The sequence below is a fragment of the Variovorax atrisoli 110B genome (assembly GCF_000382045.1).
Taxonomy (GTDB): Bacteria; Pseudomonadota; Gammaproteobacteria; order Burkholderiales; family Burkholderiaceae_C; genus Variovorax; species Variovorax atrisoli.
In genome coordinates, this window is the sequence record NZ_KB907453.1 from 1 (window position 1) to 111673 (window position 111673).

The 111673-nt window shown below is 68.3% G+C and carries 111 protein-coding genes and 4 tRNA genes (1 of these 115 cut by a window edge); 82 read left to right on the plus strand and 33 right to left on the minus strand.

Annotation, left to right across the window (positions count from 1 at the left end):
- The 5 genes from G369_RS0113825 to G369_RS35795 form a co-directional block, all read left to right on the plus strand.
- Nucleotides 1-661 (plus strand): YadA-like family protein (locus tag G369_RS0113825; protein ID WP_019654599.1); only part of this gene is annotated, 661 nt, incomplete at its 5' end.
- A gap of 91 nt (nt 662-752) precedes the next feature.
- Nucleotides 753-1904 (plus strand): DUF2827 domain-containing protein, encoded by a 1152-nt coding sequence (locus G369_RS0113830; protein ID WP_019654600.1) that lies wholly within the window; start codon nt 753-755, stop codon nt 1902-1904.
- Nucleotides 1901-3025: a DUF2827 domain-containing protein gene (locus G369_RS0113835; RefSeq protein WP_019654601.1), complete on the plus strand. Its 1125-nt coding sequence runs from the start codon at nt 1901-1903 to the stop codon at nt 3023-3025. Before G369_RS0113830 ends, G369_RS0113835 begins: the two co-directional genes overlap by 4 nt.
- A gap of 8 nt (nt 3026-3033) precedes the next feature.
- Nucleotides 3034-3633, plus strand: a complete 600-nt coding sequence (locus tag G369_RS0113840) for a hypothetical protein (protein ID WP_019654602.1) — start codon at nt 3034-3036, stop codon at nt 3631-3633.
- A 177-nt stretch (nt 3634-3810) separates the two neighbouring features.
- Nucleotides 3811-6081, plus strand: a complete 2271-nt coding sequence (locus G369_RS35795; protein ID WP_019654603.1) for an acyl-CoA dehydrogenase — start codon at nt 3811-3813, stop codon at nt 6079-6081.
- Here G369_RS35795 and G369_RS0113850 read toward each other — a convergent pair.
- Entirely contained in the window at nt 5975-6832 is an 858-nt protein-coding gene (locus G369_RS0113850; protein ID WP_019654604.1) for a helix-turn-helix domain-containing protein, read from the minus strand. The two genes, G369_RS35795 and G369_RS0113850, sit on opposite strands and share 107 nt — an antisense overlap.
- A 134-nt stretch (nt 6833-6966) precedes the next feature.
- Here G369_RS0113850 and G369_RS0113855 point away from each other — a divergent pair, with 134 nt between their 5' ends.
- The 11 genes from G369_RS0113855 to G369_RS0113905 all read left to right on the plus strand — a co-directional run bounded on the left by G369_RS0113855 (nt 6967) and on the right by G369_RS0113905 (nt 19470).
- Nucleotides 6967-7380, plus strand: coding sequence for a hypothetical protein (locus tag G369_RS0113855; protein ID WP_019654605.1), 414 nt, complete (start codon nt 6967-6969; stop codon nt 7378-7380).
- A 196-nt stretch (nt 7381-7576) separates the two neighbouring features.
- Nucleotides 7577-10444 (plus strand): aconitate hydratase, encoded by a 2868-nt coding sequence (locus G369_RS0113860; RefSeq protein ID WP_019654606.1) that lies wholly within the window; start codon nt 7577-7579, stop codon nt 10442-10444.
- 118 nt (nt 10445-10562) lie between these two features.
- On the plus strand, nt 10563-11024 hold the full coding sequence (locus tag G369_RS0113865) for a metallophosphoesterase family protein (RefSeq protein ID WP_019654607.1): 462 nt from the start codon (nt 10563-10565) through the stop codon (nt 11022-11024).
- 186 nt (nt 11025-11210) lie between these two features.
- Nucleotides 11211-12047 carry an iron uptake transporter permease EfeU gene (gene efeU, locus G369_RS0113870; RefSeq protein ID WP_019654608.1) on the plus strand — a complete coding sequence of 279 codons (837 nt, stop codon included), beginning with the start codon at nt 11211-11213 and terminating at the stop codon, nt 12045-12047.
- Nucleotides 12048-12055: 8 nt separating this feature from the next.
- Entirely contained in the window at nt 12056-13246 is a 1191-nt protein-coding gene (gene efeO, locus G369_RS0113875) for an iron uptake system protein EfeO (RefSeq protein ID WP_020723069.1), read from the plus strand.
- A 20-nt stretch (nt 13247-13266) separates the two neighbouring features.
- Complete coding sequence (gene efeB, locus G369_RS0113880) at nt 13267-14556, plus strand: iron uptake transporter deferrochelatase/peroxidase subunit (RefSeq protein WP_019654610.1); 1290 nt, start codon at nt 13267-13269, stop codon at nt 14554-14556.
- A 59-nt stretch (nt 14557-14615) separates the two neighbouring features.
- Entirely contained in the window at nt 14616-15452 is an 837-nt protein-coding gene (efeO, locus tag G369_RS0113885; protein WP_019654611.1) for an iron uptake system protein EfeO, read from the plus strand.
- Nucleotides 15453-15663: 211 nt separating this feature from the next.
- Entirely contained in the window at nt 15664-15966 is a 303-nt protein-coding gene (locus G369_RS0113890) for a FeoA family protein (RefSeq protein WP_019654612.1), read from the plus strand.
- Nucleotides 15959-17854, plus strand: a complete 1896-nt coding sequence (gene feoB / locus G369_RS0113895) for a ferrous iron transporter B (protein ID WP_019654613.1) — start codon at nt 15959-15961, stop codon at nt 17852-17854. The genes G369_RS0113890 and feoB overlap by 8 nt, the downstream gene beginning before the upstream one ends.
- A gap of 135 nt (nt 17855-17989) precedes the next feature.
- Nucleotides 17990-18280, plus strand: a complete 291-nt coding sequence (locus G369_RS0113900; RefSeq protein WP_019654614.1) for a DUF6587 family protein — start codon at nt 17990-17992, stop codon at nt 18278-18280.
- A 5-nt stretch (nt 18281-18285) separates the two neighbouring features.
- Entirely contained in the window at nt 18286-19470 is a 1185-nt protein-coding gene (locus G369_RS0113905) for an FAD-dependent monooxygenase (protein ID WP_019654615.1), read from the plus strand.
- A gap of 133 nt (nt 19471-19603) precedes the next feature.
- On the opposite strand, the gene G369_RS0113910 is transcribed toward G369_RS0113905, so the two are convergent.
- From G369_RS0113910 to G369_RS0113945, 8 genes are all read right to left on the minus strand, one after another.
- Nucleotides 19604-20854 carry an SMI1/KNR4 family protein gene (locus tag G369_RS0113910; protein ID WP_019654616.1) on the minus strand — a complete coding sequence of 417 codons (1251 nt, stop codon included), beginning with the start codon at nt 20852-20854 and terminating at the stop codon, nt 19604-19606.
- A 128-nt stretch (nt 20855-20982) separates the two neighbouring features.
- Complete coding sequence (kynA, locus tag G369_RS0113915; protein WP_019654617.1) at nt 20983-21843, minus strand: tryptophan 2,3-dioxygenase; 861 nt, start codon at nt 21841-21843, stop codon at nt 20983-20985.
- Nucleotides 21840-23117: a kynureninase gene (gene kynU / locus G369_RS0113920; protein ID WP_019654618.1), complete on the minus strand. Its 1278-nt coding sequence runs from the start codon at nt 23115-23117 to the stop codon at nt 21840-21842. The genes kynA and kynU overlap by 4 nt, the downstream gene beginning before the upstream one ends.
- 10 nt (nt 23118-23127) lie before the next feature.
- Nucleotides 23128-23781 carry an arylformamidase gene (gene kynB / locus G369_RS0113925; RefSeq protein ID WP_019654619.1) on the minus strand — a complete coding sequence of 218 codons (654 nt, stop codon included), beginning with the start codon at nt 23779-23781 and terminating at the stop codon, nt 23128-23130.
- Nucleotides 23782-23864: 83 nt separating this feature from the next.
- Nucleotides 23865-24179, minus strand: a complete 315-nt coding sequence (locus G369_RS0113930; RefSeq protein ID WP_019654620.1) for a YkgJ family cysteine cluster protein — start codon at nt 24177-24179, stop codon at nt 23865-23867.
- Nucleotides 24176-24730, minus strand: a complete 555-nt coding sequence (locus tag G369_RS0113935; RefSeq protein WP_019654621.1) for a hypothetical protein — start codon at nt 24728-24730, stop codon at nt 24176-24178. The genes G369_RS0113930 and G369_RS0113935 overlap by 4 nt, the downstream gene beginning before the upstream one ends.
- 37 nt (nt 24731-24767) lie before the next feature.
- Nucleotides 24768-25697 (minus strand): ornithine carbamoyltransferase, encoded by a 930-nt coding sequence (gene argF / locus G369_RS0113940; RefSeq protein ID WP_019654622.1) that lies wholly within the window; start codon nt 25695-25697, stop codon nt 24768-24770.
- On the minus strand, nt 25694-26902 hold the full coding sequence (locus G369_RS0113945) for an aspartate aminotransferase family protein (RefSeq protein ID WP_019654623.1): 1209 nt from the start codon (nt 26900-26902) through the stop codon (nt 25694-25696). The genes argF and G369_RS0113945 overlap by 4 nt, the downstream gene beginning before the upstream one ends.
- Before the next feature lie 161 nt (nt 26903-27063).
- Between G369_RS0113945 and G369_RS0113950 the strand changes: the two genes are divergently transcribed.
- Nucleotides 27064-27429: a DUF3579 domain-containing protein gene (locus tag G369_RS0113950; protein WP_019654624.1), complete on the plus strand. Its 366-nt coding sequence runs from the start codon at nt 27064-27066 to the stop codon at nt 27427-27429.
- A 156-nt stretch (nt 27430-27585) separates the two neighbouring features.
- Here the strand turns inward: G369_RS0113950 and rpsT are convergent, their stop codons facing one another.
- A complete protein-coding gene (rpsT, locus tag G369_RS0113955; RefSeq protein ID WP_019654625.1) occupies nt 27586-27900 on the minus strand; it encodes a 30S ribosomal protein S20 in 315 nt (104 codons plus the stop codon).
- A 118-nt stretch (nt 27901-28018) separates the two neighbouring features.
- Here rpsT and murJ point away from each other — a divergent pair, with 118 nt between their 5' ends.
- The 7 genes from murJ to G369_RS35800 all read left to right on the plus strand — a co-directional run bounded on the left by murJ (nt 28019) and on the right by G369_RS35800 (nt 35025).
- Nucleotides 28019-29572 carry a murein biosynthesis integral membrane protein MurJ gene (gene murJ / locus G369_RS0113960; protein ID WP_019654626.1) on the plus strand — a complete coding sequence of 518 codons (1554 nt, stop codon included), beginning with the start codon at nt 28019-28021 and terminating at the stop codon, nt 29570-29572.
- Nucleotides 29573-29654: 82 nt separating this feature from the next.
- Nucleotides 29655-30506, plus strand: a complete 852-nt coding sequence (locus G369_RS0113965; RefSeq protein ID WP_019654627.1) for a SirB1 family protein — start codon at nt 29655-29657, stop codon at nt 30504-30506.
- Between the two features lie 4 nt (nt 30507-30510).
- Nucleotides 30511-30939 (plus strand): bleomycin resistance protein, encoded by a 429-nt coding sequence (locus tag G369_RS0113970; RefSeq protein ID WP_019654628.1) that lies wholly within the window; start codon nt 30511-30513, stop codon nt 30937-30939.
- Nucleotides 30940-31077: 138 nt separating this feature from the next.
- Nucleotides 31078-31509 (plus strand): YciI family protein, encoded by a 432-nt coding sequence (locus tag G369_RS0113975; RefSeq protein WP_019654629.1) that lies wholly within the window; start codon nt 31078-31080, stop codon nt 31507-31509.
- Nucleotides 31510-31534: 25 nt separating this feature from the next.
- Nucleotides 31535-31960 carry a YciI family protein gene (locus tag G369_RS0113980; protein WP_019654630.1) on the plus strand — a complete coding sequence of 142 codons (426 nt, stop codon included), beginning with the start codon at nt 31535-31537 and terminating at the stop codon, nt 31958-31960.
- Entirely contained in the window at nt 31957-33249 is a 1293-nt protein-coding gene (locus G369_RS0113985; protein ID WP_019654631.1) for an RNA polymerase sigma factor, read from the plus strand. The genes G369_RS0113980 and G369_RS0113985 overlap by 4 nt, the downstream gene beginning before the upstream one ends.
- 168 nt (nt 33250-33417) lie before the next feature.
- Nucleotides 33418-35025 (plus strand): M14 family metallopeptidase, encoded by a 1608-nt coding sequence (locus G369_RS35800; protein WP_157773695.1) that lies wholly within the window; start codon nt 33418-33420, stop codon nt 35023-35025.
- Nucleotides 35026-35031: 6 nt separating this feature from the next.
- On the opposite strand, the gene G369_RS0113995 is transcribed toward G369_RS35800, so the two are convergent.
- The 5 genes from G369_RS0113995 to purM all read right to left on the minus strand — a co-directional run bounded on the left by G369_RS0113995 (nt 35032) and on the right by purM (nt 39525).
- Nucleotides 35032-36036 (minus strand): GlxA family transcriptional regulator, encoded by a 1005-nt coding sequence (locus G369_RS0113995; RefSeq protein WP_019654632.1) that lies wholly within the window; start codon nt 36034-36036, stop codon nt 35032-35034.
- Entirely contained in the window at nt 35997-36629 is a 633-nt protein-coding gene (locus tag G369_RS0114000) for a DJ-1/PfpI family protein (protein WP_038114807.1), read from the minus strand. The genes G369_RS0113995 and G369_RS0114000 overlap by 40 nt, the downstream gene beginning before the upstream one ends.
- 14 nt (nt 36630-36643) lie before the next feature.
- Nucleotides 36644-37204, minus strand: coding sequence for a cysteine hydrolase family protein (locus tag G369_RS0114005; protein WP_019654634.1), 561 nt, complete (start codon nt 37202-37204; stop codon nt 36644-36646).
- Between the two features lie 126 nt (nt 37205-37330).
- On the minus strand, nt 37331-38422 hold the full coding sequence (locus tag G369_RS0114010) for an AI-2E family transporter (protein WP_019654635.1): 1092 nt from the start codon (nt 38420-38422) through the stop codon (nt 37331-37333).
- Between the two features lie 53 nt (nt 38423-38475).
- Complete coding sequence (gene purM, locus G369_RS0114015; RefSeq protein WP_019654636.1) at nt 38476-39525, minus strand: phosphoribosylformylglycinamidine cyclo-ligase; 1050 nt, start codon at nt 39523-39525, stop codon at nt 38476-38478.
- Between the two features lie 129 nt (nt 39526-39654).
- Between purM and hda the strand changes: the two genes are divergently transcribed.
- The 5 genes from hda to G369_RS0114040 all read left to right on the plus strand — a co-directional run bounded on the left by hda (nt 39655) and on the right by G369_RS0114040 (nt 44399).
- A complete protein-coding gene (gene hda / locus G369_RS0114020; protein ID WP_026346369.1) occupies nt 39655-40341 on the plus strand; it encodes a DnaA regulatory inactivator Hda in 687 nt (228 codons plus the stop codon).
- Between the two features lie 26 nt (nt 40342-40367).
- Nucleotides 40368-41981 (plus strand): polynucleotide adenylyltransferase PcnB, encoded by a 1614-nt coding sequence (gene pcnB, locus G369_RS0114025; protein WP_019654638.1) that lies wholly within the window; start codon nt 40368-40370, stop codon nt 41979-41981.
- A gap of 164 nt (nt 41982-42145) precedes the next feature.
- Nucleotides 42146-42604, plus strand: a complete 459-nt coding sequence (gene folK / locus G369_RS0114030) for a 2-amino-4-hydroxy-6-hydroxymethyldihydropteridine diphosphokinase (protein WP_019654639.1) — start codon at nt 42146-42148, stop codon at nt 42602-42604.
- Between the two features lie 125 nt (nt 42605-42729).
- Nucleotides 42730-43374: a DUF47 domain-containing protein gene (locus tag G369_RS0114035; protein WP_019654640.1), complete on the plus strand. Its 645-nt coding sequence runs from the start codon at nt 42730-42732 to the stop codon at nt 43372-43374.
- A gap of 14 nt (nt 43375-43388) precedes the next feature.
- Nucleotides 43389-44399, plus strand: coding sequence for an inorganic phosphate transporter (locus tag G369_RS0114040; protein ID WP_019654641.1), 1011 nt, complete (start codon nt 43389-43391; stop codon nt 44397-44399).
- Nucleotides 44400-44405: 6 nt separating this feature from the next.
- Here G369_RS0114040 and G369_RS0114045 read toward each other — a convergent pair whose 3' ends face one another.
- Entirely contained in the window at nt 44406-44852 is a 447-nt protein-coding gene (locus G369_RS0114045) for an NINE protein (protein ID WP_019654642.1), read from the minus strand.
- Nucleotides 44849-45373, minus strand: coding sequence for a GNAT family N-acetyltransferase (locus tag G369_RS0114050; protein ID WP_019654643.1), 525 nt, complete (start codon nt 45371-45373; stop codon nt 44849-44851). The genes G369_RS0114045 and G369_RS0114050 overlap by 4 nt, the downstream gene beginning before the upstream one ends.
- A gap of 189 nt (nt 45374-45562) precedes the next feature.
- On the opposite strand from G369_RS0114050, the gene rpsP reads away from it, so the two are divergent.
- From rpsP to G369_RS0114090, 8 genes are all read left to right on the plus strand, one after another.
- Nucleotides 45563-45826, plus strand: coding sequence for a 30S ribosomal protein S16 (gene rpsP, locus G369_RS0114055; RefSeq protein ID WP_007831311.1), 264 nt, complete (start codon nt 45563-45565; stop codon nt 45824-45826).
- A gap of 15 nt (nt 45827-45841) precedes the next feature.
- A complete protein-coding gene (gene rimM, locus G369_RS0114060; RefSeq protein WP_019654644.1) occupies nt 45842-46396 on the plus strand; it encodes a ribosome maturation factor RimM in 555 nt (184 codons plus the stop codon).
- Nucleotides 46397-46415: 19 nt separating this feature from the next.
- Nucleotides 46416-47162, plus strand: coding sequence for a tRNA (guanosine(37)-N1)-methyltransferase TrmD (gene trmD / locus G369_RS0114065; protein WP_019654645.1), 747 nt, complete (start codon nt 46416-46418; stop codon nt 47160-47162).
- Between the two features lie 110 nt (nt 47163-47272).
- Nucleotides 47273-47653: a 50S ribosomal protein L19 gene (rplS, locus tag G369_RS0114070; protein WP_026346370.1), complete on the plus strand. Its 381-nt coding sequence runs from the start codon at nt 47273-47275 to the stop codon at nt 47651-47653.
- A gap of 138 nt (nt 47654-47791) precedes the next feature.
- The gene (locus tag G369_RS0114075; protein WP_019654647.1) at nt 47792-48535 is read left to right on the plus strand and encodes a CoA pyrophosphatase; all 744 of its coding nucleotides are present in this window, start codon (nt 47792-47794) and stop codon (nt 48533-48535) included.
- A 51-nt stretch (nt 48536-48586) separates the two neighbouring features.
- Complete coding sequence (locus G369_RS0114080; RefSeq protein ID WP_019654648.1) at nt 48587-49588, plus strand: CobD/CbiB family protein; 1002 nt, start codon at nt 48587-48589, stop codon at nt 49586-49588.
- Between the two features lie 16 nt (nt 49589-49604).
- The gene (gene hisC / locus G369_RS0114085) at nt 49605-50714 is read left to right on the plus strand and encodes a histidinol-phosphate transaminase (RefSeq protein ID WP_019654649.1); all 1110 of its coding nucleotides are present in this window, start codon (nt 49605-49607) and stop codon (nt 50712-50714) included.
- A gap of 14 nt (nt 50715-50728) precedes the next feature.
- On the plus strand, nt 50729-51754 hold the full coding sequence (locus G369_RS0114090) for a hypothetical protein (protein ID WP_020723072.1): 1026 nt from the start codon (nt 50729-50731) through the stop codon (nt 51752-51754).
- Between the two features lie 18 nt (nt 51755-51772).
- Here the strand turns inward: G369_RS0114090 and rsgA are convergent, their stop codons facing one another.
- The 3 genes from rsgA to G369_RS0114105 are packed head-to-tail and all read right to left on the minus strand — an operon-like array spanning nt 51773 to nt 54390.
- Complete coding sequence (gene rsgA / locus G369_RS0114095) at nt 51773-52726, minus strand: ribosome small subunit-dependent GTPase A (RefSeq protein WP_019654651.1); 954 nt, start codon at nt 52724-52726, stop codon at nt 51773-51775.
- 15 nt (nt 52727-52741) lie between these two features.
- Complete coding sequence (locus tag G369_RS0114100; RefSeq protein WP_019654652.1) at nt 52742-53095, minus strand: 4a-hydroxytetrahydrobiopterin dehydratase; 354 nt, start codon at nt 53093-53095, stop codon at nt 52742-52744.
- A gap of 32 nt (nt 53096-53127) precedes the next feature.
- Nucleotides 53128-54390 (minus strand): M48 family metallopeptidase, encoded by a 1263-nt coding sequence (locus G369_RS0114105; RefSeq protein ID WP_019654653.1) that lies wholly within the window; start codon nt 54388-54390, stop codon nt 53128-53130.
- A gap of 59 nt (nt 54391-54449) precedes the next feature.
- Between G369_RS0114105 and orn the strand changes: the two genes are divergently transcribed.
- The 6 genes from orn to G369_RS0114135 all read left to right on the plus strand — a co-directional run bounded on the left by orn (nt 54450) and on the right by G369_RS0114135 (nt 61152).
- On the plus strand, nt 54450-55046 hold the full coding sequence (gene orn, locus G369_RS0114110; protein ID WP_051127588.1) for an oligoribonuclease: 597 nt from the start codon (nt 54450-54452) through the stop codon (nt 55044-55046).
- Between the two features lie 259 nt (nt 55047-55305).
- A complete protein-coding gene (locus G369_RS0114115) occupies nt 55306-57174 on the plus strand; it encodes a DEAD/DEAH box helicase (protein WP_026346371.1) in 1869 nt (622 codons plus the stop codon).
- A 229-nt stretch (nt 57175-57403) separates the two neighbouring features.
- Entirely contained in the window at nt 57404-58477 is a 1074-nt protein-coding gene (locus G369_RS0114120) for an NAD/NADP-dependent octopine/nopaline dehydrogenase family protein (RefSeq protein WP_019654655.1), read from the plus strand.
- A complete protein-coding gene (locus G369_RS0114125) occupies nt 58467-59474 on the plus strand; it encodes a 3-hydroxybutyryl-CoA dehydrogenase (RefSeq protein WP_019654656.1) in 1008 nt (335 codons plus the stop codon). The genes G369_RS0114120 and G369_RS0114125 overlap by 11 nt, the downstream gene beginning before the upstream one ends.
- Entirely contained in the window at nt 59471-60271 is an 801-nt protein-coding gene (locus G369_RS0114130; protein WP_019654657.1) for an alpha/beta fold hydrolase, read from the plus strand. Before G369_RS0114125 ends, G369_RS0114130 begins: the two co-directional genes overlap by 4 nt.
- A 5-nt stretch (nt 60272-60276) precedes the next feature.
- On the plus strand, nt 60277-61152 hold the full coding sequence (locus G369_RS0114135) for a quinone oxidoreductase family protein (RefSeq protein ID WP_244164327.1): 876 nt from the start codon (nt 60277-60279) through the stop codon (nt 61150-61152).
- A gap of 18 nt (nt 61153-61170) precedes the next feature.
- On the opposite strand, the gene G369_RS0114140 is transcribed toward G369_RS0114135, so the two are convergent.
- Nucleotides 61171-61647, minus strand: coding sequence for a MarR family winged helix-turn-helix transcriptional regulator (locus tag G369_RS0114140; RefSeq protein ID WP_019654659.1), 477 nt, complete (start codon nt 61645-61647; stop codon nt 61171-61173).
- Nucleotides 61648-61791: 144 nt separating this feature from the next.
- Between G369_RS0114140 and G369_RS0114145 the strand changes: the two genes are divergently transcribed.
- The 23 genes from G369_RS0114145 to G369_RS0114255 all read left to right on the plus strand — a co-directional run bounded on the left by G369_RS0114145 (nt 61792) and on the right by G369_RS0114255 (nt 87630).
- Complete coding sequence (locus G369_RS0114145; protein WP_019654660.1) at nt 61792-63963, plus strand: thiamine pyrophosphate-dependent enzyme; 2172 nt, start codon at nt 61792-61794, stop codon at nt 63961-63963.
- A gap of 137 nt (nt 63964-64100) precedes the next feature.
- Entirely contained in the window at nt 64101-65594 is a 1494-nt protein-coding gene (locus G369_RS0114150) for an indolepyruvate oxidoreductase subunit beta family protein (protein WP_019654661.1), read from the plus strand.
- Nucleotides 65595-65610: 16 nt separating this feature from the next.
- Entirely contained in the window at nt 65611-66603 is a 993-nt protein-coding gene (locus tag G369_RS0114155) for a PDR/VanB family oxidoreductase (RefSeq protein WP_019654662.1), read from the plus strand.
- 20 nt (nt 66604-66623) lie between these two features.
- Nucleotides 66624-67937 (plus strand): aromatic ring-hydroxylating dioxygenase subunit alpha, encoded by a 1314-nt coding sequence (locus G369_RS0114160; RefSeq protein ID WP_019654663.1) that lies wholly within the window; start codon nt 66624-66626, stop codon nt 67935-67937.
- A gap of 118 nt (nt 67938-68055) precedes the next feature.
- Complete coding sequence (locus G369_RS0114165) at nt 68056-68538, plus strand: aromatic-ring-hydroxylating dioxygenase subunit beta (protein WP_019654664.1); 483 nt, start codon at nt 68056-68058, stop codon at nt 68536-68538.
- Nucleotides 68539-68548: 10 nt separating this feature from the next.
- A complete protein-coding gene (locus G369_RS0114170) occupies nt 68549-70174 on the plus strand; it encodes an AMP-binding protein (protein WP_019654665.1) in 1626 nt (541 codons plus the stop codon).
- Complete coding sequence (locus G369_RS0114175; protein WP_019654666.1) at nt 70171-71346, plus strand: thiolase family protein; 1176 nt, start codon at nt 70171-70173, stop codon at nt 71344-71346. The genes G369_RS0114170 and G369_RS0114175 overlap by 4 nt, the downstream gene beginning before the upstream one ends.
- A complete protein-coding gene (locus G369_RS0114180) occupies nt 71343-72596 on the plus strand; it encodes an SDR family NAD(P)-dependent oxidoreductase (protein WP_019654667.1) in 1254 nt (417 codons plus the stop codon). The genes G369_RS0114175 and G369_RS0114180 overlap by 4 nt, the downstream gene beginning before the upstream one ends.
- Nucleotides 72597-72716: 120 nt before the next feature.
- Nucleotides 72717-73529, plus strand: coding sequence for a cyclase family protein (locus G369_RS0114185; protein ID WP_019654668.1), 813 nt, complete (start codon nt 72717-72719; stop codon nt 73527-73529).
- Nucleotides 73526-74260: an SDR family oxidoreductase gene (locus tag G369_RS0114190; RefSeq protein ID WP_019654669.1), complete on the plus strand. Its 735-nt coding sequence runs from the start codon at nt 73526-73528 to the stop codon at nt 74258-74260. Before G369_RS0114185 ends, G369_RS0114190 begins: the two co-directional genes overlap by 4 nt.
- Before the next feature lie 61 nt (nt 74261-74321).
- Nucleotides 74322-75488 carry an ABC transporter substrate-binding protein gene (locus G369_RS0114195; RefSeq protein ID WP_019654670.1) on the plus strand — a complete coding sequence of 389 codons (1167 nt, stop codon included), beginning with the start codon at nt 74322-74324 and terminating at the stop codon, nt 75486-75488.
- 22 nt (nt 75489-75510) lie between these two features.
- Nucleotides 75511-76665: an ABC transporter substrate-binding protein gene (locus tag G369_RS0114200; protein ID WP_019654671.1), complete on the plus strand. Its 1155-nt coding sequence runs from the start codon at nt 75511-75513 to the stop codon at nt 76663-76665.
- 137 nt (nt 76666-76802) lie between these two features.
- Nucleotides 76803-78128, plus strand: a complete 1326-nt coding sequence (locus G369_RS0114205; protein ID WP_019654672.1) for an aromatic ring-hydroxylating dioxygenase subunit alpha — start codon at nt 76803-76805, stop codon at nt 78126-78128.
- Nucleotides 78125-78589 (plus strand): aromatic-ring-hydroxylating dioxygenase subunit beta, encoded by a 465-nt coding sequence (locus G369_RS0114210; RefSeq protein WP_019654673.1) that lies wholly within the window; start codon nt 78125-78127, stop codon nt 78587-78589. Before G369_RS0114205 ends, G369_RS0114210 begins: the two co-directional genes overlap by 4 nt.
- A gap of 58 nt (nt 78590-78647) precedes the next feature.
- Nucleotides 78648-79811, plus strand: a complete 1164-nt coding sequence (locus G369_RS0114215; RefSeq protein WP_019654674.1) for an ABC transporter substrate-binding protein — start codon at nt 78648-78650, stop codon at nt 79809-79811.
- 34 nt (nt 79812-79845) lie between these two features.
- Complete coding sequence (locus G369_RS0114220; RefSeq protein WP_019654675.1) at nt 79846-80901, plus strand: branched-chain amino acid ABC transporter permease; 1056 nt, start codon at nt 79846-79848, stop codon at nt 80899-80901.
- Nucleotides 80898-82685: a branched-chain amino acid ABC transporter ATP-binding protein/permease gene (locus G369_RS0114225; protein WP_019654676.1), complete on the plus strand. Its 1788-nt coding sequence runs from the start codon at nt 80898-80900 to the stop codon at nt 82683-82685. Before G369_RS0114220 ends, G369_RS0114225 begins: the two co-directional genes overlap by 4 nt.
- A gap of 82 nt (nt 82686-82767) precedes the next feature.
- On the plus strand, nt 82768-83499 hold the full coding sequence (locus G369_RS0114230; protein WP_019654677.1) for an ABC transporter ATP-binding protein: 732 nt from the start codon (nt 82768-82770) through the stop codon (nt 83497-83499).
- Nucleotides 83489-85078: an ATP-dependent acyl-CoA ligase gene (locus G369_RS0114235; protein WP_019654678.1), complete on the plus strand. Its 1590-nt coding sequence runs from the start codon at nt 83489-83491 to the stop codon at nt 85076-85078. Before G369_RS0114230 ends, G369_RS0114235 begins: the two co-directional genes overlap by 11 nt.
- A gap of 2 nt (nt 85079-85080) precedes the next feature.
- Nucleotides 85081-85833, plus strand: coding sequence for an SDR family NAD(P)-dependent oxidoreductase (locus G369_RS0114240; protein WP_019654679.1), 753 nt, complete (start codon nt 85081-85083; stop codon nt 85831-85833).
- Nucleotides 85834-85886: 53 nt separating this feature from the next.
- Nucleotides 85887-86663 (plus strand): SDR family NAD(P)-dependent oxidoreductase, encoded by a 777-nt coding sequence (locus tag G369_RS0114245; RefSeq protein ID WP_019654680.1) that lies wholly within the window; start codon nt 85887-85889, stop codon nt 86661-86663.
- Complete coding sequence (locus tag G369_RS0114250) at nt 86660-87193, plus strand: MarR family winged helix-turn-helix transcriptional regulator (protein WP_019654681.1); 534 nt, start codon at nt 86660-86662, stop codon at nt 87191-87193. The genes G369_RS0114245 and G369_RS0114250 overlap by 4 nt, the downstream gene beginning before the upstream one ends.
- 2 nt (nt 87194-87195) lie before the next feature.
- A complete protein-coding gene (locus G369_RS0114255; RefSeq protein ID WP_019654682.1) occupies nt 87196-87630 on the plus strand; it encodes an acyl-CoA thioesterase in 435 nt (144 codons plus the stop codon).
- Nucleotides 87631-87637: 7 nt separating this feature from the next.
- On the opposite strand, the gene G369_RS0114260 is transcribed toward G369_RS0114255, so the two are convergent.
- Nucleotides 87638-88033 (minus strand): hypothetical protein, encoded by a 396-nt coding sequence (locus G369_RS0114260; RefSeq protein WP_019654683.1) that lies wholly within the window; start codon nt 88031-88033, stop codon nt 87638-87640.
- 154 nt (nt 88034-88187) lie between these two features.
- Here G369_RS0114260 and G369_RS38570 point away from each other — a divergent pair, with 154 nt between their 5' ends.
- Nucleotides 88188-88391, plus strand: a complete 204-nt coding sequence (locus G369_RS38570) for a hypothetical protein (protein WP_126185418.1) — start codon at nt 88188-88190, stop codon at nt 88389-88391.
- Nucleotides 88392-88769: 378 nt separating this feature from the next.
- Nucleotides 88770-88846, plus strand: a tRNA-Arg gene (locus G369_RS0114270).
- Nucleotides 88847-88871: 25 nt separating this feature from the next.
- On the opposite strand, the gene G369_RS38575 is transcribed toward G369_RS0114270, so the two are convergent.
- Nucleotides 88872-89129 carry a hypothetical protein gene (locus tag G369_RS38575; RefSeq protein ID WP_157773696.1) on the minus strand — a complete coding sequence of 86 codons (258 nt, stop codon included), beginning with the start codon at nt 89127-89129 and terminating at the stop codon, nt 88872-88874.
- A 1-nt stretch (nt 89130) separates the two neighbouring features.
- On the opposite strand from G369_RS38575, the gene G369_RS0114280 reads away from it, so the two are divergent.
- Nucleotides 89131-89204: transfer RNA gene (locus G369_RS0114280), tRNA-His, on the plus strand.
- A gap of 57 nt (nt 89205-89261) precedes the next feature.
- On the plus strand, nt 89262-89825 hold the full coding sequence (locus tag G369_RS0114285; protein WP_019654685.1) for an HNH endonuclease: 564 nt from the start codon (nt 89262-89264) through the stop codon (nt 89823-89825).
- A gap of 97 nt (nt 89826-89922) precedes the next feature.
- On the opposite strand, the gene G369_RS38580 is transcribed toward G369_RS0114285, so the two are convergent.
- Nucleotides 89923-90099: a hypothetical protein gene (locus tag G369_RS38580; RefSeq protein ID WP_019654686.1), complete on the minus strand. Its 177-nt coding sequence runs from the start codon at nt 90097-90099 to the stop codon at nt 89923-89925.
- Nucleotides 90100-90357: 258 nt separating this feature from the next.
- On the opposite strand from G369_RS38580, the gene G369_RS0114290 reads away from it, so the two are divergent.
- Entirely contained in the window at nt 90358-90774 is a 417-nt protein-coding gene (locus G369_RS0114290; protein ID WP_244164320.1) for a hypothetical protein, read from the plus strand.
- A 126-nt stretch (nt 90775-90900) separates the two neighbouring features.
- Here G369_RS0114290 and G369_RS0114295 read toward each other — a convergent pair.
- Nucleotides 90901-90976: transfer RNA gene (locus G369_RS0114295), tRNA-Lys, on the minus strand.
- Between the two features lie 140 nt (nt 90977-91116).
- Between G369_RS0114295 and G369_RS0114300 the strand changes: the two genes are divergently transcribed.
- The gene (locus G369_RS0114300; RefSeq protein ID WP_019654688.1) at nt 91117-91824 is read left to right on the plus strand and encodes an SDR family NAD(P)-dependent oxidoreductase; all 708 of its coding nucleotides are present in this window, start codon (nt 91117-91119) and stop codon (nt 91822-91824) included.
- Between the two features lie 50 nt (nt 91825-91874).
- Here the strand turns inward: G369_RS0114300 and G369_RS0114305 are convergent.
- Nucleotides 91875-91950: transfer RNA gene (locus G369_RS0114305), tRNA-Ala, on the minus strand.
- 91 nt (nt 91951-92041) lie between these two features.
- Between G369_RS0114305 and G369_RS0114310 the strand changes: the two genes are divergently transcribed.
- The gene (locus tag G369_RS0114310; protein WP_019654689.1) at nt 92042-92908 is read left to right on the plus strand and encodes an alpha/beta hydrolase; all 867 of its coding nucleotides are present in this window, start codon (nt 92042-92044) and stop codon (nt 92906-92908) included.
- A 9-nt stretch (nt 92909-92917) separates the two neighbouring features.
- On the opposite strand, the gene G369_RS0114315 is transcribed toward G369_RS0114310, so the two are convergent.
- Entirely contained in the window at nt 92918-93895 is a 978-nt protein-coding gene (locus G369_RS0114315; protein ID WP_019654690.1) for a GMP reductase, read from the minus strand.
- 206 nt (nt 93896-94101) lie between these two features.
- Here G369_RS0114315 and G369_RS0114320 point away from each other — a divergent pair, with 206 nt between their 5' ends.
- Nucleotides 94102-96522 (plus strand): UvrD-helicase domain-containing protein, encoded by a 2421-nt coding sequence (locus G369_RS0114320; protein ID WP_019654691.1) that lies wholly within the window; start codon nt 94102-94104, stop codon nt 96520-96522.
- 68 nt (nt 96523-96590) lie between these two features.
- Here G369_RS0114320 and G369_RS0114325 read toward each other — a convergent pair whose 3' ends face one another.
- From G369_RS0114325 to G369_RS0114335, 3 genes are read right to left on the minus strand one after another with little or no spacing between them, the layout of a single operon-like run.
- Nucleotides 96591-97430 (minus strand): BPSS1780 family membrane protein, encoded by an 840-nt coding sequence (locus G369_RS0114325; RefSeq protein WP_019654692.1) that lies wholly within the window; start codon nt 97428-97430, stop codon nt 96591-96593.
- Nucleotides 97431-97439: 9 nt separating this feature from the next.
- Nucleotides 97440-98504, minus strand: a complete 1065-nt coding sequence (locus tag G369_RS0114330) for a homoserine kinase (RefSeq protein ID WP_019654693.1) — start codon at nt 98502-98504, stop codon at nt 97440-97442.
- A 58-nt stretch (nt 98505-98562) separates the two neighbouring features.
- Complete coding sequence (locus G369_RS0114335) at nt 98563-98934, minus strand: hypothetical protein (protein ID WP_019654694.1); 372 nt, start codon at nt 98932-98934, stop codon at nt 98563-98565.
- A gap of 97 nt (nt 98935-99031) precedes the next feature.
- Between G369_RS0114335 and polA the strand changes: the two genes are divergently transcribed.
- The 3 genes from polA to G369_RS0114350 all read left to right on the plus strand — a co-directional run bounded on the left by polA (nt 99032) and on the right by G369_RS0114350 (nt 104177).
- Nucleotides 99032-101851, plus strand: coding sequence for a DNA polymerase I (gene polA, locus G369_RS0114340; protein WP_019654695.1), 2820 nt, complete (start codon nt 99032-99034; stop codon nt 101849-101851).
- 113 nt (nt 101852-101964) lie between these two features.
- A complete protein-coding gene (locus tag G369_RS0114345) occupies nt 101965-103260 on the plus strand; it encodes a M20/M25/M40 family metallo-hydrolase (RefSeq protein WP_019654696.1) in 1296 nt (431 codons plus the stop codon).
- A gap of 14 nt (nt 103261-103274) precedes the next feature.
- Nucleotides 103275-104177 carry a LysR family transcriptional regulator gene (locus tag G369_RS0114350; RefSeq protein WP_019654697.1) on the plus strand — a complete coding sequence of 301 codons (903 nt, stop codon included), beginning with the start codon at nt 103275-103277 and terminating at the stop codon, nt 104175-104177.
- 3 nt (nt 104178-104180) lie between these two features.
- Here G369_RS0114350 and G369_RS0114355 read toward each other — a convergent pair whose 3' ends face one another.
- Nucleotides 104181-105392 carry a D-amino acid dehydrogenase gene (locus G369_RS0114355; protein ID WP_019654698.1) on the minus strand — a complete coding sequence of 404 codons (1212 nt, stop codon included), beginning with the start codon at nt 105390-105392 and terminating at the stop codon, nt 104181-104183.
- Nucleotides 105393-105583: 191 nt separating this feature from the next.
- Between G369_RS0114355 and G369_RS0114360 the strand changes: the two genes are divergently transcribed.
- From G369_RS0114360 to G369_RS0114380, 5 genes are all read left to right on the plus strand, one after another.
- Nucleotides 105584-106483, plus strand: a complete 900-nt coding sequence (locus tag G369_RS0114360; RefSeq protein ID WP_019654699.1) for a transporter substrate-binding domain-containing protein — start codon at nt 105584-105586, stop codon at nt 106481-106483.
- 123 nt (nt 106484-106606) lie between these two features.
- Nucleotides 106607-107356, plus strand: coding sequence for an aspartate/glutamate racemase family protein (locus G369_RS0114365; protein ID WP_019654700.1), 750 nt, complete (start codon nt 106607-106609; stop codon nt 107354-107356).
- A 104-nt stretch (nt 107357-107460) separates the two neighbouring features.
- Nucleotides 107461-108360, plus strand: a complete 900-nt coding sequence (locus G369_RS0114370; RefSeq protein ID WP_019654701.1) for a dienelactone hydrolase family protein — start codon at nt 107461-107463, stop codon at nt 108358-108360.
- Nucleotides 108361-108478: 118 nt separating this feature from the next.
- Nucleotides 108479-109399: a ZIP family metal transporter gene (locus tag G369_RS0114375; RefSeq protein WP_019654702.1), complete on the plus strand. Its 921-nt coding sequence runs from the start codon at nt 108479-108481 to the stop codon at nt 109397-109399.
- Nucleotides 109400-109514: 115 nt separating this feature from the next.
- Nucleotides 109515-109718, plus strand: a complete 204-nt coding sequence (locus G369_RS0114380) for a hypothetical protein (protein ID WP_019654703.1) — start codon at nt 109515-109517, stop codon at nt 109716-109718.
- An 80-nt stretch (nt 109719-109798) separates the two neighbouring features.
- Here G369_RS0114380 and G369_RS0114385 read toward each other — a convergent pair whose 3' ends face one another.
- Nucleotides 109799-111247, minus strand: a complete 1449-nt coding sequence (locus tag G369_RS0114385; RefSeq protein ID WP_019654704.1) for an N-acyl-D-amino-acid deacylase family protein — start codon at nt 111245-111247, stop codon at nt 109799-109801.
- Nucleotides 111248-111282: 35 nt separating this feature from the next.
- Nucleotides 111283-111673, minus strand: the final stretch of a protein-coding gene (locus G369_RS0114390) for an ABC transporter ATP-binding protein (RefSeq protein ID WP_019654705.1). It continues 602 nt past the right edge of the window; the window shows 391 of its 993 coding nt (coding positions 603-993); the start codon falls outside the window, past its right edge; it ends in the stop codon at nt 111283-111285.

Genomic DNA, 111673 nt, shown 5'->3' on the forward strand with positions numbered 1-111673 from the left:
CGTGGCGCTGGGCTCGGGCTCGGTGGCGTCCACCGCGGCGGGCATGGCCGGCTACGTGCCGGGCGGCGCGACGGCGCAGCAGGAGGCCGCGATCAGGGCCACCACCAGCACGCAGGCCGCGGTGTCGGTGGGCGATGCGGCCAACGGCCAGTACCGCCAGATCACCGGCGTGGCGGCGGGCACGGCCGACAGCGACGCGACCAACGTGGCCCAGCTGAAGGCGGCCTCGGCGGCAGCGAAGGCCAGCAGCGTGCAGTACGCGACCAACCCGGACGGCTCGGTCAACTACAACCAGATCACGCTGGGCGGCGGCCAGGCGCCGGGCGGCACGCGCATCAGCAACGTGGCGCCAGGCATCCTTCCGGGCGACGCGGTCAACGTGCAGCAGCTCAACCAGGTGCAGGGCCAGCTCGGCGACGTGGCGCGCATCGCCTACTCGGGCACGGCCATGGCGTTCGCGATGTCGGGCACCTACCTGCCGACGCTGTACCCGGGCGAGAAGACGGTGGGCGTTGGACTGGGCAGCTACAAGGGCTACAGCGCGGTGGCGCTGACCTTCAAGGCGCTGTCCGACGACGGCAAGATGTCGTGGGGCGCGGGCCTGACGACCACCGGCAAGGAGTGGGGCATCAACGCCGGCATCGGCTGGAAGTGGAAATAAGCCACTGAAAGGCCGCCGAACCGGCCCTCGGCCGGGCGGCTCCCGCGCTTCGCGGCGTGGGAGCCGTTCCTTTTGGTACACACTCCGCCTCATGCGCATCGGCATTTCAGTCCTTACCCATGCGGGGCAGAACATCTGGGAGAACGGAATGGGGCAGAACGTCCTGTTCCTGGCCCGGCTGCTGCAACGCATCGGCTTCGTCGAGTCCGTGACCCTCATCGACGCGGGTGACCAGCAGGCCATGCCGCCGCAGGTCGACATGGCCGCCATGGGCCTGGGCTTCGGCCGCGCCCGCGAGCTCACCGGCGCGCTCGACGTGGTCATCGAGATGGCCGGCGCGCTCGACGTCCAGTGGCTCTCCTACTTCCGCGCGTGCGGCGGCCGCGTGGTGTTCCATTGCGTGGGCCAGCCCTTCGCGGCGCTGGCCGAGCCCATCGTGTTCACCGACAAGGGCCACTTCAGCAGGCCCGACCGCTGCGACGAGGTGTGGCTGCTGCCCAAGGACGCGGCGTTCGCGCCCATGATGCGCACCATCCACCGCTGCCCGGTGCACGAGGTGCCGTACCTCTGGTCGCCGCAGTTCCTGGCCCAGCGCGTCGCCGAGGTCGAGGCGGCGGGCTACCCCTTCGGCTACAGGCCGCGCACCGCTGAACAGCCGGGCTTCCGCGTGGCGATCTTCGAGCCCAACATCTCGGTGGTGAAGACCTGCAGCGTGCCGATGCTGATCTGCGATGGAGCGTACCGCTCCGACCCTTCCACGGTGGCCTCGATGCAGGTGCTCAACACCCTGCACCTGAAGGATCACCCGACCATGCTCTACCTGGCGAATTCGCTCGATCTCGTGCGCCAGCACAAGGCGACCTTCCACGGCCGCAACGACTTCGCGGGCTTCATGGTGCAGTTTGCCGACGCGGTGGTCTCGCACCAGTGGCAGAACGACCAGAACTACGGCTATCTCGACGCGCTCTACGGCAACTACCCGCTGGTGCACAACTCGCCCTGGCTGCGCGACGCCGGCTACTACTACCCCGACTTCGACATTGCCGCCGGCGCGGAGCAGCTGCGCGAGGCCGTGCGATCGCACGACCGGCAGCTCGACGACTATCGCGCCCGCGCGCAGCGCGTGTTCCAGTCGGTCGATCCCTTCAGCCCCGCGAACATCGAGGGCTACGCGCAGCGGCTGCTGCACCTGGTGGGCGGCAACGCCGACTTCCGCGCCGATGCCGCGAGGGCTGCCGCATGATGCCGGCCAAGCTCAGGGTCGGCGTCTCCATCTTCATCCGCAAGGGCGAACAGAGCCTGTGGGAGAACGGCGTCTACCAGAACTGCCTGTTCCTCGTGATGCTGCTGCTGCGCTCGCCGCGCGTGGAGAGCGCGGTGCTGGTGGCCGGCGGCGGCGACGGCGGCCCGGCGGACGCCACCAGCTTCCTCGCCGATTCGCCGGTGCCCATCATCGACATGGCCACCGCGGGCCAGCAGCTCGACCTCATGATCGAGATGAGCGCCCAGCTCGCCATGCCGTGGTCGGTGGCCTTCCGGGAGCGCGGCGGCAGGATCGTCTCGATGCGCGTGGGCAACGACTACGTGATCGACATCGAGCGCATGATCTTCGACAAGCCGCACGGCCTGCTGATCTCCGGCGCGCCCTACGACGAGGTCTGGACGATTCCCGAGTACGAGGTGTCGTGCAAGCCCTATTTCGAGAGCACCTTCCGCGCGCCGGTGCGCCTCATGCCGCACCTGTGGAGCCCGATGGTGCTGGAGCGCGCCATGGCCCGCGCACCGCAGAGTCCACCTTTCGCCTACGAGCCCGGCCGCAGGCAGTGGCGCGTGGCCATCTTCGAGCCCAACATCTGCATGGTAAAGACCAGCTTCATCCCGATGCTCGGCTGCGAGGCCGCGCACCGCGCGCAGCCCAGGCTCATCGAGAAGATGTGGGTCTACAACAGCTTCCACCTGAAGGACAAGCCGCTCTTCATCGGCTTCGCGCAGAGCCTGGACATCGTGCAGCACGGCCTGGCCACCTTCGAGGGACGCTTTCCGATGTTCCAGGTGATGCCCGGCAAGATCGACGCCGTGTTCGCGCACCACTGGGAGAACGCGCAGAACTATCTCTATTACGAGGCGCTGTACGGCGGCTATCCGCTGATCCACAACTCGCACCTCATCGGAGACTGCGGCTACCGCTACCACGGCTTCGACTGCGAGGAGGGCGGACTCGCGCTGCGGCGCGCCTTCGCCGAGCACGACGCCGACCTGCCTGCCTACCGCGAGCGCGCGCGCCGCTTCATCGCGACCCTCGACCCCGAGGGCGAGGAGAACGTGCGCGTCTACACCGCCGCCATCGAGAACCTTTACGCATGAGGACCGGGATGAAGCCGACCCCACGATTCCCCCGCCTGCTCATCGCCGCCCTGGCATGGGCCGCCGCCAGCGTCGCGTTCGCCCAGGGCGTGCTGGCGCCGCAGGCGCCGCCCGCCGCGCCGCAGGACACGCTCACGCGCGCCGCCGCCAGCGTGGGCGTCAAGCGCTGCCTGCCGGCGATCACGCGGCTGTCCACGCTCACCGTGCAGGGCAGCCGCAGCCACGACGTGCTGCTCGACTGGGACCGCAAGCGTCCCGACGCCGGCCCGATGTTCTCGCTGATCGGCATGGAGTTTCCGAACGCGGGTGTGGCGGCGTCGATCACCGCGATTCCCGACGAAAGCGGTGCCTGCACCGTGTCGGCCGAGCGCATCTCGGTGGCGCCCTTCACCTGCGCAAGCGTCGGCCAGCAGGAACTGGCCAGCTACAAGATGACGCGGCTGCTGCCCAACTATGCCGTCTACACCGACGAGAAGGAGCCGACCTCGTCGGTCTCGCTGATCGATTCGCCGCCGGGCTGCCTGATCATCCGGCGCTACGTGGAATACGGCTGGCGCGATCCGGCGGCCGTGCCTGCCGCGGCGCCACAGCCTGCCCGGAAGAAGTAGGACGGCAGTACACACCTGCAAGCCAGGAGGCGCCCGTCTCCGACAAGCGGGGAGGCCCTTGGCCGTCCCCGGGCAAGGGCCGCAGGTTCGAAGAATGGTGCATGTCCGCGCCAATGCTGGATTTGCTGGATTGGATGAGTCGTGAATCCGCCGCGGACGCAAGGAAGGACACGCACCATGCCTCTGGCTTCATTCATCGGCCGCCGGGCCATGCAAGCTTTCTCGAAGGCGCTGCCGCCGCTGGGCGACACCGAGCGCGCGGCGCTGGAGGCCGGCACCGTCGGCTTCGAGGGACGGCTGTTCGCGGGACACCCTGACTTCGACGCGCTCGCAGCCATGGGCCCTAATCGCCTGAGCGAGCGCGAGCAGGCCTTTCTCGACAACGAGGTCCGCGAGTTGTGCCGCATGCTCGACGACCACGCCATCGACCAGGCCCGCGACCTGCCGCCCGAGGTATGGCACTACCTGCGCGAGAAGCGCTTCTTCGGGATGATCATTCCCGAGGAGTTCGGCGGCCTCGGCTTCGGCCACCACGCGCATGCCACGGTGGTGGCGCGCATCGCCACTGTCAACGTGGCCACCGCCGTCACGGTCATGGTTCCCAACTCGCTGGGGCCGGCCGAGCTGCTGCTGCGCTACGGCACCAATACCCAGAAGGCCCACTACCTGCCGCGCCTGGCCGACGGCCGCGAGCTGCCGTGCTTCGGCCTGACGTCGCCCTACGCGGGCTCCGATGCGGCCTCGATCCCCGACCGTGGCTTGCTGGTGGAGCGCGAAGTCGACGGGCACAGGGTGCGCGGCTTCCTGGTCGACTTCGACAAGCGCTACATCACGCTCGCGCCGGTCGCCACCGTGGTCGGGCTGGCCTTCCATGCCGTCGATGAAAGCCGGCCCGAAGGCGAGCGCGAACTGGGCATCACCTGTGCGCTGATCCCGGTGCCGCAGGCCGGCATGGAGATCGGCCGCCGCCACCGGCCGATGGACAGCGCCTTCATGAACGGACCGATCCACGGCCGCCAGGTGTTCGTGCCGATGGACTGGATCATCGGCGGCGAGCAGCAGGTCGGGCAGGGCTGGCGCATGCTGATGGAATGCCTGGCCGCGGGCCGCGCGATATCGCTGCCGGCGCTGGGCTCGGCGATGCAGCAGACCGCGCTGTACGTGGCCAATGGCTACGGCCAGATCCGCGAGCAGTTCGGCATGCCCGTGGGCAGGTTCCACGCGGTCGCGGGGCTGGTCGCGCAGATGTCGGCCGAGCTGTACGCGAGCGACGCGGCGCGGCGCTTCACGGCGGCCGCGCTCGACAAGGGCGAGCGGCCCAGCGTGGCGAGCGCCATCCTCAAGGTGCAGTTGACCGAGGCAGGGCGGCGCGCGGTGAACCACGGCATGGACATCCTCGGCGGCAAGGGCATCATCTCGGGTCCCTCCAATCTGCTGGGCGTGGCCTACAGGCAGGCGCCGATCGCGATCACCGTGGAGGGCGCCAACATCCTGACGCGCGCGCTGATCGTGTTCGGGCAGGGCGCGGTGCGATGCCATCCGCACGTGCTCGACGAGATGGCGGCCGTGCAGGCAGGGGACGAGACCGCGCTCGGCGAGGCGCTGATGGCGCACGGCAGGCACGTCGCGGTGAACCTGTGGCGCAGCCTGTTCGGCGCGCCGCTGGTCGGCTCGCCGCCCGACGATCTGGCGCACGAGGCGCGGCTCATCGCGCGCATGAGCGCCAAGTACGCGCTCACGGCCGACCTTGCGATGGGCCTGCTGGGCGGCAAGCTCAAGCGCATGGAGCTGCTCTCGGCGCGACTGGGCGACGTGCTCGCGCACCTGTACCTGGCGAGCGCCTGCGTGTGGCGCTATGGCGTGGAGCAGGCGCCGGAGATGCTGCCCTTCGCCAGGGCCGCGATCAGGCTGCAGATCGACGAGGCAGGCAGCATCCTGCGCGATCTGTATGCCAACCTTCCAACGCGAGGGCGCCGCCTGATCGGCGCGATGGTGCTGCGCCGCACCGCTCACCTGGCACCGCTGCGCGACGTGCAGCTGCTCGAGCTTGCCGAACTGCTGCGCAAGGACCCGCGCATCGTCGAGCGCCTGGCGCCCGACCTGAGCGAGCCCGCCGCGGGCGGCCTGCGCGACCTGATGCAGGCGATGGAACTGGGCGCGAAGCTCGGCGACGGCACCGCGGCGCTCAACAAGGTGCTGCGCCGCACGAACTCGCTCGAAGAGGCAGCGCGCTCTTCACCCGACCCCGAACTGGCGCTGGCCTACCTGAAGGCGGCAGACAAGGTCATCCAGGTGGACGACTTCGAAGGCCCGCCGCGCGACGGGGAGGGCAGGGCGGACTTCAGCGAGCCGGCTGCTGCTGTTGCTGTGCCGCCAGCGCCGCCAGTGCGGCCGCCGTCTGTTCGTCCGCCGGAAAGAACGATTCGACCGCGAGTTCCTGCAGCGTAACGTCCACCGGCGTGCCGAAGATCGTGGTGGTGCTGATGAAGCTCAGCACGCCGCTGGGCATCACCACCTGGAAGGGCACGGCCACCGCCGACAGCGCGGTGTCGATGACGGGCGCGTCGTGGCTCACGGAAGGCGCCGGATAGGCCTCCAGCTCGTCGTGCAGTGACTGCAGCTCGGGGTCGCCCGTGGCGGCGATCTGCTGCTGCAGCCGCTCGAGCAGGTGCACGCGCCACTGCGCCAGGTTGGCGATGCGCGGCGCTACGCCTTCGGGGTGCAGGCTCAGGCGCAGCACGTTGATCGGTGGCTTCAGCAGCTCGGGGGATGCGCCTTCCATCAGCAGCGGCACCAGCGCGTTGTGCGCCACCAGGTTCCAGTGGCGGTCGACGGCAAGTGCCGGAAAGGGCTCGTGGCCCTTCAGGACCATCTCGATGGCGCGGCGCGCGGAAGCCATCGCTGGGTCGTCGAGCGAGCGCTGCCTGTACATCGGCGCGAAGCCGGCGGCCACCAGCAGCGCGTTGCGCTCGCGCAGCGGAACTTCCAGCCGCTCGGCCAGGCGCAGCACCATCTCCCGGCTGGGGGCAGCGCGGCCGGTTTCCACATAGCTCAGGTGGCGGGTCGAGACCTCGGCTTCCTGCGCGAGGTCGAGCTGGCTCAGGCGGCGATGGGTGCGCCAATGCCGAAGGTGCGCGCCGAACGGATCGCGCGCGCCGGGCTGGCCGGCCTTGTTCGTGTGGGAGCGGGTGGTGTTCATGGGCCTGCATTCTGGCGCGGCGGTGGAGCGGCGCCATGACCTCCCAGGTCATCGACCCGATGCGCGCGGCCCGGAATCATCGACCCCAACGCGGCAGGACCGGCTTGCAGCGTAACCACCCAAGGAGAGATTCCATGTCCGTCTTCACATCCCCCCGCTTCCTGCCCAACGTGATGTGGGCCGACGCCGCCTCCTGCACCGCCACCGGCGCACTGCAGCTGGCCTTCACCGACGCGCTGGCTCGCCTGACCGGGCTGCCGGCACCGCTACTCATGGGCACGGGCGTGTTCCTCCTGGCCTACGCGGCCGCCGCGGCCTTCATGGCGAGCCGCAGCACGCCGCCGCGCACGCTGATCGGGCTCGTTGTGGTCGGCAACTTCGGCTGGGCCGTGGCCTGCGTCGCGCTGCTGGTGAGCGGCATGTTCCCGGTCACGGCGGTTGGCGTGGCCTGGGTGGTGGCGCAGGCCGTGTGCGTGATCGTGCTGGCCGAGCTGCAGTGGACCGGACTGCGCCGCAGCCGTGGCGGCGCGAACATGGCCCTGGCCTGAAAGGCTCACGGAGCCTTGTTCGAGAAACACCGAGGATCCGGCTCTGCCGGTCCTCGGCCGTTGTCCCGGATCAGGGGCGGGTGAAGCGACACGAAGTGCGCGCAGCCTGGGGGCGAGTCAAGTTTCCCGACTAAGCCTGTTGACATTGATCCCCGCTATCCTTGAGAGGCTTCCACGAACAAACAGGAGTCTCTCTATGGCCAAAGCCCCGGCGCATGCCTTTGCGTCCACCCTCAAGACCTTCAAGACCCCGTCGGGCAAGTCCGGCAAGTACTGGTCGCTGAAGGAGCTGGCCAAGCAATATCCCTCCGTCGATCGCCTCCCCGTCTCCATCCGCATCGTTCTGGAATCGGTGCTGCGCAACTGCGACGGGCAGAAGGTGACGGCCAAGCATGTCGAAGAACTGGCCCACTGGGCGCCGAATGCCGAGCGCGTCGACGAGATCCCCTTCGTCGTCACCCGCGTCGTGCTGCAGGACTTCACCGGCGTGCCCCTGCTGGCCGACCTGGCCGCCATGCGCAGCGTAGCCGGCAAGCTGGGCAAGTCGCCCAAGACCATCGAGCCGCTGGTGCCCGTCGACCTGGTGGTCGACCACTCGGTGATGGTCGACCACTACGGCACGCCCAAGGCGCTCGACCTGAACATGAAGCTGGAATTCCAGCGCAACAACGAGCGCTACCAGTTCATGAAGTGGGGCATGCAGGCCTTCGACACCTTCCGCGTGGTGCCGCCCGGCTTCGGCATCGTGCACCAGGTCAACCTCGAATACTTCGCGCGCGGCGTCTACAAGAGCCCGAACGACAAGGAAGACAAACCTACGTACTACCCCGACTCGCTGGTCGGCACCGACAGCCACACCACCATGATCAACGGCATCGGCGTGGTCGGCTGGGGTGTCGGCGGCATCGAGGCCGAGGCGGCCATGCTGGGCCAGCCGGTCTACATGCTGACGCCCGACGTGGTGGGCTTCGAGCTCACCGGCCAGCTGCGCGAAGGCGTCACCGCGACCGACCTGGTGCTCTACGTCACCTCGATCCTGCGCGCCGAGAAGGTGGTGGGCAAGTTCGTCGAGTTCTTCGGCCCCGGCGCAGCCTCCATCGCGGTGCCCGACCGCGCGACCATCGGCAACATGGCGCCCGAGTACGGCGCGACCATGGGCTTCTTCCCGGTCGACGAGATGACGGTGGCCTACTTCGAGGGCACCGGCCGCACCAAGGAAGAGGTCGAGCGCTTCGAGGCCTACTACAAGGCGCAGGGCCTGTTCGGCATGCCCAACCCGGGCGACATCGACTACACCAAGGTCGTCAGGCTCGACCTGAGCACCGTGTCGCCCAGCCTGGCCGGCCCGAAGCGCCCGCAGGACCGCATCGACCTGGGCCACCTCGCCACCAAGTTCTCGGAGCTCTACAGCAAGCCGAACGACGCCAACGGCTTCAACCAGCCGGCCGACAAGCTCAAGCTGCGCTATCAGCTCGCCGCCGCCGGCAAGAGCGGCGACGACGAAGCCGCCCCGCCGCCCGCGGGCGCGCCGCTGGACGTGGTCGAGATGGTGGCCAACCGCTCGACCAAGGCCGCTGCGCACGTGAGCGCCAACGCGCCTGCCGCGCCCAAGGGAGCGGTCACCATCGGCAATGGCGACGTGCTGATCGCGGCCATCACCTCGTGCACCAACACCTCGAACCCTAGCGTGATGCTGGCCGCCGGCCTGCTCGCGAAGAAGGCGGTGGAGGCCGGCCTCAAGGTCAAGCCGCACGTGAAGACCTCGCTGGCCCCGGGCTCGCGCATCGTCACCGAATACCTCGAGAGGGCCGGCCTGCTGCCGTACCTCGAGAAGCTGGGCTTCTACCTCGCGGGCTACGGCTGCACCACCTGCATCGGCAACGCCGGCGACCTCACGCCCGAGATCAACGAAGCCATCGTCAAGAACGACCTCGTGGGCGCGGCCGTGCTTTCGGGCAACCGCAACTTCGAGGCGCGCATCCATCCGAACCTGAAGGCCAACTTCCTGGCATCGCCGCCGCTGGTGGTGGCCTTCGCCATCGCCGGCAACGTGATGGTCGACCTGATGACCGAGCCGGTGGGCAAGGGCAAGGGCGGCAAGGACGTGTACCTGGGCGACATCTGGCCGACCGCCAGGGAGATCGACGAGAACCTGCGCTACGCCATGAATGCCAAGTCGTTCCGTGCGAACTACGACAAGGTCAAGACCGACCCGGGCAAGTTCTGGAGCAGCATCAAGGGCACCACCGGGCAGGTGTACGACTGGCCCGAGTCGACATACATCGCCGAGCCGCCGTTCTTCGAGGGCTTCAAGATGGAGCCGCATGCGTCGGACGCGGGCTTCAAGGGCGCGCGCATCATGGCGCTGTTCGGCGACTCGATCACCACCGACCACATCTCGCCGGCCGGCTCCATCAAGGAAAGCTCGCCCGCGGGCATCTGGCTGAAGGCGCACGGCGTCTCGAAGGCCGACTTCAACAGCTACGGCTCGCGCCGCGGCAACCACGACGTCATGATGCGCGGCACCTTCGCCAACGTGCGCATCAAGAACCTGATGATTCCGCCGGACGCCAACGGCACGCAGGAAGAAGGCGGCGTCACGCTGTTCCAGCCCTCGGGCGAAAAGATGTTCATCTACGACGCGGCGATGAAGTACATCGCCCAGAACACGCCCACGGTGGTGTTCGGCGGCGAGGAATACGGCACCGGCTCGTCGCGCGACTGGGCCGCCAAGGGCACGCAGCTGCTGGGCATCAAGGCCGTGGTGGCACGCAGCTTCGAGCGCATCCACCGCGCCAACCTGGTCGGCATGGGCGTGCTGCCGCTGCAGTTCCGCGGCGCCGATTCATGGCAGACGCTGGGCCTCACCGGCAAGGAGCAGATCGACGTGGTGATCGGCAGCGAGCTGAAGCCGCAGATGGACGTGAAGCTGGTGGTGCACCGCGCCGACGGCACGCACCAGGAGGTGACGGTGCGCCTGCGCATCGACACGCCGATCGAGGTCGACTACTACAAACACGGCGGCATCCTGCCCTTCGTGCTGCGGCAGCTGCTGGCTGCCTGAACCCAGCCGAGCCAGGCGGCGGAAACCGGCCCGGCTCGACTTGCTGCCGGCGGCGTCGAGCCGCCGCGCGAGGCGGTCGAGTACGGGGCTGGTCTTCTCGCCAGCGCTCCTTCCTCCCATGCTTCGCATCGGCCTGATCTCCGACACCCACGGACTGCTGCGGCCCGAGGCGCTCGCCTTCCTGGAGGGCAGCGATTTCATCGTCCACGGCGGCGACATCGGCAACGCCGCCATCCTCGAGACGCTGGCGCGCATCGCGCCGTTGACGGTCGTGCGGGGCAACAACGACCGCGAAGCCTGGGCCGATCGCATCGCGGAAACCGAACTGGTGAAGTTCGGCGGCGTGCGCGTCTACGCCATCCACGACCTCGCGCAGATCGACATCGACCCGCGCGCGGACGGCGTGCGCGTGGTGGTCTCGGGCCATTCGCACAAGCCGAAAGTGGAGGAGCGCGACGGCGTGCTCTACGTCAACCCAGGCAGCGCGGGACCGCGGCGCTTCAGGCTGCCGATCTCCGTGGCGGAGTTGCGCATCGATGGCGGCGCGGTCAGCGCCCACGTCGTCGAACTGGCTTCCTGAGCATCCGCCCCGACGCGGGGCAATCATTACCATTCGGCAAGAAAAGCCCACAGATGAGAATGTTTCTTATTTGATGCGCTATGCTCGGACGCTCCTCCGTGGAGCCAGAAGCAAAGGCAAACGCAGACTCGCGCGCTGACCCATGCCGGCTCCGGAGAGCTTCAACCGCCTCCATTTCCGAAGCCGATGCTCATTCCATTCCTCATCATGCTGCGCGAAGGCATCGAAGCCGCGCTGATCGTCGGCATCGTTGCCAGCTACCTCAAGCAGAGCGGGCGCGGCGCGCTGATGCCCGCGGTGTGGGTCGGCGTGCTGCTGGCCACCGCGCTCTCACTGTTCGCGGGCGCCGGCCTGCAGCTGCTGGCGGCTGAATTCCCGCAGAAGCAGCAGGAGCTGTTCGAAGGCGTCGTCGGCCTGATCGCGGTGGTCATGCTGACCTCGATGGTGTTCTGGATGCGCAAGGCCGCGCGGTCCATCAAGGGCGAACTGCAGGCTTCCATCGACAAGGCGCTGGGCAGGGGCGCGGACGGGCAGGGCTGGGCGCTGATCGGCATGGTGTTCCTCGCCGTGGCGCGCGAGGGGCTGGAGTCGGTGTTCTTCCTGCTGGCCGTGTTCCAGCAGAGCAGCGGCTGGGAGGCGCCGGTGGGCGCGCTCGCGGGCATCGCCGTGTCGGTGGCGATCGGCTGGGGGCTCTATTCGGGCGGCGTGCGGCTCGACCTGAGGCGCTTCTTCCGCTTCACCGGCCTCTTCATTCTCCTGGTGGCCGCGGGCCTGCTCGCCGGCGTGCTGCGCAAGCTGCACGAGGGCGGCGTGTGGAACCACCTTCAGACGGTGGTGTTCGACATGAGCTCCACGTTGCCGATGGACAGCCCCCTGGGGGCGGTGCTCTCGGGCCTGCTGGGCTACCAGGCCGCGCCCGTGGTGGGCGAGGTCGTCGTGTACCTGGCCTTCCTGGCGGTCTCCCTGTTCTTCTTCCTGCGCTCGGGCGCTGCGCCTGCGCCTCGTACGGCCGCGGCCCGCTGAAACCTGCAATGTCTTCCTCTTCTCCCGACAACAACCCCCCTTCTTCGAACCTGATGCGCGTGGCGGTGGCCGCGTCGGCCCTGCTGGCGGTCGCCGGCCTCGCGGCCTTCTGGTACGCCTCCGGCGAAGCGAAGAAGGCGCCGGCCAAGGCGGCCGACAGCGCCGTCACCGTCACCATCCAGGGCAACGCCTGCGAGCCCAACGAGATCACGGTGCCCGCGGGGCGCACCACCTTCACCATCGTCAACAAGTCCAACCGCGCGCTCGAGTGGGAAATTCTCGACGGCGTGATGGTGGTGGAGGAGCGCGAGAACATCGCGCCGGGCTTCTCGCAGACCATGACGGTCAAGCTGCAGCCGGGCGAGTTCGCGATCACCTGCGGGCTGCTGAGCAACCCGCGCGGCAAGCTGCGCGTGACGCCCTCTGCCGCCTCCGAGGCGGAGGCCGCGCGGCCCTCGCTGGTCAACTACGTGGGCGCGCTGGCCGAGTACCAGACCTTCCTGCGCCTGGAGGCCGGCTCGCTCGACGATGCGGTGCGCGCCTTGGCCGACGCCATCAAGGCCGGCGACCTGCGGCAGGCGAGGGCGCTCTACGTGCCTGCGCACCAGGCCTACAAGCGCATCGAGCCGATGGCGGAGCTCTTCGCCGACCTCGACACCCGCATCAATGCGCGCGCCGACTACTTCGAGAAGCGCGAGGCCGACCCGGGCTTCAGCGGCTTCCACCGCATCGAGTACGCGCTGTACGGCCAGAACGACACGAAGGGCCTCGCGCCCGTCGCCGACAGGCTGATCGCCGACATCGGCGTGCTCAAGGAGCGGCTGCGCGGTCTGAACGTGCCGCCCGAGCGGCTCGCCGGTTCCGCGTCGAAGCTGCTGCGCCGCGTGGCCGACAACCTGCCGGCCGGCGGCGAGGACCACTACGGCCACGCCGAGGCGGCGAACCTGCAGGGCACCTACGAAGGCACGAAGAAGATCGCCGACCTGCTGCAGCCGCTGCTCGTGAAGGCGGCGCCCGCGCTGCAGAAGAGCGTGGACGAGCGCTTCGCGGCCCTCGATGCCGCGCTGGCGCCTTACCGCGAGGGCGACGGCTTCAAGCCCGCGCCGCTCGACGAGGCGCAGCGCAAGGCAATGGCCGAGACCGTGCGCGCGCTGGCCGAGGAACTCGGCAAGGTGAATGCCGCGCTCGGCCTGGAATGAGTCAGTTGAGAGACAGCACCATGGACAAGTCGAACGAGCCCGTTTCCCCGCATCGCCGCCGCATGCTCGGCGCGGCAGGTGCCGCCTTCGCCGGCCTCGCCGCCACATCGGCCCACGCCGCCGCTGCGCCCGCTGCCGCGGACGGCGGCGCGCAGGTCACCGACGCGCCGCAGAGCACCCACACGCAGGACCGCGTGCCCTTCCGCGGCAGGCACCAGGCCGGCATCGTCACGCCGCGCCCCACCGCCGGCATGATCGCGTCGTTCTACGTGCTGGCCGAGAACCGCGCCGACCTGGAGCGCCTGTTCCGCACGCTCACCGAGCGCATCGCCTTCCTCACGCAGGGCGGGCCGCAGACGGACCCCGACCCCAGGCTGCCGCCGGCGGGCTCGGGCATCCTCGGTCCGGAGGTGCAGCCGGACGGGCTGACGGTGACGGTGTCGGTCGGCTCATCGCTCTTCGACGAGCGCTTCGGCCTCGCGAAGAAGAAGCCGCTGCGGCTGAACCAGATGCAGCGCCACCCCAACGACGCGCTCGATGCCGCGCTGTGCCACGGCGACCTGTCGATCCAGTTCTGCGCCAACACGCCCGACACCAACATCCACGCGCTGCGCGACATCATCAAGAACACGCCCGACCTGCTGGTGCTGCACTGGAAGCAGGAAGGCACGGTGCCGCCGATCCCGGCGGTGCCGGGCAAGCCGGCCGAGAGCGCGCGCAACTTCCTCGGCTTCAGGGACGGCTCGGCCAACCCCGACTCGGCCGATGGGGGGCTGATGGACCGCATCGTCTGGGTGCAGCCCGGCAGCGACGAGCCGGCCTGGGCCGCGGGCGGCAGCTACCAGGCGGTGCGCATCATCCGCAACTTCGTCGAGCGCTGGGACCGCACGCCGCTGCAGGAGCAGGAGGCCATCATGGGCCGCCTGAAGCCGACCGGCGCGCCGATGGACGGCGGCAGGACCGAGCACGACGTGCCCGACTACACGAAGGACCCCGAAGGCAAGGTCACGCCGATGGATGCGCACATCCGCCTGGCGAACCCGCGCACCAAGGTCACCGAAAAGAACCTGATGCTGCGCCGGCCCTTCAACTATTCGAACGGCGTCACCAAGTCGGGCCAGCTCGAGATGGGGCTGCTGTTCATCTGCTACCAGGCCAACCTCGAGGACGGATTCATCGCCGTGCAGAAGCGCCTCGACGGCGAGCCGCTCGAGGAATACATCAAGCCCATCGGCGGCGGCTTCTTCTTCACGCTGCCGGGCGTGCGGGACGAGCGCGACTGGCTGGGGCGCTCGCTGATGTCCGCCTGAAGGCCGGGCCTTCCGAGGCCCCGCAAGTTTTTTCATCACTGCCCAGAACAAGGAGATCCATGACCGTGCAGTTCCGCCGCCACTTCCTCGCCACTCTCGTCGCAGGCTTCGCCGGGCTCCATGCCGCCGGTGTGCAGGCCGCCGTGTCGCCGCTCGAGCTGGTCGGACCGATCTCCGACTACAAGATCTACGTCGCCGAGAACGTGCGCAAGCTGGCGGCGGACACGCGCGCCTTCACCGCCGCGGTGAAGGCCGGCGACATCGAGAAGGCGAAGAAGCTCTACGCGCCCACGCGCACGAGCTACGAGCGCATCGAGCCGGTGGCCGAGCTCTTCAACGACCTCGACAAGGCCATCGATTCGCGCGCCGACGACCACGAGAAGGCGGAGAAGGACCCCGATTTCGGCGGCTTCCACCGCATCGAGTACGGCCTGTGGGTGCAGAAGAGCACCAAGGAGCTCGCCCCCGTGGCCGACAAGCTGCTGGCCAACGTGCTCGAGTTGCAGAAGCGCCTTTCCGCGCTGACCTTCCCGCCCGAGAAGGTGGTGGGCGGCGCGGCCGTGCTGATGGAGGAGGTGGCCGCCACCAAGATCTCCGGCGAGGAGAACCGCTACAGCCACACCGACCTGTGGGACTTCCAGTCCAACTTCGAGGGTGCCTACAAGATCGTCGAGCTGCTGCGCCCGCTGGTCGTGAAGGAGAACAAGGCCTTCTCGGACAAGACCGAGGCCAACTTCAAGGTGGTTTTCGACACCCTGGCCAAGTACAGGACGGCCGATGGCGGCTTCGAGACCTACTCGAAGCTCAGCGAGCGCGACCGCAAGCTGCTGGCCGGGCGGGTCAACACGCTGGCCGAAGACCTCTCCAAGCTGCGCGGCATGCTGGGGCTCAACTAGGCTCTCCCCCAGGCCTCGCGCACTTCGTGTCGCTGCACCGCCCCCCTTCCGGGGGCAGCACCTGAGGCCCGGCAAAGCCGGTTCCTCGGTGTTTCTGGCCTTGCAGCCCCCTTTTTGAGGGGGTAGTCAGGTTTTCGCGAGTGAGAATTGCTAGCATCTGGGTTTTGCTTAAAGAGATGCGCCCGATATTCAGGGCGTCTCCGCCCCCACCGTGCGAACCAACGATTTCGGCGCAGCGCCGACCACCGCCGTCGCCCTGAGCCTCGACCAGCTTCCCGACAACCAGTGGGCCACCGTGCTCGACGTGGCCCGCCCCGACAGCGCCGACGACCGCGACCTCGTGCTGCGCCTGACCGAAATCGGCTTCGTTCCGGGCGAGGCGGTACGCATCGTCGCCAGCGGCATCCCGGGCCGCGAGCCGCTGGCCGTGCGCCTGGGCCACACCACCTTCGCGCTGCGCCGCCACGAGGCCGCGCTGATCCACGTCACGCCGGGAGCCGCCAACCATGGTTGAAGCCGTCATCCAGGGCCCGGGCCGCCTCGCACCCACCGCCCAGCCGGGTCGCATCGCGCTGCTGGGCAATCCCAACTGCGGCAAGACCGCGCTGTTCAACCTGCTCACCGGCAGCCGCCAGAAGGTCGCCAACTACGCGGGCGTGACCGTCGAGCGCAAGGAAGGCACGCTGCGCACGCCCTCGGGCCGGCGCGTCTTCGTGCTCGACCTGCCCGGCGCCTACAGCCTGAACGCGCTGAGCGCCGACGAGGCCGTCACCCGCGACATCGTCACCGGCCAGAGCAAGGAAGCGCTGCCCGACCTGCTGGTGTGCGTCACCGACGCCACCAACCTGCGCCTGAACCTGCGGCTGGTGCTCGAAGCCCGACGGCTCGGCCTGCCGATGGTGGTGGCGCTCAACATGACCGACATGGCGAAGAAGCAGGGCATCGCGGTCGACACCGCGGTGCTCTCGCGCGAACTCGGCGTGCCGGTCATCGAGACGGTCGGCGTGCACACCGGCGGCGCGCAGGGCCTGCTCGCGGCGCTCGACACGCCCGTGGCCGCCGCCGCGCCGCAGCCCTGGCAGGCGCCGGACCTCGACGACGTGCTCGCCACCCAGCGCGAGGTGCGCCGCATCCTCGGCCTCGCGGTGAAGGAGCCGGTCGGCAGCCTCGCCACCAGCGACCGCATCGACCGCGTGGTGCTGCACCCCGTGTGGGGCATGCTGGTGCTGGCCGTCACCATGTTCCTGATGTTCCAGGCCGTGTTCAGCTGGGCCAACGTGCCGATGGACGCCATCAAGGCCGGCACGGAAGGGGTGGGCACCCTGCTGAAGACCTACATGCCCGAGGGCATGCTGCAGAGCCTGCTGGTCGACGGCGTGGTCGCCGGCGTGGGCGGCGTGATCGTCTTCCTGCCGCAGATCCTGATCCTTTTCCTGTTCATCCTCGCGCTGGAAGACTCGGGCTACCTGCCGCGCGCGGCCTTCCTGCTCGACCGCGTGATGGGCACCGTGGGGCTGTCGGGCCGCTCGTTCATTCCGCTGCTGTCGAGCTTCGCCTGCGCCATTCCGGGCGTGATGGCCACGCGCACCATCAGCAACTGGCGCGACCGCATCACGACGATCATGATCGCGCCGCTGATGACCTGCTCGGCGCGGCTGCCGGTGTATGCACTGCTCATCGCGGCCTTCATCCCGGCGCGCACGGTGGGCGGCATCTTCAACCTCCAGGGCGTGGTGCTGTTCGGGCTCTACGTGTTCGGCATCGTCTCGGCCATGACCGTGGCCTGGGTCATGAAGCGCTTCCGCGACAACGCGCAGCATTCGCCGCTGCTGATGGAGCTGCCGGCCTACCGCTGGCCCAACCTGCGCAACCTGGCGCTGGGCCTGTACGAGCGCGCGTGGATCTTCATCCAGCGCGTGGGCACGATCATCCTCACGCTGACGATCCTGCTGTGGTTCCTCTCGACCTTCCCGTCGCCGCCCGAAGGCGCGACCGGCCCGGCCATCCAGTACAGCCTGGCCGGCATGATCGGCCGCGGCCTGGAGCACATCTTCGCGCCCATCGGCTTCAACTGGCAGATCTCGATCGCGCTGGTGCCGGGCATGGCGGCGCGCGAGGTGGCCGTGGGCGCGCTCGGTACGGTGTATGCGCTGTCGGCCACGGGCGACGACGTGGCGGGTGCGCTGGAGCCGCTCATCGCCGGCAGCTGGACGCTGGCCACCGCGCTGTCGCTGCTGGTCTGGTACGTGTTCGCGCCGCAGTGCATCTCGACGCTGGCTGCCGTGAAGCGCGAGACCGGCTCGTGGAAGTACGTCTGGATCATGGCGGGCTATCTCTTCGCGCTGGCCTACATGGCCTGCTTCATCACCTACCACGTTGCGGTGGCACTCGGAGCGGGGTAAAAAAGCACGCCCCCCAGGCTTGCCCACTTCGTGTGGCCGCCACCCCCCTCGCCGGGGGGCAATACCTGCGGCCCGGCAAAGCCGGTTCCGCGGTATTCACCGCAGTGTAGGCTTCGGGATTGGAGTATTTGAGATATGACGCAACAACTGATCGTCGGATTGATCGTCGCGGCCGCCGCGTTCTACGCGGTCTGGCGCTGGATGCCCGCAGGATGGCGCCGCGGCGCTGCGCAGAAGCTGGCGGCCGGCACGCAGCGCGCCGGCCTGATCGACGAAGAACGTGCCAGGGAGCTCGCCGCCTCGCTCGCCAAGACATCGGGCTGCGGCTCGTGCGACACCTGCGGGAGCTGCGCTCCCAAGACCCCCCTCAAGCAACCGCAAGCCGACCAGGCCGTCAGTCCCAGCCCGTCCACGCACGGCCGCTGAGACCGATGCCCGCGCACATCCTCGTCGCCGGGGGCGGCATCGGGGGGCTGGCCACTGCGCTGGCACTCGCCCAGCGCCGCCACCGCGCCGACGTCTTCGAACAGGCTGCAGCCTTCGGCGAGATCGGCGCCGGCGTGCAACTGGGCCCCAATGCCACACGGCGGCTCCAGAAGCTCGACCTCGGCACCGGGCTCGCCGCCATCGCGGCGCGGCCCGAGGCGCTGGCGGTCCACAGCGCCGAAAGCGGCTCCGAGCTGGCCCGCATGCCGCTGGGCGACGCCATGCAGCAGCGCTACGGCGCTCCCTACTTCTGCGTTCATCGCGCCGACCTGCACGGCCTGCTGCTCGAGGCCGTGCGCACGCGCGGTACCGGCACGCTGGTGACCGGCGCCCAGATCCGGCAGGTCGAGACCAGCGACGACCTCGTCTGCCTCTCGAGCACCGACGCGCGCGCCTGGGAGGGCGAAGCAGTGGTCGGGGCCGACGGCCTGTGGAGCATGGTGCGGCGGCAGCTCGACAGCCCCGGCGCCGCGCAGCCGCCACGCGTCACCGGCCACACGGCCTGGCGCGCGCTGGTGGAGCAGTCCGCCTTGCCGGCCGCATTGCGACGTGGCCGGGTCGATGTCTGGCTCGGTCCGCGCCTGCACGCGGTGGCGTATCCGGTGCGCCGCGGCGAATGGCTCAACGTGGTCGTGATCGCCGAGGCCGCCCCCGCCGGCGACGCGCGCGACTGGGACCAGTCCACCAGCATCACCGCCCTGAAGCAGGCCATGGGCCGAAGCTGTGCCGGCCTGCAGTCGCTGCTCGACGCCATGCCCGCCTGGCGCGCATGGTCTCTGGGCGACCGCGCGCCGATGACAGGCCCTGCCGACATGGCGCACGAACGCGTCGCGCTGGTGGGCGACGCGGCGCACCCCATGGTGCCGTACCTCGCGCAGGGCGCGGGCATGGCCATCGAGGACGCGGTGGCGCTCGCCGACGCGATGGCCGACGCGGATGCGGCCGACGTGCCCGCGGCCTTCGCCCGCTACGCCGAGGCGCGCTGGGCTCGCAACGCGCAGGTGCAGGCACGCGCACGCCGCAACGGCGAGATCTTCCACGCCACCGGCCCGGTGCGGCTGGGCCGCGACATGGCGATGCGCCTGCTCGGCGCGAAGCTGCTGGACCAGCCCTGGCTGTACGGCGGCTGATATCCGGCTCGGCCTCCAGGCAGCACCCCAATACCAGGAACACCGCGGAACCGGCTTTGCCGGGCCGCTGGTGCTGCCCCCGGTGAGGGGGGCGCGGCGACACGAAGTGCGCGATTGCCTGGGGGAGAGCCTTTTACAAGCTGAAGGTCTGCAGATGGTCGATGCGCTCGGCCAGCCCTTCCTGTCCGAGGTAGTGGCCGTACTTGCCGCCCTGCATCTTCGCGAGCGCGGTCTCCAGCTCGAGCAGCATCGCATCGCGCTCAGCGATGAACGCGGCAGGCACGTCGATGCCCGCCTTCGCGCATGCATCCGCGATCAGGTGCGCGCTCGCCGGCGCACCGCAGGCCGCGCACTTGACGATGGCCGCGACGTTGGGTTCTGCGCCGTTGTCCAGCAATGCGGCCGTGAGTTCGGGCGAGATCTGGCCGTCGATGTTGCGCAGTGCATCGGCTGCCACCGGCGCGCCGGCGCGCACCAGCGCCGAGGCGGCGGCGAAGGCCCCCTGGCCCACCGCGACGTCGGTGGCCAGCGCGCTGCCCTGTTGCGGTCCGTCGAAGGCCACGCCCGCAGCGGCGAGCTCGGCGATGAGCCGCGCGTCGTCCGTTCCGATCGCATGGCGCAGGGCCACGCGTGCCAGCTGCGGCTTGTGGCGCAGCGTGCCTTCGGCCAGCGGCGTGCGCCAGTCGACGACGGCGCGGCAGTAGAAGGTCACCAGCTTGTCCATCAGGTCGAGGTCAAGCCCATGGTCCTCGTGCCTGTCGTCGAGGTAGGCGAGCAGCGTCTGGCCCGAGAAGTAGTCGCTGGTGGGCGCGAGCGGGTCTTCGTCCAGGTGCAGCGCCGCGAAGGCGCCGTGCAGGTCTGGCGCGATGGTGTTCACGCTGTCTTCGTGCAGCGCGTGTGTCCAGGCGGGCGGCAGGCCTTTCTTCCAGGCGACGATCTGCCCGTGCGCCGCGCCGGGCTCGACCACCGCGTAGATCCTGTCGGTGTACTCGAAGCCGCCGAAGGGAAGGTGCGTGAGCTTGCCGCTCCACGGCGCGCCGCTTTCCTCGGCGGCATCCTGGGCCAGCTCCTGCTCGTGGTCGATCCAGCCCTGCAGGTCGTTGTAGCCGTCGCTGCCGTTCCAGAAGAGCTCGCTCCAGCTGATGCCCTCCAGGTTGCCGTTCATCTCCAGCGACAGGTCGTAGTCGAGACGCCCGCCGGCGGTCTCCCGCCAGAGCGCGACCAGCGCTTCGGGCAGAGGGCCAGAGCAAAGTGCCTGCACCGCGTCGATCTGCTCTTGCGGCATCGGCGGCTGCGCTTCGAAGATCACGCGATCGGCGAAGAGCACGATGCCGTGCTCGCGCAGTGTGGTCAGCTCGTCGGGTGTGAACCGGATGTCGTTCATGTCGGCGCCTCCATCGTTCTCAAAAATGTAGCGCTTTGAGCTCGCGGGGCAATCCGGTCCACCCCAGCTCCATGAGGGCGTTTGCGGCGGGTGAAGGGCGTGCCGGTGCTTCATCCGCCGCGCGCAGGCTACAGATCCGTGCGCAGCTTCCAGATCTCGGGAAACAGCACCACGTCGAGCATCTTGCGCAGATAGCTCACGCCGCCGGTGCCGCCGGTGCCGCGCTTGAAGCCGATCACGCGCTCGACCGTCGTCACGTGGCGGAAGCGCCAGAGGCGGAAGGCGTCTTCCAGGTCGGTGAGCTTCTCGCCGAGCTGGTAGAGGTCCCAGTGGTCGTGCGGGTTGCGATAGACCGTGAGCCAGGCGGCCTCCACACCGTCGCTGAGCTCGTAGGGCTGGGTCCAGTCGCGCTCCAGCCGGTCGGCGGGCACGGGCAGGCCGTGGCGCGCGAGCAGGCGCAGCGACTCGTCGTAGAGCGACGGTGCGCGGTACGCGGCATCGACCTGCGCCAGCAGATCGGCGCGGTGCGCGTGCGGCTTGAGCATGGCGGCGTTCTTGTTGCCGAGCGCGAACTCGATGCAGCGGTACTGCGCGCTCTGGAAGCCGCTGGAGCTCGCGAGGTAGGGGCGCATGGCCGTGTACTCGGGCGGCGTCATGGTCGACAGCACGGTCCAGGCATTGACCAGCTGCTCCATGATGCGGCTCACGCGCGCGAGCATCTTGAAGGCGTCGGGCAGCTTCTCCTGCGCGATGCAGGCGATGGCGGCATGCAGCTCGTGCAGCATCAGCTTCATCCAGAGCTCGCTGGTCTGGTGCTGCACGATGAAGAGCATCTCGTCGTGCGCGGGCGACAGCGGATGCTGCGCGTTGAGGATCTCGTCGAGGTGCAGGTAGTCGCCGTAGCTCATGGACTTGCTGAAGTCCAGCTGCGCCTTCTCCTCGTGGACGATGCTCTCGGGGTTCGCGGAGGTGTTGTTGTCGGCGCTCATGTCACTGCGTTCTTGCGGTTGAATTCGGGGCGTCGCCACTCGCCGGTCTCCAGCACCTGCACGAGATGCTCGACCGAGTTCCACACGTCCTCGAAGCCGATGTACAGCGGCGTGAAACCGAAGCGCAGGATGTCGGGCATCTGCGAGTCGCCGGCGCGGTAGTCGCCGATCACGCCGCGTGCGATGAGGGCCTGCACGATGGCGTAGGCGCCTTCTTCCCTGCTGAGGCAGACCTGCGAGCCGCGCTGGGCATGGTCGCGCGGCGTGACCAGCGAGAGGCCGTGGCCGGCGCAGCGCTCCTCGACCAGCCTGATGAACATGTCGGTCAGCGCGAGCGACTTGGCGCGCAGCGCGGACATCGCACCGTGGTCCCCGTTGAAGGACTCGGCCGCGAGCACCGTGTCGAGCCCGCATTCGAGCCCGGCCAGCGCGATGATCGGCTGCGTGCCGCACAGATAGCGGCCCACGCCCGGAGCGGGGCGGTAGTGCGGCGTGAACTCGAAGGGCGCCGCGTGGCCCCACCAGCCGGACAGCGGCTGCTCGAATGCGCCCGCGTGCTTCGTGTGCACCCAGGCGAAGGCTGGCGCGCCGGGGCCGCCGTTGAGGTACTTGTAGCCGCAGCCGATGGCGTAGTCGGCGTTGCTGTCGTTCAGCGCCACTGGCACGGCGCCTGCGCTGTGCGCAAGGTCCCACACGGTGAGCGCGCCCACGGCGTGTGCTGCGGCGGTGACGGCCTTCATGTCGTGCATGGCGCCGGTGCGGTAGTTGACGTGCGTGAGCATCAGCACCGCCACTTCGTCGGTCAGCACGCCAGGCAATTCGCTTGCGTCGATCAGCTTGAGCGTGAAGCCGCGTTCGCGGCACAGCGACTCGGCGATGTAGAGGTCGGTCGGGAAGTTGCTGCGCTCGCTCACCACCAGCTTGCGGCCGCTGTCCTTCTGCTGCGACAGGGCAGCGAACAGCACCTTGTAGAGGTTGACCGAGGTGCTGTCGGTGCACACCACCTCGCCGGGCGCGGCGCCGATCAGGCGGGCCACCTTGTCGCCCAGGCGCTGCGGCAGGTCGAACCAGCTCGCGGTGTTCCAGGAGCGGATGAGGCCTTCGCCCCATTCCTTGGTCACCACTTCGGCGATGCGCGCGGGTGCGGCCTTGGGCATCACGCCGAGCGAGTTGCCGTCGAGGTACAGCACGCCTTCGGGAATGGTGAATTGGTCGCGCAGGGCGCGCAGCGGATCTTGCGCGTCGAGCGCGCGGCAGTCTTCAAGGGTCGTCATGGCGGAGGTTTCAGCGAGGGAGTTCGCGCAGCACGGCGCGAACGGGGGAAGCATCGGCGCTGACCAGCTTGAGCGGCAGCGCGATGAGTTCGTAGTCGCCTTCGGGCACGTCGTCGAGCACGAGGTTCTCGAGCACGCGCAGGTCGAGGCGGCGGATGCGTTGGTGGCTTTCCAGCGTCTTGCTGTCGGCCGGGTCGATGCTGGCGGTGTCGATGCCGATGAGCTTCACGCCCATGGCGGCCAGGCGCTCGACGGTGGCGGGCGCGTAGGCAGCGAGCTCCGGGTCCCAGCGGCCGACCGGCATCGTTGCGTAGGTGCGCACCAGCACGCGGGCGGGCAGGTGGCTGTCGATGGCGTGGGAGATGTGCTCCCACTCGATCAGCGGGCCCTTGTCGATGGCGTGGATCACGCGGCAGGGGCCGAGGAAGGGCGTCAGGTCGACGTCGCCGATGGTCTGCCCTTCGGGGTCGTAGTGCAGCGGGGCGTCGGCATGGGCGCCGACATGGGGCGAGAGCTTGATCTCGCTGACGTTGACCGGGCAGTCCGGCGAAATGGTCGCGGCCCAGCGCTGCTGGTAGGGCGTATCGCCGGGAAAGACCGGCGCACCCTCATGCACGGGCGGCGAGATGTCCCAGATACGGGGGCGGGGTTGCAGTGAACGCATGGCGCGAAGTTAGCGCCGGGCGAGGGGTCGTGGTGTCGGTTATTTCCAACACCAGACGTGACGAGTTGAAGCCGGGGTCGCGATCAGTGCAGCGAAGACAGCGCGGGCAGGCCGTGCCGGGCCCGCGCACGCTCGCAGGCGTCGCTGCCGGCCTCCAGCTCGTGGCACGGATTCGGTCGCCACTCGTAGATGCCGCAGCCCACCGACTGCCCGATCTTGCCGGTGAGTGCTGCGCAGCGCGGCGATGCGTGGTCGGTGCCGCGCATGCGGCAGATGGCGTCGTTCACCTCTACGGCGAGGCCCGAAGGCACCTTGCCGCCGTTCTCGTCGAGCTCATGCACGCTGAAGTCGACGCGGTAGCTGGCGCAGCAGGCGCCGCATTGCTGGCAGGTGTTCATGGTTGCAGGGCTGCGTCGTGCACGCGCCGCAGGAGCCGGCGGCGGATGAGCCCGCTCGCGGGACGGATCAGCAGCCAGTAGAGGTTGAAGCGGCGCCGCGAGGCCTCGTCGCCGCACCAGATGCGCGTGCGGGTGGTCAGGCGCGTGCCCTGGCCCTCGGGCTGGGCGGTGAAGTTGAGCACCAGCTTGGCAAGGCCGGTGGTGTCGAGCGCGGTGAAGGCGCAGGCGTCGGCGAGCGGAACCAGCCCATAGTCGGACTGCCAGAAGCGGCCCGCGAGGCCGAAGGCCAGCTCGCTCTCGCCGTCGCGGCCCAGCGGCGTGAACTCGGCCAGGCTGAAGGCAGGGCGGTGCTGCAGGTTCGACGCGAAACCCAGCCGGCCTGCGAGCCGGTTCGGCAGCTCGCGCAGCGCGATCAGCTGGCGGGCGACCGGGTCGTCGACCACCTCGGGGCGGCTCGCGATGTCGAGCACGCGACCGGGCGCGGCCGGCACGTGGAGGCTGTGCTCCTCCGCGAACTGGTAGCGCGGCAGGTAGCGGTTCATCAGTTCCATGCGCGGCGCTTCGCGGCTCGGAAGGTCGCCTGCCCGATCAGAGCCTGCCGAGCAGCAGGAACTCCATCAGGGCCTTCTGGGCGTGCAGGCGGTTCTCCGCCTCGTCCCACACCACCGACTGCGGACCGTCGATGACCTCGGCCTGCACTTCCTCGCCGCGGTGGGCGGGCAGGCAGTGCATGAAGAGGGCGTCGGACTGGGCCGCGCGCATCATTTCCTCGTCGACGCACCAGTCGGCAAAGGCCTTGCGGCGCGCCTCGTTCTCGGCCTCGTAGCCCATGCTGGTCCAGACGTCGGTGGTGACGAGGTCGGCACCGCGGCAGGCTTCCATCGGGTCCTTGAAGACCTTGTAGCTGTCGCCCGAGCGGATGCCGGCGATCGACTGGTCGACCTCGTAGCCGCTGGGCGTGCTCACGTGCACGGTGAAGCCCAGGATCTCGGCCGCCTGCAGCCACGTGTTGGCCATGTTGTTGCCGTCGCCCACCCACGCCACCGTCTTGCCCTGGATGGATCCGCGGTGTTCGATGTAGGTGAAGATGTCCGCCAGGATCTGGCAGGGATGGAACTCGTTGGTCAGGCCGTTGATGACCGGCACGCGCGAGTGCGCGGCGAAGGCGTCGATCTTGGTCTGCTCGTAGGTGCGGATCATCACCAGGTCGACCATGCGGCTGATGACCTTGGCGCTGTCCTCGATGGGCTCGGCGCGGCCGAGCTGGCTGTCGCCTGTGGTCAGGTGCACGACGCTGCCGCCGAGCTGGTACATGCCGGCCTCGAAGCTCACGCGGGTGCGCGTGCTGGCCTTCTCGAAGATCATGGCCAGCGTGCGGTCGACCAGCGGCTGGTGCTTCTCGTAGGTCTTGAACTTCTTCTTGATGATCGCCATGCGATCGAAGAGGTAGGCGTATTCGTCGGCCGTGAAGTCCGAGAACTGCAGGTAGTGGCGGATGGCGGGCGCGGTCGTCGTCATTGGGCTGCAGGCTCCGACAGGAAGTTTTTGACGATGGGCGCGAGGATCGCGACGATCTCGTCGGCCTCGGCGATGCTCAGGATGAGCGGCGGCACGAGGCGGATCACCTTGTCGGCCGTCACGCTCAGCAGCAGGCCGGCGTCGCAGGCGCGGTTGAGGATGGCGCCGCAGGGACGGTCGAGCTCGATGCCGATCATCAGGCCCTGGCCGCGCACTTCCTTCACGCCGCTCAGGCCGCCGAGCTCGCGCTCCAGCGCCGCCTTCAGGTGGGCGCCCACGGTGGCGGCGTTTTCGAGCAGGTTCTGCTCTTCCATGATGCGGATGGTCTCGACGCCTGCGCGCATCGCCAGCGGGTTGCCGCCGAAGGTGGTGCCGTGGTTGCCGGGGCCGAAGATGTTGGCGGCCCTGGGGCCGGCCACCACCGCGCCGATCGGCACGCCCGAGCCCAGGCCCTTGGCCAGCGGCATCACGTCGGGCTTGATGCCCGCCCACTGGTGGGCGAACCACTTGCCGGTGCGGCCCATGCCGCACTGCACCTCGTCGATCATCATGAGCCAGTCGCGCTCGTCGCACAGCTGGCGCACCTGCTTGAGGTAGTCCCAGCGCATCGGGTTGATGCCGCCTTCGCCCTGAATGGTCTCGAAGAACACCGCGACCACGTTCGGATTGCCTTCGGTGGCGCGCTGAAGCGCCTCGATGTCGTTCAGCGGCACGCGGATGAAGCCCTCGACCAGCGGGCCGAAGCCGGCCTGCACCTTGGGATTGCCGGTGGCCGAGAGGGTGGCGATGCTGCGGCCATGGAAGGCGGCTTCGTAGACGACGATCTCGGGGCGCTCGATGCCCTTGTCGTGGCCGAACTTGCGCGCCAGCTTGAGGGCGGCTTCGTTGGCTTCGAGGCCGGTGCAGCAGAAGAAGGCGTTGGTGAGGCCCGAGAGTTCGGTCAGCTTGGTGGCGAGCTGCTCCTGGCCTGGCACGTGGTAGTAGTTGGAGCTGTGGATCAGCTTGGTCAGCTGGTCCTGCAGAGCGGGCACCAGCTCGGGGTGGTTGTGGCCCAGCGTGTTCACCGCGATGCCGCCGAGGCCGTCGAGATAGGCCTTGCCCGCGGTGTCCCAGACTCGGCAACCCTGACCGTGCGACAGTGCGATCGGCAGGCGACCGTAGGTGTTCATGACGTGGGGCGAGGTGGGCTGGGCGGTAGCGCTCATTCGGGTTCTCCAGATAGGGAAGGCGGATTCTAGGCGTGTGCCTTGACGGCTTCGTTGAGGATTGCGCATCACAGCAATGCCCCATGTTCAGGATGCAAAAAGGGGCGCGGATAGAATCGCTTGCTGCACCGCAGCACCTGCCTCGGTCGCTTCATTCAACGATGATTTCCCCCACAGCCAAAGAAATCTTCATCCAGGGCATCACCAAGGATGGCCGGACCTTTCGCCCGAGCGATTGGGCCGAGCGTCTGGCCGGCGTGATGAGCTCCTTCCGGCCCGGCGGCGCCTTTCCGGGCAGCTACCTGAGCTATTCGCCGTGGTGCATTCCCACGACCATCAACGGCGTGAAGTGCGTGGTCGTGAACCGCGCGCTGCGCGACGCCGAGCCGATGGCCTGGGACTTCTGCGTGAACTTCGCCAGGGACAACGACCTGCAGGTCGCCGAGGCCTGCCTGGTGCCCGACGCCCCCATCCCGCCTGTGTCAGCCTCTGCGCAGATCCCTGCGACCCCACCCAAGAAGGCCTGACAGGGCCTTTTTCTTTGCCCGCCGTCCGGGTCCGCCTGCATCTGCAAACCGTTCGGGCATGAAAAAACCGCCCGAAGGCGGTTTTTCACTTTGCTGCAGCGCACCCCGATCAAACGGCGGACCGGAGGATTCCGGTCCGGGCTTGCCTGACAGGTGTCAGGCGGCGGCCTTTGCAGGCGCGAGGGCGAGGGCCTTGACCTTGGCCGACAGGCGGCTCTTGTCGCGGGCGGCCTTGTTCTTGTGGAAGATGCCCTTGTCGGCGATCGCGTCGACGATGCTCTGGGCCTTCGCGAACAGCTCGCTTGCCTTGGTCTTGTCGCCAGCCAGAACAGCCTTTTCGACGTTCTTGACAGCGGTACGGTACTTGGAACGCAGCGAGGTGTTCGCAGCGTTCAGCTTGGTGTCCTGGCGGACGCGCTTACGGCCGGAGGCGAGGCGCGGGTTCTTTTTCTTGGGCTTGGCGGATGCCATGATTTATGTCCTTAGGTGTCTGAGGATGATGCAGCAAAGCCCTCCATTATAGGCCGGGTTGGCTTTTCCGCCGAATCCGGGCGTTTCGGGGCTCCGGCGGGGCCTAAACTCGGCCCCCGTGTCCCTGCTCAAATCCGCCTCCACCGTCTCCCTGCTGACCCTCGCCTCGCGGATCACGGGCCTCGTGCGCGACGTGCTCTTCGCCTCGGTTTTCGGCGTCAGCGCGCTCACCGACGCCTTCAACGTCGCATTCCGCATCCCGAACCTGTTCCGGCGCGTCTTCGGCGAGGGCGCCTTCAGCCAGGCCTTCGTGCCGGTGCTGGCCGCCCGCAAGACCGAGGCAGGGGAGGAGGGCGCCCGCCAGCTCATCGACCACGTCGCCACGCTGCTGACCTGGACGCTGGTGATCGTCTGCGTGGCCGGCGTGGCCGGGGCGCCGCTGCTGGTCTGGGCCATGGCCAGCGGGCTGCCCGGCTTCGACGCCGCGGTGGTCATGACGCGGTGGATGTTCCCGTACATCGGCTTCATGTCGCTGGTGGCGCTGGCGGGCGGCATCCTCAACACATGGCGCAAGTTCGCGGTGCCGGCGGCGTCGCCGGTGCTGCTCAACGTGGCGCTGATCCTGTCGATCCTGGTCGGGGCGCCGCTCTTCCGGCACTGGGGCATCGAGCCGATCTACGCCCAGTGCGTGGGCGTCATGGCCGGCGGCGTGCTGCAGCTGGCGCTGCAGATTCCTGCGTTGCGCAGGCTGGGCCTGCTGCCGCGGCTGGGCATGAGCCTGCGGGCGCTGCGCACCGCCTGGACCGACCCGAACACGCGCAAGGTGCTCAAGCTGATGCTGCCGGCGCTGCTGGGCGTCAGCGTGGCGCAGATCTCGCTGCTCATCAACACGCAGATCGCATCTCACCTCGCGGTGGGCAGCGTCACCTGGATCACCAATGCCGACCGGCTGATGGAGTTCCCGACCGCCATGCTCGGCGTGGCGCTGGGCGTGGTGCTGATGCCGCAGCTGGCCGGCGCCCGCGCCGCCAAGGACGATGCGCGCTATTCCTCGCTGCTCGACTGGGGCCTGCGCCTCGTGGTGCTGCTGTCGGCGCCATGCGCGATCGCCTTGCTGCTGTTCGCCAAGCCGCTGGTGGCGGTGCTCTTCCACAACGGGGCCTACTCCGGCGAGGACGTGGGCCGCACGACACTGGCGCTGATGGGCTACGGCGTCGGGCTCGTCGGCATCGTGGCGGTGAAGGTGCTTGCGCCGGGCTACTACGCCAAGCACGACACGCGCACGCCGATGCTCATCGCCGTGGGCGTGCTGGTGCTGACGCAGATCCTCAACCTGTTCCTGGTGCCGGTGCTGCAGCACGCGGCGCTCACGCTGACGATCGCCATCGGCGCGCTGGTGAATTCGGCCTGGCTGCTCGTCGGGCTGATCCGCCGCGGCAGCTACAAGCCCGAGCCGGGCTGGGGCAGGTTCGCGCTGCAGGTGGCCGCCGGCACCGCGGTGCTGGCGGGCCTGCTGGTGTGGGGCTCGGCGCATTTCGACTGGGTCGCGCTGCGCGAGCAGCGCCTGCTGCGCATCGGCCTGCTGGCCGCGCTGATCACCGGCTCGGCACTGCTGTATTTCGGCGTGCTGGCGGCGGTCGGCGTGCGGTTGCGCAGCTTCATCCGCCGCTGAGACCTTGCAGGGGCCTTTCAGGCGTGCGCAATACGCGTGTGCCCCTTCTTGACGCTCCGGAAATGCTCCTCTACAAAGCCACATGACGTTCAGCTTTCAGGTTCCGACCGCCCTGGAATATTTCGAGTCGCTGGTGCGCAGCGACGACCAGTTTCCGCTGCTCGAAGCCGCCGCCAGCCTGGCGCAGGACGAGTACCCCGACCTCGACGTGCAGCAGGTGCTGGGCGACGTCGACCAGCTCCTGGCCCGCCTGCGCCGCCGCCTTCCGGCCGACGCCGCACCGCTGGCCCGCCTGCGGGCGCTGAACCAGTTCTTCTTCAGCGACCTGAACTTCGGCGGCAACGTCAACGACTACTACGACCCCGACAACAGCTACCTCAACGCCGTGCTGCGCACCCGCCGCGGCATTCCGATCTCGCTGGCGGTGCTGTGGATGGAGCTGGCGCAGGGCCTGGGCCTGCAGGCGCGCGGCATCGGGTTTCCGGGGCACTTCATGCTCAAGGTCACGCTGCCCAAGGGGCAGGTGGTGATCGACCCGTTCACCGGCAAGTCGCTGTCGCGCGAGGAGCTGGGCGAACGCCTGGAGCCCTACAAGCGCAGCAACGGCCTGGTCGGCGACTTCGACGTGCCGCTGGGCCTCTACCTGCAGCCGGCCAGCTCGCGCGAGATCATCGCGCGCATGCTGCGCAACCTGAAGGAAGTGCACCACGCGCAGGAAGACTGGCAGCGCGTCATTTCCGTGCAGGACCGCCTGATCGCGCTGCTGCCCAGCGCCTGGGGCGAGTACCGCGACCGCGGCATCGCGCATGCCGAGCAGGGCAACACGACGCTGGCGGTGCGCGACCTCGAAACCTACCTGGCGAAGGCCGAGGACGCCCTGGACCTCGACGCCATCGCCGAGCGGGTCGCCGCCCTGCGCCGGCTGGCGAGCTGAGCAGATGGCAACCCAGGCCGGCGTCAGCTCCGCGCCCGACCTGGGCACACTGCATCAGTTCCACGGCGTGCAGCCCGTGCTGCCGGTGTCGGACGTCACCCGCGCCGCGCGGTGGTTCCGCGACGTGCTGGGCTTCGAGCTCGACTTCATCGCCGGCGAGCCGCCCAGCTACGCCCGGGTGAAGAAGGGCGACCGCAGCTACGGCGACCCGGTCTACCTGCGGCTGTGGCAATGCAACGCGCGCGAGGCGAAACTCTGGCGCGGCGAGATCGTGATCCACGTGGGCAAGGACATCGACGGCCTGCACGCCGCCTACGTGAAGCGCGGCGTGACTGTCGTCGAGCCGCCCGTTTCCCAGCCCTGGGGACTGCGCGAATTCGCGATACGCGAACCCGACGGCCATGTGCTGCGCTTTTGCGGCTACCTGCCCTGAAACCCCGGTTTCTGAAACACAAAATTACAAATGGATCGACGCTTCCGTGTCGATCCGGCGGCCGCCCGTCCGACGTGTGAACAGGAGCGGGCAGTTTTCCAGGCCGCTTCAACACCATCAACCTTCAGGAGAAACGACATGCGATTCATGATTCTGGTCAAGGCCAACGCCGATTCCGAAGCCGGCGTGATGCCCAGCACCGAAATCCTCACCGCCATGGGCAAGTTCAACGAGGAACTGGTCAAGGCCGGCGTGCTGCTGGCGGGCGAGGGCCTGCACCCCAGTTCCAAGGGCGTGCGCGTGCGCTGCGAGGGACCGACCAAGCGCACCGTCATCGACGGCCCCTTCGCCGAGACCAAGGAACTGCTGGCCGGCTTCTGGCTGTTCCAGTGCAAGTCGAAGGAGGAGGCCATCGAGTGGATCAAGCGCAGCCCCTTCCAGGAAGGCGAGATCGAGATCCGCCAGGTGTTCGAGGCCGCCGACTTCGGCGACTCCATGACGCCCGAGTTGCTCGCCCAGGAAGACCGCCTGCGCGCCGAGACCGAGGCCCGCACCAAGGCTGGCGGCTGAGCCGCCACGCCGAAGGAGACGCACCATGCGATTCATGCTGCTGATGATTCCCCACGGCTACGAGAACGCCGCGCCCGGCACCGTCCCCGACGACGTCGAGGCGGTGTCGGCCATGATGGCCTACAACGAGTCGCTGCAGAAGGCCGGCGTGCTGGTCAGCTGCGACGGCCTGCACCCGCCCTCGATGGGCGCGCGCGTGAGCTTCAAGAACCGCAAGCCCAAGGTCGTCGACGGCCCCTTCGCCGAGGCCAAGGAAGTGCTGGGCGGCTTCTGGATCATCGACGTGCCCTCGCGCGCCGCTGCCATCGAATGGGCCAGCCGCTGCCCGGGCGGCGACAACGAGGTCATCGAGGTGCGCCAGATCCAGGAGATGGAAGACTTCCCGGCCGACGTGCAGGCGGTGGCCGGCGAATTCACCTCGATGCAGACGGTGAAGAAGCCCGGGGCATGAACCGGGGCGAGGGCCGCGCGGACGCTGCCGCCATCCACCGCACCATCGAGGCGGTGTGGCGCATCGAGTCCGCGAAGATCATCGCCACCGTCGCGCGGATGGTGCGCGACGTGGGCCTGGCCGAGGAGCTGGCCCAGGACGCGCTGGTCTCGGCCCTGGAGCAATGGAGCGAATCGGGCGTGCCCGACAACCCCGCCGCCTGGCTCACGGCCGTGGCCAAGCGCCGCGCTCTCGACCGCCTGCGCCACCTGCAGCTGGCCGAGCACAAGGCCGGCGAGATCGGCCGCGAGCTCGACGCGCAGCACGAGATGGCGCAGGACGACTTCGCCGAGGCCGTCGATGCCGCGCTGGACGACGACATCGGCGACGACCTGCTGCGGCTGGTGTTCACCGCGTGCCACCCGGTGCTCTCGACCGAGGCGCGGGTGGCGCTCACGCTGCGGGTGATGGGCGGCCTGACCACCGACGAGATCGCCCGCGCCTTCCTCGTGCCCGAGGCCACGGTGGCGCAGCGCATCGTGCGCGCCAAGCGCACCCTGGCCGAGGCGCGCGTGCCCTTCGAGGTGCCGCGCCGGCACGAGCTGGAGACGCGGCTCGCCTCGGTGCTGGAGGTGATCTACCTGGTCTTCAACGAGGGCTACTCGGCCACCGCCGGCGACGACTGGATGCGCCCCTCGCTGTGCGAGGAAGCGCTGCGCCTGGGCCGCATCGTGGCCGAGTTGGTGCCGAAGGAATCCGAAGTGCACGGGCTGGTCGCGCTGATGGAGATCCAGGCCTCGCGCACCGCCGCGCGCATGGGGCCCTCGGGCGAGCCGGTGCTGCTGCTGGAGCAGAACCGCGCGCGCTGGGACCAGATGCTGATCCGACGCGGCCTCGCTGCGCTTGCGCGGGCCGAGTCGCTGGGCGGCGCGCTCGGCCCCTATGCGCTGCAGGCCGCCATCGCCGCCTGCCACGGCCGCGCGCGCTCCGCCGACGAGACCGACTGGGGTCGCATCGCCGCCCTCTACGACGCGCTGGCCGAACTCGCGCCGTCGCCCATCGTCGAGCTCAACCGCGCGGTGGCGCTGTCGATGGCCTTCGGCCCGGCGGCCGGGCTGGAGGTGGCCGATGCGCTGCTGGACGAGCCCGCGCTCAAGGGCTATCACCTGCTGCCGGCGGTGCGCGGCGACCTGCTCTTCAAGCTCGGCCGCCTCGACGAGGCGCGCAGGGAGTTCGACCGCGCCGCCTCGCTCACGCGCAACACGCGCGAGCGGGCCCTGCTGCTGGCGCGCGCCCGGGCTTGTACTTGACTCGCCCCCAGGCTTCGCGCACTTCGTGTCGCTGCGCCAACCCCCTTCCGGGGGCGATGCCTGCGGCCCGGCGGAGCCGGTTCCGCGGTATCTCTGGAAGAAGAGGGCGCGCTTGAACTGAACGACAGCTGAATCTGCTGCGAGTCGCGCCGGAGGACAATGCGCGCCATGCTGCGCACCCCCTTCCTCCGCTTCCTGTGCGTTTCCGGCCTGGCCCTGCTGTCGTCCGCCTCGGCCCTGGCCCAGTTCGAGCCCGCCAAGGTGTGGGTCGAGCCGCCGGCCATTGCCGCGCGCTTTCCCGATCCGCCGGTGAGCTATGCAACGCCGGGCTTTCGCCCGGGCCGCATCGACTTTCCCTCGCATGCAGAAATGCTGGCCTTCCTCGACGAGTTGGCGCGCCAGTCGTCCAGCGTGCGCATCGAGCGCATCGGGACGTCGCAGCAGGGACGAGAGATGCCGCTGGTGGTGCTGGCCGAGCAGGGCCGCGTCGACACGACCCGGCCCACGGTGATGGTGATCGGCCAGCAGCACGGCAACGAGCCGGCCGGCGGTGAAGCAGTACTGGCGCTGGCGCAGCAGTTCGCCGCGGAACCGGGCTCGGCGCTGCTGAAGAAGGTCAATCTCGTGCTGGTGCCGCGCGGCAATCCCGACGGCGCCGAGCGCTTCACCCGCGTCACCGCCAACGGCATCGACGTCAATCGCGACCACCTGCTGCTGCGCACACCCGAGGCGCGCGTGATCGCGGCGGCCACCCTGCGCTACGCGCCGCAGGTGGTGCTCGACCTGCACGAATTCACTGTCGGTGGCCGCTGGATCGACAAGTTCGGCGCCGTCATGAAATACGACGGCCTGCTGCAGCCCGCCACGGTGGGCAACCTCGACGCTGCCATCGCCGCGAGCGCGCAGCGCGACTACGTCGACGCCATCCAGGCCGCCTTCGCGCGGGCCGGGCTGCAGGGCTTCAAGTACCACACCACCTCCGGCGGCAAGTCCGACGATCGCACGGTGTCGATGGGCGGCGTGCAGCCCGACACCGGCCGCAACGTGAGTGCGCTGCACCAGGCCGTGAGCCTGCTGCTCGAAGTGCGCGGCGTGGGGCTGGGCCGGGCGCATTTCGCGCGCCGCGTGCACACGCAGGTGCTCGCGGCCACCACGGTCATCGAGACAGCGGCGAAGCAGGGGCCTGCGCTGATGCAGCTCACCGCGCAGGCCGGCCAGCGCGCCAAGGCCGATGCCTGCCGCGGCGATCTGGTGGTCGAGGCCTGGCAGACGCCGACGAAGCAGCGGCTCGAATTCCTCGATGCGAAGACCGGCGAGGACAAGGCCGTCGACGTCGAATGGCGCGCCGCCGAGCCGCTGAAGATCGTCAATGCGCGTCCTCGCCCCTGCGGCTACCTGCTGGCTTCGAGCGAGACCGTGGCCGTGCAGCGCCTGCAGATGCTGGGCGTGCGCGTGGAACGCATCGACAGTGCGGCGCCATGGTCGGTGGAGCGCTACGAGATCCTCTCGCAGGCCGATGGCCAGCGGCAGGACGCGCGCGGCGCCATCGAGGACGGCGAGGCGATCCGCAGCTTCCGCGTGCGGCTGCGCCACGGCCGCGCGGTGGTGCAGCCGGGCAGCTTCTACGTGTCGCTGGCGCAGCCGCTGTCGCCGCTGGTCAGCGCGGCGCTGGAGCCCGATTCGCAGAACAGCTACGCGGCCAACCGGCTGCTGGAGATCGGCGACGACAGGCTGCTGCGCGTGCCGGGGCCGGCGCCCGCAGGCGTCTGGCACTGAGCGGCGTCAGGCGCGGGAAGACGATCCCGCTTCCGAAGGCGACCCCGGCAGCCCGAACTGGTGCCATGCGCGGCGCAGCTGCGTGTCGGAGCCGAAGCCCGATTGCTCCGCCGCCCGCGTCACGCTTGCGCCCGAGGCCAGCGCCAGTTGGGCCGTCGCGAGCCGCAGCCGCCGCAGGTAGGCCAGCGGCGCCACGCCCGCATGCTCGACGAAGAGCCGCGTGAGGTGCCGCGCAGAGGTGTGCGCCACCTCGGCCATGCGCGGCACGTTCCAGTCGGCCTGCGGCCGCTCGCTCACGGCGTCCTGCACGCGATGCAGGGCGGCGTGCAGGTGGTTGCGGTAGGCGAGGAAGGGCGAGAGCTCCGGATCGTGCGGCCCGCGGCGCAGCGGCATCACCATCGACTGCGCGACCTGCGCCGCGAGCGCCTCGCCGCACAGCTCGCCGATGCGGTGCAGGATCAGGTCGATGCCGGTGGTCACGCCCGCGCTGCTGTAGAGCGGCGGATCGATCACGAACACGCGGTTGCTCACCACCTCGCAGCGCGGCTCGACCTCGCGCAACTCGCCCAGGTGATGGTGGTGCGTGGTGGCGCGACGGCCAGCCAGCGCCCCGGCGTGCGCGGCCAGCACGGCGCCGGCGCAGACCGTCACCAGCTCCAGCCGGCCGCGCTCGAAGCGCAGGCCACGCAGCCAGTGCAGCAGGTCCTGCGTCTCGGGGTTGTCGATGGCGATGGCGTCGCCGGGCAGGCCGACCAGCACGACCCAGCCGGGGCCGTCCCACGCCGTGGGCAGCGGCGAGAGCCCTGCGAGCGCCACGCCGACCGAGCCCATGGCCGTCGGCCGCGGGCTGGCGAACTCGATGGCGAAGCGCTCGGCCCGCCCCGCCGCGCGCAGCCGCTGGTTGGCGATGCGCAGCGCCTCTGCCGGGCCAGCCCAGTCGAGTACGAGGCTGCCGGGCAGGAGGACGAACACTACGCGGATGGGGGCTGGTTCGGGTTGCCGCGGTTCCATTCGTAGTCCATCTGTCGCGCGGTGCGCGCTGCGAGCTCGAGCCCGGCCAGCCGTTCGACGAGGTGCACGCTCATGTCGATGCCGGCGCTGATGCCCGCCGAGCTGACGATGCGGCCGTTGTCCACCCAGCGCACGCCCTCGCGCACGTCGAGCGAGGGGAAGCGCTCGCGCAGCTCGGCGATGTCTTCCCAGTGGGTCGTGACCGGGTCGCTGGTCACCACGCCGCTTCGGGCCAGCAGGAAGGCGCCGGTGCAGACCGAGGCGACGATCTTCGCGCCGGCTGCCTGATCGGCTATCCAGCGCAGGGTGTCGGAGCAGGCCATCGGCGCGTCGACCACGCCGCCGGGAACGATCAGCACGTCGGCCGCCGGGCTGTCGACCAGCGTGTGGTTGGCCAGCAGCCGGAGGCCTGCACGCGCCTGAACGGCCTGGCCTGCGGCGGCGTGGGCCACCGAAGCGACCTCGAACAGCGCCGGCGAGTCCGGCCGCAGCCGCTGCCCGACCCGGCTCGCAGTGGTGAACACCTCGAAGGGGCCGGCGAAGTCCAGCGCCTCGACGCCGTCGAACGCGAGGATCAGCACGCGCATGGTCATGCCGCTCATGCCGTTCACGCCACGGCCCGTTCGAGCGCCTGCGCCACGGTGCAGACGGTGGCGAACCGCTCATGCAGCACGGCGGCCGTGCGGGCCTTGATGTCGGCGGCGGCGAGCGGACTGCCGTCGGGATGCTTCATGTCGAAGGTGAGGGTGGCGTCGGTGACGTAGTCCACTTCCCAGCCCAGGTCGGAGGCGTGGCGGGTGGTGGTCTCGCAGCATTGCTCGGTGCGGATGCCGCTCACGATCAGCCGGCCGATGCCGTTCTGCGTGAGCCAAACGTCCAGTCCGCTGTTGACCAGCGCGCTGTGGCGGTGCTTGGTGAAAGTGGCGGCCGCGTCGAAGGCGGCGAGGCCGCCGATGGGGCGCACGTGGCCCGATTCGATCGCGAAGGGGTTGCTCGCGTCGGAGGGCTCGTCGGTGTGGAAGACCCGCACGATGGGCAGGCTCGCGGCTGCGGCGCCTTCGATCAGCGCATTCTGCGCGGCGAAGTAGGGCGCGGCCTGGCTTTCGTTCCAGTAGGCGCGCTGGCGGAACGACTCCTGGGCGTCGATCACTATCAGACAGGTTTTCATGGCGGGGCTCGCGGGCGGGAGCGGAGTGGATGATGCCGCTCATTCTTGCGGCGCGCCAGCTTCCGGTCCGCTCGGCGCAGGACCAGAATCGATCAGATCAGGACATCGACCGGGGCGAAGGCCCCGTCAGACCAGCGAAGCCGCCTGCAGCTCTTTCTTCAGGTACGCGTAGTACAGCGGCGCCGCCACCAGCCCGGCCGGGCCGAAGACCGCCTCGGCCACGAACATCACCGCCAGCAGTTCCCACACGCTCATCTGCGTGCGCGCGCCCACCACCTTGGCATTGATGACGTACTCGGCCTTGTGGATCACGATCAGGAAGATCAGGCAGGCCGCGGCCGTGACCGGCGACACCGACAGCCCCACCAGCGTGATCACCGAGTTGCAGACCAGGTTGCCCACGATCGGTACCAGGCCGGCCAGGAAGGTGAGGGTGATGAGCGCCGGCGTGTAGGGCAGGTGCGCGTCCCACAGCGGCATGATGAAGAGCAGGAAGATGGCCGTCAGCAGCGTGTTGAAGGCGGCGATCCAGAACTGGGCCGCCACGATCTGGGCGAAGGCCTCGCCGAAGGTCTGCACGCGCCGGTGCAGCTGTTCGGCCAGCGGCAGGCGCCGCATCGGCGCGTGGGCCACGGCGGCCAGGCTGCCGATGATCAGGCCCACGTACGAGAAAAGAATGCCGTGCAGCCACGCGCGTCCTGCCACGGCCAGCGAGCCGGCCTGCGCGCGCAGGTAGTTGGCGATCACGCGCTGCACCTCGGCCGCGCCCTCGGGCAGGTAGACGGCGATCTCCACCGGCAGCTTGGAGCGCAGCTCCAGCACGGTGCGCGCGGTGTAGTCGAGCAGCTCGCGGTACTGGTCGGGCGCATCGACGATGTATTCGCGGGCCTGCGACAGCCCCAGCGTGATCAGCGCGATGGGCGCCAGCAGCACCACCGTGACGGCCACCACGCCGGCCCAGCCCTGGGCGCTGCCGGGCCGCCTGGCCAGCGCCGGAATGCGCCCCAGCCCCGAGGCCAGCAGGCGCGCGAACCAGCGCGTGACGAGAAAGCCGATGCAGACGCACAGCAGGCCCGGCAGCAGGTGCTCCCACATCACCAGCATCAGGGCGCCCAGCATCAGCAGGTAGCTGGCGATGGTCACGCCGCGCGATGCGGCCGGACGGAAGGCGGAGGACGCCGGCGAGGCGATGGGGGAGGGCTGCGGCTTGTTGGCCATCCGGTGCGGGTGCGTGCTCTGTTCTTCGAAAAAGTGGACGCAGCAGCCGGCGGTCAGCCGACGACCACGGCCGCGCCTTCGCCGCGCTCGGCGATCACGCCGATCTCGTGCACCGTTTCGCCGGCGGCACGCAGCGTGGCGGCGCAGGCGGCAGCTTCGGCGGCGTCGATGACCACCACCATCCCGATGCCGTTGTTGAAGGTGCGGTTCATCTCGATGTCGTTGATGCCGGCCACCTTCTGCAGCCAGGCGAACAGCTCGGTCTGCGGCCAGCTACCCTTCTTGAGGTGGGCGGCCGTGCCTTCGGGCAGCACGCGCGGGATGTTCTCGAGCAGGCCGCCGCCGGTGATGTGCGCCAGCGCCTTGATCGGGTGCTTGCCCAGCGCCTCGAGCACCGGCTTCACGTAGAGGTGGGTGGGCTCCATCACGGCCTCGCGGAAGGGCTTGCCGTCGAGGGTGGCGGGCAGGTCGGCCCCACCTTGTTGCGCGCGCTCGATCACTTTGCGCACCAGGCTGAAGCCGTTGGAGTGCACGCCGGCCGAGGCCAGGCCCAGCACCACGTCGCCGGGCTTGACGTTCTGGCCCGTGAGGATCTTCGACTTCTCGACCGCGCCGACCGCGAAGCCCGCCAGATCGTATTCGCCGGCCGGGTACATGCCGGGCATCTCGGCGGTTTCGCCGCCGATCAGCGCGCAGCCCGAGAGCTCGCAGCCGCGGGCGATGCCGCCGACGACCGCCGCGGCGGTGTCCACGTCGAGCTTGCCGCAGGCGAAGTAGTCGAGGAAGAAGAGGGGCTCGGCGCCCTGCACCAGCACGTCGTTGACGCTCATTGCCACCAGGTCGATGCCGACCGTGTCGTGCATGTTCCATTCGAAGGCCAGCTTGAGCTTGGTGCCCACGCCGTCGGTGCCGCTCACGAGCACGGGTTCCTTGTAGCGCTTGGGCACCTCGAACAGGGCGCCGAAGCCGCCGATGCCGGCCAGCACGCCTTCGCGCAGGGTTTTCTTCGCCAGCGGCTTGATGCGGTCGACCAGGGCGTCGCCTGCATCGATGTCGACACCGGCGTCCTTGTAGCTGAGCGGGGTGGGCGTGGAGGAAGTCATGGGTGGTCGAGGTCGGAAGAGACGCAAAGAGTGGGGGCGGAAGGGGCGCCGGCAACCATGTTGGCCGGGCCGATAGAATTCCCGATGATTTTAAGGGCCCCCGCGGCCCCCTCCATGAACCTTCCCGGGATGAAACAGCTCGCGCTCGATATCGGCATTGCGACGGGCCCCAGCTTCGACGCCTTTTTCGCCGGCCCCAACGAGGCGGCTCTGCGGCACCTGCAAGTGTGGGTGGGCGGCGCCGGCAGCCCCGTGCTGCACTCGCCGGTGCCCACCTACCTGTGGGGCGACGGCGGCAGCGGCAAGACCCATCTGCTCGAATCGGTGCGCGTCGCACTGCGCGAGCAGGGCGCCAGCGTGGGCTGGCTCCATGCGGGCCTGCTGGAGCCGCCCGAGTTCGACGAGCGCTGGGGCGCCGTCCTGCTCGACGACGTGCACCTCTACACCGCCGTGCAGCAGCACGCGGCCTTCAACTGGTTCGTCAACGCCCAGACGCTGCAGCGCGGCGTGGTCGCCGCCGGCGCATTGCCGCCGGCCGACCTGCCGCTGCGCGAGGACCTGCGCACCCGCCTCGGCTGGGGCCATGTCTTCCACATGCAGGTGCTCAGCGAAAGCGAACGCCGCGCGGTGCTGCGCCAGGCGGCCGACGCGCGCGGCGTGATGCTGTCGGACGACGTGCTCGACTACATGCTCCACCGCTTCAGCCGCGACCTCGGCAGCCTGATGGAGCTGCTCACGCAGCTCGACGGCTACGCCCTGCAGACGCAACGCGCGATCACCATTCCGCTGATCCGCTCCATGCTCGAGAACGAATAGAAGAGCGAACAAGGCTTCCAACAACAATGATCAAGAAATTCATCGACAAGCTGCTCGGCAAGGGTGCCGGCGGCACGCAGGGCAAGAGCCGTTTCGGCAAGCGCCAGGAGGTGCCGGCCGAGGTCCACGGAATCGATCCTGCCCTGGTCGACGAGCGGGCGAAGAACGTGGTCACCACGCTCCAGCAGGCAGGCTACGAGGCCTACGTGGTGGGCGGCGCGGTGCGCGACCTTCTGCTGGGCCTGCGTCCCAAGGACTTCGACGTGGCCACCAACGCCACGCCGGAGCAGGTGAAGGCGCTGTTCCGCCGCGCCTTCATCATCGGGCGGCGCTTTCGCATCGTGCACGTGGTGTACGGCCGCGGGCGCGAGCACGAGGTGATCGAGGTCTCGACCTTCCGGGCCTACATGGACAACGCCGCGGCCGAGCAGGTGGCAGGCAACGAGCGCACCAGCAAGGGCGAGCTCGCGAGCATGAAGCACGCGGTGGACGCCAGTGGCCGTGTGCTGCGCGACAACGTCTGGGGCCCGCAGGAAGAAGACGCCGCGCGCCGCGACTTCACCGTGAACGCCATGTACTACGACCCGGCCAACCAGGTGGTGGTGGACTATCACAACGGCATCAAGGACGCCCAGAAGCTCACCCTGCGCATGATCGGCGACCCCGCCACGCGCTACCGCGAAGATCCGGTGCGCATCATCCGCGCCATCCGCTTCTCGGCCAAGCTCGCGGCCCTGGGCTTCAAGCTGGAGGCCAAGACGGCGGCGCCGCTAGTCGAATCGAGCAAGCTGCTGGCCGACGTGCCGCAGAGCCGCCTCTTCGACGAGATGCTCAAGCTGCTGCAGACCGGCCACGCCATCGCGACGGTCGAGCAGCTCCGCAAGCTCGGCCTGGCCCGCGGCATCTACCCTCTGCTCGACGTGGTGGTGGAGCGCGCCGACCAGCCGTTCGTGAAGGCCGCCCTGCAGGACACCGACCGCCGCGTGGGCGAGGGCAAGCCCGTGGCGCCCAGCTTCCTGCTGGCCTGCGTGCTGTGGGCCGACGTACGCGACGGCTGGGCCCAGCGCCAGGAGGGCCGCAACGGCCAGCGCGCGCAGCCGCCGTTCCCGGCGCTGCAGGACGCGATCGACGACGTGTTCAACGCCCGCATCGGCGACGTGTCGGGCAGAGGCAAGCTGGCGGCCGACATGCGCGAGATCTGGATGATGCAGCCGCGCTTCGACAAGCGCACCGGCTCCACGCCCTACAGCCTGGTCGAGCAGGCCCGCTTCCGTGCCGCCTTCGACTTCATGCGCCTGCGCGCCGACGTGGGCGAGGTGAGCGAAGCCATCGCCGAGTGGTGGCAGGAATTCAGCACCTCCGACGACACGCGCCGTTCGGACCTGCTGGAGCAGGTGCGCGAGGAGCAGAAGGTGCGCCAGCGCGTGCGCGTGCGCGAAACGCCCCAGCCCCCGAAGCCCCGCGCCGAGCCGGCAGGCCGCCGTGCGGCCGACGCGGGCCGCAGCGACGAGGGCGACGAGGTCGAGACCGTGGCAGTGCCGCCCGACGGCGAAGCCGTGGTGCCGCGCAAGCGCCGGCGTCGGCGCAAGCCGCGCACCGGAGGCGGTGGTGAGGGCGGCGGCAGCGCTGCGGGCGCATGAAGAACAAGCCCGACCGCCCCAGGGGCGACGGTGACGGCAGAAAGGGGAGCTCGCCCCGTGCTCCCGCAGGCAAGCGCGCTGCCCCGCCGCCCGCGAAGCGCGCACAGGCCCGGCCTCCGGGCGGTGCCCAGTCTGCGCGACGTCCGAAGGACGAATACCCGACCGTGCAGGCTTTCGTCGCCATCGGCGCCAACCTGGGTGATGCCCAGGCCGCGGTGAAGGCGGCCATGGAGGCCATCGGCACCATCGAGCGCACCGTGGTCACGGCGCGCTCGTCGCTCTACCGCAGCGCGCCCATCGAATCCTCGGGGCCCGACTACATCAATGCGGTGGTGGCGGTGCGTACCGGCCTGACGGCCGAGGCATTCCTCTCGGAGCTGCAGCTGCTCGAAGACCAGGCCGGGCGCGAGCGGCCCTTCCCCAACGCGCCGCGCACGCTCGACCTTGACCTGCTCACGCATGGCAACACCGTCAAGGACACGCCCGCGTTGAGCCTGCCGCATCCCCGCATGCGCGAGCGGGCCTTCGTGCTCAAGCCGCTGGCCGAGATCGCCCCCGACAAGGTGCCGCGCGCCGCGCTGGCGCGGGTTTCCGGCCAGGTCATCGAGCGCATCCGCAGCTGACCGGCGGCTGGGCGGGAGCCCGGCCCAACGGCCCGGCTTTGCCCTCCCATTACACTTGCACGGTTTTTCATCACCCTGTCACGCGGATGTGACAGGCAAGTTCCGAGATCCCAGGAGAGCGCCACATGTTCGGCAAGCTGCTGCCCCGCGAGGGGAATTTTTTTGAGATGTTCAACCAGCACGCCGAGCGCATCGTCGAGGCGGCGCGGGCCTTCGAGCAACTGGTGGCCAACTACAGCGACGTGCACCTGCGCGAGCAGTACAACCGCGACGTCGACAACGCCGAGCGCGCCGCCGACCGCGTCACGCACGACGTCAACCGGCTGATCCACAAGACTTTCATCACCCCCATCGACCGCGAGCAGATCCACAAGCTCATCAACACGATGGACGACGTGGCCGACCTGATCCAGGACTCGGCGGAGACCATGGCGCTGTACGACGTGCGTCACATGACGGAAGAGATCGTGCGCCTCACCTCGCTGAGCGTGAAGTGCTGCGACCGCCTGAAGGACGCCGTCAAGTTCCTGGGCCGCATCGCCGACCCGACCGTGGCAGAGGCCACGCTGAAGACCTGCGAGGAGATCGACCGCCTCGAATCGGACGCCGACCGCGTGATGCGCAGCGCCATGAGCAAGCTGTTCCGCGAGGAGCCCGACGTGCGCGAGGTGATCAAGCTCAAGGCGATCTATGAGCTGCTGGAGACCATCACCGACAAGTGCGAGGACGTGGCCAACGTGATCGAGGGCATCGTCCTCGAGAACTCGTAAGCGGGCAGCGACCGATGGCAACGGTTCAGGTCGCCCTCTGGGTGGTTGTGGTGCTGGTCGCTCTGGCGATCCTGTTCGACTTCATGAACGGATTCCACGACGCCGCCAATTCGATCGCGACGGTGGTCTCCACCGGAGTTCTCAGGCCCGGGCAGGCAGTGGTCTTCGCGGCCTTCTTCAACCTGATCGCGATCTTCATCTTTCATCTCAGCGTGGCCGCCACCGTGGGCAAGGGCATCGCCCAGCCGGGGGTGGTCGACGTGCACGTGGTGTTCGGCGCGCTCGTGGGCGCCATCAGCTGGAACCTCGTGACCTGGTACTACGGCATTCCGAGCAGCTCGTCGCACGCGCTGATCGGCGGCATCGTGGGTGCCGTGATCGCCAAGACCGGCACCAGCGGCCTGGTCGCTTCGGGCATCTGGAAGACGGTGGCCTTCATCTTCGTGTCGCCGCTGCTGGGCTTCGTGCTCGGCTCGCTGATGATGGTCGTGGTGGCATGGGGCTTCCGCCGCGCCACCCCGTCGCGCATCGATCGCTGGTTCCGCCGGCTGCAGCTGGTTTCGGCCGGCGCCTACAGCCTGGGCCACGGCGGCAACGACGCGCAGAAGACCATCGGCATCATCTGGATGCTGCTGATCGCCACGGGCTACGCCTCCGCCAGTGAATCGGCCCCGCCGACCTGGGTCATCGTGAGCTGCTACGCCGCGATCGCGCTGGGCACCATGTTCGGCGGCTGGCGCATCGTCAAGACCATGGGCCAGAAGATCACCAAGCTCAAGCCCGTGGGCGGCTTCTGCGCCGAAACCGGCGGCGCCCTGACGCTGTTCCTGGCCACCGCGCTGGGCATCCCGGTGTCGACCACCCACACCATCACCGGCGCCATCGTCGGCGTCGGCTCCACGCAGCGCGCGAGCGCGGTGCGCTGGGGCGTGGCGGGGAACATCGTGTGGGCCTGGATCTTCACGATCCCGGCTTCGGCGTTCGTGGCGGCTATTGCCTACTGGATCAGCATGCAGCTGTTCTGAAGGCGGCTACTGCGAAATCTTCCGTCCCTCTTCGATCTGGTGCTCGAAGTAGCGCTGGAAGCTGAAGACGATGCTCGCCATCAGGATCGTGCTGCCGAAGAAGAGGGCCAGCACGACCGCGCCGATGGTGAACCAGTTGGTGCGGCCCGGTTCGGCGTCGGCCGGGGCGCTGGCGTTGAAGCGGGCGTTCCACTTCTCGGGCGTCATGAGGCCGTAGACGATGGCCATCAGGGCGCAGCCGGCGATGGTGAAGCCCAGCAGCGGAATCAGCACCCAGCTCAGCCCGTCGTCCACGCCGTACATGCGCACGCGCTCGATGCCGTAGACGCCCAGCGCGGTGGGAATGGGCAGCAGCCAGCCGAGCCAGTCGCCCATGCCGCGCAGGTAGAAACGGTGCAGCCCCAGGGGGCCGCCGAGGAAGGAAAGCCAGGCGGCAACGGTCTTGTTTTTCATTCGGGTCTGGTGGTGCTGCCTTCGCCGAGCACCTTCTCCATCAATACGACGTCGCGCCATTCGCCGAACTTCCAGCCGCAGTCCTTCAGCACACCGACGTGCGTGAAGCCCTGGCTGCGATGCACGCCGATGGAGCCCGCGTTGGCCGAGTCGCCGATGACCGCGATCAGCTTGCGCACGCCCGCTGCCTCGGCCGCCTGCGACAGCGCCGCCAAGAGCTTGGCGCCCAGACCCTTGCCGCGCGCTGACTCCGCCACGTAGATCGAGTCCTCGGCCGAAAAGCGGTAGGCCGGGCGCGGCTTGAACCAGTTGCAGTAGGCAAAACCCAACACTTCGCCATCTTCTTCCGCGACCAGGTAGGGAAGATTCCTCGCGAGCACATCTGCGCGGCGGGAGGCCATTTCGGCGGGGGAGGGCGGCTCGGTCTCGAAGGTGCCGGTACCGTGCAGCACGTGGTGTGCGTAGATGGCGGTGATGGCTGCGATGTCTTCTTCGCGGCTGGGTCGGATGGCAAGGAGCATGCGGGTGAAACGGGCGGCGCGAGGATCGGGCGAGGTCGGAATTCGGAGAAAAACGCGGGTCGGGCTATAATCGCGGGCTTTTCAGCGTGTCGCTGGCCGGGTGGCCAGTCGCGTGTCTCGACGCTGGAAGAACATTGTGAGCGGGCCTTTTTCAATCCACGAGGCCTGCTGACCACCCAAGGATAAATCATGGTCGTCATTCGACTCTCCCGCGGCGGCTCCAAAGGCCGTCCGTTCTTCAACATCGTCGTGTCGGACAAGCGCGTTCGCCGCGATGGCCGTTTCATCGAGCGCCTGGGCTTCTACAACCCGACCGCCAAGGAAAACGAAGAAAGCATCCGTATCGCCCAGGACCGCCTGGCGTACTGGAAGAGCGTCGGCGCACAAGCTTCGCCCACCGTTCTGCGCCTGATCAAGCAAGCTGCTGCTGCAGCTCCCAAGGCGGCGGCCTAAGCCGCCCGCACGGCGATGCTGCCTTCACTCGAAGCCGCCGAATTGCCGGCGGATGCGATCGAAGTAGGGCGCATCGCCGATGCCTGGGGCATCAAGGGCTGGTTCAAGGTCCTGCCCCACAGCGCCCAACCCGAGGCGCTCTTCTCATCGAAGCGCTGGTTCCTGCAGGCTCCCGGAGCCTCGGCGAGCACAGCCTTCCGGCTCGCGATCCGCGAAGCCAAGGAACATTCCGACTGCATCGTCGCCGCATCCGCGGACGTGCCTGACCGCAACGCGGCCGAGGCGCTGCGCGGTGCGCGCGTGTTCGTGCCGCGCTCGAGCTTCCCGACGGCCGGAGACGACGAGTACTACTGGGTCGACCTGATCGGCCTGGCCGTGGTCAACCGCGAAGGCGTCGCGCTCGGCACGGTGCGCGAGCTTCTCGCCACCGGCCCGCAGACCACGCTCGTGCTGGCCGCCGAAGAGGGCGGCAAGGCGATCGAGCGCATGGTGCCTTTCGTCTCGGCCTTCGTCGACAAGGTCGACCTGCCCGGGCGTCTCATCACGGCCGACTGGCAGCCGGACTACTGACCGGCGGTCCGCGCGGCGCATGCGCTTCGACGTCCTCACGCTCTTTCCCGAACTGTTCGCGCCCTTCATGGCCAGCGGCGTGACCCGACGCGCCTACGAGTCGAAGCAGGTCGAGGTAGTGCTTTGGAATCCGCGCGACTTCGCGCAGGGCAACTACAAGCGCGTGGATGACAGGCCCTTCGGCGGCGGTCCCGGCATGGTCATGATGGCCGAGCCTCTGTCCGACTGCCTCGACGCGGCGCTGGCCGCGCGAGGTGCCGATGCGCCGGTCATCCTGTTTTCCCCCATCGGCGAGGTGCTGCGGCACGAGGTGGTCGAGCGCTGGTCGGGCAGCGAAGGCGCCGTGCTGGTCTGCGGCCGCTACGAGGGCATCGACCAGCGTTTCATCGATGCGCGCGTCACCCACCAGATCAGCCTCGGAGACTTCGTGCTCTCCGGCGGCGAGGTCGCGGCCATGGCGCTGCTCGACGCCGTGGCGCGCCTTCAGCCGGGCGTGCTCGGGGACGAGGCCAGCCACGTGCAGGACAGCTTCAATCCGGCCCTCGACGGCCTGCTCGACTGCCCGCACTACACGCGGCCGGAGCAATGGAACGGGCAGGGCGTTCCGGCGCCGCTGCTCTCGGGCCATCACGCGCAGATCGAGCGCTGGCGGCGCGATCAGCGCCTGGCGATCACGGCCGGGCGGCGCCCCGAGTTGATCGAGGCAGCCCGTGCGGCGGGGCGCCTGGGCAAGGCCGATGAGGCCATGCTGAAAAAAAAGCTATAATCCCGGGTTCCCCGATCCTCTGTCCGGCCGCGCCCGGTCTTTTCGCGGTCTTCCCGTGAAAGCCAAAGGCGCCTTTTGTGCAGCCCGACAAGATCGAATATCAGGAAATCATGAACCTCATCCAGACCCTCGAGCAGGAAGAAATCGCCCGTCTCGGCAAGACCATCCCCGAATTCATGCCCGGTGACACGGTCATCGTCAGCGTGAACGTCGTCGAAGGCACCCGCAAGCGCGTGCAGGCCTACGAAGGCGTCGTGATCGCCAAGCGCAACCGTGGCCTCAACAGCGGCTTCACCGTTCGCAAGATCTCCAGCGGCGAAGGCGTGGAACGTACCTTCCAGACCTACAGCCCGCTGATCGCCGGCATCGAAGTCAAGCGCCGTGGCGACGTGCGCCGCGCCAAGCTGTACTACCTGCGCGACCGCAGCGGCCGTTCGGCACGCATCAAGGAAAAGCTGCCGAGCAAGTCGACGGCTGCGACGGCCGCTTAAGCGCCGCCTCCTGTCGTGCAAGAAAAGCCGCCGCTCTGGCGGCTTTTTGCGTTGTTGCCCCTGCTCGACGACAAGTTCTCCTTTTTCCGCTCTACTCCCATCCAGTCCCGACCACCCGACTTCGGTACCTTTCCGCTCTTGACCACCTCATCCCCTTCCCAACAGACCGCTTCAGCCGAAATCGTCAACGCCGTGGCGCCGCCCGCGCTGATGCAATTCGACCCGCGAACGGTGCCGTTCGTGGGCGGGGAGGTCCAGGGCCTGCCGGCGGTGGCCGCCGAGCAGCTGACGGCGCAGGCGTTGCGGGCACGTTTCGCCACCCCGCCCATCTGGACGCCCGAAGTGCGCCGCGATGCGCGCACGACCGACCGCGTTCCCGCGCAGGCTGCGGTGCTGGTGCCGATCGTGCAGCGAGCCGAGGGCGCGACCGTGCTGCTGACCGAGCGGACCTCGAACCTGTCGACGCACTCGGGGCAGGTTGCATTTCCCGGCGGCCGAGTCGATCCCGAGGATGCCAACATCGCTGCCGCCGCCCTGCGCGAGGCCTGGGAAGAAGTGGGCCTCTCCGCCCGGTACATAGAGGTGCTGGGCAGCCTGCCGACGTACACGACCGTGACCTCGTTCATCGTCACGCCGGTGGTCGCGCTGGTGCAGCCCGATTTCGAGCTCACCATCAACCCGTACGAAGTGGCGGAAGCCTTCGAGGTGCCGCTTGCCTGGCTGATGGATCCGGCGAATCACCGCCATCACACGGTGCCCGCGCCCGACGGCACCCGGCGCCAGTGGTATTCGATGCCCTACCAGGACGGCGCGGCCGAGCGCTTCGTGTGGGGCGCCACGGCGGGCATGCTGCGCAACCTCTATCGCTTCCTCGCGGCCTGAGCGGGCCTGAACGCGGGCTGAACCTTCGGGCGCTCTCGCTATCATCGAAGGATGAGCTTTTTCGCCATCCTGTGCGCGCTGCTGATCGAGCAGGTGCGGCCTTTGGGCCCGCACAACCCCGTGTACGGCGCGGTGCTTGCGTGGACACGCTGGACCAGCCGCAACTTCGACGCGGGCAAGCCGCATCACGGATGGATCGCCTGGGGGCTCGCCGTGTTCGTGCCCACGCTGGGCGCGCTGGGCGTCCACTGGCTGCTGGTGCTCACGCTGGGCCTGCCCTTCGCGGTGCTCTGGAGCATCGCGGTGCTCTACGTCACGCTGGGCTTCAGGCAGTTCAGCCACCACTTCACCGACATCCGCGACGCGCTCGAGGAAGGCGACCAGCCGCTGGCGCGCTCTCTCCTCGCGCACTGGCAGGGCGTCGACGCGGCGGACCTGCCGCGCAGCGAGATCGTGCGCCACGTCATCGAGCATTCCGTGATCGCGGCGCACCGCCACGTGTTCGGCGTGCTTGCATGGTTCTCGATCGTCGCAGCCATCGGCCTAGGCCCGGCAGGCGCGGTGTTCTACCGCATGAGCGAGTTCGTCTCGCGCTACTGGGCCCACAAGAACGGCGCCGCGGTGCAGCCTTCCAGCGCCTCGGTGCAGGAGGCTGCGGAGCGCGCCTGGCATGCGATCGACTGGCTGCCCGCGCGCATCACCGCGCTGGGCTTCGCGGTGGTCGGCAGCTTCGAGGAGGCGATCGACTGCTGGCGCAACGACGCGCAGCGCTTTCCCAACGAAAACGACGGCGTGATCCTCGCGGCCACCTCCGGTGCGGTGAACGTGCGCCTGGGCGGCGGCTCGCTGCGCCCGATCCCGGTCGCCGATCCGCTGCCGCGCGCCCAGGCCGGCGAATCGCTGGCCGATGGCCGCCGCACCGACAGCGGCAGCACGCCGGGCCGCGAGCCCGAGCCGGCCCATCTGCGCAGCGTCGTCGGCCTGGTCTGGCGCTCGGTCGTGATGTGGATGGTGCTGCTGGCCTTGCTGACCCTGGCTCGCCTGCTCGGCTGAGCGAAGGTCCGAAGCCATGACCCAGCAACAACAGCCGCAGCAACCCGTGCCGTCCTTCTGGAGCCCGCGGATCGCCGCGCTCGAGCCGTACGTGCCCGGCGAGCAGCCGCGCATCGCGAACCTCGTCAAGCTCAACACCAACGAGAACCCGTATCCGCCGTCGTCGATCGCTGTGGAGGCCATCCGCCGTGCCGCCGAAGAAGGCCTGGAGCGCTACCCAGACCCCACTTCGCTAGCGCTGCGCGAGGCCGTCGCCCGCCGGCACGGCCTGCAGCCCGGCGAAGTGTTCGCCGGCAACGGTTCAGACGAAGTGCTCGCGCACGCCTTCTTCGCGTTCTTCCAGCAGTCCGAGCCGCTGCTGATGCCGGACGTGAGCTACAGCTTCTACAAGGTCTATGCGCAGCTCTACGGCATTGCCTGCGAGCAGCAGCCGGTGGACGCGGGCCTGCGCATCGACGTCGATGCCCTTGCCGCCCGTGCGCGCCAGGGTTGTGCGGGCATCGTCATCGCCAATCCGAATGCGCCGACCGGCATCGGCCTGCCGCTGTCGCGCATCGAGCAGCTGCTCGAGGCCTGCCCCGATCGTGTCGTGCTCGTCGACGAGGCCTATGTCGATTTCGGCGGCGAGAGCGCGCTGCCGCTGATCGGCAGGTATCCCAACCTGCTCGTGGTCCAGACCCTCTCGAAGTCGCGCGCCCTGGCCGGCTTGCGCGTGGGCTTCGCCTGCGGCCAGGCGCACCTGATCGACGCGCTGGTCCGCGTCAAGGACAGCTTCAATTCGTACCCGCTCGATCGTCTCGCCTCGGCGGGCGCGATCGCCGCATTCGAAGACGAAGCCTGGTTCCGCGACGCCTGCGCCCGGATCGTCGACACGCGCGAGGGCCTCACGCTGCAGCTCGAGGACCTGGGCTTCGAGGTGCTGCCCTCGCAGACCAACTTCGTCTTCGCGCGCCACCCGAAGCGCGATGCGGCCGAGCTGGCCGCGTTGCTGCGCGAGCGCGCGGTGCTGGTGCGTCACTTCAGGCAGCCGCGCATCGCGCAGTACCTGCGCATCAGCATCGGCACGCGGGAGCAATGCAGCGTGCTCGTGCAGCGACTGCAGGACATCCTCGAATCGACTCCATGAAAGGCGCCCAGCCCATGCCGATCGAAGCTTCGGACCCGCGCGCCGAGGCGTGCGCGGCGTTCTGGAATGCCGTCAGCGCCCGGCTCGAGAGCCTGCGGGCCTTGCCCGCCCGCGAGCTGATGGAGGGCCTGAACCAGCTGCTGGAGCCGCACTTCCCGAGGCTGGCCGCCGAGGTGGCCGGCGATCCGCCCGCGTTCAAGCTCGTGCTGACCGCGCACGGGTCGGTGGACGACTTCGAGGATCTGATGACGCTGGTGCGGTCGCGTCCCAGGCTGCCGCAGGTCGAGGTGGAGGCCTTCCGGCAGCGCGCGAGCGACGGCTTCGGCATGCGCATGAACAACTTCGAGCTGGCGAGCTCCGAGGTGCTGGTCAGGCACGAGCCCTATCGGGGCCGGGTGGCGCTGGAGATCGGCTTCTCCAAGCCCATTCCGATGGACATGCGTGACCATGCCCGCCACATGAGCCTGATCATGCTCGACCACATCCTCGGCGAGTACGACTTCGCGGTGAAGGTCGGTGCGGTCGACTACGTCGAGCCGGACGCGCAGGCCGATTTCAAGGGCGTGCCGCTCGACGATTTCGTGCCCCTGTTCGACGCCTGCTGGCGCGAAGAGCTCGGCCACACGGGTGTGTTCGCCCCGGGTGAGCATGCCTGGTCGGGCCTGAGCGCGACGCGCACCTCGGAGGACGGCGGCGAGATCGAGATGGTCGTCATGCGCAACGACTCGGCGACCGCGCTGGTGGGCCGCGCCGACCTGTGCCATCGACTGTCCGTGGCGGTCCCGGTCGAATCGGGCGAGGAGCTGGAAGAGGCCCGCGCCTACGAAGACCGGCTGACGGCGCGGCTGCAGGTCCATGAGGCGGGCTGCTGCACGCATGTGGTGCTGGAGGAGGGCGTGCGCACCATCCACTTCCAGGTGGCCGATCCGGACAGTGCGATCACGCAGGCCCAATCGTTGCAGGACGACATGGAACTGGCGACGACGATGGAGCTTGTCTTCGACCCGACCTGGCAGTCCTACCGGGTCTGGCTCGGCTGAGTCTGCGGCCGGCTGCGCTCAGTAGCGCTTCTGGCTGAGCTCTTCGAACAGCTCGCCGTAGATCCGGTAGCGGCTCGCGCTGATGGCGCCCGGCGCATCGGCGGTCTCCACGTTCGCGATCACGCCGCAACCCGGCTCGTGCAGGTGCGTGCAGTTGTAGAACTTGCAGTCGCCGGCATGCTCGGCGATGTCGGGCATGAGGCTGGCCAGCTGCATCGGCGCGATGTGGTTCAGGCCGAATTCCTGGAAACCCGGCGAGTCGATCAGGCCGGTGGTGCGGGCCTCGTCGATCCAGTACCAGGTGGTGCTGGTGGTCGTGTGCTTGCCCGAGTTGAGCGCCTGCGAGATCTCCTGGGTCAGCACTGCGGCGCCGGGCACCAGCAGGTTGGTCAGCGTGCTCTTGCCGGAGCCCGAGGGGCCCAGCACCAGGGTGGACTTGCCTGCGAGCAGCTTCATCAGCGAGGCGTGGTCCGCCTCGGCCGAGGCCTTCAGCGACAGCGGCAGCACACCGTGGTGCATGCGTCGATAGGGCGCGAGCCTGGCCCATGCGCGCTCGAAGGGTTCGACCAGGTCGCTCTTGTTGAGCGCGATGATCGGCGCGATGCGCTCGGCTTCGGCGGCGATCAGCGCGCGGGCCAGCTGGTGTTCGGAGAACTCCGGCTCGGCCGCGATCAGGATCAGCACATGGTCGAGATTGGCCGCGAAGGACTTGGTGCGGATCTCGTCCTGGCGATAGAAGAGGTTGCGCCGCGGCAGCACCTGCTCGATGGTGCCCTCGTCCTCGCTGGCCTGCCAGTGCACGCGGTCGCCGACCACGGCCTGGCTCTTCTTGCCGCGCGGGTGGCAGATCAGCCGCTCGCCGGAGGGCGTTTCGACCAGGCAGTGGCGCCCGTGGCTGGCGACGACGAGGCCTTCGTGGAGGGCCTTCGCAGCGGCTGCTGCTGCGGGCGCGGCGCGGCCGGGCTTAGCCAAGGACGCGTTCCTCCATCAGGCGGCGGGCGCGGCGCCGACCAGCGCGTCGGCCTGGCGGGCGCAGTCGAAGTCGGTGGCCGACAGGCCGCCCACGTCGTGCGTGTTGAAGCGCACCACGCAGCGGTTGTAGTGCACCGACAGGTCGGGATGGTGGTCTTGCGTGTGCGCCACGAAGGCCAGCGCATTCACGAAGGCGATGGTCTCGAAGTAGTTGGCGAAGCTGAAGGTCTTCTCGATGGCGACATCAGCGCCGTCGCCCGTGAGCTTCCAGCCGTCGAGGCGCGCCAGGGCGGACACGATCTCGGTGGCGCTCAGCGCCTTGCGGGGAGGGAGGTTCTTCCAGTCCTTGGGCTTGAACATGCTGCTCATGATGGGCTTCTGCGGGTGAGGGGCCGACCGGGTCAGGCCGGGGCTGCCATGCGCGCGAGGCGCTCGGAAGCCGGGGGATGCGAATAGTAGAACTTGACGAACACCGGGTCGGGCGTGAGCGTCGATGCGTTGTCCTGGTAGAGCTTGAGCAGCGCGGCCGACAGGTCGGCGCCGCTGGTCTGGGCCACCGCGTAGGCGTCGGCCTCGAACTCGTGCTTGCGCGAGAGCTGCGCCGGCAAGGGCGCGACGAAGAAGCCGAACACCGGCACGGCCAGCATGAAAAGCAGCAGTGCCAGCGCGCTGTTGGGCGCCGCCATGTTGGGCTGCACGCCCAGGCCCGCATAGAACCAGACCTGCGTCGACACCCAGCCCAGCAGCGCGAAGCCGGCCAGGCTCAGAGCGAACATCGCGACCAGCCGCTTCACGATGTGGCGATGCTTGAAGTGGCCGAGTTCGTGCGCGAGCACCGCCTCGACCTCGCCGGCATTGAGCTGGCGCAGCAGCGTGTCGTAGAACACCACGCGCTTGCTGGCGCCGAAGCCGGTGAAGTAGGCGTTGGCATGGGCGCTGCGCGTGCTGCCGTCCATCACGAAGAGGCCCTTGGCCGCGAAGCCGCAGCGCTTCATGAGGGCGGTCACGCGCTCCTTGAGCGTGGGGTCGTCCAGCGGCTGGAACTTGTTGAACAGCGGTGCGATGAAGGTCGGGTAGATCAGCATCAGCAGCAGGTTGAAGCCCATCCACGCGCCCCAGGCCCAGAGCCACCAGAACCGTCCGGCCGCGCCCATGAGCCAGAGGATCAGCGCGGCGATGGGCAGTCCGATCACCGCGCCCAGCAGCGTGGACTTGAGCGCGTCGGCCAGCCAGAGCTTCCAGGTCATCTTGTTGAAGCCGAAACGCTCCTCGAGCCTGAAGGTCTGCCAGAGCGTGAAGGGCAGCTCGAGCAGTCCGCCGATGGCCGCGAAGGCTGCCAGCAGCACCAGCTGCTGCACCATGCCGCCGCCGATCCAGCCCAGCAGCAGCTTGTTGAGCAGGTCGAGGCCGCCCAGCAGGGTCCACCCGAGCAGCAGCGCCGCGCTCCATGCCATTTCGACGAGGCCGAAACGCGCCTTGGCGATGGTGTAGTCGGCCGCCTTCTGGTGGGCGGCGAGGGTGATGGTCTGGGCGAAAGCGGGAGGGACGGTGCCGCGGTGCTGTGCCACGTGGCGAATCTGCCGCGTGGCCAGCCAGAACTTCACGAGCAGGCCAGCGACGATCGCAGCCGCGAAGGCGATGGTGAAGATGAGCGAATAGGACATGGATCGGCGAGTTTAGCCCTCGCTATCCGGTGCCGCAGCCCTTCGACGACAATCCTGCGATGCCCGAATCCCTTGACCCGACGCCCTCCGAGGCCACGCCCACCCTGAAGAAAAGCGACCAGAACCTGGTCTGGCTGGACTGCGAAATGAGCGGTCTGGACCCCGAGAAAGAGCGCCTGCTCGAAATCGCCGTGGTCGTGACCGGCCCCGACCTCACGCCCCGCATCGACGGCCCCGTGCTCGTCATCCACCAGAGCGACGCCGTGCTCGACGGCATGGACGCCTGGAACAAGGGCACCCACGGCCGCAGCGGGCTGATCGACAAGGTCAAGGCCTCCACCCTCGACGAGGCCGCCGCCGAGCAGCAACTGCTGGAATTCATCGCCAGGTACGTTCCCCGCAGCGGCTCGCCGATGTGCGGCAACACCATCGGGCAGGACCGGCGGTTCCTCGTCAAGTACATGCCCAAGCTCGAGGCGTACTTCCACTACCGCAACCTCGACGTGAGCACGCTGAAGGAACTGGCCAAGCGCTGGAAGCCGGCGGCCTACAACGCCTTCAAGAAGCAGCAGGCGCACACCGCGCTGGCGGACGTGCACGAATCCATCGAGGAACTGGCGCACTACCGAGAGACCTTCCTGCGCCTGGCAGATTGAACGGGGCACGGAATTAGGTAAAAACCCGGATTCGTGCCATAATCGCAGGCTTCGCTGGCCGGGCAGGCAAATTTGAGCCTGGTGAGCGTTTCTCGCATCTCCCTATCTTGCACACCGCGCCCGATCGCAGCTTTTGCTGATCAAAAAGGGCCGCAGCCTCGGGTACCCGCCCGGAGTTGAATGTCGTTGGATGGTTGATGTTTTTAACCACCCAACGGGGCGCCGTCCACGGCGGCGCTCGCGTTTGAGATTGAAATTCATGACCGACGCTTTTGAAGCGCAGGGCGAGTTCGCGCCTGTGCAATCCGCTACCCACAACGAATTCACCGCCGCCGCGGACACCGTGTCCGAGGCGCCCATCCTCGAGGCGCTGGACGCCGCTGCCCCCGAGGCTGCCGCCGCCGAGGAGCCCGCTGCTCCCAACGGCTTCATCAAGCTGGGCCTCGCGCCCGAACTGATCGCCGCCGTGGCCGACATGGGCTTCACCCAGCCCACCGCCGTGCAGGAAAAGGTCGTTCCCATTGCCATGGGCGACCAGGACGGCGCAGCCAAGTCGACGCGATTCGTCGACCTGATGGTCTCCAGCCAGACCGGCTCGGGCAAGACCGCGGCCTTCCTGCTGCCCGTGCTGCACACCCTCATCAAGCGCCAGGCAGAAGCCGAGGCCGCTGCCAGGGCCGAGTTCCAGCGCCTGGCCGAGGAAGCCGCCGCCCGCGGCGAAGCTCCTCCCAAGAAGCCGAAGCGCAAGGATCCGACCAACGCCCGCCATTTCAAGGCGGCCACGCCCGGCGCCCTGGTGCTGTGCCCCACGCGCGAACTCGCGCAACAGGTCGCGCACGACGCCATCGAACTGGTTCGCCACTGCCGTGGCCTGCGCATTGCGAACGTGGTGGGCGGCATGCCCTACCAGCTCCAGATCGCCCGCCTGCAGAACGCCGACCTGGTGGTCGCCACGCCGGGCCGCCTGCTCGACCTGCAGCGCTCGATGCAGATCAAGCTCGACCAAGTCAAGTTCCTGGTGGTCGACGAAGCTGACCGCATGCTCGACCTGGGCTTTGCCGACGACCTCGCCGAGATCAACCAGCTGACCATCGAGCGCCAGCAGACCATGATGTTCAGCGCCACCTTCGCGCCGCGCATCCAGCAGCTGGCTGCCCGCGTGATGCGCGAGCCGCAGCGCGTGACCATCGACAGCCCGCAGGAAAAGCACGCCAACATCAAGCAGGTACTGTTCTGGGCCGACAACGCCCAGCACAAGCGCAAGCTGCTCGACCACTGGCTGCGCGACACCAGCATCAACCAGGCCATCGTGTTCGCCAGCACGCAGGTCGAGTGCGACGGCCTCGCCAACGACCTGCAGCAGGATGGCTTCAGCGCCGTCGCGCTGCACGGCGCCCTGAGCCAGGGCCTGCGCAACCGCCGCCTGATGGCGCTGCGCAACGGCCAGGTGCAGATCCTGGTTGCGACCGACGTGGCCGCGCGCGGCATCGACGTGCCGACCATCACCCACGTCTTCAACTTCGGCCTGCCGATGAAGGCGGAGGACTACACCCACCGTATCGGCCGCACCGGCCGTGCGGGCCGCGACGGCATCGCCGTCACCTTCGCGGAGTTCCGCGATCGCCGCCGGATCATGGACATCGAGCACTACAGCCGCCAGCAGTTCAAGGCCGAGGTGATTCCGGGCATGGAGCCGCAGCAGCGCATGCCCCAATCGCGCCCCGACTTCGGCGGCCGCGGCCGTGAAGGCCAATCGCGCGATCGCAAGTTTGGTGGTGGCGGTGGCGGCGGCTACCGTGGCGGCAATGGCGGCGGCTACGCCGGCGCCAGCGGCTTCAACGACCGCAACTCGCGCGGCCCGGGCGCTTCGGGTCCGCGCGGCGGCTATCAGGGCCAGAACGCCGGCTTCGGCGGCGGCCGTGACGAAGGTGGCAACGGCGGCGGCTACGGCCGCAAGCCGGGCTGGGGCGACAGCGCTCCGCGCGGCGGCCATGGTCACAGCGGCAGCGGCGGCGGCCGCGGCGACGGCGGCTTCGCGCCCCGCGGCAATGGCGCCGGCCATGGCGGCCCGGGCAAGGTGTTCGTGCCCCGCGACGCCCAGAAGCGCGCGTTCAAGCCCAGCCGCTGATCCCTTGGGGAACGCAGCCTGAGGGCCGCATCCCCCTTCATTGCGAAAGCCCGCGTTCTCACGAGCGCGGGCTTTTTTCATTTCGGACGCGTTCCGGGTTTCCGAGCACGCCGATGCCGTCGAGTTTGATTGACATCTGAATCGATGAAAAGTAATGTAATGACGCATCGCTTCCCCGGGGTCGTCTCTCGACTGCCGGTTCATCGACACCTGCTTTTCGACTTTCGACATGAAAATTGCGATTCTTGGGGGTGGTCATGGCGCCTACGCGGCTGCCGCGGACCTGTCTGAAACCGGCCATGAAGTGCGCCTGTGGCGCCGCGATGCCGCAGCGCTCCAGCCGCTGCTGCGTGCCGGCGCGATCACGCTCAAGGACGCCGACGGCTCGCGCGATGTGCCCATCGCGCTCGCCACCGCCGACATCGGCGCCGCCATGCAAGGCGCCGAACTGATCGTCATCCCGACCCCCGCCATCGCCCAGCACGACATCGCTCTTGCCATGGCGCCGCACCTGGTCGATGGCCAGGTCGTCTTCCTGCCGCCGGGCACCTTCGGCAGCTACGTGATGGCGCGCACCGTGAAGGACGCCGGCAGCCGTGCCGACGTCGCCTGGGCCGAAACCGGCACCTTGCCCTATCTGGCGCGCAAGCACGGCGACCGCGAGGTCAACGTCACCATCCGCGCGATCCGCCTGCCGACCGGCGTCTATCCGGCCCGCAAGGAGGCGCAGGCGATCGAGGTGATCCGCAGGGCCTATCCGGCGGTGCATGGCTGCGGCGACGCGCTCTCTGGCGCGCTGATGAACGCAGGCCCCGTCATCCACCCGCCGCTGATGGTGATGAACGCCGCGCCGCTGCAGCACTTCGAGCGCTGGGACATCCACAACGAGGGCACGCAGCGCGCCGTGCGCGACGTGACCGACCGTCTCGACCAGGAGCGCATCGCAGTGCGCGAGGCCTTCGGGCAGGGCTCGCCGCACTATCCGCTGGCCGACCACTACAACAACGACCGCTGGATGTACGGCGATGCGCACAAGAAGCTCGTCAAGTCGGGAGACTGGCGCGAGAACATCGACCTGCACACGCACCGCTACATCACCGAGGACACCGAGCTCGGCCTCGCCTTCCTCGCCTCCGCCGCGCGCCATGCGGGCGTGGATGCACCCATCGCGCACGGCCTGCTGGCCATCGTCGGCGGTTTCCTCGGGCGCGACCTGCGGCGCGGCCCCCGTACCTTCGAGAGCCTGGGCTTCGCCGGCCTGAGCACCGCGCAGCTCAAGCAGAGGCTCCACGATGGCGAATGAAACCGCCTCGCTGCCTCGCTTCGCGGCCGTGGGCGCGGGGCGCATGGGACGCGGCATCGCCATCGCGTTCGCCTATGCCGGCCACCGAATCTCGCTGATCGATCTGCGCCAGCGCACCGATGAAGCGTGGCAACGGCTGCGCGGCGAAGCGAAGGCGGAGATCGACGCCAGCCTCTCCGGGCTCGCGCAGCTCGGCGTTATCGACGAGTCGCAGATCGCCGACATCGCTGCGCGCGTCGATTTCGTCGATGCCGCCGCTGCCCCGCACGCACTGGCCGCGGCAGAGCTCGTGTTCGAGGGCGTGCCTGAAACCATGGAGGCCAAGCGCGATGCCTTCGAGCAGCTCAACCGCCATTGCCGCGACGACGCGATCCTCACCTCGACCACCAGCAGCATCCTGGTGACGCAGCTGGCGTCGCTGGTGCGGCTGCCGGGGCGCTTCCTCAACATGCACTGGCTCAACCCGGCGTACGTGATTCCGGTGGTCGAGCTCAGCTGCCATCCCGCTACCGATGCCGCAGTACTCGCACGCACCAAGGCGCTGATGGAAGAAATCGGCAAGCTGCCCGTGGTCTGCGGTGCATCGCCCGGCTACATCGTCCCCCGCCTGCAGGCGCTGGTGATGAACGAGGCCGCACGAATGATCGAGGAGGGCGCCGCCACCGCCGAGGAAATCGACAAGGCCACCCGCTACGGCCTGGGCCTGCGCTTCGCGGCACTGGGCGTGGTGGAGTTCATCGACTTCGGCGGCTGCGACATCCTGCATCACGCGAGCCGCGAGATGTCGGCGTCGCTCGACGCCGGCCGCTATACCGCGCCGGCCATCGTCGGGAAGATGGTCGAAGAGGGGCGGCTCGGCCTCAAGAGCGGCAGCGGCTTCTACGAATACGAGGGCCGCGATGTCGCGGCCTACCGGCGCGACGTGCTCTCGCGCACGCTAGGCGAGCTGCGGCATGCAGGCCTGTGGCGCGCGCCCGCCGACCGGACATTGTCATGAGCACCATCCGCCGTGCATTTGCCGACCTGTCGGTGGGGCAGGTGCACTACGCGGCGTGTGGCGACCCGGCGGCACCGCCCGTGCTGCTGCTGCATCAGTCGCCGCGCAGCTGGAACGAATACCGCGCGGTGCTGCCGCTGATCGGCGCGCGCCGCAGGGCCATCGCGATGGACACGGCCGGCTTCGGCGACTCCGCCGATGGTGGCGTGCCGGCAAGCATCGAGCAATGGGCGCGCGTGGCCCGCGAACTGCTCGATGCGCTGGGCATCGAGAAGGCCGACGTGGTGGGCCATCACACCGGCGGCGTCATCGCGGTCGAGCTTGCAGCGGCGTTTCCGCAGCGCGTGCGCAGCCTGGTGTTGTCGTCCACGCCGTACACCGACGAGGCCTTTCGCAAGGCGCGAGCGCAGCGTCCGCCCATCGACGAGGTCGCGCCGAGCGAAGACGGCACGCATCTCGCCGCGCTCTGGCAGAAGCGCCAGGGCTTCTATCCGGCCGGCCGCCCCGAACTGCTCGAAGCCTTCGTGCTCGATGCATTGAAGGTCGCGCATGTCGAAGAAGGGCACCGTGCAGTGGCGTCGTACCGCATGGAAGAGCGCCTGGGCCGCATCGGGCAGCCCGTGCTGATCGTGCGCGCGACCGACGATCCTTTCGCTGCTCCCCATGCCGCTGAACTGCAGCACCATCTTCCGCAGGCGCGCATCGTCGACATCGAAGGCGGCATGGTGCCGCTGCCCGATCAGATGCCCGAGGCCTTTGCCCGCACGGTGCTCGACTTCCTGGAGAACCTGCCTTGAAAGCTGTGCGCATCCACGGATTCGATGCCGTGCCCGTGCTGGAGGAGGTCGCCGAGCCCATCGCGCAGCCCGGGCGCACCATCGTGCGCATGGAGGCTGCGACGGTCGGGCACATCGACCGCACCGTGTGGCGCGGCAGCTTCCTGCGGCATCCGCCATTGCCCTACACGCCGGGCGTGGAGGCCGCAGGGGTCGTCGTCGCGAGCGGGCGTTTCCAGGTGGGCCAGCGCGTCTGGCTGCGCGGAAGCGGCCTGGGCACGCTCTTCGACGGCACATGGTGCGAGCTGATCGATGCGCCCGACGAAGCGCTGGGCCTGTTGCCCGACGACGTGCCGATGACCTTGGGTGCTGCCTTCTTCTCTCCGACGACATCCGCGTGGGTGGCGCTGCATGAAGTCGCGAAGCTGCAGGCGGGCGAACATGTGCTGGTGACTGGGGCGAGCGGCGCCGTCGGCTCGCTCGTGATGCAGCTTGCGCGCGATGCCGGCTGCGTCGCGATTGCGGTCGCTGCCGATGCGCAGCCGCCGGAAGCCGGCAGCGCCGATCTGCTCGTGGATACCGTGGGTGGAGATGTGCTCGCTCGAACGCTGCCTGCAGTGCGCCCGGGTGGCCGGGCAGTGCTGGTCGGCTACACGGCGGGCCCGACGCTGTCGCTCGACATCGCGCATTTCCTGCAGCGCGACGTGTCGCTGCTGCCCCTGAACATGTTCCGGCGCGAAGCGGAAGGCCGTGCGGCGGTTCCCGAGCTGCTGACACGGCTTGCCGATGGCCGCCTGCATCTTGAAGTGCGGCCCTTCGCACTGGCGGATGCCGCCGTCGCACTCGACTGGATCACCCAGCGCGGCCACCGCGGCCGCGCCGTTCTCGTGCCCCGCCTCTGAGCGGCGGAGCAGGCGCGCTCAGTCTTCTTCCGGCTCGTCGGCCGGCAGGCGCATGTGCAGGTCGATCATCTGCCGCAGCGTCTGCTTGAGCTCTTCCGCGCGGCGCAGCCCGAAGGGCTCCAGCACGCGCCGCTCGTGCTCGCGTGCAAGTTCCATCAGGTGCTCGACGGCCTTGAGCCCCTTGCGCGTGATGCGCACCAGCGTGATGCGGCGATCACTCTCGTGGGGCAGGCGCTCGACCTGTCCGCGTGCTTCCATGCGGTCCAGCAGCCGCGTCACCGTGGGCTGCTTCGTCACGGTGACCTGCGCGAGCTGGCCGATGCTGACCGGCTCGCTGCCCGCGAGCGAGGCCATCACGCGCCACTCCGACACGGAGAAGCCCTGCTGGCGCGCCACTTCGTGGAACTCCGAGGAGATCAGCTGGCTGGCCTGCGCGAGCAGCGCAGGCAGGTAGTCATCGACGAAGCGATGCGATTCGGCGGGTTGATCAGCCATGAAGGCACCTCACAGTCGCCACGGGCACGCTGCTTGCATGTCTAGGGTAATTCATGATTGTGGATACATTCATTTGTCAACATTATAGAAAGCACGATGCAACCTCCTGGTCGCATCGTCCCACGACAGACAACAAGGACCCCGATGGCAGAGCGTTCATTCGTTGAAGAAGTCAAGAAACTGCGGCTTTCTGGTGGGGAAGTCTTCAGGGGTGAGGGCATTCTGGCCGTCACCAAGGCCCTTCTGGAGTCGGGAGTTTCCTATGTGGCCGGCTACCAGGGCGCACCCATCTCGCACCTGATGGACGTGCTTGCCGATGCGCAGGACATCCTCGCAGAGCAAGGCATCCGCTTCGAGAACAGCGCGAGCGAAGCCACCGCGGCCGCCACGCTCGCAGCCTCCGTCAACTACCCGCTGCGCGGTGCCGTCACCTTCAAGGCCACCGTGGGTACCAATGTGGCCTCCGACGCGCTGGCCAACCTGGCCTCGGGCGGCGTGACCGGTGGCGCGCTCATCATCGTGGGCGAGGACTATGGCGAAGGCTCGTCGATCATGCAGGAACGCAGCCACGCCTTCGCAATGAAGTCGCAGATCTGGCTCCTCGATCCGCGGCCCAACCTGCCCAGCATCGTCGATGCGGTGAAGCAGGGCTTCGACCTCTCCGAAGCCAGCAACACGCCGGTGATGCTGCAACTGCGCATCCGCGCCTGCCACGTGCACGGCCACTTCGTCGCGGGCGACAACAAGCGCGCGAAGTTCACGCTGAAGGACGCGCTCGAGAACCCGCAGCGCGATGTCGGCCGCATCGTGCTGCCGCCTGCGAGCTTCGTGCACGAGCAGGAGAAGGTGAAGGACCGCTGGCCCGCTGCCGTGCGCTTCATCGAGGAGCGCAAGCTCAACGAGTTCTTCTCGGAAGACGCCGACGACATCGGCATCATCGTGCAGGGCGGCAGCTACAACACGCTGGTGCGCGCCCTCGAACGCCTCGGCCTCGCGGACGTCTACGGCAACACCCAGGTGCCGCTGTACGTGATGAACGTCGCCTATCCCGTCATCGAGAGCGAGGTGATCCGCTTCTGCGAAGGCAAGCGCGCGGTGCTCGTGGTGGAAGAGGGGCAGCCCAACTTCGTCGAGCAGAACCTCGCGACCATCCTGCGCCAGGCCGGGTCCTCCACGGTGCTGCACGGCAAGGACATGCTGCCGGTGGCCGGCGAATACACCGCCTCCGAGCTGCTCAAGGGCGCGCGCAGCTTCTGCGAGCGCTATGAACGCCTCGCGCCATTGCCGGTGCCCGCGCCCGTGCGCAAGGTGATCCCGCTGACCGAGGTCGCGGCCGAGCCTGCGCAGCCCGTCGCGCCGCTCGGCGAAGTGGTCCACGCCCGTCCGCCGGGCTTCTGCACCGGCTGCCCGGAGCGTCCCATCTTCAGTGCGATGAAGCTGGTCGAGCGCGAGCTCGGTCCGCACCACGTGAGTGCCGACATCGGCTGCCACCTGTTCTCCATCCTGCCGCCCTTCAACATCGGCAACACCACCATGGGCTACGGCCTCGGTGGGGCGGGTGCCGCTGCGCTCAATGCACCTGCAGGCAAGCGCGCGATCTCGATGATGGGAGACGGCGGCTTCTGGCACAACGGCCTGACCAGCGGCGTCGCCAACGCGGTCTTCAACAAGAGCGACAACCTCACCATCGTCGTCGACAACAACTACACCTCGGCCACCGGCGGGCAGGACATCCTCTCGTCGAACGCCGTCAACAAGACGCGCAGCACGGGCCACGAGATCGAGAGCGCCGTGCGCGGCGTGGGCGTGAAGTGGGTGAAGACCATGCGCCGCACCTATGACATCGCCGGCATGCGCGACGCGCTCAAGGAGGCGCTCACCACCAGGGAGAAGGGCCCGAAGGTGCTGATCGCGCAGTCGGAGTGCATGCTCAACAAGCAGCGCCGCGAGAAGCCGCTGGTGCGCAAAGCCATCGCCGACGGCAAGCGCATGGTGCGCGAGAAGTTCGGCGTCGACTCCGACACCTGCACCGGCGACCACTCCTGCATCCGCCTCTCGGGCTGCCCGTCGCTGTCGATCAAGCCCAACCCCGATCCGCTTCGCACCGACCCGGTCGCGGCCGTGCTCGACAGCTGCGTGGGCTGCGGCGTGTGCGGCGAGGTCTCGCACGCTGCCGTGCTGTGCCCCTCCTTCTACAAGGCGCAGATCGTGAGCAACCCCAGCCGCTGGGACCAGCTGCGCGAGCGCGTGCGCGCGGCCGTCATCGGCTGGATGCAGCGCGGCGAGGCTCGCCGCCGTCAAGCCTATGCCTTCTGAATGAGTCCCTCCATGCAAAGCAAAAACATGGTGTCGAAGTTCCAGGGATGCCGCGGAACCGGCCTTGCCGGGCCGCAGGTATCGCCCCCGATAGGGGGTTGGCGGCTACACGAAGTGAGCAAGCCTGGGGGGGAGCAATGAGCCCGATCAAGATCGCGATCCTCGCCATGGGCGGTGAGGGCGGTGGCGTGCTCGCCGACTGGATCGTCGACATGGGCGAGGCCAACGGCTATGTCGCCCAGACCACCTCCGTGCCGGGCGTGGCCCAGCGCACCGGCGCGACCATCTACTACGTCGAGCTCTACCCCGCGGCGCAGGCCGAGGCCGACAGCGGCACCCCGGTGCTCGCTCTGATGCCGCTGCCGGGCGACGTCGACGTGGTGCTCGCATCCGAGCTGATGGAAGCCGGCCGCGCCGTGCAGCGTGGCCTGGTCACGCGCGAGCGCACCACGCTGATCGCCTCCACGCACCGCGTGTTCTCCATCGCCGAGAAGAGCGCGATGGGCGATGGCCGCGTCGACAGCGGCCAGCTCCTGGCCCACACCGCGAACGCAGCCAAGCGCTTCATCCGCTTCGACATGGCCCAGGCCGCCGAGGCTTCGGGCAGCGTGATCAGCGCGGTGCTCTTCGGTGCGTTGGCAGGTTCGGGCGTGCTGCCGTTCAGCCGCGCGCAGTTCGAGGCGACCATCGAACGCGGCGGCGTAGGCGTGAAGCCCAGCCTCAAGGCCTTCGGTGCGGCATTCGAACGAGCTCAGGGCGGCGACGATGGCGAGCCGGCGAAGGAGGCACCGGTCGCCGCCCCCGCGCCACAGCCGCGACACCCTGCAGTGCGGGCGTTGGTCGAGCGTGTGCACAACAGCTTCCCGACGGCAGCGCAAGACCTGCTGCTCGAAGGCGTGCGCCGGCTCATCGACTACCAGGACCCGGCCTACGCCGGCCTCTATCTCGACCGCATGGCCGCCATTGCGGCCTTGCCCGCGGGAGACCACCGCCTGCTTCGCGAAACCGCGCGCCACCTCGCGCTCTGGATGTCCTACGAAGACACCGCCCGCGTCGCGGCCCTGAAGACCCGCGCCACCCGCTTCGAGCGCGTGCGCGGCGAGGCGCGCGTGCAGCCCGGGCAGGTGCTCGCCATCAACGAATACATGCATCCGCGCCTGCAGGAGATCTGCGAGACGCTGCCCGGCGGCATCGGCCGCTGGCTCATGAACTCCACGCTGCCGAAGAAGATCGTCGAGCGCTTCACGCAGCGCGGCCGCGTGATCCAGACCAGCTCGCTGCGCGGCTACCTCATGCTGCGCATGGTGGCGGCATGCAGGCGCTGGCGCCTGTCGACCATGCGCTACGCGGAGGAGAACCGCCGCATCGAGGAATGGCTGCAGCGCATCGCCGCCACGGCGCAGCGCAATCCGGACCTTGCCGTCGAGCTCGCCCAGTGCCAGCGCCTCGTCAAGGGCTACAGCGACACGCACGAGCGCGGCATCCGCAACTACGACACCGTGATGCGCGCCTTCGAGCGCGCGGGCGACAGGCTCGCACCGGCCACGCTGCGCGAACTGCGCGACGCCGCGCTGGCCGACGAACACGGCCACAAGCTGCAGGCCGCGCTGGCGCAGCACGCGCTGGCCTGAAGAGAAGAGAACGACGATGAGCACAAATCCAGCCACCCTCTCGCTGCGCGTTGCCGAGGCGCGCGAACTGAACCCGCTGATCCGCATGCTGCGCCTGCGCGCCGACGACGGCCGCGCGCTGCCCGGCTTCGCGGCGGGTGCCCATATCCGCGTGCAGGTGTCGCTGCCCGGCGGCAAGACCGACTGGCGCCACTACTCGCTCATCAACTTCGACACGGCGCGCAACGCCACCAACGCACCGACCGAGTACGTGATCGCGGTGCGCAAGGAGGCCGAAGGCCGCGGCGGCTCGCGCTTCATGCACGACGGTCTGAAGGAGGGCGACACCATCGCCATTGAGCCGCCGAAGAACGACTTTCCGCTGCACACCGGCCCGGGCGGCACCGTGCTCGTGGCGGGCGGCATCGGCGTCACGCCCATGGCCACCATGGCCGCGCGCCGCCGCGCCGAGGGTGCTGCCGTGCGCATGCACTACGCCGGTCGCAGCCGCGAGCTGATGGCCTTCCTGCCCGAACTGCAGGCGCTGCTGGGCGACGACCTGCACGTGCACGCCGATGCAGAGGCTGGCGCGCCGCTGGCCATCGACGCTTTGCTCGATGGCGTTCCTGCAGGCGACCGCCTGTATGTGTGCGGCCCCAAGGTCATGCTCGACGCGGTGCTCGAACGCACCCAGGCACGCGGCTGGGAGCACGACCGCGTGCACTTCGAGCTCTTCAACGAGCCCGTCGCGGAAGAGGGCGACCAGCCCTTCGAAGTGGAGCTTGCCCAGTCGGGCCAGCGCTTCACGGTGCCGGCGGACCAGAGCATCCTCGACTGCCTCATCGAGCACGGCTGCGACCCGATGTTCGACTGCAAGCGCGGCGAATGCGGCGTGTGCGCAGTGCCCGTGCTCGAAGGCGAGATCGACCATCGCGACTACGTGCTCACAGCCCGGGAGAAGGCGGAAGGCAACGTCATGCAGATCTGCATCTCGCGCGCCAAGGGGGCGCGCCTCGTGCTGGACATCTGAAGCAAGGAGCCACCAGAGCCATGACCTCCTACAGAGACAACCCCGATGCCATCCGTGCGCTGGTGCAGAACGACCGGGTGCACCGCGACCTGTACACCAGCCAGGAGCTCTTCGAGCTGGAGCAGGAGCACTTCTTCGCCAACACCTGGAACTACGTCGGCCACGAGAGCCAGCTGCCCAGGCCCGGCGACTGGATCAGCAACGAGATCGCAGGCCGCCCGCTGATCGTGGTGCGCCACTCCGACGGCAGCGTGCGCGTGATGATGAACCGCTGTGCCCACAAGGGCTCTCGCCTCGTCAACGGGCCCTGCGGCAACACCGGCAAGTTCTTCCGCTGCCCCTATCACGCCTGGACCTTCAAGACCGACGGCGCGCCGCTGGCGATTCCGCTGAAGACGGGCTACGAGAACACCCAGCTGCACGAGTGCGAGTCGGGCAAGGGCCTGACCACCGTGAAGCACGTGCGCAGCCACCGCGGCTTCATCTTCGTGAAGATCAACGATGCCGGCCCCGATTTCGACGAGTACTTCGGCGACTCGTTGAGCTCCATCGACAACATGGCCGACCGCTCGCCCGAAGGCGAACTGGAGATCGCCGGCGGCTGCCTGCGCTTCATGCACCAGTGCAACTGGAAGATGTTCGTGGAGAACCTCAACGACACCATGCACCCGATGGTGGCGCACGAGTCGTCGGCCGGCACCGCCAAGCGCATGTGGGCCGACAAGCCCGAGAGCGAGCCCAAGCCCATGGCGGTGGAGCAGTTCGTGCCCTTCATGTCCGACTACAAGTTCTTCGAGGACATGGGCATCCGCACCTACGACAACGGCCACAGCTTCACCGGCGTGCACTTCAGCATCCACAGCAAGTACAAGGCGATCCCCGAGTACGACAACGCGATGAAGGCCCGCTACGGCGAGGAGAAGACTGCGCAGATACTCGGCATGGCGCGGCACAACACCGTCTACTACCCGAATCTCACGATCAAGGGCGCGATCCAGGCGATCCGCGTGGTCAAGCCGATCTCCGCCGACAAGACCCTCATCGAGAGCTGGACCTTCCGCCTCAAGGGCGCGCCGCCCGAGCTGCTGCAGCGCACCGCCATGTACAACCGCCTCATCAACTCGCCTTTCTCGGTGGTGGGCCATGACGACCTGCAGGCCTATCGCGGAATGCAGGCCGGCCTGCACGCGAGCGGCAACGAGTGGGTCAGCTTGCACCGCGACTACGACCCGGCCGAACTGAAGGGCGGCGAGATCACCACCGGCGGCACCAACGAACTGCCGATGCGCAACCAGTACCGCAGCTGGGTCCAGCGCATGACGGAGACAATGTAATGGCCAACCCCCAGGCTTCGCGCACTTCGTGTCGCTTCTCCAACCCCCTTGCAGGGGGCAACACCAGCGGCCCGGCAAAGCCGGTTCCGCGGTGTTCCTCGAATGAGGGGGTGCTCGAATGACATCGGTGACGCATCAGGACCTGATCGACTTCGTCGTGAACGAGGCGTACCTGCTCGACACCCGCCGCTACGAGGAGTGGAACGCGCTCTTCACCGACGACGCCTTCTACTGGATACCGTTGATTCCCGACCAGGAAGACGGCCTCAACCACACCTCGCACCTCTACGAGGACAAGCTGCTGCGCGACCTTCGCATCGAGCGCCTGAAGAGCCCGCGCGCCTTCTCGCAGCAGCCGCCGAGCCGCTGCCACCACCTGCTGCAGGTGCCGGTGGTCGAGCAGTTCGACGCGGAAGCCAACCGCTACGTGGTGCGCACCTCGTTCCACTACACCGAGTCGCAGGGCGACGAGATCCAGTTCTACGTGGGCACCTTCTTCCACCACCTCACGGTGCAGGACGGCGCGCTGCGCATGACGCTCAAGCGCGTCAACCTGCTCAACTGCGACGCGGCCCTGCCGGCCGTGCAGCTCTTCATCTGACAGGGACGCGATGCCACACGCCACCGTCCATCAAGTCTTCGCGGCCACGGCCGCGCGTACGCCGCAGGCCGAATTCCTCTTCACCGAATCGGTGACCGCCGCCGCCTACGGCATCGAAGCGGGCGCCATCCACTGGGGCGATGCGGCGGAGCGCATCGAGCGCCTGCGCACAGCCTATGCACGGGCCGGCTACGGCCACGGCCATCGCGTCGGCCTGCTGCTGGAGAACCGGCCGGCCTTCATCTTCCACTGGCTCGCGCTGAACGCGCTGGGCGTGAGCGTGGTGCCGATCAACGCAGAGATGCGCTCGGCCGAACTGGTCTACCTGATCGGCCACAGCGAGATCGGCCTGGCCGTCACGCTGCCGGAGCGCGCGGGCGACCTGCGTGCCGCGGCTGCGAAGGCGGGCATCGCCTTCGAGACCATGGGCCCAGACGATGCAGTGCCTCCCGCGAAGACAGCTGCGCCTCGCGCCCACGAGCCCGTGGGTGTCGACACCGAGTGCGGCCTGCTCTACACCTCCGGCACCACGGGCCGCCCCAAGGGCTGCATCCTGAGCAATGACTACTTCCTGCGCGCAGGCGAGTGGTATGCGGCGCTCGACGGCGTGTGCAGCATCCGGCCCGACAGCGAGCGCGTGATCACACCGCTGCCGCTCAACCACATGAACGCGATGGCCTTCTCCACCATGGTGGTGCTGGTCGCTGGCGGCTGCCTGGTGCAGCTCGACCGCTTCCATCCGAAGACCTGGCTGGCGAGCGCGAAGGAGAGCGGCGCGACCATCGTCCACTACCTGGGCGTGATGCCCGCCATGCTGCTGTCCGCGCCTGCATCGGCAGCCGACCGCGACCATGCCATCCGCTGGGGCTTCGGCGCGGGTGTGGACCGCAAGAACCACGCGCCCTTCGAGGAGCGCTTCGGCTTCCCGCTGGTGGAGGCCTGGGCCATGACCGAGACTGGCGCGGCCGCCTGCATCATGGCCAACCGGGAGCCGCGCCTGGTGGGTACCAGCTGCTTCGGGCGGCAGGAGGACTTCGTCGAGATCCGCCTCGTGGGCGACGATGGCAGCGATGTCGGCGTCGATGCACCGGGCGAACTTCTGGTGCGCTCGGCCGGCCGCGATCCGCGGCGCCACTTCTTCTCCGGCTACTTGAAGGACGACGAAGCCACGCGCGAAGCCTGGGCCGACGGCTGGTTCCACACCGGCGACCTGGTGCGCCGCGATGCCGAGGGCAACTTCTTCTTCGTCGATCGCAAGAAGAACGTGATCCGCCGCAGCGGCGAGAACATCTCGGCCGTCGAAGTCGAGAGCGTGCTCAACCAGCATCCGGCCGTGAAGGCATCGGCCGTGGCCGCCACGCCCGACGAGGTGCGCGGCGACGAGGTGCTTGCCTGCATCGTGATGCGCGAAGGCGCCGATGCCTCGAAGCCGCAGCAGACGGCAGCCAGCATCGTGGAGCACGCGCTCGCGCAGCTCGCCTACTACAAGGCGCCCGGCTACGTGGCCTTCGTCGAAGCGCTGCCGCTCACGCCCTCGCAGAAGATCCAGCGCGGACAGCTGCGCGAGATGGCGCAGTCGCTGCCCGGCCAGGCCCATTGCATCGACACCCGCTCGATGAAGAAGAGGCAGGCATGACGGCGAAGCGGCGGCTTTCCTATGAGGGCGTGGCGGTCGCGGTGCCCGTGACCGTGCCCTACGTGCGCTACTCCACGCGCACCGCGCACTGGTTCGTTGGGCAGGCCATCGAGGCGCTGGTGAAGGCCAGCGGCGTGCCCAAGGAACAGATCGACGGCCTGTGCCTCAGCAGCTTCTCGCTCGCGCCCGACACGGCCGTGGGCGTGACGCAGCACCTGGGCCTGTCGCCGCGCTGGCTCGACCACGTGCCCACCGGCGGTGCCTCGGGCGTGATGTGCCTGCGCCGTGCGGCGCGCGCGGTGCAGGCGGGCGATGCCGACATCGTGGCCTGCGTGGGGGCCGACACCAATCACGTCGATTCCTTCCGCCAGACCCTGGGCAGCTTCAGCAACTTCGCACGCGACGCGAGCTATCCCTACGGCTCTGGCGGCCCGAACTCGATCTTCGCGTTCATCACCGCCAACTACATGCGCACCTATGGCGCCCGGCGCGAAGACTTCGGCCGCATCTGCGTGGACCAGCGCACCAACGCGCTGGGCAACCCGAACGCGATGTTCAAGAAGGGGCTGACGCTCGACGAGTACATGGCGGCGCGGCCCATCTCCGACCCGATCCATCTCTTCGATTGCGTGATGCCCTGTGCCGGTGCCGACGCCTTCCTCGTGATGAGCGAGGAGCGCGCCCGCGACCTCGGACTGGCGCACGTGGTGATTCGCGGCGCCATCGAGCGCCACAACGCCTACGCAGAAGACCCGGTGATGGTGCAGGGCGGCTGGCGCAAGGACCGCGACGACCTCTACGCGCAAGCCGGCATCCGGCCCGCGGAAGTCGACTTCGTGCAGACCTATGACGACTACCCCGTCATCGTGATGATGCAGTTCGAGGACCTGGGCTTCTGCGAGAAGGGCGAAGGGCCGGCCTTCGTGCAGGCCAACACCATGACCTTCGACGGCAGCTTTCCGAACAACACGAGCGGCGGGCAACTGTCTGCCGGGCAGGCCGGTGCGGCGGGCGGCTTCCTCGGCATGGTCGAGGCGATCCGCCAGTTGATCGGCGAAGCCGGCGCGCGCACCGTGCCCGACGCACAACTGGGCCTCGTCGCCGGCTTCGGCATGGTGACCTACGACCGCTGCCTGTGCACAGGCGCGGTGATCCTCGGGAGATCGGCATGACGATGCCCCTGATGCGCCCCCCGCGCAAGAACCCGGTGCTGCGCACCCGGCAGATGAACCTGCCGCCAGGCGCGCGCGGCCGCGTCGCGCTGGGCCTGACCGCTGCCGCGGCCGAAGGCCGCTTCGAGCTCCAGACCTGCGACGACTGCGGCACGGTGCAGTACCCGCCGCGCGAGGTCTGCCACAAGTGTCTTTCCGCCGCGCTGCGCTGGCGGCAGCAGAGCGGCGAGGGCGAACTGCTCGGCAGCACCACGCTGCATCACAGCAACGACCTGTTCTTCCGCGAGCGGCTGCCCTGGCGGCTGGGCCTGGTGCACCTGGATGCCGGCCCCACGCTCATGGTCCACCTGCACGGCGAGGTCGGCGACGCGCCGCAGCGCGTGCGCGTAGGCGCCCGGCTCGACCGCGCGGGCCAGGCCGTTCTCATTGCTTTTCCGAACGAAGGGAGTCCCCACATGGCCGACGACAAGATGCTGCGCGAGATGACCAGCGACCCCAAGTTCCGCAAGGTGCTGGTGACAGACGGCAAGACCGAGACCGGCCAGGCCGTCGTGCGCGCGCTGGTCAAGGCCGGCGCCGACATCGTCTGGGTCGGACACGCCGAGCCCTGGAAGAAGATGGGCGACGGCCTCGACGACATCTCGGCGCTGCCGCAGGTCACGCTGGTGCCGCTGGACCTGACCAACGGCCGCCAGGTGACGGAACTTGCGGGCTCCATAGGCGGCAAGGTCGACATCGTCATCAACAACGCGGAGGTGCACCGCACCTTCGGCATCGGCGCACGGCGCGGCACCGACGTGGCCAAGGCCGAGATGGACATCAACTACTTCGGACTGCTGCGCCTGGCGCAGGAGTTCGGCCCCGCGCTCAAGGGCCGCTCTGCCGACGGCGTGACGGGCGCGACGGCGTGGGTCAATCTGCTGTCGATCTACGCGCTGAGCAACTTCCCGCCGCACGGCACCTTCAGCGCCTCGAAGGCGGCGGCGCATTCGCTCGCGCAATGTCTGCGCGCGGAGATGCGGCCTGCGGGCATCCGCGTGATCAACGTGTTCCCCGGTCCTATCGACGATGAATGGAACCAGCACACGCCGCCGCCCAAGCTCGCGCCCGCCGCGCTGGCCAACGCCATCGTGAAGGCGCTGCGCGACGGCGTGGAAGACGTGTACCCCGGCGACGTGGCGCAGGAGTGGCTGGAGCGCTGGCGCGACAACCCCAAGGTGCTCGAGCGCGAGCTGGCCGCAGGAGCATGAGGCACACCCCCAGGCTTCGCGCACTTCGTGTCGCTTCGCCAACCCCCTTGCAGGGGGCAACACCTGCGGCCTGGCAAAGCCGGTTGCGCGGTGTTCCTGGAATAGAGATCGGAGAATGAAATGACGAGAGCCACAGAACCGATGTCCACCGCCGAGATCCTCGGCGGTCTGGTGACCGCCATGGCCAGCGGCCGCATCCGCGTGATCGACCTCACGCAGACGCTGACGCCCGAGTTCCCGCAGATCGCGCTGCCACCCGAGATGGGCCAGTGCTGGCCCTTCCGCATCGAGGAGGTGTCGAAGTACGACGAGCGCGGTCCCGGCTGGTACTGGAACAACTTCTCCTGCGGCGAACACACCGGCACGCACTTCGATGCGCCGATCCACTGGATCTCGGGCCGCGACCTGCCGAACAACTCCGTCGACACCATCCCCGTGCAGCACTTCGTGGCGCCGGCCTGCGTGATCGACTGCTCGCCGCAGGTGAAGGACGACCCCGACTACCTGCTGACCCTGGAAGACATCGAGGCCTACGAGGCTGCCCATGGCCGCATCCCGAAGGGCGCATGGGTGCTGATGCGCACCGACTGGTCGAAGCGCACCGACCCCGAGGCCTACCAGAACTTCGACGAGACGGGCCAGCACACGCCTGGCCCGAGCACCGCGGCCGTGCGCTTCCTGGTCGAGCAGCGCGACGTACTGGGCTTCGGCTCGGAGGCCATCGGCACCGATGCAGGGCAGGGCTACCACCTGCGCCCGCCGTACCCGTGCCATTACTACATGCACGGTGCGGGCCGCTACGGGCTGCAGTGCCTGAGCAACCTCGACCTGCTGCCGCCTTCGGGTGCGGTGCTGATCTGCCCGCCGCTGAAGATCGAGAAGGGCAGTGGCAGTCCGCTGCGCGTGCTGGCGCTGGTGGGAGCGCAGGCATGAGCGCGGCTGCCCCCAGGGTCGCAGCCGTCACCGGCGGCAGCGCCGGCATCGGCAAGGCCATCTGCGAAGACCTGCTCGCACAGGGCTACGAGGTGGTGTCGCTCGCGCGCCGCAAGGCCGAGATCGACCATCCGAAGCTGCACAGCATCGAGGTCGACCTGAGCGACCGCGCCGCCACCGGCGAGGCGGTGCGCGAACTGGTCGAGCGCTTCTCGCCCACCACCATCGTGCACAACGCCGGCGTGATCCGAGCCGCGCTGCTGCCCGACGTGAAGCTCGACGACCTCGACGCGCTGGTCGACCTGCACCTGGGCTGTGCGATCCAGCTCGTGCAAGGTGCATTGCCCGCGATGCGTGCGCAGCGCTTCGGCCGTGTTGTGCTGCTGTCGTCGCGCGCTGCGCTGGGGCTGGCCACACGCACCAGCTATTCGGCCACCAAGGCCGGCATGCTGGGCATGGCGCGCACCTGGGCGCTGGAGCTTGCGGCCGACGGCATCACGGTGAACGTGGTGGCACCGGGCCCCATTCGCACCGACATGTTCTACGACGTGGTCGAGGCCGGCAGCGAGAAGGAACGCGCGCTCGCCGCATCGGTGCCCGTCAGGCGGCTAGGCGAATCGGCCGACGTGGCACGCGCCGTGCGTTTCTTCGCCGATGCCGACAACAGCTTCGTCACCGGCCAGGTGCTGTACGTGTGCGGCGGCACCAGCGTCGGCAGCCTGGCCCTTTGAACCTGCTCTTCCTTTCCTGCTTTCTCTCGTCCCTCAAAAAAACCACCTCTGGAGCTCCGCCATGAAAGTACTGAATCGAATTCGCACATTCGCGGCCATCGCCGCGGGCCTCGGCGCGCTGAGTGCCGCGGGCGCGTGGGCCGCCGATCTCAAGGTCGGCTTCATCACTTCGATGTCGGGGCCGGTGTCGTCGCTGGGCATTCCATACGACAAGGGCATGAAGGCGGCCGTGGCCTACAAGTCGGAAGTCGGCGGCCGCAAGGTCCAGGTGATCCAGCTCGACGACGCGTCCGATCCGTCCACGGCAGCGCGCAACGCGCGCAAGCTGATCGAGGAGGACAAGGTCGACGTCATCATCGGCACCGCCGGCGCACCGGGTTCGCTGGCCATTGCCGGCGTGGCGCGCGAGACGAAGACGCCGCTGATCTCCATCGCCAACGCCGACCTGCCCGGCGACGACGGCGCATGGATGGTGACGCTGCCCCAGCCCGCGCCGCTGATGATGGGTGCGATGGTCGAGAAGATGAAGCAGTCGGGCGTGAAGACGGTGGCCTACATCGGCTATTCCGACGCCTGGGGCGACCTGGTGTACGACGCGCTGACGAAGTCGGCGCCGGCTGCGGGCATCAAGGTGGTGAGCAACGAGCGCTATGCGCGCAGCGATTCGTCGGTGGCCGGCCAGGTGCTGAAGATCGTGGCGCTGCGCCCCGACGCGGTGATCACCGGCGCATCGGGCACGCCCGGCGCGCTGCCCTACCTGGCGCTGCAGGAGCGCGGCTACAAGGGAAAGATCTACGGCATGCATTCGCTGATCAACCCCGACTTCATCCGCGTCGGCGGTCCCTCGGTCGAAGGCCTGCTGGCACCCACGGGCCCGGTGGTGGTGGCCGAGCAACTGCCCGACGCCAACCCGATGAAGAAGATCGCGATGGACTTCCGCTCCGCCTTCCAGAAGGCCAACGGCGCGCCGCCCACCGACACCTTCTCGGCCTACAGCTTCGATGCCTGGCTGATCTATCTCGACGCCGCGCAGCGCGCGCTGGCCACCAAGGCCGAACCCGGCACGTCGCAGTTCCGCGTCGCGCTGCGCGATGCCATCGTGAGCACCAAGGAGCTGGTGGGCACGCACAGCGTCTACAACTTCAAGCCGACCGACCGCTACGGCTCGGACGACCGCTCGCGCGTCGTGGTGCGGCTCGACAAGGGCCAATGGAAGCTCGTCCCCTGAAACGCCCGACGTGAAGACCCCCATGAAAAAGATCACCCGCATCCTCGCCGCCACGGCCGCCGCTGCAGCCGCACTGGCAGCGGCGCAGGCCATGGCCGCCGACCTGAAGATCGGCTTCATCAGTTCGCTCTCCGGCCCGGTGGCCGCGCTGGGCGTGCCCTACGAGAAGGGCATCCGCGCCGCCATCGCGGAGCGCCCCGAGATCGCCGGGCGCAAGGTGCAGCTCATCGTGCTCGACGATGCCTCCGACCCCACCACCGCGGGCCGCAACGCCCGCAAGCTGGTGACCGAGGACAAGGTCGACGTGCTCATCGGCACCTCGGGCGTGCCGGGCGCGATGGCCATCGCCTCGGTGGCGCGCGAGCTCAACACGCCGCTGATCTCGCCCACGCCGGTGACCATTCCCGGCCCCGAGGGCGCGTGGACAGTGACGGTTTCGCAGCCTTTCCAGCTCATGGTGGCGGGCGTGGTCGAGCGCATGAAGGCGTCGGGCGTGAAGACGGTGGCCTTCATCGGCTTCTCCGACGCGCTGGGCGACCTGGCGTACGACTCGCTGGTCAAGAGCGCCGACGCCGCCGGCATCAAGGTGGTGGCGAACGAGCGCTATGCGCGCAGCGATTCGTCGGTGGCCGGGCAGGTGCTGAAGATCGTCGCGGCCCGGCCCGACGCGGTGTTCGCGGGCAACTCGGGCACGCCCGGCGCGCTGCCCTACATCGCGCTGGCCGAGCGCGGCTACAAGGGCAGGATCTACGGCACGCACGGCCTCATCAACGCCGACTTCGTGCGCGTGGGCGGCGCCTCCATCGAGGGCCTGCAGGTGCCCAGCGGCCCGGTGCTGGTGGCCGACCAGCTGCCCGACAGCAACCCGATTAAGAAGGTGTCGATGGGCTTTCGCAATGCGTACCAGAAGCTCAACGGCGCGGTGCCGACCGATGCCTTCTCGTCGTACACCTACGACGCCTACCTGCTGCTGGCCGACGCGGCCTCGCGCACCAAGGGCGAGCCCGGCACGCCGGCCTACCGCACGGCGCTGCGCGATGCGATCGTGAGCACGAAGGAGCTGGTGGGCACGCACGGCGTCTACACCTTCAAGCCCGACGACCGCTACGGTTCCGACCAGCGCGGCGTGGTCATCGTGCAGATGACAAAGGGCCAGTGGAAGCTGGTGCCGCAATGAGCTCGCCCCCAGGCTGCGCGCACTGCGTGTCGCTTCGCCAACCCCCGACCGGGGGCAACACCGGTGGCCCGGCGAGGCCGGTTCCACGGTGGTGTTTCGCGAAGTAGCGCAGCGCTACCCGAGTCAGGAGTAAGTCCATGAACACTTATCGCAATCGCCCCGATCTCGTCGCGGCGCTGGTGCAGGACGACCGGGTCCACCGCGACCTGTACCTCAGCGAGGAGCTTTTCGCGCTGGAGCAGGAGCACCTTTTCGCCGGCACCTGGGTCTTCCTGGGCCATGCGAGCCAGGTGCCGCAGCCCGGCGACTTCGTGACGCAGGAGATCGCCGGGCGGCCGCTGCTCATGGTGCGCCAGCCCGATGGCGATGTGCACGTGCTCTACAACCGCTGCGCCCACAAGGGCACGCAGCTGGTGACGGACGAGTGCGGCAACACCGGCCGCTTCTTCCGCTGCCCGTATCACGCCTGGACCTACAAGCTCGACGGCGCGCCGCTCGGCCTGCCGCTGAAGAACGGCTACGAGGGCACGCAGCTCAAGGCCTGCGAGTCGGGGCAGGGGCTCTCGGTGGTGAAGAACGTGAAGGTGTACCGCGACTTCGTGTTCGTGCGGCTCTCCGACACCGGCCCTTCGTTCGACGAGTACTTCGGCGAGGTGCTGGGCGCCATCGACAACATGGTCGACCGTTCGCCCGAAGGCAAGCTCACGGTGGGCGGCGGCGTGCTGCGCAACATCGTCCACTGCAACTGGAAGATGTACCTGGAGAACATCAACGACACGGTGCATCCGATGTCCACGCACGAGTCGGCCACCAAGGCGGCCGAGGCGCTGTGGGAGGGCCATGCGCCTACCGACCCCAAGCCGATGGCGATGGAGCAGATCCTGCCCTTCGGATCGGGCTACGAGTTCTTCGACCGGATGGGAGGTCGCGTGTTCGCCAACGGGCACAGCGTGCTGGGGGTGAACTTCAGCATCCACTCCAACTACGCGCAGCTGCCCGAATACGAAGCCGCCATGCGCGCCGCGCACGGTGAGGCGCGTGCGGCCGAGATTCTTCAGCGCTCGCCGCAGAACTCGGTCTTCTTCCCGAGCCTGTCGGTCAAGGGCTCGCCGCTGGCCATCCGCGTGATCCGCCCGCTGGCGGCCGACCGCACGCTGATCGAGGCCTGGAGCTTCAGCGCCGCCGGCGCGCCTGCGCTGCTCTTCGAGCGCGCCATGAGCTACAACCGGCTGGTGTTCTCGCCGATGTCGGTGGTCGCGCACGACGACGTGCACCTGTTCGAGAGCATCCAGCAGGGCCTGCGTGCCGGCGGCAATGAATGGGTGAGCCTGCATCGCAACTTCGATCCGGCCGAGAAGCAGCAGGCCACGATCACCACCAACGGCACCAACGAGCTGCTGATGCGCAACCAGTTCCGCGCCTGGGCGAAGGCCATGGCGGCGGGCATGGAGGCCACGGCATGACGGACCCGCGCGATTTCGTCGCCCACGAGGCGGCGCTGCTCGACGAACGCCGCTTCGACGACTGGCTGGCCCTGTTCTCCGAGGACGGCCACTACTGGGTGCCGCTGCTCGGCGCGGCGCAGGCCGATCCCTTCTCGCACAACTCGCTGGCCTACGAGGACCGGCTTCTGCTGCAGCTGCGCGTGGAGCGGCTGAAGAACCCGCGCGCGCATTCGCAGCACCCCGCAAGCCACAGCCAGCATGTGCTGCAGCCCTCGCGCATCGAGCGCGAGGAGGGCGACGAAGCGTGGCTGCGCACGCCGTTCCTCTATGTCGAGGCGCGCGGCGAAGGCCAGCTGCTGCTCAGCGGTACGGCGCGCCACCACCTCGTTCGCACATCGACGGGATGGCTGATCCGCGAGAAGCGCGTCGACCTGCTCAATGCGGGGCGAGCCTTGCCGGCCATCCAGCTGTTTATCTGATCGCCCGAGTTACCCACCCACCTCTGTCCATTCCAACCATCCTCACCGGAGCTACGACATGAAGAGCCTGATGCAGACCTTGACGCGCGGTGCCCTTGCCGCCGCGCTGACCGCCTGTGGCATTGCCAGCGCCATCGCCGCCGACCTCAAGGTCGGCCTGAGCGTGTCGCTGTCGGGGCCGAATTCCTCGCTGGGCGTGCCCTATGCCAAGGGCATGCAGGCCGCGCTGGCCTACAAGCCCGAGGTGAACGGCCGCAAGATCCAGCTCGTCGTGCTCGACGACGGTTCCGACCCGACCACGGCCGGGCGCAACGCGCGCAAGCTGATCGAGGAGGAGAAGGTCGACGTGCTCATGGGCACTTCCGGCGTGCCCGCCGCCATCGCGATGGCGCAGGTCGGCAAGGAAGCGAAGACGCCCCTGATCGGCCTCACGCCCATCCTGCTGGACGCCAACGACAACCCCTGGGTGATGACGGTGGCCCAGCCCACGCAGTTGATGATCGACGCGGTGGTCGAGCGCATGAAGCGCAACAACGTGAAGACCGTGGGCTACATCGGTTTCTCCGATGCCTGGGGCGACCTGGTGTACGAGGCGCTGATGAAGGCCGCGCCCGCCGCCGGCATCAAGGTGGTGAGCAACGAGCGCTATGCGCGCTCCGACGCCTCGGTGACCGGCCAGGTGCTGAAGATCGTGGCGCTGCGCCCCGACGCGGTGATGACCGGCGGCGCCGGCACGCCCGGCGCGCTGCCTTTCCTGGCGCTGCAGGAGCGCGGCTTCAAGGGCGGCGTGTACGGCCAGCACGGCCTCATCAACCCCGACTTCGTGCGCGTGGTCGGTGCTGCCGGCCAGAACGCGCTGATGCCGACGGGCCCGGTGATCGTCGCCGAGCAGCTGCCGGCCGACTACCCGACGAAGAAGATCGCGACCGACTTCCGCGCCGTCTTCCAGAAGGTCAACAACGCACCGACCAGCGATGCCTTCTCTGCCTATTCCTTCGACGGCTGGCTGGTGTTCGCCGACGCGGCATCGCGCGCGATGAAGAAGGCCGAGCCGGGCACGCCCGAGTTCCGCGTGGCGCTGCGCGACGCCATCTTCAGCACCAAGGAAGTGGTGGGCACGCACGGCGTCTACACCTTCAAGCCCGGCAGCCTCTACGGCGTGGATGAACGCGCCCGGGTGATCGTCAAGCTCGACAACGGCCAATGGAAGCTCGCACCTTGAACCTCCTGCCTTCGACTCTGCGGAGGGCCGCGCGATGACCTGGGACGTGGCCCTCATCCTCATCACCGACGGCCTCGCCAACGGTGCCATCTACCTGCTGGCCGGCCTCGGGCTGGTGCTGATCTTCTCGGTCACGCGGGTGGTGTTCGTGCCCTTCGGCGACATTGCGGCCTTCGCGGCGCTGTCGCTCGCGGCCTTCGAGACCGGCCGCGTGCCGCCGACGATCGGCATGGTCGCGGTGCTCGCTGCGCTGGCGCTTGCCACCGAGATCGGCAGCCTGGTGCGGCGCGGCGAGACCGCGCGCATTCCGAAGGCGGTGCTGACCTGGGGCGTGCTGCCCGCCATTCCCTGCGCGCTGGCGTGGCTCGCAGCCCGGCCCGGCGTGCCGGTGGCGGTGCACATCGCGGTGGCGGTTCTGCTGGTTGTGCCCATCGCGCCGCTGCTGGCGCGGGTGGTTTTCCAGCCGATCGCCGATGCCTCGGTGCTGGTGCTGCTGATCGTGTCGCTCGCGCTGCACTTCCTGCTGTCGGGCCTGGGCCTGCTGTTCTTCGGGCCCGAGGGCTCGCGCACCACGCCGCTGACCAGCGCCGTGTTCACGCTGGGCGAAGGCTTCACAGTCAGCGGCCAGGTGGTGCTGATGGTGGGGGCGGCCATCGTGCTGAGCGGGCTGTTCTTCCTGGTGTTCGAGCGCACGGTGGCCGGCAAGGCGCTGCGCGCGACGGCGGTGAACCGCGTAGGCGCGCGGCTGGTCGGCATCCGGCCGGTGCGCACGGCGCTGCTGGCGTACGGCTGCGCCTCGTTGCTGGCGGGGCTGATCGGCGTGCTGATCGCGCCGGTGACGACGATGTACTACGACTCGGGCTTCATCATCGGCCTGAAGGCCTTCGTGGCCGCGATCATCGGCGGGCTCGTGAGCTACCCGATGACGGCCGTGGGCGCGCTCGCGGTCGGCGTGGTGGAAAGCTTCGCCTCGTTCTGGAGCGGCGCACTGAAGGACGTGATCGTGTTCAGCCTGCTGATCCCGGTGCTGATGCTGCGCTCCTTCGCGGCCGCGCATGCCGAAGAGGAAGAAGACGAGGTGGAAGAATGAACGGCAATCGCAAGCGCATGGCGTGGATCGCCGGGCTGGTCGTGGTGCTGGCGCTGGTGCCGGTGTTCGCGGGCAGCTTCACCGTCTCGCTGCTCAACGACATCGGCATCGGCGCGCTCGTGGCGCTGGGACTCGTGCTGCTGACCGGCGTGGGCGGCGCCACCTCCTTCGGGCAGGCGGCCTTCGTGGGCATCGCGGCCTACGCGACCGCGTGGCTCACCACCACGCAGGGCATGTCGCCGTGGCTCGGGCTGTTGTTCGCGCTGCTGCTCACGGGGCTGTCGGCATTGGCCATCGGCATGCTCACGCTGCGGCTGGGCGGGCACTTCCTGCCGCTGAGCACCATCGCCTGGGGGCTCTCCATCGCGATGCTGTTCGGCAACGTGGATGGCCTGGGCCGGCACACGGGCCTGTCGAACATACCGGCGCTGCAGATCGCAGGCTGGTCGCTGGCCGATCCGCGTGCGATGTACTTCCTGATCTGGACGGTGGTGGGCCTGGCCTGCCTGTTCAGCCACAACCTGCTGCAGTCTCGGCCGGGGCGTGCCATCCGCGGGCTGCGCGGCGGTGCGACGCTGCTGGCGAGCGTGGGCGCCGATGCATATCGCGTGCGGCTCTCGCTGTTCGTCACCGCGGCGCTGCTCGCGGGGCTGGCGGGCTGGCTCTACGCGCACATGAACCGCTTCGTGAGTCCGTCGCCCTTCGACGTGCGCGCCAGCATCGAGTACTTGCTGATGGCGGTGGCCGGCGGCCTGGGCCAGCTGGGCGGAGCGCTCGTGGGTGCCGCGCTGGTGCTGGTGCTGAAGAACGGCCTGCAGGACGTGCTGCCGATGCTCACGCAGCGCGCCGGCCAGCTGGAGGCGGTGGCCTTCGCCGCGCTCTTCATCCTGCTGCTGCACTTCGCGCGCGGTGGCGTGATGGGGCTGCTGCGCCGCTGGACCCGACGCCGCGCCGGCGCGCGGGGGCCTTCGCGCCACGAAGGGCCCGCGGTCGAACCGCTGCCCAACCGCACGCTGCCCGCGCGCGGCTCGCCCGTGCTGTCGGTGAACGGCGCGGTCAAGCGCTTCGGCGGCCTCGTGGCGGTGAACGACGTGAGCTTCGACGTGAAGGCCGGCGAGATCGTCGGGCTGATCGGGCCGAACGGCGCGGGCAAGTCGACCATGTTCAATCTGCTGACCTGCACGCTGCCGATGAGCTCGGGCCAGGTGCGCTTCCTCGAGCACGACATCGCCGGCATGCCGCAGCGCGAGGTGGCGCGTCTGGGGCTGGCGCGCACCTTCCAGCACGTGAAGCTGCGCCCGCACATGAGCCTGCTCGACAACGTGGCGCTGGGTGCGCATTCGCGCACGCGCTCGGGCATCCTGAAGGCGGGCCTGCGGCTCGATCGCACGGAAGAGCAGCAGATCCTGCAGGAAGCGCAGCGCCAGCTCGACCGCATCGGCCTGGGCGACCGCGCGCACGAGCAGGCGGGTAGCCTGCCGCTGGGCACGCAGCGCATCCTGGAGATCGCTCGCGCGCTGGCCGCCGACCCGGTGCTGCTGGTGCTCGACGAGCCTGCGGCCGGGCTGCGGCGCAAGGAGAAGATGGCGCTCGGCGACCTTCTGCGCAAGCTGCGCGAGGAAGGCGTGACCATCCTCATCGTGGAACACGACATGGACTTCGTGATGAAACTGGTGGATCGGCTGGTGGTGATGAATTTCGGCTCCAAGCTCGTGGAGGGCGTGCCGTCGGCGGTGCGTGCCGACGAGCGCGTTCAGGCGGCCTACCTGGGGAGCGTCGTATGAGCGCCCCACGGCCGCCCGAAGGCGCGGACCCCCGTCAGGGGGCGCGTGAAGTACACGAAGCGACGAGCATGGGGGTGTCGGTATGACAGCGATGCTCGAGATCGGCGACCTGCATGTCTCCTATGGACAGGTGGAGGCGGTACGCGGTGTGTCGCTCGACCTTCAGCCGGGCCAGATCATCTCGGTGATCGGCCCCAACGGCGCGGGCAAGACCACGCTGCTGGCCGCCGCCATGGGCCTGCTGCCGTGCAGGGGCACGCTGCGCTTCGAGGGCGAGGACCTGCAGGGGCTCGACGTGGAGGCGCGCGTGGAGCGCGGCCTGTGCCTCGTGCCCGAGAAGCGCGAGCTCTTCGGCGAGCTCACCGTGCTCGACAACCTGCAGCTCGGCGCATTCGCCAAGCGGCTGCGCGGCGATGCGATGAAGAAGCGGCTGCAGTCGGTATACGACCGCTTTCCGCGTCTGGCCGAACGCCGCTCGCAGCGCGCCGACACGCTCTCGGGCGGCGAGCGCCAGATGCTGGCCGTGGGCCGCGCGCTGATGTCGGCGCCGCGCCTGCTGATGCTCGACGAGCCCAGCCTCGGCCTGGCGCCGCTGATCGTGCGCGACATCCTGGCGATCGTGCGCAAGCTGCGGGAGGATGGCGTGTCGATCCTGCTGGTGGAGCAGAACGCGCGCGCCGCGCTCGAAAGCTCCGACCACGGCTATGTGCTGGAGACGGGCGAGATCGCGCTCTCCGGGGCCTCCGCCGAACTGGCGAGCGACTCGCGGGTGCAGGCGACCTACCTCGGCGGGGGCACGCACGATGACGACTGAACCCCGCGCCGTGCCGCCCGCGCAGCGCACGCTGCCGGCAATGCTGCAGCGGCAGGCCGGGCTGTTCGGCTCGCGCGCGCTGCTGAAGATCGCGCGGAGCGAGTGGACGCATCGCGATGCAGCCCGCGTCGCGGCGGCGCGGGCCGGCGCGCTGGCGGCGGCCGGCGTGGTGCGCGGCGATCGCATCGCGGTGATGTGCGGCAACCGCGTCGAGTTCCTCGAGAGCTTCCTGGGCGCGGGATGGCTGGGGGCGTCGACGGTGCCGGTCAATACGGCGTCGATGGGGCCGCAGATCGAATACTTCCTCGCGAACAGCGAGGCGAAGCTGCTGGTGATCGAAGGCGCCTTCCTGGAACGGCTCGCGGCGGCGGACCTGGGGCGTACCGCGCTGCGGGAGATCTGGGTCGTCGGCGAGATCGCCTCGGGTGCCTGGCAGGCGCCTGCGGGCGTGCGCGTCGTGGCGTATCCCGCGCATGGAGAACCCGTCGAGCCGGCACCCGTGCAGCCCGGCGACGCACTCGCGATCCTCTACACCTCGGGCACGACCGGGCCCGCCAAGGGCGTGGTCTGCCCGCACGCACAGTATTTCTGGTGGGGCGTGAACAGCGCGGAGGTGCTCGGCGTGGGCGCCGACGACGTGCTTTGCACCACGCTGCCGCTCTTCCACATCAACGCGCTCAACACCTTCGCCCAGGCCGCTCTGACGGGCTCGCAGGTCGTGTTCGAGACGCGCTTCTCGGCGTCGGGCTTCTGGCCGACGATGCGCGCGAGCGGGGCGACTGTGGTCTACCTGCTGGGCGCGATGGTGCCGATCCTGCTGGCCCAGCCCGAAGGTGCCGGGGAGCGCGACCACCGCGTGCGCATCGGACTGGGGCCCGGCGTGCCGGCCGCCGCCGGAGCCGCGTTCAAGGCGCGCACGGGCGTGTCACTGCTGGAGGGCTATGGCTCGACCGAGACCAACTTCGCCATCGCCACCGCACCGGATTCGCCGCGCGGCGGCGTGATGGGCTGGCTGCGCCCGGGTTTCCAGGCGCGCGTGGCCGACGAGGACGACGTGGCCCTGCCGGCCGGCGAGGCGGGCGAACTGCTGCTGCGCGCCGACGAACCCCATGCCTTCGCGAGCGGCTACTTCAACATGCCGGAGAAGACGGTCGAGGCCTGGCGCAACCTCTGGTTCCACACCGGCGACCGCGTGGTGCGCGATGCTGACGGGGCCTTCCGCTTCGTCGACCGCATCAAGGACGCGATCCGGCGGCGCGGGGAGAACATCTCCTCGTTCGAGGTCGAGCAGGTGGTGCTGAGCCATCCAGGCGTGGCTTCGTGCGCGGTGTATCCCGTGCGCTCCGAACTCGCCGAGGACGAGGTGATGGCCGCGCTGGTGGCCCGCGAAGGCGCGGCCATCGACCCCGCCGAGCTCGCGCGCTTCTGCGAGGGCCGGCTGCCGTACTTCGCCGTGCCGCGCTACATCGACGTGCTGGCCGACCTGCCGCGCACCGAGAACGGCAAGGTCCAGAAGTTCAAGCTGCGGGAACGCGGCGTGGGGCCGCAGACCTGGGACGGCCGGCCCGCGAAGGCCTGAGCATGGCGAGCCTGGCGCCGCAGCTTCCTCTTTCCGGGCGTGTGGCGTTCGTGACGGGAGCGGGGCAGGGCCTGGGCGCGGCCATCGCGAAGGGGCTGGCACAGGCGGGCGCACGGGTGGCGCTGGCCGACCTCGAGCTGTCGTCGACGGTGGCCGTGGCCGACGGGATCGGCGGCCTCGCGCTGCGGCTCGACGTGCGCGACGAAGCGGCATTCCGCGAGTGCTTCGACAGGGCCGTGGCGCATTTCGGCTGTGTCGACATCATGGTCAACAACGCGGCGCGTACGCCATCGACCTCGCTGTGGGACATCACGCCCGAGGAGTGGGACGACGTGCTGGCCATCAACCTGCGCGGCAGCTTCTTCGGCTGCCGCATCGCAGGGCGCCACATGCGCGAGCGCGGCGAGGGGCGCATCGTCAATCTCGGTTCGATGGCTGGGCAGCAGGCGAGCCGCGCGACGGGCGTGCACTACGCGGCGAGCAAGGCCGGGCTGCTGGCGCTGACGCGGTCGTTCGCGCAGGAGCTGGCGCCTCATGGCGTGACGGTGAATGCGCTCGCGCCGGCGGCGATCCGTAGTCCCGCGCTCGATGCCATGGAGCCGGCGAGGCAGCAGGCGCTGCAGGCCGGCATCCCGCTCGGCCGCTTCGGACTGGCCGAGGAAGTGGCCGCGGCCGTGATCTACCTGGCTTCTCCTGCGGCGGCCTTCATGACCGGCGCGACGCTGGACCTCAACGGCGGCCGTTTCATGCGCTGACAAGGCTTGCCGGGCCATCCGGTTAAAATGGTTCAGAACTAAATCATTCAGGTATGCAATCAAATTCACTGACTGGCCGGCACGCCCTCGTCACGGGCGCTGCGCGCGGCATCGGGGCGGAGATCGCCCGCACCCTGGCTGCCGAAGGCGCCACGCTGACATTGCTGGGTCGTGACCGCGAGGCGCTGCAGCGGGTGGCGGATTCGCTCGCCGGCAGCGGGCACGGCGTCGTCGCCGCGGACGTGGCGAACCCGCAGGCCGTGCAGGCGGCGTTCGCTGAGGCACGCGCGGCGCGCGGGCCCGTGGCGGTGCTCGTCAACAACGCGGGGGCGGCGGAGAGCGCGCCTTTCCTCAAGACCTCGTTCGAGCTCTGGCAGCGGATGCTGTCGGTCAACCTCACGGGCAGCTTCCTCTGCGCGCAGGCGGCGCTGCCAGACATGCTCGACGCGGGCTGGGGGCGCATCGTCAACATCGCCAGCACGGCGGGGCAGAAGGGCTACGCCTACGTGGCGGCCTACACCGCGGCCAAGCACGGCGTGGTCGGGCTCACGCGCTCGCTGGCGCTGGAGGTGGCGCGCAAGGGCATCACGGTGAATGCCGTGTGCCCGGGCTATACCGACACCGACATCCTGCGCAACAGCGTTGCCAACGTGGTCGGCAAGACCGGGCGCAGCGAGGCCGATGCGCTCGCGGAGTTCTCCAGCGTCAATCCGCAGAAGCGCATCGTGCAGCCGGCCGAAGTGGCCGATGCCGTGCGCTGGCTGTGCGGCGCGGGCGCTGCATCGGTCACCGGCCAGTCGATCTCGGTTTCAGGGGGAGAAGTGACATGACCACACGCAACGACGCCTCGCATGCCGTGCTGAGCGATGCGGAAGAACTGGGCCACGAGGCCCGCGCCGGCCACGACGACCACGCGGTGCTCAAGCTGTGGCTTCGCATGCTGGCCAGCACCACGCAGATCGAGTCCGAGATCCGCCGCCGCCTGCGCGAGCGTTTCGGCATCTCGCTGGCGCGCTTCGACTACATGGCGCAGCTCTACCGCTACAAGGACGGGCTGAAGATGCGCGTGCTGTCGCGCTACCTGATGGTGACCGGCGGCAATGTCACCGGCCTGACGGACGAACTCGAGCGCGAAGGCATGGTCGCCCGCGCGCCGAGCCCCGACGACCGCCGCGCCTGGATCGTGAGCCTCACGCCCACCGGCCGCCGCACCTTCGAGACCATGGCGAGCGAGCACGAGCAGTGGATCCTCGAGATGTTCTCGGGCCTCGACATGAAGACCGTCAAGCAGCTGCACATGCAGCTCGGCCTGCTGCGCGTGCACGTAATGCGCGGCGAACCGGCAAGCGAGGAGGGCTGAGCATGGCCGAGGGCAGCGAGTTCTGCAGGCCGCGGCTGATCCGCTTCTCGGACTGCGATCCGGCGGGCATCGTCTTCTATCCGCAATACTTCGTGATGCTCAACGGCCTCGTCGAAGACTGGGTGAACGAAGGCCTGGGCCTCAGCTACCACGGGCTGGTGGCGCAGCGGCGCATCGGCCTGCCCACGGTGAAGCTCGAGGTCGACTTCCGAGCGGTGAGCCGCATGGGCGACCAGGTGATGCTGGGGCTGGCCGTAGAGCGCCTCGGTTCCCGTTCGTTGACCTTGCAGGTGCGCTGCTTCGAGCCAGTGAGCGGAGAAGTGCGCATGCAGATGCAGCAGGTACTGGTGACCACGTCGCTGGAGACCCATCGGGCCGTCGCCATTCCGGGCGACATGCGTGCGGCCATCGTGCGCAACGCGCCCGCGCTGGGCTGAATCCTCTTCAGGCCGCGGGGTCGCCGCCGGCTGCGGCATCCTGCGCGCGCTTCTTCAGCCAGCCACTGAGCTCTTTCTTTCCCTTGGAATTGGCTGATCGCCATGCCTCACGCGCCGCTGCGATGAAGCGCTCCTCCGCCGCGTCCGGCACTTCGCTGGGCCGGTCTTCCTCGTCGAGCCAGCCGAGCTCGACGCCGCAGTGCCTTTCGATCTGCCTGGCCAGGTTGTCGCCAATGGGACGGGAGCTCTTGATCTGGCTCCACATGCTGGGGGAAATCTCGATCTTCTTCGCGAACGCCTGGTCCAACCCCTTGGCTGGCAAGCCTGCGGCAACGGCCTCTTCGAGAAAGCGGCGGTGCAGCGCAAGCGCATTGCGGCGGCGCGCGACGGTGATATTGGGCACTGTTCAAAAACAACAACAAGACAAAAAAAGATTGTCCCGGTTGTTGACGCCGTCGTAAACACTATTTACAGTTGCCTTCAATCGCGGCCCCAAGCCGTACCTTTTTTCCAACCCCTAACGGCCGACAACGGCAATTTTTGACTCAGGAACCATCGTGAACACCGCACTGATCCTCACCAGCATTCGTCCCGCATCGGGCCGATCGCTCGTGCGCGTCTGGGCGTGCGGTGGTTTCGACGGCATGCCGTCGGTCCGATCGAACCAGCACCAGAGCCACGTGTATTCCACGAAAGCCGCAGCCAGCCTGCGTTTTGGAAAAACCGAGGATCAGGTGCTACCGGGTGGAGGTTGCGCATAGGCGCACACCTTCCAAGCTCTCTCGTTCAGAGGCCCGGAAACCGCAAGGTTCCGGGCCTTTTTGTTTTGTCGTGCGGTTTCTTGTTTTGCCATTCCGGGTGTGCCTTCACCACACCGCCAGAGCCCACCGCGTAGACGGTCTGGCGGGATGTGCAGGAATTGATCACTCCTGTGCAGCGACGTCGTACGGGACAGCGCCCAGCGTGCTGTCCGTCGCGTGAGGACACAACCGAAATGGAAAGCGGACCGCCGTTTTCTCGAACGACCACATGACCGAACCCGAGCGGGACGGGGCCATGCAGATGGCCCTCCCGCGGAAACCGGCCGCAAAGATTGAGCGGCGCCGGAACTCGTAACCGGACACTTTTTTGTCTTGCCGCCCGCGTTAGCTCAATGGATCAGAGCACTTGCCTACGAAGCAAGGGGTTGCACGTTCGAGTCGTGCACGTGGGGCCAGATTCTTTTCGTTCCTTTTCCGCTGTCACATCACCAGGGAGTAGTCACCATGCGCAAGCGCAACACCCCGATCCGGATGATCACCGTGCGCCCGGCGCAGCCGCGTGAACGCACCACCATGCTGGCACTTGCCCGGCGCTTCGGTTTCAGCGCCGGAGCACGCCGTGGCGATGAGGGCCAGCCGGGGCGCGAGCCGCAGCAGCCCGACGGACTCGATCTCGACCAGCGCGTCCGCGCAGTCGGCGAGTGGTGAGCCGACAGGCATCCGCTGCTTCTTCTTCATGGTGCGCGTAGCTCAATGGCAGAGCCGCGGGTTGTGGTCCCGCTAACGACGGTTCGATTCCGTTCGCGCACCCCATGGCTTCGTTCCTTCATTCACCAACCCTGCAACCTTCGCCGCGAAAGGAGGCGATTCATGCACCCTCACGTCCTGCAACTCGATATTCAGGGCACGCCGCAAGCCTGGATCTCGCTGGAGCAGGCGGTGTTGCACTACGCGACCGGCTCGGTCGCCTGGGAAGACGGCGACCAGCCGCTGGCCACGCTGCGCGGTGGATTCAACGTGGCGCGCGGCGTGCAGTCGCGCATCGAGGTCGCGCCGATCATTGCGCTGCGCGGCGCATCGAAGATCAACCTCTTCGAAGTGATTCCGAGCGTCACCAAGAGCAAGCTGCTGCGTCGCGACCGCTACACCTGTGCCTACTGCGCAGGCGTCTTCCACGAGCGCGACCTCCAGTGCGAGCACGTGCTGCCCGAATCGCGCGGAGGTCCGTGGACCTGGACCAACCTCGTGAGCGCATGCGCGGTCTGCAACAACCGCAAGGCTGCGCGCACGCCGGAGGAAGCAGGCATGCCTCTGGTCTACCTGCCGTATGTGCCGAGCCGCTACGAGAACTTCCTGCTGGAAGGCCGCAACATCCGCGCGGACGTGCACGAGTGGCTGGCGAAGCGGTTGCCCAAGGGCTCGCGGCTGCAATAGAGGCGGAGCAATGACGGTCTTCCTGGCTCACGCCCATGAAAAAAGCCCGCTGTCCTTCGGACGGCGGGCTTTTCTTGTTCGTGCGAAAGACCGCTGGTCAGCGCCCGATGCCGAAGAATCGATAGGCGATCACCCCAGCGGCAGCCAGGCCACCGACGATCGCCAAGACGACTCGTGTCGTTCGATTGGAGCCGCGCTTCGAACGGGGCCAGTGGTCCGGCCCGATCAGGTCGATGGGGACGGTGGGTTTGCCTATGTCGGACGCCTTTTCCATGGGAGGCAATATAGCTTACGCCCGAAAGCATGGCTCCGAGCCGGGCACATTCGTCGGCGTTGGACGGCGCGAGTCGAAGCCGGCGTAGATCGCGCAAAAAAATACCCGCATGAGCGGGCCGAACGAGCCTTGACGGCTTCGAAGTTGCTATCCCTGGGTCTTTCTTGTTCGATGCGTGACAGCAGGAGCAAGATGCCACGTCGCATGGAGGCCACTTGTAACTCCGGGGCAAGCGGCATGTAGCTGATGGAGTAAATCGTGAAATATTTCCTCATGAACAAAGAAATCATTCTCGAAAGCTTGAAGCGAGCGTTGGAGAGCTGGGTGCGCAATGCTTCGGCAGCGCAGCTGTGGCAGGTGCATCAGGAGGGCGGGCTTGGCGCGTCGATCGAGGCGGACGAGGACGTGGTGCAGGTGCGCATCGTCCTTGGCGTCGTGAGCGATGCGCTCTCGGAACTCGGCAGGACCGACGGGTGCCTGCCGGTCACAGAGGCCTACCTGGGCACAGCTGCCTGGGGAGCGCCCCCACCGCAGGGAAATCCCGACCGCGAGCAATGGTTCCTGTCGAGTGAACTGGCACAGGCGCACGCGCGCGAATACTTGGCCGCCGAAGTCGTGGAAAGAGGAGATCTGCTGGAGCGTTGCGTCGACGAGTGGATCGCGCGTCATCAGTAAAGCGCGCCCGGGTCTTGCTCGTGACCCAGCCGCATGTCGGCCGGGCAAAGAAAAAGCCTCCTCGGAATGATCGGAGGAGGCTTAATCAAAAGAATAGCGCGGAGACCGCGCTATTCTTGGTGTTGGTGGTGGGCCCTGAGTGACTCGAACACTCGACCTACGGATTAAGAGTCCGCTGCTCTACCAACTGAGCTAAGAGCCCTTGCGTTGAAAACGTTAGTGTTTTCTGGCAAGACCACGAGTATATCCCATAAATCGAGCTTGTCCAAAAAATTTGTGACTTGCAGCGTTAGGATTCGTCATCACCGATGGGGCAGGGGCCCTCAACCCAGGAGAACTTCGATGAGCGACGCCAGCACCACGCCACATATCTTGATCACCGGCGCTGCCGGCGCGCTCGGCCGCGCGGTGGCCCAGCACTTCATCGACCAGGGTGCGCGCCTTGCGCTGGTCGATCACCACGCGGGTCGTCTGGCCGAGGTGTTTCCCGGGCTCGACAATTCGCAGCACCTGCTGCTGTCCGGCGACGTGACTTCCACGACCGAGATGGCCGCTCTTGCAGAGCAGGTGCTCAAGTCCTTCGGCCGCATCGACACGCTGGTGCACATCGCGGGTGGCTTCGAGATGGGAGAGGCGACTCACGCGCTCTCCCGCGCAAGCTGGGACCGCATGATGAATCTCAATGCCTGGTCGTTCGTCGCCGTGACGCAGGCGGTGCTGCCTTCGATGATCGAGCGTCGCTCCGGCAGCGTCATCGCCGTCACTGCGAAGGTCGCGGCGCGCGGCGTACCGGCCATGGCTGCGTACGTCGCATCGAAGAGCGCATTGCAAAGGCTGGTGGAGGCCATGGCGGCCGAGGCGGCGCCGCATGGGGTCAACATCAACAGCGTGGCTCCCAGCGTGCTCGATACGCCCGCTAACCGGCAGGCGATGCCCGATGCGAACCCCGCCGAATGGGTGTCGACATCGGTCGCCGCGCAGACCATCGCTTTCCTCGCGTCGCCTGGCGCGGCAGCGCTGCATGGGCAGCATCTGACGCTCGATACCTGAGCCAAAAGAGAAAAGGCCCTGGCGGATGCCAAGGCCTTTTCGGTGTCGGTTGGTGGAGAGGAGGAGGATCGAACTCCCGACCTCCGCATTGCGAACGCGGCGCTCTCCCAGCTGAGCTACCCCCCCAAACGCAAGGCGAATTTTAACCAGAACTCCCGTTTTGGCGCATGCCGCCGTGCCAAGATGCGCGCCTCGTGAAACACGGAGCAAAGACTGCATGGCCTCGTTCGACCCCGCCTGGCTGGAAGGCATGTACAACAACCTCGCGCGGGTCAGGAACCATCCCGCGTATTTCGAGCGCTGGGCGAAGGAATCGGCTGCGGCGCGCGAAGCTCTTCCGGCCCGCATCGACGTGCCCTACGGCCAGGGCGTGAACGAGACGCTCGACATCTTTCCCGCGCCGGTGCCCGATGCGCCGGTACTGGTTTTCATCCATGGCGGCTACTGGCGCGCGATGGACAAGAAAGACCATTCCTTCATCGCCCCGGCTTTCAACGATCGCGGCATCTGCGTGGTGCAGCCCAACTACGCGCTGTGCCCCGGAACTTCCGAGCGGCCGGTCACGGTGCCCGGCATCATGCTGCAGATGGTGCGTGCGCTCGAATGGACGTGGCGCCACATTGCTGATCACGGCGGCGATCCGACGCGGATCACCGTCGCGGGACACTCGGCGGGGGGGCACATGGCGGCGGCGCTGCTGGCCTGCGACTGGAAGGCAGTCGCCCCCGACCTGCCTGCGCATCTGGTGCGCAATGCGCTGTCGATCTCGGGCCTCTACGATCTCCGTCCGCTGCAGCGCACGCCGTTCCTCGAGAACACGCTCAAGCTGACCGACGCCGACGTACTGCGCGCCAGTCCTGCCTTGTGGCCGGCGCCGAAGCGCGGCCAGCTCTATGCGGTTGCCGGCGGCAGCGAAAGCGAGGAATTCATCCGCCACAACGCCATGATCCGCGACGCGTGGGGCCGCAACACCGTGCCGGTGTGCGAAGTGCTCCCAGGACTCAACCACTTCGACGTGGTGGACGCGCTCGCCGATACGGCGCATCCGCTGCACCGTCACGCGGTGCAGCTCCTGGAAGCCTGACGGGGGCAGTTACATCAGCAGGTGCTCGCCGGCGTTGTCGCCGCCGAGCGTCACGTAGTTGACCTTGCGGATGTCCATCAGCGCGCGGCCGCCCGCGTAGCTGATCGAGCTCTGGACGTCCTGCTCCATCTCGATCAGCGTATCGGCCAGCTTGCCCTTTATGGGTTCGAGGATGCGCTTGCCCTCGACGTGCTTGTATTCGCCCTTGTTGAAGTCGCTGGCCGAGCCGTAGTACTCCTTGAACAGCTTGCCTTCGACCTCGACGGTCTTGCCGGGCGATTCCTCGTGCCCCGCGAACAGCGAGCCGATCATGACCATCGACGCGCCGAATCGCACGCTCTTGGCGATGTCGCCGTGGTCGCGGATGCCTCCGTCGGCAATGATCGGCTTGGTCGCCACGCGGGCGCACCACTTGAGCGCCGACAGCTGCCAGCCGCCCGTGCCGAAGCCGGTCTTGAGCTTGGTGATGCAGACCTTGCCCGGGCCGATGCCGACCTTGGTCGCGTCGGCGCCCCAGTTCTCGAGGTCGATCACCGCCTCGGGCGTGCCGACGTTGCCGGCGATCACGAAGGTCTTCGGCAGCTTCTGCTTGAGGTAGCCGATCATGTTCTTCACGCTGTCTGCGTGGCCGTGCGCGATGTCGATCGTGACGTACTCGGGCACGAGGCCCTGGGCCACCAGCTGGTCGATGGTGTCGTAGTCCGCCTTCTTCACGCCCAGCGAGATGGAGGCAAACACGCCCTTGCCCTGCATGTCCTTGACGAACTTGACGTTGTCGAGGTCGAAGCGGTGCATCACGTAGAAGTAGCCGTTCTGTGCCAGCCACAGGCAGATCGACTCGTCCACCACCGTCTTCATGTTGGCGGGAACCACCGGCAGGCGGAAGCAGCGCTCGCCCAGCGTGACGCTGGTGTCGCACTCGGAACGGCTCTCCACGCGGCACTTGCGCGGGAGGAGGAGGATGTTGTCGTAATCGAAAATCTGCATGACCAGGCTCCTGGAAGGAATCGTTGAGAGGAACGAATGAGCGCTTGGTCCGGCCGGCTCCTGCAGTACGTTTCGCAAAGGAAACGCCCACAAAAAACCGGGCGCAAGAAACTTGGGCCCGGTGATTGATTTTACGCGGACTCGCGAAGTCAGGTCTTCCGCTTCTTCATATAACCCGCATACGCCGTGGTTTCTACAATCGGAGGATGTTGTTTAACGATCCCGCGGCCGACGCCAACCCCCCAGCGCTGCCGCTGCTCCAGAATCTGAACGCGGAGCAACTCGCCGCGGTCACGTTGCCAGAAGGCAACGCCCTCATCCTGGCAGGCGCCGGCTCCGGCAAGACGCGCGTGCTCACCACCCGCATCGCCTGGCTGCTGCAGACGGGCCAGGTCTCCGCCGGCGGCATCCTCGCCGTGACCTTCACCAACAAGGCCGCCAAGGAAATGATGACGCGCCTGACGGCGATGCTGCCCGTCAACGTGCGCGGCATGTGGATCGGCACCTTCCACGGCCTGTGCAACCGCCTGCTGCGTGCGCACTGGAAGCTCGCCAACCTGCCTTCCACCTTCCAGATCCTCGACACGCAGGACCAGCTCTCGGCCATCAAGCGCCTGATGAAGCAGTTCAACGTCGACGACGAACGCTTCCCCGCCAAGCAGACCCAGTGGTTCATCGCCGGCGCCAAGGAAGACGGCCTGCGCCCCGACGCCATCGAGGTGCGCAACGACGACGACCGCAAGAAGGTCGAGCTCTACCGCCTCTACGAAGAACAGTGCCAGCGCGAGGGCGTGGTCGACTTCGGCGAGCTCATGCTTCGCAGCTACGAGCTGCTTCGCGACAACGAACCGGTGCGCGAGCACTACCAGCGGCGCTTCCGCCACATCCTGATCGACGAGTTCCAGGACACCAACCGCCTGCAATACGCGTGGATCAAGATGCTTGCGGGCAACACCGTCGAGGGCCGCTTCGTCCCGGGCGAGCACAACAGCGTGATCGCCGTGGGCGACGACGACCAGAGCATCTATGCCTTCCGCGGTGCGCGCGTGGGCAACATGACCGACTTCGTGCGCGAGTTCGACGTGCGCCACCAGATCAAGCTGGAGCAGAACTACCGCAGCTACAGCAACATCCTCGATTCCGCCAACGAGCTCATCGGCCACAACAAGAAGCGGCTGGGCAAGAACCTGCGCACCGACCAGGGCCCCGGCGAGCCCGTGCGCGTGTACGAGGCCCCCACCGACCTCGCGGAGGCGCAGTGGATGGTCGAGGAAATGCGCCAGCTGGTGCGCGACGGCTACGAGCGCAAGGAAATGGCCGTGCTCTACCGCAGCAATGCGCAGAGCCGGGTGCTCGAAACCGCGCTCTTCAACGCCTCGGTGCCGTACCGTGTGTACGGCGGCCTTCGCTTCTTCGAGCGCGCCGAAATCAAGCATGCGCTGGCCTACCTGCGCCTGCTGGAGAACAAGGACGACGACACCAGCTTCCTGCGCGTCGTCAACTTCCCGCCGCGCGGCATCGGCGCGCGCACGCTCGAAACCCTGCAGGACGCCGCGCGCGCGGCCAACCGTTCGCTGCACGACGCCGTGAGTGTGGTCGGCGGCAAGGCGGGTGCGAACCTCACGGGCTTCGTCGCCAAGATCGACGTGCTGCGCGAGCAGACCCAGGGCGCTAGCTTGCGCGAGATCATCGAACTGGTGCTCGACCACAGCGGGCTCGTCGAGCACTACAGGGCCGACCGCGAAGGCGCGGACCGCATCGAGAACCTGGAGGAACTGGTGAACGCGGCCGAGAGCTTCGTCACGCAGGAAGGCTTCGGCCGTGACGCCGTGGCGCTGCCGGTGGACGAACTGCGCCAGTCGCCCGCGAGCCAGGGCCTGGACCCGAACCGCCCGGTGCTCGACGAGCCCCTGGCGCCCGACGCCGAGACCGGCGAAACGCTGAGTCCGCTGGCCGCCTTCCTCACGCACGCCGCGCTCGAATCGGGCGACAACCAGGCACAGGCGGGCCAGGATGCGGTGCAGCTCATGACCGTGCACGCCGCCAAGGGCCTGGAGTTCGACTGCGTGTTCATCACCGGCATGGAAGAGGGCCTGTTCCCCCACGAGAACTCGATGAGCGATTTCGAGGCGCTGGAGGAAGAGCGCCGGCTGATGTACGTGGCGATCACGCGTGCCCGCAAGCGCCTGTACCTGAGCCACTCGCAGACCCGCATGCTGCACGGCCAGACCCGCTACAACGTCAAGAGCCGCTTCTTCGACGAGCTGCCCGAAGGCGCTCTCAAGTGGCTCACGCCCAAGAACCAGGGCTTCGCGCCCTCGGCCTTCGGCTATGGCGGCGGGTATGGCAGCACCCGCGGCGGCTCAGGCGGATACGGTGGCGGTTATGGCGGCAGTTCGGGCGGAGGCCGCGACAAGGACACCTTCGCCAGTCCGCCCGTGCCGCCGCAGAAGACCGCGCCTTCGCACGGCCTGCGCTCGGGCATGCAGGTGTTCCACAACAAGTTCGGCGAAGGCACCGTGACCGCACTCGAGGGCACCGGCGACGATGCACGCGCTCAGGTCAAGTTCGCGCGCCACGGCGTGAAGTGGCTGGCGCTGTCGGTGGCCAAGCTCACGCCGATCTGATCCGGCGGTCCAACGGATAGCGGACGGCGGCAGTCAAGCTGCCGTGCCTGCCGCGGCGGAGGCGGCGATCAGTCGGGGTAGAAGGTGTCGCGGAAGGTGAACCAGTTCGACGCCTGTGTCATCGCCGCGAGCGTCAGCACGGTGCCGAGCATCAGCAGGTTGCCGGCCGTCATCGCACCGGTGTCGGAGCCCAGCGAGCCCACGCCGATCACGATGGTGCCCACCAGCGCCGCTGCCAGCAGGCCGAGCAGCAGCACGCCGCACCACGCCAGCCAGTACAGCGCATAGGCGCCGAAGTTGCGGAACATCGCGACCAGGCTGAAGAAGATGCTCTTCACCGGCTCGACGCGGTGCCAGTGAACCAGCGCGGGCGCATGCCAGATGGCGGCAATCAGCGGCAGGGTGAGGCACATCTGCAGCAGGTTGGCCAACTGGAAGCGGCTGCTTTCCATTACCTCCTTGGCAGGGGCCTCGCCGGCGAAGTAGCTGCGCATGAACTGGCCGCCATCGACGACCGCGGTCACGAAGACCGTCAGCAGGCAGTACACCGCCGAGATCACGCCGAGCACTGCCAGCGAGCGCCATTCCGCCCGCATGGCCCGCGCCACCGACAGGAACATGAGCGCGCCGGTCGGCTTCCTCGGGCCGGGCGTGCCGTCCGTTTCGGCAGCCTTGTCGCTGGCGGAGGCGTCGGCCACCGAGGCCGCGACCATGAAGCCCAGCGTGGAGAAGGGCAGCAGCACGAAGGGAAGGAACCTGCCGATGACCGGCAGCTGCGAGATCGTCGAGATCAGCGCCATGAACATCAGGAACAGCGACACGAAGGCCAGCGGCTGCCGCCAGAAGTTCTTGAGCCCTAGGCGGACCCATTCCACGCCGGTTCGCGCCGGCACGAGGTTGAGTTTCATGTGTGCAGGTCAGGCAGCCAGCAGCGGCTCGAGGGCCTGCGCCATGGCATGCGGATGGGTGGCGCGCTCACGCAGCACGCGCTCGAAGTGCGTGGGGTCATGGGGCTTGAGCATGCTCGCCTCGCGAGGCAGATGGAAGTCCCAGAGCCGCGAGATCCAGAAGCGCAGCGCCGCGGCGCGCAGCATCGCGGGCAGCAGGGCGCGCTCGGACGCGTTCAGCGCACGCACGGACTCGTAGGCCGACAGCAGCGCATCGGCGCGTTCGGGATCGTGGCGGCCGGTGGGCAGGTCGATGGCCCAGTCGTTCAGGCACACGGCCAGGTCGAACAGCCAGGTGTCGGTGCCGGCGAAGTAGAAGTCGAACACGCCCGTCAGCCGCGGGGCGGCGCCGGGCTCGCCGTCGGTCGCGAACATCACGTTGTCGCGGAACATGTCGGCGTGCACCGGGCCGCGCGGCAGCGCCGCATAGGCCGACGATTCTGCGATGTGATTCTGGTAGGCCAGCTCGGCGCGCAGCAGGTTCGCCTGTGATTCCTCGATGTACGGCAGCACCACCGGCACCGTCTCGTTCCACCAGGGCAGGCCGCGCAGGTTCGGCTGGATGCGGGGGTAGTCGCGCCCCGCGAGATGCATGCGCGCCAGCATCGAGCCCAGTTCGGTGCAGTGCGCCGCGGTCGGGGCCAGCTCGCTGCGGCCCGAAAGCTTCTGCACCACCGCAGCCGGCTTGCCGGCGACGACATGCAGCAGGTCGCAGGACGCGGCGGCCTCGGCGGGGGGCGTGGGCTGTCCCTTGCGGACCTTGCCTGCCGTATCGGGCTCGGGTTGCGCCACCGGGGCAGGTACCGGCAGGCCGGCGTCCGCCAGATGCTTCATCAGGCAAAGGTAGTAGGGCAGCTGCTCGGCGCTCAGGCGCTCGAACAGTGTCAGCACGAACTCGCCGGACTCGGTGGTCGCGAAGTAGTTGGTGTTCTCGATGCCGCCCTCGATGCCGCGCAGCTCGCGCAGCGGGCCCAGCCCCAGGCTCTGGACGAGCGCGTCGGCCTCGCCGAAGCCGACTTCGGTAAAAACTGCCATGGCGGTACTCAGCGCCGCATTGCTGCCGCGAAAACCAGAACGGAAGGCCTCATTGCGGTCAGAACTTCAGCACGTTCCAGACACGGGGGCCGTTGGCGCCGGTTTCGCTCGAACCCTGGCGGCCGGTGGCGGCATCTGCCGGCAGCACCTCGTAGCCGGGCATGTTCGACTTGGGCTTGACGTTGATGCTCTGGGTGCGGCCGCCGTAGCGCACTTCGTCGACCGAGGCTCCGCTGTCCTCGGTGTGGATGTTCTCCACCTTCTGGTTGCGTCGGCCCTCGGCCTTGGCCTGCTCCTGATTTGGGAGCGCCTCGGCCGGAGCCGCCGCGGGGGCGGGCGTGGCCTGCTGCGCCTGCACGGCGGCAAAGGGGGTTGCGAAGGCCAGCGCCAGCAGGATGCGGCGGGCGACCAGGAGTGTGGAGCTAGGCATGCAAGCATTGTAGGCTCGCAGCCGCTTGCGGACCGTCGGTTGACACCTCACGCCGTCGTGGTTCGGGGCGCCGGCGCGGGCACGGCAAAATGGCCCGATGACCGACAAGAAAACGCTGCTGCTCGTCGATGGCTCGAGCTACCTCTACCGCGCCTTCCACGCCATGCCCGACCTTCGGGCCGTGCCAGGCGACCCGAAGAGCCCGGCGACCGGCGCCATCCGGGGAATGATCAACATGATGACCGCGCTGCGCCGCGAGGTGCGCGCGGACTACGCCGCCTGCATCTTCGACGCGCCCGGCAAGACCTTCCGCGACGACTGGTACCCCGAGTACAAGGCCAACCGCTCGCCCATGCCCGACGACCTGCGCAGCCAGATCGAACCCATCCATGAAGTGGTGAAGCTGCTCGGCTGGCCCGTGCTCAGCGTGCCCGACGTGGAGGCCGACGACGTCATCGGCACGCTCGCCCGGATCGCCGCCTCGCAGGGCGTCGAGGTCATCGTCTCCAGCGGCGACAAGGACCTGAGCCAGTTGGTCGACGAGCACATCACCATCATCGACACGATGAACGGCAAGAAGCGCGACGTGGCCGGCGTCACGGCCGAGTTCGGCGTGCCGCCCAGCCTGATGATCGACTACCAGACGCTGGTGGGCGACTCGGTCGACAACGTGCCCGGCGTGCCCAAGGTCGGCCCCAAGACGGCCGCCAAGTGGCTGCTCGAATACGGCTCGCTCGACGCGCTGATCGAGCGCGCCGCCGAGGTGAAGGGCGCCGCGGGCGAGAACCTGCGCAACGCCCTCGGGCAGCTGCCGCTGAGCCGGCGCCTGGTGACCATCCGCACCGACTGCGACCTCGATGGCCACGTCACGGGCCTGCCCTCGCTCGAAGGCCTGCCGGTGGGCGTACCGCAGACGGCCGAGCTGAAGCCCTTCTACGAGAAGTTCGGGTTCAAGAGCCTGGTCAAGGGGCTCGAGGCGCAGGCCGTGCCGCCCGAGCTGATCGAGGAAAACCTCAGGAAGAAGGCGGCTTCCGGCAAGGCCGATGCCGACCAGGGCGGCCTGTTCGACGAGCCTTCCGAGATGCAGGCGCTGGAGGCCGCCTCTCCCGCGAGCAACCTGAAGTACGAGACCATCACGACCTGGGAGCAGCTCGACGCCTGGCTCGCCAAGCTCGAGGCGGCGGATCTCGCCGCCATCGACACCGAGACCAACTCGCTCGACGAGATGGTCGCGCAGATCGTCGGCATCAGCTTCAGCGTCACCCCGGGCGAGGCCGCGTACATCCCGCTGATGCACAACTACCCCGACGCGCCGCAGCAGCTGCCCTTCGACGAGGTGCTCGCGAAACTCCGGCCCTGGCTGGAGAACGGCGCGAAGAAGAAGCTCGGCCAGCACATCAAGTACGACCGGCACGTGTTCGCCAACCATGGCATCGAGGTGCAGGGCTACGCGCACGACACCATGCTGCAGAGCTATGTGCTCGAGGTGCACAAGCCGCACGGCCTTTCGAGCCTCGCCGAGCGCCACCTGGGCCGCAGCGGCATCTCGTACGAAGACCTGTGCGGCAAGGGCGCGCACCAGATCCCGTTCAGCCAGGTCGACATCGCCAAGGCCGCCGAGTATTCGTGCGAGGACAGCGACCAGACGCTGGACGTGCACAACACGCTCTGGCCGCGACTGCAGGCCGACGAAAAGCTGCGCTTCATCTACCAGCTCGAGATGGATTCGAGCGAGGCGCTCTACCGCGTGGAACGCAACGGCGTGCTGATCGACGCACCCACGCTGGCCGCGCAGAGCCACGAGCTCGGCAAGCGCATCATGGAGCTGGAGCAGGAGGCCTACGAGATCGCGGGCCAGCCCTTCAACCTCGGCTCGCCCAAGCAGATCGGGGAGATCTTCTTCACCAAGCTGGGCCTGCCCGTGGTCAAGAAGACGCCGAGCGGCGCGCCCAGCACCGACGAAGAGGTGCTCGAAAAGCTGGCCGAAGACTACCCCCTGCCGGCCAAGATCCTCGAGCACCGCAGCCTCTCCAAGCTCAAGGGCACCTACACCGACAAGCTCGGCCAGCTCGCCAACCCGCGTACCGGCCGAGTGCACACGCACTATGCGCAGGCGGTGGCCGTCACGGGCCGCCTGAGCAGCAACGACCCGAACCTGCAGAACATCCCGATCCGCACGCCCGAAGGCCGGCGCGTGCGCGAGGCCTTCGTGGCGCCGGCGGGCAGCGTGATCGCCAGCGCCGACTACTCGCAGATCGAGCTGCGCATCATGGCCCACATCAGCGGCGACGAATCGCTGCTGCGTGCGTTCACCGAAGGCATCGACGTGCACCGCGCGACGGCCGCCGAGGTGTTCGGCTCCACGCCCGACCAGGTGTCGAGCGAACAGCGCCGCTACGCCAAGGTCATCAACTTCGGCCTGATCTACGGCATGAGCAGCTTCGGGCTCGCCAAGAACCTGGGCATCGAGAACAAGGCTGCGGCCTCCTACATCGAACGCTACTTCGCGCGCTATCCGGGCGTGAAGGCCTACATGGACGAGACCAAGGCGCTGGCCAAGGAGCAGGGCTACGTCGAGACCGTGTTCGGCCGGCGCCTGTACCTGCCCGAGATCAATTCGCCCAACGGCCCGCGCCGCGGTGGCGCCGAGCGCGCGGCCATCAACGCGCCGATGCAGGGCACCGCGGCCGACCTCATCAAGCTCAGCATGGTCAAGGTACAGAACGTGCTTGACGAGGAGAAGCGCGCCACGCGGATGATCATGCAGGTGCACGACGAACTGGTGTTCGAGGTGCCCGAGGCCGAGATCGAATGGGTGCGCACCGAGATCCCGCGCATCATGGCGGGCGTCGCCTCGCTGAAGGTGCCGCTGCTGGCCGAGATCGGCGTCGGTCCCAACTGGGACAAGGCGCACTGACGAGTCAGCGCGACGCGGCGCAAGTCGGCGCACAGGCAAGAAAAAGAAGACACAGCAGGGAACGGACAAGCACGCGGCAACCAGCCAGCCAGAGAAGAAAGAAACCACAGCACATGAAGAACCGATTCCCGCAACGCGGATTCCTGCTCGCCGCCGTCTGCGCCGCCTTCGTCGGCAGCGCTTTCGCGGCGCCCGATGCCAACGTCGCAGCGCTCGCGGCCAAGGAAAAGCCGGCCCTGCTCGACACGCTGAAGGAGCTGGTCTCAATCGAGTCCGGCAGCCGCGATCTCGACGGCCTCGAGAAGATCTCCGACCTCATCGCCGCGAAGTTCAAGGCGCTCGGTGGCGAGGTCGAGCTGATCGACCCCAGCGCGGAGGCCTACCGCATGGAAGACACGCCCGAGAAGATCGGCCGCGTTGTGCGCGCCACCTTCAAGGGCACCGGCAAGAAGAAGATCCTGCTGATCGCGCACATGGACACGGTCTACACCGTGGGCATGATCAACAGGCAGCCCTTCCGCATCGACGGCGACAAGGCCTACGGCCTGGGCATCGCCGACGACAAGCAGGGCGTGGCCGTCATCACGCACATCGTGTCGATGCTGCAGGCGATGAAGTTCAAGGACTACGGCACCCTCACCGTGCTCATCAACGGCGACGAGGAGATCAGCTCGCCCGGCGCACGCGCGCTCATCACGCGCATGGGCGGCGAGCACGATGCGGTGCTGTCGTTCGAGGGCGCCTACGTCAAGGAGGACAAGCTCTCGCTCGCCACGGCCGGCATCGCCTCGGTCACGCTGAACGTCACCGGCAAGGCCTCGCATGCGGGCTCGGCGCCGGAGCTGGGCGTGAATGCGCTGTACGAGCTCTCGCACCAGATCCTGCAGATGCGCGACCTGTCCGACCCGGCCACGGGCCTGAAGATGAACTGGACCATCTCCAAGTCGGGCAGCAACCGCAACGTGATCCCGGCCAGCGCCACCGCGGGCGCCGACGTACGCGTGCTCAAGGTGAGCGACTACGACCGCATCGAGCAGCAGGTGAACGAGCGGGTGAAGAAGCAGCTCATTCCCGAGGCCAAGGTGGAGCTGAAGTTCGAGCGGCGCCGTCCGCCGCTGGAAGCCACCGACGCCTCGCGCGCGCTGGCCCGGCACGCCCAGCAGATCTACAAGGACGAGCTCGGCCTGCCGCTGGGCGCGGACGACAAGGCCGCCGGCGGCGGCACCGACGCCGCCTTCGCCGCGCTGAAGACCAAGGCGCCGGTCATCGAGCGTTTCGGCCTGCAGGGCTTCGGCGCGCACTCGGCCGATGCCGAGTACGTGCTGATCAACTCGATCGAGCCGCGCCTCTACCTCGGCACGCGCATGGTGATGGACATCGCCCGCGGCAAGGCGCCAGTGGGCAACTGACCCCTTCGCTCGCGATGCGACTGCGCCACATCGAAGTCTTCAACGCGATCATGCTCACGGGCAGCGTGAGCGCGGCGGCGCGGCTCATCAACATCACGCAGCCGGCGGTGAGCCGCACGCTGCAGCATGCCGAGCTGCAGCTGGGCTTTCCGCTGTTCCAGCGCGCCAAGGGCCGGCTCACGCCGACCACCGAGGCGCTCACGCTGTACCCGCACATCGAGCGGCTCTTCGCGCAGCTCGACGAGGTGCAGCGGCTCGCCTCCAACCTGCGCACCGCGGGCGACACGGGTGAACTGCGCATCCTGAGCGTGCTGGCGCTGAGCTACGACATCCTGCCGCGCGCGCTCAAGGCATTCCGGGAGAAGCATCCGGGCTATGCGATCACGGTGGAGTCGCTGCATTCGCCGCAGATCATGTCGGCGCTGCTGCTGCAGGAGGCCGACGTGGGCTTCGCATTCAGCCCGGCGGTGCATCCTTCGCTCACGCAGGAGACGCTGGCCGACAGCCGCATGGTGTGCATCGCGCCCAAGGGCATGCTGCCGCGGGCGCTGGTGCGCAACGGCTCGGTTGCGCTGCACGACCTCGTGGACCGGCCGGTGATCGGCCTGGACAGCCGCGACCCCGTGGGCACCAGCCTGAGCCAGGCCTGCCGGCAGGCGGGTGTGGGCTTCCAGCAGGCGGTGGTGACGGTGCAGACCTACCACGCGGCATTGGCCATGGCGCACCATGGCATCGGCATTGCGCTGGTCGACGGCTGCACCGCGCGCTCGGCCGACCGCGAGAAGGTCGACGTGTTGATGCTGGAGCCGCACATCCCGGTGCCGATCCGCGCTCTGCGCTTCGCGGCGCGGCCCGATTCGGTGGCGGTGCGCGGCATCACCCGCTGCATGCAGCAGGCGATCCAGGAAACGATCTAGGGCCTAGGCTCCCAAGGCCTGCGCGACGCGCAGCGCCGAACCGAAGGCCAGCGTGAAGCCCAGCGCGCCGTGGCCGGTGTTGAACAGCATGTTCGAAGGTGCGCCGTCCAGCCGGCCGATGATCGGCAGGCCCTTGGGTGTGGCGGGGCGCATGCCGGTCCACGGGTGCAGCTCTTCGAGCCGGCTCGCATGCGGAAAGAGGGCGCGCGTGGCGGCCGCCAGCGTCTCGATGCGCGTGGCCGGAATGCTCGCGTCGTGCCCCACCAGTTCGGCCATGCCCGCCACCCGAAGGCGCGAGCCGATGCGCGCGAACACCACCTTGCGCGCACTGTCGGTCACGTTCACGCGCGGGGCGGCGCCGGGGGCAGGATCGACCTCCACCGTGATGCTGTAGCCCTTGAGCGGATACACCGGCAGGTAGGCTCCGAGCGCGCGCCCCAGCTTGTGCGAGGCCGAGCCCAGCGCCATCACGAAGGCATCGGCTTCCACGTCGCCGTTGCCGGTGCGCACCGCGGCGACGCGGCTTGCGCTGCGCACGAAGCTGCTCACCTCGGTGCCGGAGATGAAGCGCACGCCGCGCTCGGCCAGGGCCTTCGCCAGCTCGGTGCAGACCTTGAGGCAGTCGGCCGCGCATTCGCTCGGCGTGTAGACGGCGCCTGCCATCCTGTCGCGGTAGCCGGCGAGCGCAGGCTCGATCGCAATGCATTCCTCCGGCGTCACCAGCCGCTGCTCGCTGCCCATGGTGCGCTGCAGTTCGAGCTGCGCTCGCGCGCTTTCGAGCGATGCTGTGCTGGCGTAGAGCACCAGCTTGCCGGTGGCGGAGAAATCGCAGTCGGGCGAGAGTTCGGCGCGCATGGCCTCGAACTCGATGCGGCTCGATGCGGCCAGCTCCAGCAGCCGCGCGGTGGTTTCGCGCGAAGTGCGCGCGTTGCAGGCTGCGAGAAACTCCATGCCCCAGCGCCATTGAAGCGGATCGAGCTGCGGGCGCAGCTTCAGCGGCGAGCTGGGCGACAGCAGCAGCTTGGGCAGCTGCCTCCAGATCGACGGATCGGCCAGCGGCTGCACGTAGGAATAGCTCAGCTGCGCGCCATTGCCGCCGCTGGCGCCCGAGCCGGGGGCGGCGCGGTCGATCACGGTGACTTGATGGCCCTGGCGGTCGAGCTGCCAGGCGGTCGCCAGGCCCACGATGCCGGCGCCGAGCACACACACATGCATGGGGCAGCTTTCCGGAGATTGAATCGAGACAGTGAACGCGACTGTAGGCGCGCGCGGCCGGCGCCGGAAATGCCAAAAGCGCCCCCGCCCATAACCTTTGGGCATGGCCCGGCCTGCTATTGGAATTTGTCGTTTCATTTGTCCTCTTCCTACACTGGCCGCCTGTTCAGTTCAACCGTATGAGGGCCCGAATGAAACGCTCCGTCCTGATGGCCTCCGTGGCCTCCATCGCTGCCTCGCTGCTCTTCGCCTCCACGGGCGCCCAGGCTGCCGACACGCTCGCCAAGATCGCGCAGTCCGGCAAGATCACGCTGGCCTACCGTGAATCGTCGGTGCCCTTCAGCTACCTCGAAGGGCCCGGCAAGCCGATCGGGATGGCGGTCGATCTTTCCAACGCCGTGGTCGAGGCGGTGAAGAAGAAGCTGAACAAGCCCGACCTGCAGGTGGCGCTGATGCCCGTGACCTCGCAGAACCGCATTCCCCTGATCACCAACGGCACCATCGACCTGGAGTGCGGCTCCACCACCAACAACACCGCACGCGGCAAGGAAGTGGCCTTCGCCATCAACCACTTCTATACCGGCACTCGCCTGCTCGTGAAGAAGTCGTCCAACATCAAGAACTACGCTGACCTCGCGAAGAAGACCATCGCCAGCACCACGGGCACCACCAATGTGCTGGTCATGCGCAAGTACAACATCGAGAAGAACCTCGGCATGGACATCGTGCTCGGCAAGGACCATGCCGACGCCTTCCTGCTGCTCGAGAGCGACCGTGTCGTGGCCTTCGCCATGGACGACATCCTGCTGTACGGCCTGATCGCCAACGCCAAGACGCCGGGCGACTACGAAGTGGTGGGCGACTCGCTGCAGGTGGAGCCCTACGCCTGCATGCTGCCGAAGGACGACCCCGCCTTCAAGAAGCTGGTGGACGACACCTTCGCGGGCCTGATGAAGAGCGGCGAGTTCGAGAAGCTCTACAACAAGTGGTTCATGCAGCCGATCCCCCCGAAGAACGTGCCGCTGAACCTGCCGATGAGCCCGCAGCTGAAGGAAAACCTCAAGGCCCTCAGCGACAAGCCCGCGACTTGAGTCCACCCCCGGGCTGCGCGCACTTCGCGTCGCGCACGCCTTCCCCCTTCCGGGGGCAATACCAGCGGGCCGGCGAAGCCGGTTCCGCGGTATTCCTGAAACAGAGATAGAGACAGAGAGATCATGAGTTCGACCAACGTCGTCGGCATTCTTGGCGGCATGGGCCCGGCGGCCGGCGCCGACTTCGTGCGGCTGTTCGTGCAGGCCTGCGCGCAGCAGCTGCGCGCGCGCGGCGAACCGGTGCGCGACCAGTCCTTTCCGGAGCACTGGCTGGCCCAGGTGCCGGTTCCCGACCGCACCGACGCGCTGGCTTCTCCCGAACAGGGCGCGCACCAGCCGCTGGAGCCGATGCTGCAGGCGCTGGGCCGCCTCGCCGCGCTCGGCAGCCGTGCCGTGGCCATCGCCTGCAACACGGCCCATGCCTGGCACGCGAGCCTTCAGGAGCGCTTTCCGCAGGTCGAGCTGCTGCACATGGCGCGCGAGACGGCGCAGCACCTGGCCCGCCAGGGCGCGAGCGGCGTGGCGCTGATGGCCACCGAGGGCACCTACCGCGTGCGGCTCTACGAGCAGGCGCTGGCCGAGGCCGGACTGGGCTGCCACATCCCTTTGCCCGATGAGCGCCAGGCCATCACGCGAGGCATCTTCGACGGCGTGAAGGCCGGCAACATGCTGCTGGCCGAGCAATGCTTCTCGGAGGTCGCGCTGAGGCTGGCCGAGCGGCACGGCCCGGTCTCCATCATCATGGGCTGCACCGAGGTGCCGCTGGGCCTGCAGGACTCGGCCGCGGTGGCGGGGCTCGACCTGGTCGACCCGGCGCAGGTGCTCGCGGCGGCGCTGGCCCGGCGGGCCTACGGGGCGCGCCAACCCCATTGAAGTTTGGGGGACATAGGGGCAGCGGCCGATTTCGCCTACATTGCGGCGTGCGTTTTTCCACAACGCCACGTCCCTTGTCCGACGATCCAACCGGAGCCCGATACATGCCTCTCGACGACGACAGCCGTTCCGACTTCGATTCGCTTCGCCCCGGCGACAGCACCGAGCAGGGTGCCACGCGCCGCACCGCCCTCAAGGCCGCCATCGGCGTGGGCTATGCCGCAGCCGTGATGCCGGTGAGGGCGCAGACCGCCATCAGCACCCCGGCCGACGGCCTGAAGGCCGGCCCCATCAAGTACGCCGTCGGGGACTTCGAGGTGCCCGCCTATGCGGCGGCGCCCGCCGGAAAGACCGGCCTGCCGGTGATCCTGGTGATCCAGGAGATCTTCGGCGTGCACGAATACATCGCCGACACCTGCCGCCGCTTCGCCAAGCTCGGCTGCCTGGCCATCGCCCCCGAGCTGTATGCGCGCCAGGGCGACCCGCGCGGCTACACCGACATCCCGAAGCTGCAGGCCGACATCGTCTCCAAGGTGCCCGACGCGCAGGTCATGGCCGACCTCGACGGCGCACTGGCCTATGCCAAGGCCAACGGCGGCGACACCAGCAAGGCCGGCATCACCGGCTTCTGCTGGGGCGGACGCATCGTCTGGCTCTATGCGGCCACCGGCAAGGTCAAGGCGGGCGTGGCTTGGTATGGCCGCCTGGTCGGCCAGGCCAGCGAGCTGACGCCGAAGCACCCGGTCGATGTCGCCGCCAGCCTGCAGGCGCCGGTGCTCGGCCTCTATGGCGGAAAAGACCAGGGCATCCCCCTTGACACGGTTGATAAGATGAAAGCAGCTCTGGCAACCGGAACCCCGGCGGCCAAGGCCTCGAACTTCGTCGTGTATCCCGAAGCGGGCCACGCGTTCCATGCCGACTACCGACCCAGCTATGTGAAGAGCGCGGCGGAAGACGGCTGGCAGCGTGCCACGGCCTGGTTCAAAGCCAACGGCGTCGCCTGAAGACGGCGCCCGTCAGCCAACCCCGCCGAAGGCCGTCCTCGTGACGGCCTTTCTCTTTTTATGATCGGTATGCGGCCCCGGAAAAGTTCCAGCGGCCGTCTTTCTTGCGCAAGCAGCTATGAATTTGATAGTCATCATCGCGGCGACCCTGGTTGCCGGTATCGGAAGCGTGTGGGTCGCGGCCCTGCTGTTGAAGGTGGGGGTGCGCAGCGGCTCGGGCGGCGTGAACCCGCAGCACCTGTTGAGCCTGGCGGCCGGCGCGCTGCTCGCCACCGCATTCATGCACTTGCTGCCCGAGGCCTTCGAAAGCCGCATCGAGCCCGGACTGCTGTTCGGCGTGCTGCTGTTCGGGCTGGTGTTCTTCTTCCTGCTCGACAAGGCGGAGCTGTGGCACCACGGGCACGAGCACCATCATGGCGAAGAGAAGAAGGGCGCGGCAGACGGCCACGATCACCGCCACCACGGGCACGACCACTCCCACGGCCATGTCCATGCACACGACCATGACCACAGCCACGGCCCCCGCACGGGCGGCTGGGCCGTGCTCACCGGCGACAGCGTGCACTGCTTCGGCGACGGCATCCTGATCGCCTCCGCCTTCACCGCCGACCTGCGCCTGGGCATCGTGGCCGCGCTCGCGGTGCTGGCGCACGAGATCCCGCACCACATCGGCGACCTCGTCGTGCTGCGACAGAGTTCCGCCAACCAGCGCGCGGCGCTGGTGAAGGTGTCGCTCGCCGGCACCATGACCGCGCTGGGCGGCATCGTGGGTTGGTGGCTGGTCGACCAGCTCCACGGCCTGCTGCCGTACTTCCTGGTGCTGGCTGGCAGCAGCTTCGTCTACGTGGCGCTCGCCGACCTGATCCCGCAGTTGCAGAAGCGCCTGCCCGCGCGCCAGACCGCCGCGCAGATCCTTTGGCTGGTGGCGGGCATTGCGCTGGTCACGCTGGTCAGCCGTCTCGCGCACGGCGAGCACGGGCACGAGCACGGCCATGACGACCCCGGCCACGGGGAGCATGGCCACGTGCACAAGGACTGATCTTCAGGCCGGCGCGCGAAACTTTCCGACACCGACACCTCGCGCCGGATGATCCGCAACGGCCCAAACAGGCGCACCATAGGGGGCCTGTCAGAAACAAGCCGAGGAACAGATCATGAACGCCACCGCGCGATCCGCTTCACCCGCCGAAGACGATGAGGACGACCTGCCCGTCGACGACTTCGAGGAGCCCGACACCGACGTGGGCGACGATCTCTCGGAGGAAACGGGCATCGATCTTTCCGATGCGAGCGAACTCGACGCGGACAACGTGCCGGCCGATGAGGAATTCGACCGCGTGATGAACGCGCCCGATTGAAGGGCTCGCCCGGCTTCGCGAACTTGCACTTTCCTTGTGTCGCTGCGGGCTCCAGGGCATCCCCGCAGAGGGGCTGTTCGCTAGCGCCGCGTGATCACCTGCCCGTTGCGTGCCCCGCAGTGCGCTCCGTTGCGCCATGTCAGCGCGCCGTTCACGATCACCGCATCGATGCCTTCGGCCGGCTGCATCGGTGATTCGTAGTTCGCGGTGTCGCGCACCGTCGCGGCATCGAAGATCACCACGTCGGCATGGTGGCCCGGCTTCAGCGTGCCGCGCTCGTGCAGGCCGAAGTTGCGTGCGGTGAGCCCTGTCATCTTCCATACCGCCGTCTCCAGCGGGAACAGGCCGACGTCGCGGCTGTAGTGCCCCAGTACGCGCGGGAAGGTGCCCCACAGGCGCGGGTGCGGCTTGTCGCCCAGCGGGATGCCGTCGGAGCCGATCATGGTCTCGTCGAAGGCGAGGATGCGCTGCACGTCGTCCTCGTCCATCATGAAGTAGATCGCGCTGCCGGGCTGCAGCCGCTTCGCCGCCTCTTCGCCCGACACGCCCCATTCGGCCGCGATGTCCTTCAGGTCGCGGCCCGCGCATTCGGGGTGCGGCACGCTCGAGGCGATGAGCACGCGGCCTTCCATCATCCCGCGGTCGGTGCGGATCATGGTGGAGCCGGCGGTGTAGGGGTAGCAGTCGAGCCCGATGCACTGGTGCTTCATCGCTTCCTCGATGAAGGGCAGCGTGACCTTCGTCTTGCCGAAGTTGCGCGTGTTCTGCACCTTGTGGTGCGACACCACCACCGGAATGCCCAGCGCGCGCCCGATGTGGAAGGTTTCCCCCAGCGACTCCATCACGCGGTCGCTCTCGTCGCGCATGTGCGTCACGTAAAGCGCCTTGCGCGAGGTGAGCGGGCGGCCGACCTCGATGATCTCCTCGGTCGTCGCCTTCACCGCCGGCGGGTAGAAGGTGCCGGTCGACAGGCCGATGGCGCCGGCCTGCATCGCTTCCTCGACCATCGCCTGCATGGCCTTGATCTCGGCTTCGTTCGCGGGCCGGTCGAGGTCGGACATGGAGACCGCGCGCAATGTCGAATGGCCCACCATCGCAGCGACGTTCACCGATGAAGGCGTGGCGCGCAGCGCATCGAGGTACGCGGCGAAGCTGGTGAAGCGGCCTTCTGCGGGCGAATCGAGCAGGCTCAGCGGCATCGGCAGGTCCATGTCGGCGCGCAGCGGTGCGGCGCTGATGCCGCAGTTGCCCGCCACCACGGTCGTCACGCCCTGCGACACCTTGAACGGCATCTGCGCCTGAGACAGCACCGCCTGGTCGTCGTGCGTGTGCGAATCGATGAAGCCCGGCGCGACGATCCGGCCGCTGGCGTCGATCGTCTGTTCCGCCGTGTGGCCCGCGAGCTTGCCGATGGCGACGATGCGGTCGCCGACGATGCCGACGTCGGCGTCGAAGCGCGGAGCCTTGGTGCCGTCGATCACGGTGCCGCCGCGGATCAGCAGTTCGTAGTGGGGGAGCTTGTCGGACACGGGGGAATCCTTTCTTTCGAGTTTCTTGTCTCTCTTCAGCGGAAATGGCAGGCGACCAGGTGGCTTCCGTTCGCGGACGACGAAGGTCGCTCGCCGAGCTCCGGCGCCTTCTCCTTGCACACGGCCTGCGCCATCGGGCAGCGGGTGTGGAAGCGGCAGCCCGAGGGCGGGTTGGCCGGGCTCGGCGGATCGCCCTGCAGCAGCATGCGGCGCGCCGGCGTGCGCGGGTTGGGCACCGGCACGGCCGACAGGAGAATCTCGGTGTACGGATGCAGCGGCGCCGAGAACAGCGTGTCGCGGTCGGCGATCTCGACGATGTGGCCGAGGTACATCACGGCGACGCGGTGGCTGATGTGCCGCACCACCGCGAGGTCGTGCGCGACGAAGAGGTACGCGATGCCGAACTCGGCCTGCAGGTCCATCAGC

Coding starts and splice junctions, on each gene's coding strand:
- G369_RS0114345 (WP_019654696.1), top strand. CDS start 101,965: ATGAAGAACCGATTCCCGCAACGCGGATTCCTGCTCGCCGCCGTCTGC.
- G369_RS0114040 (WP_019654641.1), top strand. CDS start 43,389: ATGGCAACGGTTCAGGTCGCCCTCTGGGTGGTTGTGGTGCTGGTCGCT.
- G369_RS0113865 (WP_019654607.1), top strand. CDS start 10,563: ATGCTTCGCATCGGCCTGATCTCCGACACCCACGGACTGCTGCGGCCC.
- G369_RS0114210 (WP_019654673.1), top strand. CDS start 78,125: ATGACGGACCCGCGCGATTTCGTCGCCCACGAGGCGGCGCTGCTCGAC.
- argF (WP_019654622.1), bottom strand. CDS start 25,697: ATGACGACGACCGCGCCCGCCATCCGCCACTACCTGCAGTTCTCGGAC.
- G369_RS0113830 (WP_019654600.1), top strand. CDS start 753: ATGCGCATCGGCATTTCAGTCCTTACCCATGCGGGGCAGAACATCTGG.
- G369_RS0114205 (WP_019654672.1), top strand. CDS start 76,803: ATGAACACTTATCGCAATCGCCCCGATCTCGTCGCGGCGCTGGTGCAG.
- G369_RS0114365 (WP_019654700.1), top strand. CDS start 106,607: ATGAGTTCGACCAACGTCGTCGGCATTCTTGGCGGCATGGGCCCGGCG.
- G369_RS0113835 (WP_019654601.1), top strand. CDS start 1,901: ATGATGCCGGCCAAGCTCAGGGTCGGCGTCTCCATCTTCATCCGCAAG.
- G369_RS0113900 (WP_019654614.1), top strand. CDS start 17,990: ATGACGCAACAACTGATCGTCGGATTGATCGTCGCGGCCGCCGCGTTC.
- G369_RS0113860 (WP_019654606.1), top strand. CDS start 7,577: ATGGCCAAAGCCCCGGCGCATGCCTTTGCGTCCACCCTCAAGACCTTC.
- G369_RS0114155 (WP_019654662.1), top strand. CDS start 65,611: ATGAGCACAAATCCAGCCACCCTCTCGCTGCGCGTTGCCGAGGCGCGC.
- G369_RS0114120 (WP_019654655.1), top strand. CDS start 57,404: ATGAAAATTGCGATTCTTGGGGGTGGTCATGGCGCCTACGCGGCTGCC.
- G369_RS0113965 (WP_019654627.1), top strand. CDS start 29,655: ATGACGTTCAGCTTTCAGGTTCCGACCGCCCTGGAATATTTCGAGTCG.
- efeO (WP_019654611.1), top strand. CDS start 14,616: ATGACCGTGCAGTTCCGCCGCCACTTCCTCGCCACTCTCGTCGCAGGC.
- rpsP (WP_007831311.1), top strand. CDS start 45,563: ATGGTCGTCATTCGACTCTCCCGCGGCGGCTCCAAAGGCCGTCCGTTC.
- orn (WP_051127588.1), top strand. CDS start 54,450: ATGCCCGAATCCCTTGACCCGACGCCCTCCGAGGCCACGCCCACCCTG.
- efeO (WP_020723069.1), top strand. CDS start 12,056: ATGTCTTCCTCTTCTCCCGACAACAACCCCCCTTCTTCGAACCTGATG.
- rplS (WP_026346370.1), top strand. CDS start 47,273: ATGAACCTCATCCAGACCCTCGAGCAGGAAGAAATCGCCCGTCTCGGC.
- pcnB (WP_019654638.1), top strand. CDS start 40,368: ATGATCAAGAAATTCATCGACAAGCTGCTCGGCAAGGGTGCCGGCGGC.
- G369_RS35800 (WP_157773695.1), top strand. CDS start 33,418: ATGCTGCGCACCCCCTTCCTCCGCTTCCTGTGCGTTTCCGGCCTGGCC.
- feoB (WP_019654613.1), top strand. CDS start 15,959: ATGGTTGAAGCCGTCATCCAGGGCCCGGGCCGCCTCGCACCCACCGCC.
- efeB (WP_019654610.1), top strand. CDS start 13,267: ATGGACAAGTCGAACGAGCCCGTTTCCCCGCATCGCCGCCGCATGCTC.
- kynU (WP_019654618.1), bottom strand. CDS start 23,117: ATGACGACCCTTGAAGACTGCCGCGCGCTCGACGCGCAAGATCCGCTG.
- G369_RS0114315 (WP_019654690.1), bottom strand. CDS start 93,895: ATGCAGATTTTCGATTACGACAACATCCTCCTCCTCCCGCGCAAGTGC.
- G369_RS0114330 (WP_019654693.1), bottom strand. CDS start 98,504: ATGGCAGTTTTTACCGAAGTCGGCTTCGGCGAGGCCGACGCGCTCGTC.
- G369_RS0114245 (WP_019654680.1), top strand. CDS start 85,887: ATGCAATCAAATTCACTGACTGGCCGGCACGCCCTCGTCACGGGCGCT.
- G369_RS0114170 (WP_019654665.1), top strand. CDS start 68,549: ATGCCACACGCCACCGTCCATCAAGTCTTCGCGGCCACGGCCGCGCGT.
- G369_RS0114045 (WP_019654642.1), bottom strand. CDS start 44,852: ATGAAAAACAAGACCGTTGCCGCCTGGCTTTCCTTCCTCGGCGGCCCC.
- G369_RS0113945 (WP_019654623.1), bottom strand. CDS start 26,902: ATGAGCGCTACCGCCCAGCCCACCTCGCCCCACGTCATGAACACCTAC.
- G369_RS0114180 (WP_019654667.1), top strand. CDS start 71,343: ATGACGATGCCCCTGATGCGCCCCCCGCGCAAGAACCCGGTGCTGCGC.
- G369_RS0114335 (WP_019654694.1), bottom strand. CDS start 98,934: ATGCCTAGCTCCACACTCCTGGTCGCCCGCCGCATCCTGCTGGCGCTG.
- G369_RS0114090 (WP_020723072.1), top strand. CDS start 50,729: ATGCCGATCGAAGCTTCGGACCCGCGCGCCGAGGCGTGCGCGGCGTTC.
- G369_RS0113850 (WP_019654604.1), bottom strand. CDS start 6,832: ATGAACACCACCCGCTCCCACACGAACAAGGCCGGCCAGCCCGGCGCG.
- hda (WP_026346369.1), top strand. CDS start 39,655: ATGAAACAGCTCGCGCTCGATATCGGCATTGCGACGGGCCCCAGCTTC.
- rpsT (WP_019654625.1), bottom strand. CDS start 27,900: ATGGCATCCGCCAAGCCCAAGAAAAAGAACCCGCGCCTCGCCTCCGGC.
- G369_RS0114190 (WP_019654669.1), top strand. CDS start 73,526: ATGAGCGCGGCTGCCCCCAGGGTCGCAGCCGTCACCGGCGGCAGCGCC.
- G369_RS38580 (WP_019654686.1), bottom strand. CDS start 90,099: ATGGAAAAGGCGTCCGACATAGGCAAACCCACCGTCCCCATCGACCTG.
- polA (WP_019654695.1), top strand. CDS start 99,032: ATGACCGACAAGAAAACGCTGCTGCTCGTCGATGGCTCGAGCTACCTC.
- G369_RS0114035 (WP_019654640.1), top strand. CDS start 42,730: ATGTTCGGCAAGCTGCTGCCCCGCGAGGGGAATTTTTTTGAGATGTTC.
- rimM (WP_019654644.1), top strand. CDS start 45,842: ATGCTGCCTTCACTCGAAGCCGCCGAATTGCCGGCGGATGCGATCGAA.
- G369_RS0114050 (WP_019654643.1), bottom strand. CDS start 45,373: ATGCTCCTTGCCATCCGACCCAGCCGCGAAGAAGACATCGCAGCCATC.
- G369_RS0113975 (WP_019654629.1), top strand. CDS start 31,078: ATGCGATTCATGATTCTGGTCAAGGCCAACGCCGATTCCGAAGCCGGC.
- G369_RS38575 (WP_157773696.1), bottom strand. CDS start 89,129: ATGAAGAAGAAGCAGCGGATGCCTGTCGGCTCACCACTCGCCGACTGC.
- G369_RS0113935 (WP_019654621.1), bottom strand. CDS start 24,730: ATGGAACTGATGAACCGCTACCTGCCGCGCTACCAGTTCGCGGAGGAG.
- G369_RS0114240 (WP_019654679.1), top strand. CDS start 85,081: ATGGCGAGCCTGGCGCCGCAGCTTCCTCTTTCCGGGCGTGTGGCGTTC.
- G369_RS0114140 (WP_019654659.1), bottom strand. CDS start 61,647: ATGGCTGATCAACCCGCCGAATCGCATCGCTTCGTCGATGACTACCTG.
- G369_RS0114235 (WP_019654678.1), top strand. CDS start 83,489: ATGACGACTGAACCCCGCGCCGTGCCGCCCGCGCAGCGCACGCTGCCG.
- G369_RS0113905 (WP_019654615.1), top strand. CDS start 18,286: ATGCCCGCGCACATCCTCGTCGCCGGGGGCGGCATCGGGGGGCTGGCC.
- G369_RS0113930 (WP_019654620.1), bottom strand. CDS start 24,179: ATGAACACCTGCCAGCAATGCGGCGCCTGCTGCGCCAGCTACCGCGTC.
- G369_RS0114195 (WP_019654670.1), top strand. CDS start 74,322: ATGAAAGTACTGAATCGAATTCGCACATTCGCGGCCATCGCCGCGGGC.
- purM (WP_019654636.1), bottom strand. CDS start 39,525: ATGACTTCCTCCACGCCCACCCCGCTCAGCTACAAGGACGCCGGTGTC.
- G369_RS0114225 (WP_019654676.1), top strand. CDS start 80,898: ATGAACGGCAATCGCAAGCGCATGGCGTGGATCGCCGGGCTGGTCGTG.
- G369_RS0113995 (WP_019654632.1), bottom strand. CDS start 36,036: ATGGAACCGCGGCAACCCGAACCAGCCCCCATCCGCGTAGTGTTCGTC.
- G369_RS0114010 (WP_019654635.1), bottom strand. CDS start 38,422: ATGGCCAACAAGCCGCAGCCCTCCCCCATCGCCTCGCCGGCGTCCTCC.
- G369_RS0114125 (WP_019654656.1), top strand. CDS start 58,467: ATGGCGAATGAAACCGCCTCGCTGCCTCGCTTCGCGGCCGTGGGCGCG.
- G369_RS0114130 (WP_019654657.1), top strand. CDS start 59,471: ATGAGCACCATCCGCCGTGCATTTGCCGACCTGTCGGTGGGGCAGGTG.
- G369_RS0114375 (WP_019654702.1), top strand. CDS start 108,479: ATGAATTTGATAGTCATCATCGCGGCGACCCTGGTTGCCGGTATCGGA.
- G369_RS0113985 (WP_019654631.1), top strand. CDS start 31,957: ATGAACCGGGGCGAGGGCCGCGCGGACGCTGCCGCCATCCACCGCACC.
- G369_RS0114255 (WP_019654682.1), top strand. CDS start 87,196: ATGGCCGAGGGCAGCGAGTTCTGCAGGCCGCGGCTGATCCGCTTCTCG.
- G369_RS0113980 (WP_019654630.1), top strand. CDS start 31,535: ATGCGATTCATGCTGCTGATGATTCCCCACGGCTACGAGAACGCCGCG.
- G369_RS0114325 (WP_019654692.1), bottom strand. CDS start 97,430: ATGAAACTCAACCTCGTGCCGGCGCGAACCGGCGTGGAATGGGTCCGC.
- G369_RS0114380 (WP_019654703.1), top strand. CDS start 109,515: ATGAACGCCACCGCGCGATCCGCTTCACCCGCCGAAGACGATGAGGAC.
- G369_RS35795 (WP_019654603.1), top strand. CDS start 3,811: ATGCCTCTGGCTTCATTCATCGGCCGCCGGGCCATGCAAGCTTTCTCG.
- G369_RS0114165 (WP_019654664.1), top strand. CDS start 68,056: ATGACATCGGTGACGCATCAGGACCTGATCGACTTCGTCGTGAACGAG.
- G369_RS0114215 (WP_019654674.1), top strand. CDS start 78,648: ATGAAGAGCCTGATGCAGACCTTGACGCGCGGTGCCCTTGCCGCCGCG.
- G369_RS0113840 (WP_019654602.1), top strand. CDS start 3,034: ATGAAGCCGACCCCACGATTCCCCCGCCTGCTCATCGCCGCCCTGGCA.
- G369_RS0114230 (WP_019654677.1), top strand. CDS start 82,768: ATGACAGCGATGCTCGAGATCGGCGACCTGCATGTCTCCTATGGACAG.
- G369_RS0114000 (WP_038114807.1), bottom strand. CDS start 36,629: ATGACCATGCGCGTGCTGATCCTCGCGTTCGACGGCGTCGAGGCGCTG.
- hisC (WP_019654649.1), top strand. CDS start 49,605: ATGACCCAGCAACAACAGCCGCAGCAACCCGTGCCGTCCTTCTGGAGC.
- kynB (WP_019654619.1), bottom strand. CDS start 23,781: ATGCGTTCACTGCAACCCCGCCCCCGTATCTGGGACATCTCGCCGCCC.
- G369_RS0114105 (WP_019654653.1), bottom strand. CDS start 54,390: ATGTCCTATTCGCTCATCTTCACCATCGCCTTCGCGGCTGCGATCGTC.
- G369_RS0114150 (WP_019654661.1), top strand. CDS start 64,101: ATGAGCCCGATCAAGATCGCGATCCTCGCCATGGGCGGTGAGGGCGGT.
- efeU (WP_019654608.1), top strand. CDS start 11,211: ATGCTCATTCCATTCCTCATCATGCTGCGCGAAGGCATCGAAGCCGCG.
- G369_RS0114285 (WP_019654685.1), top strand. CDS start 89,262: ATGCACCCTCACGTCCTGCAACTCGATATTCAGGGCACGCCGCAAGCC.
- G369_RS0113970 (WP_019654628.1), top strand. CDS start 30,511: ATGGCAACCCAGGCCGGCGTCAGCTCCGCGCCCGACCTGGGCACACTG.
- trmD (WP_019654645.1), top strand. CDS start 46,416: ATGCGCTTCGACGTCCTCACGCTCTTTCCCGAACTGTTCGCGCCCTTC.
- G369_RS0114350 (WP_019654697.1), top strand. CDS start 103,275: ATGCGACTGCGCCACATCGAAGTCTTCAACGCGATCATGCTCACGGGC.
- G369_RS0114355 (WP_019654698.1), bottom strand. CDS start 105,392: ATGCATGTGTGTGTGCTCGGCGCCGGCATCGTGGGCCTGGCGACCGCC.
- G369_RS0114080 (WP_019654648.1), top strand. CDS start 48,587: ATGAGCTTTTTCGCCATCCTGTGCGCGCTGCTGATCGAGCAGGTGCGG.
- G369_RS0114200 (WP_019654671.1), top strand. CDS start 75,511: ATGAAAAAGATCACCCGCATCCTCGCCGCCACGGCCGCCGCTGCAGCC.
- G369_RS0114145 (WP_019654660.1), top strand. CDS start 61,792: ATGGCAGAGCGTTCATTCGTTGAAGAAGTCAAGAAACTGCGGCTTTCT.
- G369_RS0114370 (WP_019654701.1), top strand. CDS start 107,461: ATGCCTCTCGACGACGACAGCCGTTCCGACTTCGATTCGCTTCGCCCC.
- G369_RS0114300 (WP_019654688.1), top strand. CDS start 91,117: ATGAGCGACGCCAGCACCACGCCACATATCTTGATCACCGGCGCTGCC.
- G369_RS0114160 (WP_019654663.1), top strand. CDS start 66,624: ATGACCTCCTACAGAGACAACCCCGATGCCATCCGTGCGCTGGTGCAG.
- G369_RS0113950 (WP_019654624.1), top strand. CDS start 27,064: ATGATTTCCCCCACAGCCAAAGAAATCTTCATCCAGGGCATCACCAAG.
- kynA (WP_019654617.1), bottom strand. CDS start 21,843: ATGAGCGCCGACAACAACACCTCCGCGAACCCCGAGAGCATCGTCCAC.
- G369_RS0114185 (WP_019654668.1), top strand. CDS start 72,717: ATGACGAGAGCCACAGAACCGATGTCCACCGCCGAGATCCTCGGCGGT.
- G369_RS0114100 (WP_019654652.1), bottom strand. CDS start 53,095: ATGAGCAGCATGTTCAAGCCCAAGGACTGGAAGAACCTCCCTCCCCGC.
- G369_RS0114005 (WP_019654634.1), bottom strand. CDS start 37,204: ATGAAAACCTGTCTGATAGTGATCGACGCCCAGGAGTCGTTCCGCCAG.
- G369_RS0114220 (WP_019654675.1), top strand. CDS start 79,846: ATGACCTGGGACGTGGCCCTCATCCTCATCACCGACGGCCTCGCCAAC.
- G369_RS0114320 (WP_019654691.1), top strand. CDS start 94,102: ATGTTGTTTAACGATCCCGCGGCCGACGCCAACCCCCCAGCGCTGCCG.
- G369_RS0114250 (WP_019654681.1), top strand. CDS start 86,660: ATGACCACACGCAACGACGCCTCGCATGCCGTGCTGAGCGATGCGGAA.
- G369_RS0114175 (WP_019654666.1), top strand. CDS start 70,171: ATGACGGCGAAGCGGCGGCTTTCCTATGAGGGCGTGGCGGTCGCGGTG.
- G369_RS0113855 (WP_019654605.1), top strand. CDS start 6,967: ATGTCCGTCTTCACATCCCCCCGCTTCCTGCCCAACGTGATGTGGGCC.
- G369_RS0114310 (WP_019654689.1), top strand. CDS start 92,042: ATGGCCTCGTTCGACCCCGCCTGGCTGGAAGGCATGTACAACAACCTC.
- G369_RS0114360 (WP_019654699.1), top strand. CDS start 105,584: ATGAAACGCTCCGTCCTGATGGCCTCCGTGGCCTCCATCGCTGCCTCG.
- G369_RS0114115 (WP_026346371.1), top strand. CDS start 55,306: ATGACCGACGCTTTTGAAGCGCAGGGCGAGTTCGCGCCTGTGCAATCC.
- G369_RS0113910 (WP_019654616.1), bottom strand. CDS start 20,854: ATGAACGACATCCGGTTCACACCCGACGAGCTGACCACACTGCGCGAG.